The following is a 114806-nucleotide window of genomic DNA, read 5'->3' on the forward strand; positions in this document are numbered from 1 at the left end:
GGACCCGGTGACGTACCCCACGAGGCGTTTGTCACCGGGCCGGTCCTCGCGGGCGACGACGACCGCCTGCTCGACCCCGTCGAGCGCGGACAGCGCGGCCTGGATCTCACCGAGTTCGATGCGGTAGCCGCGGACCTTGACCTGTTCGTCGGCGCGTCCCAGGTAGCGCAGTTGGCCCTCCCCGGATCCGGAGCGGCCCCAGCAGACCAGGTCGCCGGTGCGGTACATGCGGCTGCCGGGTTCGCCGAAGGGGCAGGCCATGAACCGCGACGCGGTCAGGCCGGGGCGCCGCCAATAGCCGACGCCGACGCCTTCGCCGGCCAGATACAGCTCCCCCACCACGCCGGCGGGCACCGGGCGCAGCCACTCGTCGAGCACGAAAAACGCCGCCCGGGTCACCGGTGAGCCGATCGGCGGGAATCCCGACCCCGCCTGCAGCGGGGCGCTCTTGCAGGCCCACATGGTGGTCTCGGTGGGGCCGTACACGTTGACCATGACCCGACCCGGCGCCCAGCGGTCCACCAGCTCCGGCGGGCAGGGCTCGGCGCCGATCACCAACGCCGTGGAGTCCAGGCCGTCGGTGGGCAGCAGCCCCACCGCCGACGGGGTCTGGGTCAACACCGTGACGCCCTCGCGCACCAGCAGGGCGTGGAACTCCTCGGGCGAGCGGGCCACGGCGCCCGGTACGACGACGAGGCGCCCGCCGTGCAGCAGGGCGCCCCAGATCTCCCACACCGAGAAGTCGAACGCATAGGAATGGAATTGGGTCCACACCTGCTCGGCCGACAAGGCGAAACCGAGCCGCAGGTCATCGAACAGCTGCGCGACGTTGTGTTGGGTGACCGCAACGCCTTTGGGCACACCGGTGGTGCCGGAGGTGTAGATGACGTGTGCCAGATCGGTGGGCGCCGGCGCGGGCGGCGGGGTAATCGGCTGGGCCGCCACCGCGGGGTCGGCCACATCGACGACGGTCAGGTCGAAGCCGTCGAACCTGTCGGCCAGGTCGGAGGTGGTGACCGCGGCCATTGGGGCGGCGTCGGTCAGCATGAACTCCACCCGCGCGGACGGCAGCGCGGGGTCGATCGGCAGATACGCCGCCCCGGACTTGAGCACCGCCAAGATCGCCACGATCGCCTCGGCAGAGCGCGAAAACAGCAGCGCGACAAACTCCCCCGGGCCCGCGCCGTGTTCGACCAGCAGGTGTGCCAACCGGTTGGCGGCCTCGTCGAGCTCGCGGTACGTCATGGACCGGTCCTCGAACGTCAGCGCCACCGCGTCCGGCGTGCGTGCCGCCTGCGCGGCGAACAGTCCCGCGACCGTTACCGGTTCCATGCGCTCGGCCAGCACCGCCTGGTTGCCCCACCGCGCCAGCCGGGCGTGCTCGGCGGTGTCCAGCAGATCCACCGACGACAAGCGCCGCTCCGGCTCGGCGGTGACCGCGGCCAGCAGCCGCTGCAGCCGGTCGATCATCGCCTCGACGGTGTCCGCGTTGTAGACGTCGGTGCGGTATTCCGCCGTCACGGCGATCCCGGCGCGCTGGCCGGATTCGGTGAAGCGCTCGGCCAGCGAGAACGTCAAATCCATGCGAGCGGTGTTGGTGTGCAACGGCATTGGGGTGACTCGCAGATCACCCAGCGTCAGCCCCGCGGCGGGGGCGGTGACCTCTCCCGGGAAGTTCTCCCAACCCAGCAGCACCTGAATGAGCGGGTGATGGGCCATGCTGCGGGTGGGGTTGAGCCGCTCCACGAGCAGTTCGAATGGCACGTCTTGGTGTTCGAATGCGGCCAGGCTGCGCCGGCGCACCTCGGCCAGCAGCTCGGCGAAAGTCGGATCCCCGCCTAGAGCTCCTAGGTCGACCCGCAGCACCAGGGTGTTGACGAAGAAGCCGATGAGTTCGTCGAGGGCGGGTTCGGGACGCCCGGCGATCGGGAAGCCCACGGCCACATCGGTACTGGCGCTGATCTTGGCGAGCAGCGCGGCGAAGGCGGCCTGGATCACCATGAAGCTGGTGGCGTTGTGCTCGCGCGCTACCCGGCGGACCTGTTGCTGTAGCTCGGCCGGCCAGTCCACCGCCAGCCGGGCGCCGCGATGGTCGGCGACCTGCGGGTAGGGCCGATCGGTGGGCAGTTGCAGGCGTTCGGGGAGACCGGCCAGGGTGTCTGCCCAGTAGTCCAGCTGGGCGGCGATGCGGCTGTCGCCGTCGTCCACGTCACCGAGATGCGCGCGCTGCCAGAGCGTGTAGTCGACGTACTGCACCGCCAGCGGCGCCCAGTCGGGCGCCCGCCCCGCGCACCGGCTCGCGTAGGCGATCCCGAGGTCACGGGCGAAGGGGGTGATCGACCACCCGTCGGCGGCGATGTGGTGTACGGCGACCACCAGCATGTGCTCGTCGTCGCTCACGGTGAAAAGCTCGGTGTGTAGGGGGCTTTCGTTCTCCAGGTCGAAGGTGTACCGGGCGGCGGCCGCCATGGCCTCCCGCAGCCGGTCTTCCGGCCACCGGCGCGCGTCGATGACGTCGCAGGCGAACCCGATCCGCTCGGCGGGCACCACCACCTGCTGTGGAATTCCGTCGGCCGAAGCGAACACCGTGCGCAAGCTTTCGTGGCGGTCCACGACGTCGGCCAGCGCCGCGGCCAGCGCATCGGCGTCGAGGTGTCCGCGCAGCCGCAGCGCCACGGTGATGTTGTAGATCGCTGAGGGGCCCTGGAATTGGTCGATGAACCACAGCCGGGTCTGCGCGAAGGACAGTGGGATCGCCGCCGGTCGCTCCCCGGCCACCAGCGGTTCCGGACGGTCGGCGTCTCCCCTGCTGAGCAGGGCCAACTCGGCGACCGTGGGGGCCTCGAACACGGCCCGCACCCCGAGGTCGGAGTTCAGGCTGGTGTTGACCGCGGCGATCAGGCGCATCGCCGACAGCGAGTCGCCACCCAGGTCGAAGAAGGAGTCGTCGACACCCACCCGTTCCAGGCCGAGCACCTGGGCGTAGATGCCGACCAGGATCTCCTCGACGGCGGTGGACGGGGCGCGGTAACGATCGGCGTCCTGGTAATCGGGGGCCGGCAGCGCCTTGCGGTCGAGCTTGCCCGAGGACGTCATCGGGAATTCTTCAAGCGCCACAATGTGTGTCGGCACCATGTACTCGGGCAGCCAGGCGCTCAACCGTTCGCGCACCTCGCCGATCTTGGTGTTGGTGCGGGGGTCGTTGGCATGGCTGGTGCGTCGGCGGGCCCCGTCGGGTGCCAGGTAGAGATCGGTCAGCGGCGGGACGGCCTGGTCGCCGGAGGCGATGAAAACCGCGCTGAGAGTTCCGGCTTGGGCGCCCCAGGTGACGGCGACGTAATATCCGGCGCTCTCGCCGAGGCGGTGCAATTCTTCGGCGACGGTGGCGTCGGGGCCCGCGCCGGCCCGGGCCGCCGCGTCCGACAGCGCGTCCGTCAGGGGCAGCCCCTCGGCCAGCGCTGCCTCGACGGCGACGTCGGTGATCAGTCCGGCTCGCGGGATGTCGGTGATGCGGACGGCGGCGGGACGCCGCGATGTCAGGGTGTCGCGCAGCCCGCGCAGGCCGTCGCACTGCGCCCACGTCAGGGCGGGTTCGTCGGCCACCGAACGCACCGCCGCGGGTGCCTTGTGGATGGCGACGTCGTAGCGGTGCTGGTTCAGTTCGTTGTCGGCCATTCCCCGTTTGACGCGGATGTCGATCCCGACGGCCTCCGGCCGGGAGTCGGCCCAGGAGGTGAAAAACTCCGGCGCCAAGAGCAATTCGGTCTCGCCGAGCATGGCGTGGCGCACGCGCTGGCGGATTTCGGCCGCGTCGGTGGCGTCGCCGCGCGCCAGCGCGATCGCGGTCTGGAACGCCCCCTGCAGGGTGTGGTTACGGATGTCACCGATGAAGATCGCACCGCCGGGGGCCAACAGCGCCATGGCCTTGTCGATGACCTGGGCCAGGTATCCCGCGTTCGGGAAGTACTGGACGACCGAGTTGAGAATGATGGTGTCGAAGTGGCCGCGCGGCAGGCCGTCGGTGACGTGCGCGGGCTGGGTGCGCAGCTCGACGCGGTCGCGCCACGGCAGCCGCAGCTGCTCCATCGACCGGGCCAGGTTGTCGATCGCGACGGCCGAGAAGTCGGTGGCGACATAGCGATCGCAGCGCCGGGCGATCTGGGAGAGCAGCAATCCCGAGCCCGCGCCGATCTCGAGGACCCGGCGCGGCTGCAGGGACATGATGCGATCGACTGTGGCGGAACGCCATTCGGCCATCTCTTCGAGCGGAATCGGATCGCCGGTGTAGCTGCTGTTCCAGCCGCGGAAATCCTCGCCGAAGTTGGCCGCGAGGTCGGCGCCATACAGGTCGTCGTAGAGGTGCTGCCACTCCTGGACATCGTCGGCGTCCTGCTGGGCGTCCCGGTCGGTGGTGGCGGTGTGATCGAGCGTCACGTAGGCGACCAGCTGCGAGCCGGTTGCGGTGTCCGCAACGGTGACGGCGGCCTGGGTCACTTGGGGGCAGGCCAGCAGGGTGTTCTCGATTTCGCCCAATTCGATGCGCTGTCCGCGCAGTTTGATCTGGCTGTCGGCGCGGCCCAGATAGTCCAGGGTCCCGTCGGGCATCCAGCGCACCAGGTCGCCGGTGCGATACATGCGCTCCCCCACACCCCCAAAGGGGTTCGCGACGAACCGTTCCGCGGTCAACTCCACCCGGCCCAGATAGCCGTGCCCCAGGGCCGGCCCACTCAGGTACAGCTCGCCCACCACGCCGACCGGGACGGGGTTCAGCCACGCGTCGAGCACACGCGCGCACACGCCGGAAATGGGGGCGCCGATGCGCACCGGCTCGCCCGCCGACAGCCGCGCACAGGTGACCCAGATGGTGGTCTCGCTCGGGCCGTAGCCGTTGAACATCTGGCGGCCCGGCGCCCAGGCGTCCACCAGCTCGGGCAGGCAGGCCTCCCCGACGGCGACCAGCGTGTCCAGGCGAGAAAGCCGGGCGCGGTCCAGCGTCGAGATGACGGTGGGCGTCAGGATGGCCGCGCTGACCCGCTGGTGGTCCAGCAGCGCGGTCAGCGCCTCACCCGCATATACCTGCGGCGGCGCCACCACCAGCGCAGCGCCGGATCCCGCGGCCAGCAACAGTTCTCCGACCGAGGCGTCGAAGGTCGGCGAGGCGACCATCAGCACCCGCGCGTCCGAACCCAGGCCGAACCGCTCGCGTTGGGCGGCGGCCCAGCCCAGCAGGCCGCTGTGCCCGACGGCGACGCCCTTGGGGACGCCGGTCGAACCCGACGTGAAAATCAGGTATGCGGTGTCGCCGGCGCGCAGCGGCGAGACCCGGTCGGCGTCGGTGATCTCCTGCGCCGAGCGACCGGACAGGTCGAGGCCGTCGAGACGCACGATCGGGCGCGTCCCGGCGCCGGCGACGTCGTCGGTGCCGCACGTCAACACGCACACCGCGTCGACGGCGTCGAGCACCGAAGCGATCCGCTCGACCGGATGGTCCAGATCCACCGGCGCGTAGATGCCGCCGGCCTTGACGACGGCCCACCAGGCGACCACCAGCTCCGCGCAGCGGTCGATCGCCACACCGACGGCGCGCTCCGGGCCCACGCCGGCGTCGATCAGCATGCGCGCCAACCGCGTTGACCACTCGTCGAGTTCGCGATACGAGAGCTCCCGCGCGCCGTCGACCACCGCGGGCGCGTCGGGGGCCGCCGCCACCGCCGCGGCCAGCAGCTGTGGCGCCACCCCCACCGGCGCGCCGACACCGGCGCCGGACATCGTCGACAGCACCAGTTCACGCTCGTCGCCGTCCAGCAGGTCGACCGACGACAGCCGCCGGGTGGGGTCGGCGGTCATCGCGACCAGCGCCCGCTGCAGGCGCTCGACGAGCGACGCGATGCCGGCCGCGTCGAACACGTCGGCGTCGAATTCGATGTGCAGGCCGAGCTCGCGGCCGGGCAGGGCTTCCACCGTCAGCGGGTAATGGTTGTACTCGCGGTTGGTGAACTCTGCGATGGCGAGCCCGTCATCACCCAGCGTCATCCCGCTGTCCATCGGGTAGTTCTCGTAGACGAACAGCGTGTCGAAGAGTTGGTCGTGACCGGTGACACGGTGGATCTCGCTGAGCGCCAGGTGCTGGTGCTCGAGCGCGTCGTTGTGGCTGTTCTGCAGCTGCGCCAGCAGATCCGCGGTGGTGGTCGTCGCGGTGATGTTCGCGCGCACCGGCACGGTGTTGATCAGCAGCCCGACCATCGACTCCGCGTCGTCGACCTCCAGCTGGCCGACCCGCGATCGCGGGGTGCCGAAGACGACGTCGTGCTGACCGGTCAGCGAGGTCAGCACCAACGCCCACGCGGCCTGCAGCACGGTGCTCAGCGTGGTGTGGTGCGAGCGCGCCAACTCGGCGAGGGCCCGGGTGGTCTGTGCGGGCACGCGTGACTTCTCGAAGCCGCGGCGGCCCTGACCCAACCGGTCCTCGGGCGCGACCAGGGTGGGAGTTTCGAAGCCGGACAACAACTCTCCCCACGCCGCGCGGGAGGCGTCGAGGTCCCGATCGGCCAGCCAGGTGAGGAAGGCGCGGTAGGAGCCGGCCGCCGGCAGGCGGTGCCCGTAGTAGCCGGCGAAGATTTCGCGCAGCAGGATGGGCAGCGACCAGCCGTCAAGCAGGATGTGGTGATTGGTCAGCACGAACCGGAAGCGGCGGTCCGCGGCGCGGATCAGCGCGGCCCGGAACGCCGGCTGCCCGGCGAGGTCGCACACCGCGGCCCGTTCGGCGGCGCACAGCTGCTCGATCCGCTCGTCTGTGTCGCCGGCGCCGTCGAGTTCGAGGTACCGCCACTCGATCACGGGATCGGCCGGGATGACCTGCACCGGCTCGTCGAACTGTTCGCAGAACAGGGCCGCCAGGTGGGGGTGCCGGTTGACGACGGCGTGCACCGCGTCGCGCAGGCGATCGGCGTCGAGCGGTCCGGTGAGGGTGAAATCCAGTTGGACCGCATACATGTCGTCGCCGCCCCGCGCGGTGCTGGAGTGGAACAGCAGCCCCTGCTGCAGCGGGGTCAACGGCAAGATGTCGGCGATGTGGTGCTGGCGCTCCAGCTCGTCGATCTGCTGCTGGCTCAGCCGGGCCGGGGCGATGTCCGACGGGGTCAGCCCGCCGCCACCGGAGCGGACGTGCGCGCAGACTCCGGACAGCGCCTCGAACCACAGCCGGCTCAACCGGGTGATCTGGGTGGCGTCGAGAACCGATGGCGCCCAAGTCCATTCGGCGTGCAGGTGCGGGCCGGCTCCGGTGTCGATGGTGCCGGCGTTGAGCTCGACGGTGTGCATCAGCGGCATGGGCACCGCGGCGGCGGCGCCGATCAACGACAGGCCGTCCTGGCTGATGCGCCAGCCCTCGCCCACCGAATCGGGCGCTGCGCCTTGGCGTCCCAGGTAGTTGAACGCGATCGACGGGTCGGGCCCGGCGAGGTCGACGTCGGTGTTGAGGTACCGCAGCAGCCCGTAGGTCAGCGGCTCCGGCAGCGCGCGCAGCCGCTCCTTGGCGTGTTTGATGACCGGGCCCAGCGCCGTGTCGCCGGAAACCACCTGCGCCCAGCGCAACCCGGCCACCGGCCCCGCCACTTCCAGAGACACCGGGTACTTGGTGGTGAACCACCCGACGGTGCGGGACAGATCGGTGTCGGCGCCGAGTTCCTCGTGGCGCCCGTGAGCCTCGACGTCGATGCCGATCGGGGCGCCGGTGTCACCCAGGAATTCCGCCCACGCCAGCCCGAAGGCGATCAACAGGATGTCCTGGATCCCGGCGTGGAAAGCGGTCGGCACCTCGCCGAGCAGCATCCCGGTCGTCTCGGCGTCCAACTCGACCGACAAACGCCCGGCGCTGGCGTACGTGTCCACGTCGGGGCGGGCCGCGGGCAGCGCGGCGGGCGTCTCCGTCACCTTCTTCCAGGCGTTGAGCTGGCTGACCACGTCGGGGTGGCGCGCGTGCTCGTTCAGCAGTGTGGCCCAGCGGGCGAACGACGTCCCGGCCGGCGGCAGCTCCACCGGCTGGCCGGCGCGGTGCAGCGCCCACGCAATGTTGAGGTCTTCCAACAGGATCCACCACGACACCGCGTCGACGGCCAGGTGGTGGATGATGACCGTCAACTGGCCGGTGGCCTCGACCCACAACGCGCTGAGCATCGCGCCGGTGGACGGGTTCAACCGCGAACGGGCCTGCAGCAACGCCTCATCGGACACCGCGTCGACCGACCGCAGGCAGTCCTCGGCCCACACGGCCCCCGGTTCCGGGATGTGGAACGCCCAGCCGCCGGCGTCGTCGCGATCGACGCGCAGCCGCAGCATGGCGTGCCGATCCACCAAGGCCTGCAACACGATTGAGACGTCGGCCGCGGTCACCCCCGCGGGGGCCTGCACCATCACGGTCTGGTTGAACTCGTCGACCGGGCCGGCCTTCTCCGCGCCCTGCAGCCACCGCATGATCGGGGTGGCCAGCACCGGCCCGACGCCCTCGTCGATCACCTCCGCCGCCCCGTCGCTCACCCCGGCCACCCGGGCCAGCCGGGCCACGGTCTGTTCGACGAACACGTCTCGGGGTCGGCACGTCAGGCCCGCCGCGCGCGCCCGCGCCACCACCTGCAGCGACAAGATGCTGTCGCCGCCCAGCTCGAAGAAGGACTCGTCGACGCCGACGCGCTGCACCCCGAGCACCTCGGCGTAGATGCCGGCCAGGATCTCCTCGACCGCGGTGGCCGGGGCGCGGTACTCGCCCGTCGTGTATGCGGGCATCGGCAGCGCGCGGGTGTCGAGTTTGCCGTTGGGCGTCAGCGGGAGCGCGTCGAGCACGACCACGGCCGCGGGCACCATGTAGCCGGGGAGCCGTTCGGCCAGCGCGGTGCGCGCCTCGGCCGGGTCGGCGATCCCGGTGACGTAACCGACCAGGCGTTTGTCGCCCGGGCGGTCCTCGCGGGCGATCACCACGGCCTGGTCGACGCCGTCGAGCGCGGCGAGAGCGGCCTGGATTTCGCCGAGCTCGATGCGATATCCGCGGATCTTGACCTGTTCGTCGGCGCGGCCGAAGTACTGCAGTTGGCCTGCACCGGATCCCGAGACGCCCCAGCACGCCAGGTCGCCGGTGCGGTACATGCGCGCACCCGCCTCACCGAAGGGGCACGCCACGAACCGTGACGCCGTCAGCCCGGTCCGGCCGACATATCCTCCGGTCACCCCGTCGCCCGCGACATACAACTCACCGACGACGCCGGGCGGCACCGGGCGCAGCCAGCCGTCGAGGACGAACAACGCCGCCCCGGGCACCGGGGAACCGATCGGCGGGGTCCCGGATCCCTTCGTCAGGGGGGCGCTGATCGCCACGCACATCGTCGTCTCGGTCGGGCCGTAGGCGTTGACCATCACCCGCCCCGGCGCCCAGCGGTCCACCACCTCGGGCGGGCAGGCCTCCCCCACCACCACCAGCGACGCCGCCGAAAGCCCCTCCGGCGAGAGCATCGCCACGGCCGACGGGGTCTGGGTCAACACGCTGACGTCCTCGTCGGCCAGCACGCCGTGCAACTCTTCGGGCGAACGCGCGACGTCTTCGGGGACCACGACCAGCCGCCCGCCGCGCAGCAGCGCGCCGAAGATCTCCCACACCGAGACGTCGAAGGCATACGAGTGGCACTGCGACCACACCCCCGACGGCGGCAGGCCGGCGTCCAGGGAACCCAGCAGCTGTGTCACGTTGCGATGAGTCACCGCAACGCCTTTGGGAACACCGGTGGTGCCCGAGGTGTAGATCAGGTAGGCGACATGGTCCGGCCCGGGCGCCGGCAACGCCTCGACGCGCTGGGCGTCGATGCGGGAATCGTTGACGTCGATGACCGTCACGTCGTGACCGTCGAGGCGGTCGGCCAGATCGACGGTGCTCAGCGCGGCAACCGGTTTGGCGTCGCCGAGCATGAACCCGATCCGCGACTCGGGCGACGAAGGATCGATCGGCAGATAGGCCGCCCCGGTTTTGAGCACCGCCAGGATCGACGCGACGGCCTCGGGAGAGCGCGAAAACATCAGCGCCACAGTCTGCCCCGGGCCCGCGCCCAGGCCGGTCAACAAATGCGCCAGCCGGTTGGACGCCTCGTCGAGTTCCCGGTAGGTCACCGGCCGGCCCTCGCACACCACCGCCACGGCCTCGGGCGCCCGGGTTACCTGGACGGCGAACAGCTCCGGCACCGATCCCGGCGCGGTTGGTGGCCGGCTCAAAACCCCGTTGTTACCAAGCTCTTCCAGGCGGGCGCGCTCCGCGGCCCGGAGCACATCCAACGCCGACAGGCGCCGGTCCGGATCGGCGACCATGGTCGCCAGCACACGCTGCAGCCGCTCGGTCAGATCCGCGACGTCGAAATTCGAGAACGGTTGCCCGATACCGACCGTGCTCAGGAACTGCTGGTCGCCGAATCCGAGGAAGAACAGGCCGAAGTGACCTACCGGCCCGAAGCTGGTGTAGGTCGCGGTCGCCGGGACGCCGTTGAGGCTGAGAGTGAGGCGGGCCGGGACGAAGTTGACGACCACCCGGTTGGGGGCCTGCCTCGGGCCGTTGAAGTCGCCTTCGCCGTCCAGAGTGCGTGTCGGGAATTGCTGATGCCGCAACGCCTCTCGAGACCGCTGGTCAACGTGCCGGCAAAAGTCGGCGAACGTGGTGGCCGGCGACGCCTTGAGCACCAGGGGCACCACGCCGGCGAGCATGCCGGGATGCGTCTTCGATTCCGGGTCCACTCGCCGGCTGACCGGAAAGTCGAGCACGACTTCGTCGGAACCGTCGGCGCACCAGCCGCGCACCAGAAGCGCGCAGGCCGCGGTGAGTACCGACGATCGACGGATGCCCAGCGTTTTGGACAACTCTTTGACCCTGCCGACCACGGACTGATCCAATTGCACTGGCGGAGAGGGTGAATACGGGTCACGCCCGTCATCGACCGGGGGCGCCGGATAAACGGCCCCGTTGCCCGCGGGGCGGTGTGCGGCCCAATAGTCCTGATCTTCACGGAATTTGGCGGACGCCTCGTAGTCCAGCTCGCCGCTCACGAGGTCGTGCAACGAGCCGAAGAAGGCGGGTGGAGCCGGTTTGCCGGCGGCCAGCGCGGAGTAGACGGCGGCGATCCGTCGGCCGATCAGCGCGATGCCCATGCCGTCGATGGCGATGTGATGGCACACCGAGAACCAGTAGTACTGGTCGGGACCCGTACGGAATAAAGCGAATTTGATCTTCGGGCCGGTCAGCGGCATCGGCGTCCGCTGGATCGATGATGCGGTCTCTCGGACTTCCCGCTCCGGATCCTGCGATTCGGTCAGGTCGTAGAAGACCAGATCGACATCGTCGTAGTCGACGGCCTTCTGGAAGACCTGGCCATCGGCCTCGAAGAAGGAGGCCCGCAGGCTTTCGGCCTCGTTGACCACGTGCCGCATGGCCTGATGCAACAGACCGGGGTCGATCGCCCCGTCGATACGGACCAGCACGCCCAGCTGCCACGCCGCATCGAAGTGGCCGGTCTGCTGTGCCAGCCAGATATCGAGCTGGCCTCGCGTCACCGGGAGTGCCCGGTCACCACCACGCGCCACTGAACCCCCCCAAGCTCTACCGAAGTCCTTCATATGACATCGGTCTAAACATCACAAACCGGCGCGGGTCGGCGTGTCGCGGAGGCTTTTCGCCCGGATATCGGGCCAGTGTTCATCGATGTAGTGCAGGCATGCGGCGCGGTCGGCTTCCCCAAAAACTACTCTCCAACCGGCGGGAACGGTAGTGAAAGTTGGCCAAAGGCTGTGCTGTTCTTCGTTATTGACTAGGACGAAAAAACTGCCGCCGTCGTCATCGAACGGATTGAGCTGCATTGGATGGACCCCCTAACACCGAAACGAAAACTCCAAAGCGCGCCAGGCCACACGAACGTCCGTGCAGCACTTAAGGATTAAGCCGTCAGGCTCGTTCAGTATCTCGACCGGCGGATGCGGTCGAACGCGGCGCCCGTGAGTTTGGACGCGGTGGCAACTGAGCCATGACGGCCATGGCAGACCCCCTACCCGGGGTGGCCCTACGACCGTCAATGTCGCCATTCACGCTCGCGGTGTACCCCGACCGCGCGGTTCGAAACATTTGAATTGCGTTCTTACGTAAGACATTAACAGCGGCCATTGTTGCACTCGTGTCTCGCTGTCCAGCAAAACAACGGTGAGCGCCGTTGCCGACGACATCGCCGCGACATGTGTGTCATAGGACCTCCTTTCACACACCCCTATCGAAAGTACTGGATTTGCCGGCGTGCAGACCCGGACATCGCTTACGCAATCGCAAAATATTTGCCTTCCGGCCCGTCGGTCCGCTCGACGCGACGGCGCACGCCGTGAAATATCCGATTATGCTGCCGCAAGTGCGTTCCCAATCACGCGCTCAGCAGCATATTCACGGCGCAAGCGTTCGGAGCATGACATCGATGCCCGGCCGACCGGACCGCTCGCCCCCACCGTGCAAAAACGTACGGACGCTTGCTAAGCCGATACCGACGGCATGACGATCGACATGGCGCGACCTTGCTTCGCCGTAGCTGTCGTGAGTCGGTTTGCCGCGGCGTTGGTTCAACGAGAGGTGCTCTGCGTTTCGTGGTTGGCGAAGCGCACCCGCCGCTGGCTACATCCGGGTCCCGATTCGCCGAGCCCTGACGGCCGGCGGGACCGGACAACCCGCGCGCGGGCTGCTTGTGATTGATCTCACGGCCGCCCGCCGGCTTCGCCGAATCCGTTGACCAAGATCAACATTGAGCACGCACAGCCGGTTCATAGCTTGGGCGGACGGCGGCCTCGGGGAGCCGGGCCGGGATCGTCCCGTCGGCGTTTAAGCGTCGACGGGCGCGGGTAGAGCTGCGGCCATGTGGGGGTCAGTGCTGGGCTTGGGAATCCTGGCTGCGCTCAACCCGGTTCGTCTCGGGCTCGCCCTCCTGATGATCTCGCGGCCACGGCCGGGACCGAGCCTGCTCGCCTACTGGGTCGGCGGGTTGACGGTATGCGTGCCCGAGCTCGTGCTCCCCCTGATGCTGCTGAACTTCACCCCCTTGTTCGGCCACGTTGCGCATGGTTCGTCTTCTCCTTCCACGGGGGCGACCCTCGGGAAAGTTCAAATCGGCCTCGGCGTGATCGGGCTGTCGATTGCGGCGGCGATAACGGTGCGCTTCGTGACGCGCGCGCGGACGGCGCAACTCTCCCCGGACGACCGATCGTCGGCACCGTCGTCGGCCTCGGGGGCCCCCATCGCCATGCCACGGCTGCTGACCCGCGTACAAGACGTCTCGAGCGACGACGGCTCTCCCTTCCGGCGCCTGCTCGGCCGCATCCACGACGCATGGGAGAGCGGGTCGTCGTGGGTCGCGTGGGTGATCGGCCTGATCTCGGTGCCGGTCGACGGCGTCCTCTTCATTGTCGCGATCATCGCGGCGTCGGGCGCGTCGCTCACCGCGCAGATCGGCGCCTCCGTCGCGTTCATCGCCCTGATGTACGCCGTCGTCGAGGTGATCCTCGTGGGCTATGTGGCGACGCCGGCAAAGACCCAATCCCTGCTGCGGGTGCTGCACGACTGGGTGCGCACCTATCACCGCCAGATCCTGGTCATCCTCTTCACGGTGGTCGGGGTGTCACAGCTGGCCCAGGGCCTGCACATCGTCTGAGCCACGAGTGCGTCGGGCCGCGCCGACGGCTCAGCCCGAACGCGGCGGGCGTTTCGTCTGGACCAGCTTGCGAGCGATCGGCTCGACCCGGGTGTTCGTCTCCTGCGACAGCCGGGTCAACAGGTCGAACGCGCGTTCGGCGTCGATATTGAATCGTTCCATCAGCACGCCCTTGGCCTGCCCGATCACGTCCCGGGTCTCGATCGCGCGCAGCAGTTGCTTGTTCTCGAGAGCCAGCGACTGCTGGCGTTGGAGGTGAAGGCGGGCTTCGACGGCGCTGACCGCCTCGAATGTGTGCAGCAGCTCGGCCGGATCCCAGGAGTCACCGTGCTCGACCTCGCGTGCCACCTCGGCAAGGAGCTGCCGGCTTTGGGAGACTTCCTTCACGGAGTGCACCACCCCCACCAGCTCGCCGTGGTCGAGCAGCGGCGAGTTGGTGGGGCTCCACACCTTGGGCAGGAATTCGTCGGGCGCGGCGGGGTCCGGAATGTCGTAGCGTTGCAGCCGCATCTTGTGGGTGTGACCGCTGCGCATCGCGATTTCCAGGGACGACGCAAGGTTCGACGTCCCATTCGCCTGCGGATCCTTGGGGTTGTCGGGGAATGCGTCAAACAGGTATTGCCCGGACAACTCGCCGTGTTCCCGCAGCGCCACGCGCTCGTAGCCTCGACTCGCCGCCCGGATCCGCAGGTCGCGATCAAGAAGCACGCAACAGACGCCCGAGACCCCTTGGACCATTTCTCGGGCTATCGCATCGAACTGATCTTGGCTGTGCACCGTTTATGCCACTACCCGTTTGTAGAAACGCTCAACCGCCGACGATCGCCTCGCTGCCGACCGCCGCTGCGTCATCCGCGCCGGCGCCCGGCTGGCGATCTGGTCGGGTCGGGCGCACTATCTCGCTATGAGACGAGAAGTGGGCGCCGAGATTGAAGTCGAAATCACCGCGGCCACGACGCTGGAGTTCCAGATTGCCGTAGCGCCGCACCCGCATGCCGAGGTCTTCGAGTCGCTGCGCTTCGTCTTGAACGGAGAGCGAATCTGGCCCTTGGAGGTCAGCGGATTGCACGGCAACCGCATCCATAAATTCGACGCGCAGGTCGGCACGCTGCGCGTGGACTACGCAGCGACGATCGTGGGGCACACCGATCCGGCTCCGGTGACCGAATACGACCAGTCGATGTACCTGCGGCCGAGTCGTTACGCCGAGGCCGACAAGTTTTATGGTTTCGCCGCTACAGAATTCGGCAACGACCGCGATTCGACGGCCCTGCTGGAGCACGTCAGTTCCTGGGTGGGCACCAGACTCAACTATGTACCCGGCTCGAGCGATCCGATTGACGGGGCGGTGGATACCCTGCTCGCCGGCGAAGGTGTGTGCCGTGACTACGCGCATCTGGTCGTGGCACTCCTGCGAGCGGTCAGCGTGCCGGCCCGCTTGGTATCCGTCTACGCGCCGGGCGTGAATCCGATGGACTTCCACGCGGTCGCCGAAGCTTTCGTCGAGGGGCAATGGCGGGTGGTCGACGCGACGCTGCTGGCGCCACGACAGGCACTGGTGCGCATAGCCACCGGTCGCGACGCGGCCGACACGGCCTTCCTGGATAACCACAAAGGCGCGATCACGCTGGATCGGCTGGTGGTCAGCGCCCTGGTGGACGGCGAATTGCCCCGCGACTCGATCGACCAACTGGTTTCGATCCGCTGAGGCAGCCGCAAACCGGAACTCCGGGCATCGTATTCACGCTGAAATCCGCTGTGCCACAGCATGTTTGCGCCACGGCGACGGTGAGAGCGCCTCGCGAGCCGGTGGCAATGACGATTCGCGCTCGCGTTCGGACACGACCGGAGTAGGGTAAGACCATCGGCGATACCTCGAACGTGACGATTCAAAGCCATGTCATCGTCGATTCGAATGATTGGCCCGCTTGGCGGCCAAGACGGGAGCGTCACTATGGCGCCGCATGACGACCACACCAATGCCGGGGGCCGGCACGCCCCGCCGCTACACACACCGCGCCTGCGCCTGAAACCGAAGTCGCCCCGCAGCGGGTATGTCGATGGAGCGTGGTGGCCGCACAGTGACGACCTGACGGCGGAGCTGCCAGATCTGCTCGCGGTGCTATCGGTTCGGCTTGGTCCGGTGGGTCGTGTCATCTACAACCTCGCCGAATGGGCAACGGCACCAGCGAAATTGGCGTTCGGTCCGCAGACGGTACGGCTCGACGGGTACCACCGCCAGCCGGTCCACACCGTCGAGGTGCTCGGGCTCAATCGCCAGAGAATCACCCTCCTGGTGGTTTCACCGCACACTGATGAACACCATGCGCACGCCGTCATGATGACCGCGGCCGGCCCGAACAACAGCTTGACCGTCGCGAGCCTGATGATCAGCGGGGAAAAAGTGGACGCCCGCGCGTAGCCCATGTCGGCCACATCACGCATCAGCGCCGGATCGACTGAAACCTGATTTATCCTGATTTCGCGGTGCATTTTCACCGGTTATGCATGTTGCGGGCGGCGCGACTTATTTTGATGTGGAAATTTAGGTCGGATTAGTTGGCAGCCGCTTTAGTGGCGGAGGCCCGGGCGCGCAGGAGGGGTGTACGCTCGGTTAAACCGGGACCTGCCAGGCCCCCAAATCAAAGGGCCGCGATGTCTGATAAATCTCCCCGGCAAACCATGGGTAAGAAATCGGGTAAATCCCTGAAAGAGAAACGCGCCGCGAAGCGCGGCAAGGCCGCCGAGATCTCGCAGGCGGAACCCCTGCTGGTCACCAAGAAGCGCTGAGGCGACGATCTTCCTCGATACCGCCCCGGCCATGCGTGATTGCATGCCACAGGGCCCCCGTATGCCCGGCAATTAACGCCCGCTATTTTGTCGCTGGATTGTGTTACGGTTGACCCGGATGTAGCTAAATACATCCGCTCCGAAAGAAAGCGAAGTTCGTATGACACAGGGAACTGTGAAATGGTTCAACAGCGAGAAGGGCTTCGGATTTATCGCCCCTGACGGCGGTGAAAAGGATGTATTTGTCCACCATTCTGAGATCCAGGAAAGCGGCTTCCGCACCCTCGAGGAGAATCAGCGCGTCCAGTTCGAGATCAGCCAGGGGCCTAAAGGCCCCCAGGCGGTGGGAGTGACCGCCGTCTAGCGGTGGAGCACAAAACCCCTGGGGCTGAACGCTATTCACACGGCCCAGGGGCCGGGCGATGCTGTTTCTCGGCCCCGGGGTTCGTGCGTCCGTCGAGATACGCGGCGCGCCAATCCAAAAGCCGCGCCTTGTACTGCGTCTGCTCGGCGCGCTAGGCGGTCCGGCCCCTCGGCTGGCCTCGTCTACTGCGGGTGAGCATCGCCGTCGCCAACCCGCGTCGCCTCGCGTCATCGTCCGCGATTGCTACTTGCGGCCGGCCCGCGGCGTCACGAAATCTATGCTCGGATGCTGTCTCTGGCGCGTCGTCGGCGGTCGCGGACAAAAATCGGTCGGGCAGCGCCAATTTGCAGATTGTGCGGACGGTGAGCAGGTACTGCCGGAGCAGCGGACCGGTGGTGTAGGGCAAGTCGTATGTGACGCACAGCGCGCGTACCCGTTGGGCGATCTCGGGGTAACGATTGCTCGGCAGATCGGGAAAGAGATGGTGTTCGATTTGATAGCAGAGGTTTCCGCTCATGAACGCCAACGCCGGACCGGCTCGGAAGTTGGCGGTCCCGAGCATCTGCCGGAGATACCATTCGGGTTTCGTCTCGTTCTCCACGACCGACGGGGTGAACTTTTCCGCGCCGTCAGCGAAGTGACCGCAGACGATGACCGCGTACGCCCACACGTTGCGTAACCCGTTGGCCACCACGTTCGCGCCGAGTGTGCGGCGCCATCGCCGTCGGCCCAGCGCAGGAAAGAAGACATAATCCTTAGCGGCCTGGCGAGCCATCTTGCGGATCATCACCCGTTTGTGGGCAGATCTACCGGCCTCTGTTGTCTCGCGATCCCGCACCGCGTACAGGCCATGCAGCGCGACGCCCCATTCGAATGCCAGCGCCAGCAACACCGCGCGCAACGGCTGCGCCAGGGCGCTCGGCTCCCACTCCTGATCGCGCGTGACCCGCAGGACTCCGAATCCGAGGTCGTCGTCCATGCCCACGACGTTGGTGTACACGTGGTGCAGGTGGTTGTGAGAGGACTGCCAATGCTTCGAGGGACCGACCATGTCCCATTCCCAGGTACTGGAGTGGATTTCCGGATCGTTCATCCAATCCCACTGACCGTGGCTGATGTTGTGGCTGAGTTCCATGTTCTCGATGCACTTGGCCGCCGCGAGCGCTGCGGTTCCGACAGCCCATCCGGTCTTCTTTTTGCTGCCGATGAGGGTCAGTCTGGCCGCGACCTCCAGGCATCGCTGAAAGGCGATGGCCCGCCGGATGTAGTCACGGTCCTTGGCGCCGCGCGAACTTTCGACGTCGCAACGGATGGTGTCCAGTGCGGCCGCGAAGTTCTCGAGGTCTTCATCGCTCAGGTGGGCGTATTCAGGTACTTCGGTAATCGCCATGGAATCAGTGAGATTCGGGCTGAACGGAGGCATGCGGACAGGGCGGGTTTACGAACCGCGGCAAAGGGGGTCACGTCCGATCTTGTGGATGGTTTACGCGCGAGTGGCGAGGATCGACGCGAGGTCAGATAAGCGGCGAACTTCTCGATCTAGAAAACCGGCCCGCGGGTATGGGGCGGCACGGCGACGCGTCCGGGACCTACCGGTCCGGTGGACGGCCGTATCATCTGTGTGAGAGCACCTGCCTGATCGGCTCGTGGGTTGGTCGATACCTGAGGCTACATGACTTCTCCGACCCTTCGGACTCATCAGCGCCTTCCTCACGGTGATAGCCGCTCGAAACGAGCCCACGGGCACCGGACACGCCTGACATCGCAGAGCCAATAGTCTGGTGTTTTGGACGCCTGCGCTTTTGAGAGGTGACGACATGCCCGCACCGTCAGCCGAGGTCTTCGACCGCCTGCGCCAGTTGGCCACGATCAAGGACGCCACCGCACGCCAGACCAAGACGATCGACGAGGTCTTCACCGGTAAGCCGCTGACCACCATCCCCATCGGCACGGCCGAAGACGTCGAAGCCGCGTTCGGCGACGCGCGCGCGGCGCAGGCCGACTGGGCGAACCGCCCGGTCAGCGAGCGCATCGATGTCATCAGCCGGTATCGCGACCTGGTCGTCGAGAACCGCGAGTTCCTGATGGATCTGCTGCAGGCCGAGGCGGGCAAGGCCCGGTGGGCCGCGCAGGAGGAGATCGTCGACCTGGTGGCGAACGCGAATTACTACGCGCGGGTCTCGGCGGACCTGCTGAAGCAGCGCACGGTGCAGGCGCTGCTCCCGGGAATCGGCAAGACCACGGTGGGTTATCAACCCAAGGGCGTGGTCGGGGTGATTTCGCCCTGGAACTACCCGATGACCCTGACGGCGTCGGACTCGGTGCCCGCGCTGCTGGCCGGTAACGCGGTGGTGCTCAAGCCGGACAGCCAGACCCCGTATTGCGCGCTCGCGTGCGCCGAACTGCTCTATGAGGCCGGCCTGCCGCGGGCGCTCTACGCGATCGTGCCCGGGCCGGGCTCGGTGGTCGGCACCGCGATCATCGACAACTGCGACTACCTGATGTTCACCGGCTCGACCGCCACCGGCAGGCAACTCGCGGAGCACGCGGGCCGCCGGCTGATCGGCTTCTCCGCCGAACTCGGGGGCAAGAACGCGATGATCGTCACGCGCGGCGCCAACCTCGACAAGGCCGCCAAGGCGGCCACCCGCGCGTGCTTCTCGAACGCGGGCCAGTTGTGCATCTCCATCGAGCGGATCTACGTCGAGAAGGACATCGCCGACGATTTCATCGGCAAGTTCGGCGCCGCGGTGCGCAACATGAAGCTGGGCTCCGCGTATGACTTCTCGATCGACATGGGAAGTCTGATCTCCGCGGGTCAGCTGGACACCGTGACGGACCATGTGGACGACGCGAAAGCCAAGGGCGCCAAGGTGATTGCCGGCGGCAAGGCCCGACCGGACGTTGGGCCGCTGTTCTACGAGCCCACGGTGCTGACCGACGTCACGCCGGAGATGGAATGCGCGGCCAACGAGACGTTCGGGCCGGTCGTGTCGATCTATCCGGTGGCCGACGTGGATGAGGCCGTCGAGAAGGCCAACGCCACCGAGTACGGGCTGAACGCCAGCGTATGGGCGGGCTCGTCCGCGGAAGGCCAGCAAATCGCCGCCCGGCTGCGGTCGGGGACCGTGAACGTCAACGAGGGTTATGCGTTCGCGTGGGGCAGCCTCGGCGCACCGATGGGCGGGATGGGCCAGTCCGGCGTCGGGCGCCGCCACGGTCCCGAGGGCCTGTTGAAGTACACCGAATCTCAGACGATCGCGACCGCGCGCGTGTTCAATCTTGATCCGCCGCTTGGCATTCCGTCGACCCTCTGGCAGAAGTCGCTGCTGCCCATCGTGCGGACGGTGATGAAGATTCCCGGGCGGAACTGACGTTCCCCGATTCCAGCGCCCCATTGCCAGGAGCTACTACAGCGCGTAGTATTCGGGCATCTTGCCGCGCACAAGGGGGTGCCATGTGAGGTGGAGTTTCGCCCAGGTCGGGCTGCTGATCATTTGCGTTTTCCACGTCATTCAGGCGGTGATCGGCTTCATCATGAATCCCAGCTTCGCGATCGGGCCCACCGCACCGACGGTCCAGCTGTTCGGAATGGACTACAACGGCTGGCACGCCGTCGCCGGCCTCGCGTTGTTCGCTCCCGGCCTGGTCTTCGCGATGCGCAAGTCGTGGTCGGTGTTGTATCTGCTGCTGGCAGCGATAGCCGGTGCACTGCCGGGCATTTGGGCCTTCTTCTCCCATCGGGTCGCGTTCGTGTTCACCTTTCCCAACAACGTCACCGACGCGGTGGTGCACCTGGTAACCGCGGCGATCATGGTGGCGGTGGCGGGCGTGCAGATCCGGATGGACGGCGGGCTCAAGCGTTCGCTCGCCGACCTCCGGAAGGCACCGTAGGTCTTCAAATTGCGCCGTTGCGGGTAGTCCTTCGGTCGACGAAGGAGATTGCGATGGGCAAGCACTCGGAAAAAGATGACGACGAGCCGAAGGGCGGCCGTCCCGGTCCCGCGGACCACGGCCACGAAGGTGGCATGGCGACCCGCGAGAACGCGCCGGAACTCACCGAGCCGGACCGTGAGGACTGACTGGGTTGAGTTTGGCCGCTGCTACTTGGAGGGGTTTCGGCCTTCCTCGTAGCGGAAGGACGCCACCAAAGCCACGGCCAGCAGGAACAGCAACGGCACGAACACCATCGGATACGCGGCGACCGCGGCCATGGCGATGAGCGAGCCGGGCACCCCCAACGTCAACGCGGCCGTCGGATGCTTCTCGCCCAGGCTGACGATCCTCGCGGGCGCCGCAAGCGCGACCGCGGCCTGCTGATACCGATCCGGCCAATCCCCGTAGTACGAGCAGCGGGTCTCTAGCCCGCAGCCCACGCAGTTGCGCCCGTAGGAGTAGCGGGTTTTGAGGCCGCAGCCCATGCAGGTGTGGGTGATCATCCGGCCCATGCTCTCATCGCGGCCAGTGGCCGCCGCGGGCGAGGCGTTCGACGCGCCCGCCGCGCTCCCATTCGTAGACCTGTGTCGGGCTGACAGGATTTGAACCTGCAACCACTTGACCCCCAGGAAGTGGGGTAGCGCGTTTTCCGAGGTCGCCGGCGGTTTCCGCCGCCATCGCATCGAGCTTCAAGTTAATGGACGTGCAGGCCGTTCGGCATCGCGCATCGCGTGTGGTCCTTGGGTGGTCCCCAGTGCCGATCGCAGCCGTGGCTAGCCCTGTACGTACATCCGCCGTACAATCAGCTAGTCGACAGTGCAGGCAGAGATAGCTTGAGGGGAAGGATGTCGCTGTGGCAGTCAAAACGAAGCGCATCGAGCTTCGCGCGGAGCAAGCGACCTTGGACCGCATCCAGCGCGCCGCCAACCTTGTCCATGAGCAGACCTCGGAGTTCGTGCGGAAAGCTGCGATGCAACGGGCCGAAGACATCCTGCGCCAAGAGCTGGTAACGGCAATGGAGCCCGAACAGTTCGACAAACTGATGTCCTCGCTGGATGCTGCCGACGATGCGCCGCGGCTGGCGGCAGCAGCACGCAAACCAGCGGTCTTCACAAGGCGTTGAACAGTGTTCGAGTCCGCCCGACTCGCTGACGCCCACACGCTGGAAGGGTTCGACTGCGGTAAGGAGTCGCTGAATACCTGGCTCATCGCCCATGCCCGTCGCGCGGACAGCAGCGGGGTCGCGCACGTCTACGTGTGGACCCCGCTCGGCGAACCGAAAGTCAGTGCCTATTTCGCCATCTGCCCCACCGAAGTAGTACGCAACGACGACGGCGTCTCGGGATCCATGGCCGGTGGCTATTCCCGCGTACCCGGATACTTGATTGCCCGCCTGGCGATCGACACGTCGCTGCGGGGTCAGGGATATGGCGAGCAACTGCTTCTGGACGCACTGGGCAAAGCCGTCGCCGCATCGGAAATCGGCGGCGGCCGGCTCATCGTCGTTGATGCTATAGACGACGAGGCGCAATCCTTCTACGAGCACTACCATTTCGTCCCCGTCACGAACCGCGAGCGTCGTCTGGTCATGAAGGTATCCACAGCGGCGAAAGCGCTCGGGGAGCGCTGGCGGCAGTAGACCCTTCCGCCGAAGAGTATGCTGCACAAAGGAGTTGGCCGTTAGCGGTGTCGAGAGTTTCCCCGGTGAGTTAGACACGCTGCGTGCCGACAACGCGCGTTTGCGTCATCTCCTTCAATTGAGTGAGGAACAGGCACGCGCGGCCTCCAGTGACCAGGCGACGCTGACGGGTGCGCCGGCCTCACCGGTGACCATGGGCTCCAGCTCCGCTCATAAGGTGCGGTTCTTCTTCGATTTGTTCCGTTGTCGCACCGATGTTTACGCGCTGCGCTGGGAAAATCGTCGAGATGGCCGTTCAGGTTGGATGCCGGCGATCAAAGGATATTGGCGCAAGGGTATGAACCGGGCCGACGCGCCTTACCTACCACTGACCCCCGAGGTCGTTGATGCCCACCTGCGAGGCGAAACACATATCGGCCTATATCCACTCAGCGATGACGACACCTGCTGGTGGGTCGCGGCCGATTTCGATAAGGAAGCCGCGATGCTCGACGCGCTCGCGTACATGAAAGCGGCTCGGTCCTATGGTATTCCGGCTGCGCTGGAGGTATCACAATCCGGGCGCGGAGCTCACGTGTGGATCTTCTTTGCTCATGCGATCTCGGCGTCGGTCGCCCGCAGCATCGCGACAAGTCTGCTCAGTGAGGCATTTCGCCTGCGTGGCAGCATGCATCTGAGTAGTTATGACCGCTTGTTCCCGTCCCAGGACGTACACACCGGGCGAGGGGTGGGCAATCTGATTGCCGCACCCATGAACGGTAAGCGCCGTCAACACGGCACCACCGTCTTCCTCGATCCCGCTACCCTTGAGCCCTACGAGGATCAGTGGGCATACCTGTCAAGCATCGCCAGATTGTCCACCAAAGAAGTGATCGCGTTGGCGCGTCAACTTCCCGAGCCGCAGATCGGCCATCGCGTCCGGCGTTTGCAGCTGCCGACGTCGTCGCGGATCATCCCGCGGCCGGCGGCAATCGTGCGCGCCGAGTTCACTTCACGACTCACTTTGACTGCTAACGATCTTGGCCCAGCAATGATCTCGGCTATTAAACATGCCGCGTCGATTCGCAATCCGGAATTCGATGCCCGCCAACGTGCTCGCCGCAGCACTTGGGACACACCGCGGTTCCTCTACAGCTACGACGAAACCGCTGAAGGTGATCTCGTCCTGCCGCGCGGCCTCCATCCGCTGCTCACTGAACTCGTCGAATCGGCCGACAGCACGCTACGCATTGACGATAAACGCGTCGCCGGACAAAACCATAACTTCACCTGCGGTACGCCGTTGCGCACCGCGCAGACCAGCGCACTGCGCCAACTCCTCGAACAAGACACCAGCGTCCTTGTCGCACCACCGGGTACCGGCAAGACGGTGATAGCCTGCGCGGCAATCGAATCGCGGTCCACCTCCACTCTGGTCCTCGTCGATCGCAAAGCCCTGGCCGACCAATGGCGCGACCGGATCAGCAGCCACCTCAGTTTCAAGTGCGGTCAAATCGGCGGTGGGCGATCGAAAACCACAGGCATTCTTGATATCGCCTTACTGCCAACGCTTGCCCGCCGCGACAACGTCGAGGAAATCACCGCCAACTACGGATTCGTAATCGTGGACGAATGCCACCACGTCGCAGCGAACGCATTCTTCGGCGTCCTGAGCCGCATGGCCGCGCGGTACTGGCTCGGCCTGACCGCCACCCCGGAACGCCGCGACGGGCTCGAAGACCTGATCTATCACCAACTCGGATCACACCACGTAGCGATCGACCAGTCGGGTACTGGACAACTTCCGGTCGACAGCTCCGACCTCTTTACGCCCCACCCAGTTCTGCACCTGCACCCGACCAAATTCCGTTACCGCGGCGACGCCGACCCCGCCGCACCCGGTGGAATGGCCGAAATCTATCGAGCTCTCGTCGCCGATCACGCACGACTCGACCAAATCGTGGCCGACGTCCTGACCGCCGCCGAAACCGGCGCCAACATCCTGGTGCTCACCACATGGGTCGAGCACCTCAACGCCATCACTGATCGACTACGTACCGCCGGAAAAACTGTCACCGTGCTCAGCGGCGGCATGAAGGCTCGCGAACGCCGCCAGATCGCCGACCAACTTGCCAACCACACGCCCGATTCGGATCCACTCCTCATCGTCGGCACCAGTTCGTTCATCGGGGAAGGCTTCGACTGCCGCGCTCTCGACACACTGTTCCTGGCCGCGCCAATCACCTTCAAGAATCGCCTGGTGCAATACATCGGTCGCGTCACCCGTCCCTACCCCTCGAAGACCACCGCAACCGTGCACGACTACCACGACGAACTCACTCCCGTCATCGCCTCATCGCTAAAGAAACGAGCACCCGGCTACCTCAAGATGGGCTTCCCCGACCCGCGCAAGGTGAGCGGATAGAACAGCGCGCCACCCCACTTGACCAGCGGTCTGTCGGTGTAAGGACTCAGGACATTCTTGACGGGTTGTCGTCAGGAGATGCTTGACGACTTTGGCCGTTAGCTCCTGCCCCTGTGACGTGAAACCGAGTGATTGAACTACCCCAGGTTTAGTTCCTACTCGGTTGCGAGGGCCGGGGTCGGCTGGCTCGCAGGGTGTGAGGTGCCGGTGAGGGCGGCCTCGTACTCGGCGGGTGGAACGTAGCCGAGGGCTTCGTGCAGGCGTTCCTGGTTGTACCAGGCCACCCATTCGGCGGTCGAGAGTTCGACATCATCGATGCACCGCCAGGGCTTGCCGCGGTTGATGAGCTCGGTCTTGTAGGCGGCGTTGACCGCTTCAGCGAGGGCGTTGTCATAACTATCGCCACGCGACCCGACCGAGGGCGCGATCCCCAGTTCAGCCAGCCGGTCGGTATAGGCCAGCGATAGGTACTGGGATCCGCGGTCGGAATGATGAACCAACTCGGATAGATCGGTATTCGACTGCCACACAGCGTGATTGAATGCTTGAAGCGGGAGGTCTTCGGTGCGCATCGTGGCCGAGACCGCCCAGCCAACGATCTTCTTGGTGCACGCATCAGTGACGAACGCGGTGTAACAGAACCCCTGCCAGGTCCGCACGAACGTGATGTCGGCGACCCATAGCCGGTTCGGTGCAGCGGCCCGGAATTGGCGGTTGACCAGATCGGCCGGCCGGATCGCGGCCGGGTCGCTGATCGTGGTGAACACCGGCTTGCCCCGCTGGGCGCCGCGCAACCCGGCCTTGCGCATCAACCGGCGGGTTTGTTCACGGCCCAGCTGCCAACCACGCCGTGTCATCGCCGCGTGCATCTTCTTGACCCCATACACCGAGTAGTTCTGCCGGTGCACCGCCTCAAGGTCAGCGATCAGCTGCTCATCGCGGATCTCCCGGTCCGACGGTGGTCGGGTCCGCGCGGCCCGATAACCCCGCGAGGTGAGGAATCCGGGGATAGCTGCCCGCAGCACACGGCAGATGAGCTCGACCCCGAACTGATCGCGATGAGCATCGATGTAGGCGATCATTTCGTCGCGGGGCGGTCGAACTCCGCGGCAAAAAACGCAGACGCTGACTTCAAAATCTCGTTAGTTATCTGAGGCCGTGAGGAAGCTGTTCACCATGTAGACGACACGCGTTCGGAGATGCCGGGAAATGCGTTGTGGACCAGTTATCTTCGGTGTCTGTGACGAGTCCTGGGCTGCGGGTGCAGTCGGTGGTGATGCCGTTCGGCGACCGCGAATCGTGGACGCTGGTGGATCAGGATGCGGTGGTGGTGGAGCCGGTCGAGGCGTTCTTGTCGCATCTGCACGCGATCGAGCGCTCACCGAACACGGTCAAGGCCTATGCCCATGATCTGCGGGATTGGTTCGAGTTCCTCGATCGGGGCGGCCTGGTGTGGTCGCGGGTGCGACTGGAGGAGGTGGGCCGGTTCGTGGCGTGGCTGCGACTACCCGCGGCGGGGCGAGTGGGCAATGTGTCAGCGCTGCCGACGGCGGAGAGCATGTGCTCGGAGGCCACGGTGAACCGCAAGCTATCGGCAATCTCGGCGTTTTATGAATTCCATCAGCGCCACGGAGTGGACCTGGGTGATCTGTTGACGACCTGGCAGCGGCATAAGGGACATGGTGGATCGTGGCGACCACTGCTGGCGCACCTGGGATCTCGACCGGAGCGCAGCAGGCGGATCCGGTTACGGGCCCAGCGGCGCATCCCGGACACGCTGGACACGGAACTGGTCGCGGCGATCGTGGCGGCCTGTGATCGGCTGCGGGATCGGTTCCTGTTTTCTCTGCTGGCTGCATCCGGGCTGCGGGTTGGTGAGGCGTTGGGGTTGCGGCACAGCGACATCGATGCGGCTGCTCGGCTGGTGACGGTGGTGCCGAGGGTGAATACGAATCGTGCCCGAGCCAAGGGCGGGGGTCGCCAGGTGCCGGTGCCGGGCGCGGTGATCCGGCTGTATGCGGATTATCTGCATGGCGAGTACGGCGAGCTGGACAGCGATTACGTATTCGTCAACTTGTGGTCCGGTCCTATTGGGTATCCGTTGACGTATGCCAGCGTCTACGATTTGGTCTGCCGATTGCGGGAGCGGACCGGAATCATGTTCGGGCCGCATACTTTTCGCCACTCGTATGCGACAGAGTTGTTGCGCCGCCAGGTGCCGGTCGAGGTGGTGGCCCATCTGTTGGGGCACGCGTCGATCGCGACGACCAGTGACGCGTACGCGCATCTGAAGGTCGAGGACACCCGCCGCGCGTTGGTGGCCGCGGGGTGGCTGGCGGACCGGGATGGGTCGTGGTGAGCGTCGAGGTGCTGGCGCCGCCGATTGAGCCCGGCTGGGTTGCGCGTTTGGGCGCAGCGGTGCGTGCGGAGTTCCGGGTCGAGGTGCTGGTGCCCGCCGTCGCGGATCCGATTCTCGGGTCGCCGGCATGCGCGGTGCCCGGGTGTGTGCGTTCGAGTCGCTACGCCGGGCTCTGCCCGGCCCATCTGGGCCGGTGGAGAAAGGCGGGTCGCCCGGATGACCGACGGGCGTGGGCGGCGACCGCTGATCCAGAGGTGATGGGGTACCGGCCGCTGCAATCGTGCCTGGTGCCCGGTTGCGGCTTCGGGCAGCATCGGTATCGGTTGTGCTACACGCATTCCCACGCCTGGGACAAGGCCGGACGCCCAGTGGTGGATCGGTGGAAGCCGGACGTGGCCGGCACGCCGGCAGCGGTGTGCGCCATCCCGGGGTGCATGTTGTGGGCCGAACTGGACGCCGGGTGGTGTCATTCCCACCACCGGCGGTGGCGGCTGCGTGGTCGCCCGTCGGCGGCGGAGTTCATCGCCTACTGCGCCAGCTACGGCGAGGATCGCTTCGACTTGCGGCCGCTGCGGCCGCAGTTGCGGCTGGAGATCGGCTACGCGCTGCAATGCCGCGTCGACCTGAACCGAACCCGCACCACACCGCGATCGATCAAGCCGCTGCTGGACCACTTGTCGGCAACCGGGGCCGAGTCGCTGCTGGATCGTCCGCTGGCCGACTGGCTGGCCGGGCTGCCGGCCGCGGCGTCGGTCAACACCCCGCGCGCGTTCCTCGGTTACGCGATCGAGTGCGTGCTCGATTTGCGCGACGGGACCGGCTGGGACAGCGAATACCAGCGTGACGTGTGGCGGCTACGGCGGCTCGGTGTTTCCGGCCATGACGGGGCCAAACTGGATTTCACTGCGGTGCACCCAGTCTGGCTTCGAGAGCTGGCCAAACGATGGTGCCGGTGGCGCATGTCGTGCGGAGTCGGGCTGGGGCAGCTACGCAGTGATCGCCTCGCGCTCGTTCGTTTGTCGCAGTTCATGCCCGGACTAGCGAGCTCGTCGGGCCCGGGTGCGCTCGAGCGGGCAGCGCTGGAGGCCTACCTGGCTCGACTGGCCGTTGAGATCCCACAACCGAAGACCCGCAGCGCCGAGATCGGCTGTGTGACCGGGTTTCTGAATGCCGTTCGCCAGCACCGGTGGGCATCGCTGCCGGCCGAGGCGCAGCTGTATCCCAGCGACCAGCCCCGCCGTGACGAGACACCGGCACCGCGGGCGATTCCCGAGTTCGTCATGGGCCAGTTGGAAAGCCCGGCCAACCTCGACCGGATCAGCGACCCGCGGATCCGGCTGCTGGTGGAGGTCCTCATCCGCACCGGCCTGCGCATTGGCGACGCCACCCGGCTGGCGCTGGACTGTCTGGTTCGCGACCCGCAGGGCGCGGTCTATTTGCGCTACCGCAACCATAAGATGCGCCGCGACGCGGTGGTGCCCATCGACGACGAACTCACCGCCATGATCCAGACGCAGCAGGAGCGCACCCGGCAGCGGTTTCCAACCACCGCCGTGTTGCTGCCGCGCAGCAGCGCCAACCCCGACGGACGGCTGCCCATTCCCACCGTGACGTTCCACCTCCAGCTCGGGCAGTGGCTCGAAACATGTGGTGTCACAGATGAACTCGGTCAGCCAGCGCATATCACCGCTCATCAGTTCCGGCACACGGCGGCCACACGATGGATCAACCATGAGGTGCCGCAGGAAGTGGTCCGACGCCTGCTCGACCACACCAGCCACACCATGACCGCCGTGTATGCCCGATTGGCCGACACCACCATACGAGAGCAGTGGGAACGCGCCCAGAAGATCAACATCCACGGTGAGCCGGTCGACATCACCGTCGACGGGCCCCTCGCCGATGGCGAGTGGATGAAGCAGAACCTTGCACGCGCGAAAATAGCGCTGCCCAACGGCTATTGTGGTCTGCCACTACAGAAATCGTGCCCGCACGCCAACGCATGTTTGACTTGTCCGCTGTTCATCACGACCGCCGAATTCCTACCCCAACACCGCAAGCAGCTCGATGACACCCGCACGTTGATCTCGCGTGCTCAAACCGACGGCCACACCCGCCTGGCCGAGATGAACCACACCGTCGAAACCAACCTGCTTACCATCATCGCCACCCTCGAAACCGACCAACGCGACTGCCGGTGCGCTGCAGCGGGCAGCGAAACATGCTGCGGAAAGGAACCATCCGATGCGCCATGACAACAGCCACTACCTCCTCGCCGCTGCCCAACGCCGCCGCGCCGACACCCTCCAACGCGCCCGGCAAGCCCTGCAGGAACTCGGCGAAACCGGCCAGCGGCGCACTATCACACAGATCGCCGCCCTCGCCGGCGTCTCCCGCTCATGGCTGTATGCCCAGCCCGCACTGCGCGACCAACTCCGCCGACTGACCGCCATATCGGAGACGCCCGAGCCGGCACCACCTGCCCCAGTCGAGCGCGGCTCCGACGCCTCCCTGCGCCAACGCCTCACCCTCGCACACGAACGCATCCGCGAACTCGACAACGAAAACCGTCAACTACGAAACCAGATCGCACTCCTGCACGGACAGCTCCGCGCCAACCGCATCGCCGACACCCACATCACGGACACCGTCCACGACACAAACACCCAGATCACGCCCCCAAACAGTCGAGCCCGCCCAAGATAACGTTGGCCCTGCGCAGTTCAGCGTTCTCGCGCTTGAGCTTACGGATCTCGGCATGCTCAGAACTGGTCATGCCCGGCCGTTCACCAGCATCGACTTGGGCCTTGCGTCGCCACCGACGCACCGACTCCTCCGAAATATCGAGTTTGCTGGCGACAGACTTTATGGCCTCGAACTCCGACACTTCCGAGGCTTCCATCACAGTGTCCAACAACCGCAACGCACGCTGCCGAAACTCCGGCGAATACTGACGGGGCATAGCTTCCAATCCTCCTATAAGGATCGGAACTAAACCTGGGGTAGTTCAGTCTTGGCGCAACTACGCCGGCACTGCCGGTGTTTGCTGCCTTCTATGTATGTGTGCGATCGAAGGACCACCGCAAGCAACGGACATGCCCCGTTGGCTTAAGCGAAGTCAGCGCGGCGATCTGTGGCACGCATTAGCAGCGAGTGCGGTGAGGGTCATTGGTCCATCACGCATTGCTTGGCGCGGAAGCGTGGGTGGCTGCACGACAGTAATCTTCTCAGCTGGTTCGCCAGAGCCCGCCTTCCAGAAGTTGCTGGACCATGTCGATGACGGTCGACGTCACCTGGTGGCTACGGACATAACCCGCATATAGGCCCACCCCACAAAGCACGACCATCAGCGTCTCGACCAAGGCCGGCGCATCGATATCCGCGGCGACCTCGTGGCGCTCGATCGCGTCATTGACACCGCGCATAAGAAATTCCCGAGTGATCCGTACGGAATCGTTCTCAACGCTCTTCCATTCCGGATGACTTTGCGATTCAAGTATGGCTGTGATTAGGAATGCCGATCCGGCGGCATTCGTGGAATTCGCTCTGCCCGCCGCGTCGATTAACGCGGTCAGGCGTGCCACAAACGTGTTCTCGCATTCTGCCCGACTAATAACGGCCTCGAGGATAGATTTGTTGGCGGCCCTCAGCACCTCGCGATAAAGCACCCGCTTGCTCGAGAAGTAGTGATTGATGGCCGGTCTGGTCAAGTCAGCGCGTTCAGCGATGGCCTGGAACGTTGCGCCGTCGTAACCGCGTTCGCCGAAGACTGTAAAAGCAGCTTCCATGATCCGCAGCCGCGTCTCATCGGCATTCACGGCGAGCGGGCGTCCTGGCCCTCGCTTCCGTCGTTCTTGCATTTTTAGAGTGTGCCACCAGTCTTCGTGCGGCAACGCGAATTTGACGCTGTACGTTGACCTTTTGAAGCGCTCAAATCGCACTACTTCTGTCCGAGACCTCACCCGACAACTCTGATTGTCGTCACCTCGATCGCGTCCCGGCCTGTAGTAACCGAAAGCCGATGGTGCGCAGCAGTTTAACTGGCTGCTAACACAGGATATTGTTTCGCGTGCGCGCGGCGAAATTACGCCGATCCTTGGAGGGATATGGCGGAAACACCTTTGAAGCGAATTCCGTACCTAGCGGATCGTTGCGGCGACGTCACTGGTTCGGATGCGGGTGCGTCGCGCTTGATGCGGAAGGTGTTGATCGGTCACCGGAATTAGTACCCGAGGACGGCGGCGATCGAATAGTCATGAAGGACCTTACAATCAAGGTGTCGACCACCCGACGTCACGTCGAGCGCCGGGACAGTCAACCCTCTGACTCAGTACGAGAAGACGGACTCAGTAATAGGTACCGGCCGCGGCTGCGCCGTCCGGCGGTTGGTAGCCAGCCGCCGAGTTCCGCAGCTGCCATATCAGCTCAGGACAAAGCAAGTTGACCGCGTACGAGACCAGATAATTAGCCGCGAATTCGTCGTTGGGGGTGACATCACTCTTGACGTCACCCATGACTTGCCCGTAGCCCTCGCCCCGGCCGACCTTGTCGCAAATTCCGTGGCCGTAGCTGAGCGCGTCATTGTCAGGAAATCCGTAATGCCGCCGCACGACCACGTCGTAGACGTACTCGACCTCGGGTGCTGGAGCGGCATGTACCCGCGGCGGTGGCGTTAACAGAAGCCCGCCGACGGCAACTGCGCCGACGATCAAAGCGACCAGCGATTTCCGACTCTTCATGGTTGGCGGCTCGAACGAATGGCCTGCGTCGCCGCAATAGGGTCCAAGAAAACTGCCCCTCGGTCAACCTGTTGAGCCGACCGGCTTCGCAGGGCTATGGGCATAAACCAAGACGTTAAACTATATAACGGATAAGGTCCAGGGATCTCACCGTGCCAGTCCAGCCAGACTAGCTACTAACTAGCCGGCGCTGTTCGGGATTCCCTTCGGCGAAATGCCAACGGGTAGAGCTCCGACGGTTACGTCTTCGCCAAATCCTCGGGAATGCGACGCCCCCTCCTCCTGGTCCAGCGTGTACAGATAACTCACGTTCATGCATCGTCCTGACGCGCAAGATGTGCCGCCCGAAGTGTGGCGCGAACGACCTTGCCGGCACTACTGAGCGGCAGCTCGGCGACCGAATACCAATACTGCGGAATCTTGAAGCCGGCGAGCTTGACCCGGGCGAAGGACCCTAGCTCCTGGGGCCGTGGGGGATGAGCCAAGTCTGTCGGAACTATGAACGCGGCCAAGGTTTCTCCGAGTCGCGGGTCTGGCACGCCCACAACGCCGACCGCGGCAACCGCGGGGTGAGCGCTGAGCACATTCTCGACTTCGAGCGGATAGATGTTTTCCCCACCGCGAACCACCATGTCGTGTCGACGACCGCAAAGACGGAGATAACCGTCGGCATCCATCGCACCCAGATCACCGGTGTGCAACCATCCATCGGCGGCCTGGGCGGAAAGGTGCGCCGCGGCGGCGAACACTTCGCCAATTCCTGCTCGGTCCGGCTCGTCGATTCGCAGACGGAGCCCGCTCACCGGCCGACCGACGCTGTACAGGATCTCGGGATTTTTGACCGCGGCCAATCGATGATCGTCTGGGCTCAGGCTGGTGATCGGGCTGCCCTCGGTTTGGCCGTAGAGACTTACCATGGCGACGTCTGGCAGCACGTCAAGGACCCGTCGCAACGTCTCGACGGTGATCGGCGAAGCACCATAGATCAATGTCTTAAGCGGAACTGCGTCGAGCAGCCGCTCGCTGAGCAACATCTCGATCATCGTCGGCACGAGCAGGCAGTGGGTGGCCTGGAGTTGCTTGAGGTTGCGCCACCAGTCGAAGGAGAACCTGTTGGTGGGGATAACCGCTGCCCCGGCCGTGAGCGCTACCAGGACGTTGCCCAGTCCCCCGATGTGATGCAACGGTGAGCCGGTGGCATAGCGATCGTCGGGGCCGATTCCGATCAAGCGGCGTAGCAGCTCGGCGCGGGCGCCGAGCACTCGCTCGGTGAGCGGGACCATTTTGGGAACTCCGGTTGTTCCCGCGGTGTGCAGGTAGATTGCCGTGGGAGCTGGTTCCGGATGCAACGGACGCCTCGACACTGGCAGGGAAGATATTGACACCACCCGTATCCCAACCGCGTCGGCGACCTGCCGAGCCGTCTCGACGAACGCCGCGTCGGCGAGAAGGACGGGCGAGCGGCTCCGGCGCACCGTTTCGGCCAACTCCGCAGCGGTCTGCCTAGGTCCGAGCGGAGCGAGTGGTCGATTGGCGGCGGCACCGCCGAACAGCAATGCCAGCGCATCGGCGTTGGTGGTGAGCAACCCAGGGATGGGCTGACCTGGCTGAACGTCGAGATCGACGAGCAGGTCCGCAGCTGTGACGCTCATGCCGATCAGTTCACGGCCAGTGACACAGCCCGCTTCGCCGATGACCGCTGCACGTTCACTGCGCTCGTGGACAGCGCAGATTCGCTCCAGCCACTTCATCCGAGCGGGTGAACCGGACTCGTCGGGCGGAACGCCATCGCGTCTCTCCTAGCCATTTGATCAAAACGATAAATAGTTTACTGTTTATGTGAAATGTCGCAAAGGAGGGCCGGCTGCGTGCGGATCATTGTCACCGGCGGGAATAGTGGCGTCGGGAAGGCGACCGCCCATGCGATGGCCGCCGCCGGCCACGAAGTGGTGATCGCCTGCCGCACCCCAACGAAGGCGTATGAGGCCGCTTCGTCGATGCCCGGCGACGTCCAAGTGCGCGAGTTAGACCTGGCCGACCTCACCAGCGTGCGTAAGTTCGCCGACACCGTCGACTATGTCGACGTGTTGGTGAACAACGCTGGTGTGTTGGGCTTGCCGTTGACTCGAACCGCGGACGGCTTCGAGGCTCACATGGGCACTAATCATCTTGGCCACTTCGCGTTGACCTGCCTTCTCGGCGACCGGATCCGCGACCGGGTCGTGGCGGTGGCCAGCACCAACTACACCACCGCTCGCATGCACTTCGATGACCTCAACTATCACCATCGCCGTTACAACCCATGGTCGGCATACGGGGAATCCAAGCTGGCGAACCTGCTGTTTGTGCGGGAATTGGTCGCCCGCGGCAAGACCGCCTATGCCTCCGATCCCGGCATGACCGACACCGGGATCACGCGTAACGGCTCGGGAGTATTGCAGTGGGCGGGCCGAGTGCTCTCGCCGCGCATCGCACAGAGCCCAGCTGACGGGGCCCGCTCGACCATTCAGGCGATCACCACGACATTGCCCAACGGCACCTACATTGCGCCGCGCGGCCTGATGCACCAGTGGGGCACACCGAAGCCCACCAAACTCAGAGAAAAGGCGCGCGACGCGGACAGCGCGCGACGGTTGTGGGATATCTCGGCTGAGCTCACGGGCTGCGAGTGGCAGGACAGCCATTCATGACTATCGAACGACTGCTGCCGACGCCAGAAGCACGCGAACTCGTTCGACTGGCCGCCGAGGTCGCCGACAAGGTGCTTGATCCAATCGTCGACGAGCATGAGAAGAGCGAGGCCTATCCCGAGGGAGTCTTCGCGACTCTGGGTGAGACTGGGCTGCTGACACTGCCGCACCCGCAGGAATGGGGCGGTGGCGGACAGCCCTACGAGGTATACCTGCAGGTTCTCGAGGAATTGGCCGCCCGGTGGGCGGCAGTCGCCGTGGCTGTCAGCGTCCACGTGCTCGCCTGCCATCCGTTGATCGCGTACGGCACCGACGAGCAACGACAGCGGTGGCTGCCGATCATGCTGGGTGGTCACACGATCGGTGCCTACAGCTTGTCCGAGCCGCAGGCCGGTTCCGACGCCGCCGCACTGACCTGTAAGGCCGCCGCAGTCGATGGCGGTTACCGCGTCAACGGCGCCAAGGCGTGGATCACCCATGGCGGCATAGCAGACTTCTACAGCCTCTTCGCCCGCACGGGTGAAGGTGGACAAGGCATTTCATGCTTCTTGGTCGAAAAGGACACCGACGGACTTACGTTCGGCAAACCCGAGGAGAAGATGGGCTTGCATGCCATCCCGACCACCACAGCGCACTACGACAATGCGTTCGTGTCTGCCAAACGGCGGATCGGCGCCGAGGGCGAGGGCCTCCAGATTGCCTTCAGCGCACTGGATTCCGGGCGCCTGGGCATCGCCGCGGTGGCCGTCGGGCTGGCGCAGGCCGCACTCGACGAGGCGGTTTCCTACTCCCAACAACGGACGACTTTCGGCCGCAAGATCATCGATCATCAAGGCCTGGCGTTCCTGCTGGCCGACATGGCAGCCGCGGTCGACTCTGCGCGCGCCACGTACCTGGACGCGGCGCGCCGCCGTGATGCCGGACTGCCCTACTCGCGCAACGCCTCGGTGGCAAAGCTCATTGCCACCGACGCCGCAATGAAGGTCACCACCGACGCCGTGCAGGTTTTCGGCGGCTATGGCTACACCAGGGATTACCGTGTCGAGCGCTACATGCGCGAAGCCAAAATCACCCAGATCTTCGAAGGCACCAACCAGATTCAGCGGCTGGTCATTGGTCGATCGTTGGTCGGATCATGACAGTCGAGATCGGTTCAACAGACGGCGCCTACGAGCGCCCCCAGTTGCGATTGGCGCCCAGCCCAACCGCCGAGTCGCATGCGTTCTGGGCCGGAGGGCGCAACGGCGAGTTGTTGATCACCCGCTGCCATGGCTGCGGCCACTTCTTTCACCCGCCGGGACCGGCCTGCTGGCGTTGCCGAAGCACAGACGTTGCACCGGAGCCCGTCTCCGGACGGGCAGCCGTCGCGGCGTATACCGTCAACCGCCAGAGTTGGATTCCGGGTTTCGATCCGCCATACATCGTGGCGATGGTCGAGCTCGCCGAGGAGCCCGATACACGGCTGATTTCGAACGTGGTCGACGTTGCCCCGGACGAGATCAGCGTCGGGATGGCCGTCGAAGTTTTTTTCGAAGACTGGACCGCGTTGTCGGGCGAGGAAGAAAGCCGGGTGTGGTTGCCGTTGTTTCGGCCGGTCAAAAACTGATCTCGTCCCTGGGCCAGATGCTGCTAATGTGACAGTCAACTGTCAAACCGTCGATGAGGACGTGAGATGACCAGCCAAGCCTTGCCCGTCACGCTGCGCTCGCCCGCGGACCTGACACCAGCCGTTCTGACCTCGCTGCTGCGTCGCCACCGGCCCGCGGTGACGGTCACCGACGTGCGGGTCCGGACCACCTGGCAAGGGACCACCTCACACATCCACCTCGACGTGGACTACGCCGATGACGACACCGGCTTACCTTCAAAGCTTTTCGTCAAGACACAACTTGGCACGGTGCACGATCTTCCCGCCGCGGTCGACGAGTCGCTATCGGAGGGCGGCGGCGGGACGGTTATGTTGGATGACGAGACGAAGTTCTATCGCAATCTTCGTGACGATCTCGACGTCGAGACCATGACGACCTACTTCGCTGAACATCTCGACGGACCGTCACAGTTCTTGGTGATCGGCGAAGACATCACGATGCGCGGAGCGCGGGTGCCCGACGCGGAGGCCGGTCTGCCCGTCGAGCAGGTCGACGAGCTGCTGGCGACGTTGAGCCGTGTGCACGCCCCGTTCTGGGCGAATCCGAGGCTCGATGGGCGCGGCGACCTGGCGTGGCTGCAGCATCCCGTCACCGGAGGGTTCGCAGAATTCCTGCGCACCAATGGATTCGCGATTATCCGTGCGTTCATCGACATTCCCTATAAGCGGGAGCTTCTTAACGCAACCGGCGCCGACATGGACAGTATGGAGGCAGCGTTCTGGACCCTGCAGGATCGCGTGGCTCACGATCCGATCACGCTGTTGCACGGGGACCCGCACCCGCGCAACACATATGTTCTCCCCGACGGCCGAGTGGGGCTACTGGACTGGCAGTTGGTGCGGCGGGGCTCGTGGTCCCACGACGTCGGATACGCATTGATCGGCGCGCTGCCGCCTGCTTCGCGTCGCGAGCACGAGCGTGAACTGCTCGACAACTACCGCGGGCGACTGCTCGATGCCGGCGTCTCGTCCGTGCCGGATCGCGAGCAGATGTGGACCGCCTATCGGCAGAGTCCGGCGTGGGGGTTTTGCATGTGGGCCATTACGCCCGATCAGATGTATTCCGTCGAGATCGTGCGTGCTGTGCTTGGCCGCTTCGCCGAGGCCTATTCGGACCTCGACACCGGTAAGTTGCTGAGCTGAGGAACGGCACCGTTTCCGAGACGTCGGTCGGACGCCGCGAACCAGGTCGATGCGGCACGAGTAGGGTTGGCGCACAACATCGGTGGGCCGGCCGAGCGCTCACCGGCGTAGTGGTGCAGGACGTTCGGCTCGCGCCATCCTTCGGGCTGGGGCTATCGGTTATTCCAGACCGTCTCCGGTCTGGCCTGCAGCAGATGAACCTCACCGGAGGCATCCACGGCCCACTCGACGTCCACGGCGTACCCGGCGTTCTGCTCAATTTGTAGGGCGAGGCGCGCAACCCGTAGCAGCGTGTCGTCATCGAGGCTCGGTGCGTCGCCCTCGCCGGGGGCGAGATCGACAATCCTGACCGCCCCGGACTCGTACCGATGGGCGCGAGTCTGGCGCGCAATCTCCCGCCTGCGCAAGCATAAGGCGGCCTTATCGACCCAGGCGCTGTCGGTTTCCACATCGCCGTTGACCACGCCTTCACCCAGGCCGAGGGCTGACGCGATATAGATCTGGTCACGGTCTCCCGTCACCGGCTCCAACGTCATCGTCACCCCCGCCGCCACGGCCGGCACCATTTGCTGAACAACCACCGCCATCGCGACATCATCGGAAGCCACGTTGAACCGCCGGCGATACCCGATCGCCCGCGTTGTATACAGACTTGCCCAACAACGGACAACGGCATCAAGCAGCGCGGGCTCACCCTCGATCCACAGATAGGTATCTTGCTGACCGGCGAACGACGCCTCGGCCGTGTCCTCTGCGACCGCGCTTGACCGTACCGCCACTGGTCCGCCGCCGATCTGGGCGTAAGCCTCCACAACCTGGACAGCGAGGTGCTCCGGGAGGGCGACTTGATCGAATAGCGCGGTGATTGCCGCCGACCTGTCCCGGTCGGTCCCCGTTGTCGTCAGTAGTTCGGCGATGCGTGGCGCCACTCCAGCGGCGGCAACGGCCTCGCGGTAGGCGCTCACGGTTATTACAAACCCTGGGGGAACCGACAGACCTTGTTTGGTCAGCGCCCCAAGGCCTATCGCCTTGCCGCCTACCTCGGCCCCTAGCTCCGAACTACACCGATGCAGCGGAACGACATGCATCGCCATGTGTTCCGCCCGGTGCGTACCTTCTGGCAAACCCCGGTTGTTAACCGTGCCGGCGGGCTTTTGACCAATTGTCATAGTGGTCGCCTACCTCTACTTGATGACGAATTCAGGTATGCGATAACCGCTGTCGCCGAGGTCGACGATGCGCATCTGCACCGGTTGCCCGATTCGGACATCGGCTGGATCCGCATCGATGACCGCATTGATCCGCAGGCCCGGCTGCTCCACGAGTTCGACGAGCCCGACGACGTAAGGGGGCACGCGGCCGGGAACGAGCGCCTGGCGGACCACAATGTAGCTGAAGATCGTGCCGTCGCCGCTGACTTCCTCGAAGTGTACGGGGCCGCCGGTGTGGCGGCTGCGTTCCAACGGTGGGTGGATCCACTTGCCGGTGTCGTCGCAGCGGCACAGCATCAACTTGCCGAGCTTCAGACCCTCCCAGTAAGACGCCGTATCAGGGTCAGGTACTGGAACCGGCGCCGCTAGTGCAGTATTCGTCACGGGTGCTCCTTGCTGTAGACGTTCGCACCGCCGAAAGGCCCGCCGCCCGCGGTCACTAATGCCAGTTGGGCGTCCTTGACCTGCCGCACGCCGGCCGCGTGCCGTAGTTGCAGCGCTGCCTCGTAGTGGTGGTTGAGGCCGTGGATATAACCTTCGGACAACAGCCCACCGTGCGGGTTGACGACGACGTCACCGCCGTAGGTGGCGCGTCCGGTCGAGAAGAACTTGCCCACTTCGCCTTTTTCGCAGAAGCCGAATCCCTCCATGGTGGCCATCACGGTGTAGGTGAAGCAGTCGTACATGCACGCCACGTCCATGTCGAAGGGACTCAGGCCTGTCTTCTCCCAGATCTTCGGTCCCGCTGTGCGCGAGTACATCTCGGTGGGGTCGTCCCATTCGGTCCAGCCGGAGCCTCCCTGCGAGTTCGACGACCCGACGAGCCACATCGGGGGCTGCTTCGCGTCGCGGGCGATGTCTTCGCCGGCGATCAGCACAGCTACCGCGCCGTCGACCTCCGATGTGCAATCCAGTACCCGGAACGGCTCGTTGATCCAGCGCGCGGCCAGATAGTCATCCATAGTGAGGGGTTCGCGACGCAGCGCGTGCTCGTTGGGTCCCGCGTGATTGCGTTGGGTGATTGCGATGTGGCCTAAATCCTCGCTCGTTGAACCGAATTCATGCTGGTGACGCCGGGCCCACATCGCGAACCACTGCGGCGGCACCATGAATCCGGAGGCCGTGTCGAACTGGTCGTGGTGCTGCACCTGCATCGGCCCCTCGACGTGACCGAACCGGTAACCCGAGCGGCCGTTGAGTGACCGGTAGACCAGCACGGCCTTGCACATGCCGGCCTCAATCACTGCAGCGGCGGTGGCGATTTGGTCGGCCACCAGGTTGCCGCCACCGTACATGGCATTGGCCCAAGCTAATTCGTCGATACCCAACGCCCACCCGACAAAGATCGGCTGCTCAGAGTCGTTGGCCATAAAGGTGCAGATGCCGTCGACGTCCGTCGGCCTCAGACCGGCATCATCGATGGCATCGCGACAGGCGGCCACGGCCATGCCGCGGGTCGTGCGGCCGGAGTTGCGGGAATACTCGGTACGGCCGATCCCGACGACGGCACAGGTCATGCGGCTCTCCGATCTACTTTGGCGCCGGATCGCGCGGCAGGCCGAGAATGCGCTCGGCGATCAGGTTTCTGACGATCTCCGACGTGCCGCCCGCGATGGTCAAGCACCGGCTGAACAGGTAATCGTGCACAACCTCGGGTTCCTCGCCGAGCAGAATGGCCTGACGGGCAATGCGGAGCCCCAGCTCCGCCACGCGCTGAGCATGCTCCGCTCCAAACAGCTTGGCGATGTTCCCTTCGATTCCGGGCCCGGCGTCGAAGACAGCCCTCGCAGCCTGCCGCAGGTTCAGCGTGGCCAGCGTGTAGGCCTCGATCAACAGCGCACCAACGTCACGCGCGACGCAGGTGTCGTGGGGCCGGTGGCGAGCCAGCAGATCGATCAACGTGTCGGCGGTCATGGTGACCGAGCCACCGCCGATCGACACTCGCTCGTTGCCGAATGCCGCCATCGCCACGCGCCAGCCTGCATTCACCCCGCCGACCACGTTGCGATCGGGCACGAACACGTCGTCGAAAAACACCTCGTTGAACAGCGTTTCGCCGGTGATCTCGGTCAGCGGGCGAATCTGCACCGCCGGATCGGTGAGGTCAATGATCATCGCTGTAATACCCTTGTGCTTGGGCGCATTCGGATCGGTGCGCACGGTGGCCAGCCCGCGCTGGCAGTTCACCGCGTCACTGGTCCACACTTTCTGACCGGTGACCACCCAGCCGTCGTCGACCCGTCTGGCCTTGGTGGCTACCGCCGCCGCGTCCGAGCCGGCGCCAGGTTCGCTAAACAGCTGGCACCACCGCAACTCGCCTTCGAGGCTCGGCCAGATCAATCGCTCGATCTGTTCGCTGCTGCCATGCTGGAGCAGCGTCGGCACCACCCATTCACCCAGTCCGAGGCTCGGCTTGTCCAGACCGCCCAAGGCGTCCTCGATGATCAACTGCTCGACGCTGTCTGCACCACGCCCGTACGGGGTGGGCCAATGCGGTTGCAGGTAACCGCTGCGCGCCCAGAGTCTTTGGCGATCGTCGGCGTCGGACGCCTCGAGTTCAGAGCGGAAATCCAGTGCGGCCTGGCGATACTGCTCGGCGCCCTGGGGTAGGTCTACCGAGTGCCGCCGACGCATTCCGCTGCCTTGCAGCGCGATAACCTTGTCCCGCAAAGCATCCTGGTCACCAACGAAGGCCTGCAACACGGTGGCCCGCCTGATGTAGAGGTGGGCGTCGTGCTCCCAGGTGTAGCCGATGCCGCCGTGAACCTGCACGTTCTGCAACGCCACCCGCTGATAGGCGGTCAGCGCATGCCCGGCTGCCATCGTCGCGGCCAGCTCAGCCTCCGCGCCAACGGCGCGCGCGGCGTCCCAGGTTGCCGCGACGGCCAGCTCGGTATCCACCAGCATGTTCGCGCAGTGGTGTTTGACCGCCTGAAAAGAGCCAATAGGCCTGCCGAATTGTTCGCGGCCGGCGGCGTAGGCCGTCGCCATCTCGGTACACGCACCCAGCCCGCCAACGGCTTCGGCCGCGGCCAGCAGCCGAAGAATGCGCACCGCTGCCCCGGCGGCGGCCGGGAAGACGTCGGCGACCTGCACGGAGCTCAGGCTGGCCACGACAACCGGTGCAAGTAGCCGGTCCACCGAGTCGACGCATCGTGTACTGACGCCGTCACCGGCCTGAACCAAAACGAGGTCGTCGCCCGCGGGCAGCAGGAACAAGTCTGCGCCCGGCTCGGCCAGTGCCGGCGCCCCGGCGGCCGAGACCTTCGAATCGTGAACAACAACATCGCCTTTGGTGCCAATGCCCGCGATCACGTCACCAGACACCAGCCGCGGTAACCACCGCTCTCGCTGCCCGTCGGTCCCTACTTCGGCGATCACCGCGGACACTGCGACGGTGGGCAGAAACGGTCCTCCCAGCGCGGCGCGACCGAGCTGCTCGAGCACGATCGTCAATTCAGGCAGTCCGTAACCCTGACCGTCGAACCGTTCGTCGATGTGCAGGCCAAGCCACCCGGTGGAGACCATCTCTTTCCAGAGTCCGTCGGTAGACCACCACCGACCGCCTTTGTCACGGTCGAGCAGGATCCGGCGTGCACTCACGGTGCCGGCGCGCCCGGCCACCATCGCGCCCGCCACGTCGGCGAGCGCGCGATGCTCCTCGGTTATCGCTAAGGGCATTGGCAGTTCTCCGTTATGTTCACCATGAGTTGCCAAACTGCTCGCGGTGGGTCACCGATGTCGCCGGGCGGCGGCGCGGTGGCGAGAGCTTGCGTGCGGGCGGGCCTACGTAGACCGCCGCCATTGGGATCAGGTTCTGGGGCAGTTGCAGCAGTTCGCGGACGCGATCGACACCGAAGGTGGTCAGGCCGGTAGTCAGACACGAGCCATAGCCGAGGTCGGCAGCGGCGAGCAGCATGTTCTGCACGGCCGGGTAGATCGATGACGGTGCGTAGACCTCGGGCACGCGATCGGTATCGGCGCACACCACCACCACGACCGGCGCCGCGGCGAAGCCGCCCTTGCTGAAACCGAATTCAAGGTCGGCGACCAATACCTTGTCCTCAACGCTATGCCTGACGTAGTCCCCGCCGCCCGCGTTCCACGTCTCCGTCCACCAAGCCGCTAGCAGCGCACGGTTGCTCTCGTCGCGGACCACGATGAACGTCCAAGGCTGGGTGTTCTCCGCGCTCGGCGCATGTACCGCGGCCGCCAGCATCTGCTCGACATCGGAGTCAGGTACCTTGCCGTCCGGATCGAAACGCCGACACGCACGCTGGGCGTGGATGCCCGCGAGCAACTCGCCCACTAGCGCTCCGCCAGTACACGTTCGCCGCGCGGCGCCCATCCGGTGAGGGAAACAGTGGTCAGATCGAGCCACTCCCCCAATGACAGCGTGCCGGCCATCACGCGCTTGAGGAACTGCGCCATGACGATCTCGGGGTCGTCGTCCAACTCGTAGATCACCATGTAACGGTGCGTCGGCGGCGGTAACTGAGCCGGCAGGTCCTCATCGTCGGGCACCTTCAGTTCGGTGATGTCGTAGCGTTGCGCCGCAACGACTCCGGGAACATCGAGAACCTCGGGCACATGCTGGGCGTCGTACCACTTGTTGAAGGCGTCATCTTCGCCTTCGATCGGGTTGGTAAGAGCTATGAACAGGTTCGAAGCCACGCCACACGCCTTTCTCGACGTCCAGGGTCCTCTGCCACATTATGACAGTCGACTGTCATAGTCAACGACGCGGCGGTGCGGTGAGACTCGACCTCTCGAGGTAGGCGTAGCCGGTCTCCCCGCCCCACGTCAGCTCGGCCCAGCTGACGGTGTAGGCCCGCGCCGGATCCACCAGCCCGTAGGGCAGGCCCTCGGCCATCGACAGCCACAGCGACGAGCAGATGGTGCCCGTGATCGGTTGACCGTCGAGCTTGCAGTTAAATTGCTCACCGTCGCGCTGCAACATCGCCGGTGGCGGGATCTCCTCCAGTTCCACGTGTCGCAGTGAGCCGTGGGTTACCGCGTAAGCACCCTGCAGCGTGGTACGCCCATCTCGGGCCCAGTACCTGCAGAAACCGAATGCGCGGCCGCTGGGCATGGCTCCCCCGGCGATGACGTGGCCGCCCCAGTCGGTGAGGGTGTCGGCACCGCGTGGTCCACGCGAATGATCGCGCCAGCCGCCACCATCGAACAGGAACGTCTCCGATCCTACGGTGACCTCGCCGACGACACGGGTGAGCTGCTCGTAGTGTTCTCTGGCCCAGCTCTGTTCGGCCATTCCCGCGCCCGACTCGGTCAGCGGACTGGCCTCGGCGTCCCACACCGGGGTCACACCGTGCACCTCCAGATCTAGCCGGACGTGGGTCTTAGGCCCGTCGGACAACGGAGCGCTGCGCATCGCGTCATAGGTAGACCGCAGACAGAATCCGTCAAAAGTGATGCGCCACTTGACGAACGGCTCTTCACAGCGGAAGGCCAGGCTGGCTCCTGCGGGCCGGCGCTCGGGCACAGTGCGGTGATACGCCCACATGGACAAGACTCCCTGGTCCGCGGGCAGCGCGATGAGGACACGGTCCTCCCACATCTCCCACATGTCGGCGACGGTGCCCAGATGCAGCCACATGCCGACGTCGTGCACAGGGTCGTAGGGCGTGAACAGCAGATTTTCGGTCCAGCAAGACACCGGCGGGCAAGTGGTCACGACTTGCTCCTTGGCCACGGGCAGACCCGAGGAGAGCGCGCCCGGCTCGACGCTCACTTCTCCACCATGGCCCGAGACCGGACCAGCACCACGATCTCACCGGTGGTCCCGTCCACCCTCACGACGTCGCCGCTGCGTAATGCCCTGGTGCCGTTCCCCGTTCCGACCACGCACGTGATACCGAGCTCGCGCGCGACGATCGCCCCGTGACTGGCGGGACTGCCCATGTCGGTTACCAGGGCACCCGCAAGCGAGACCAAGGCGGTCCAGCCAGGGTCGACGAACTTGCAAACCAGTACCTCGCCGTCGTCGAGGGTGTCGTGAGATTCCGCATCGACCACCACCCTTACGGTGCCTTCGAAGACCCCTGGGCCTGCGGGTGTTCCGTGAACGACGGCATCCGCTGGAGGCGGTTCGCACGACATCTCGATAGCCTCGGGCATCCCGGTGAAAACCGACGGCACCTCAAGGCGCCGGTACTCCTCGCGCCGGCTTCGACGAAACTCCACCAAATCGCGCACGTTCGCAGGAAGCGGAGCCAGCAGTTCATCCACAGTCAGGTAACAGGCGTCGTCAATCCGATCCAGCGTCCCGGCATCGACCAACTCAGCACCGAACCCGCCGGCGGCCGCGCGGCATCCATCAACGGCGGTCAGGAATGAGGCCTTGGTCAGTTCCACGGCTCGCACCTGTGCCCCAGTCAATGCCAGCAGCCGGCGCACCAATAGGCGTCTCGCCGGGGGAAGCGTTGAGAGCAAATCGGTCTCGGCGTGCCGGCGCGTCGATGCTGCACGTTCTGCGCGCACCGCCGGGCGGTCGGCCTCGGGCCTGCCGCTGTGGGCGGCGGCAGCACGCAGGACCGCTTCTGGGTCCTCCCGCCATGAATGCCCGATCACATTGCCCTCATTGGGGCCATGGAACCCGTGCCGAGAAAGAAACTCGTCCACCGTAATCCGTCGGTGCCCCAACGACCACACGTCATCGGCCAATTCGGTTTCGATCACGCCGCCGTACCCGGCCAACAGTGCGGGCACCAGATCACCACGACCCGCCTTGACGGCGATCGATTCGACCTGTGCGCGACACACATTGAGGATCAGCCGGGTGCGGACATGTACCCGCATCGCCGCACTGAACCGGTGCGACGAATCAGTCAGCAGAGTCCGCGGATCGGGCCATCGTCCATCTAGCACGGTTGCCCGCCACCAGTTCATCTGGCGTTGGTGCAAACGGACCGGAGCAGACCGCTCTCGCGCCAGCACCAACGGCGCCTTGACGACGACTGCCGGCAACCGGCGGGGGTCGCTACGGGTCGGAGCCGCATCGGGCCGCACTGCGCCCAACAAGTCGCGTTCGAAGTCGTCACCGGTCATTCCGGGCAGCAATCCGGCGAGTTCGCGGGCGCGATCGACGTTCATCGCTTGTCTGCCAAAGAAGCAGGCGGTGCTCCACTGATTCGGGTCGTCGGGTACCCGAAGTGCCGATGACCCCAGCACGCCGAAGTCGTAGAGGCCGCCGCGGGAAGCGAATTCGACACCGGTCCCCCACAGTGACCAGCACAGCGGGGAGAGGATATCGGGCGTCGCTTCGCCAACGTTCGTCAGAGTCCAGAGGCGATCAGGTTCGCTCCTGCCCCGGATCGGATTGGTTAAGGGCACCGCGGGGCCGGTATGCATGGTTCTCCTGCTCGCATATCTTGACAGTAGGCTGTCGTATCCGCATACGAGTATCGCATCAGACTAGCTGCCGTGTCAGCAGATTTGAATCTACGGACGCGGCAGCCCCGTGCTTGACGGGCGACAGTAGACTGTCATAATGAGCGAGTCGCTCGGCCTGGCGTCGGATCATTCAGTCAACGCTCCGCCAACGGGCATGAAATCGGAAGGTGCCAGATGAGATTCGCCGTGTACCTACCCAACTGCATGCATGTCGCAGCGATCACGCAGCCGTGGGAACACCAGCTCACCGGCGCTGATATCGCGCGAGCTGCCCAACGCGCCGAGCAGCTGGGCTATTCGATGGTGTTCCTGCCCGAACACTTCCTCACCCCGACGGGTCATGTGGAGTTGTCCGGGGACCACTACTTTGACGCCACCACTGCCCAGGCCTTCGTCGCGGGCGCAACTTCGACGATCACCATTGGGTCGATGGTCACGATTTTGCCGTTGCACAACCCGATCATCGCCGCGAAACAGATCGCAACGTTCGATTGGCTCAGTGGCGGTCGGGCCCAGACCACTGTCGGTGTCGGTTGGCTCAAGGAGGAGTATGACGCGATCGGCGTTCCCTTCTCCCAGCGTGGCCGTATAGCGGACGAGTGTCTTGAGGCGATGTTCGAGTTGTGGCACAGCGATTCGCCAAGCTTCGACGGCGACTTCGTCAAGTTCGACGACATCGCATTCGGGCCCAAACCAATCTCCAAACCCCACCCGACAGTGTGGATGGGTGGGGACGCCGACGCGGTGCTGCGCCGCGCGGCTAGGTTCGGCAACGGCTGGGCGCCATGGCTGACCAAGCCCGACGAACTGCCCGCCAAGATGGACTACCTACGCTCGCAGCCCGGGTTCGACGACCGGCCGTTCTCCCTGTTCTACAGCCTTGCGGTGCTGTCGATCGGTCAGGAGCACGCCGTCGTCGACGACCCCAATGCCCATTTTGGCCAGAGCGCCCAGCAGGTCATCGACAACTGCAACATGCTGGCCGAGCGTGGCGTGACGGACACCTGGGTCAACCCGCCCGCGTTGGACGGGTTGAATGCCTACCTCGACCACATGCAGTGGGTGGCTGAGGAAATCATCCCGAAGGTCGGATGAGGCTTCGCGCCACGACCGTCAGATTTACTGACCCCGCGATGACGGCTTGATGTTCAGCGGAACCGATTGCAGCGACATCGTCCCAGTCGGCCACGGCATCTGTGGCGGCTTGCCTTGAGCCAGAGTGTATTCGGGTATGCGGGAGTGCCATTCCTCGAGGATGAGTCGGAGTTCGAGACGCGCCAGATGCGAACCCAGACACCGGTGCGGTCCACGTCCGAACGCGAAGTGCACAACCTTGCTGTCGAGATGAACCTCATCGGCTTCCTGATACCGCCGCGGATCACGATCGGCGCTGCCATAACTGAGCATGACCGTGGTGTCCTTCGGCACGACCCTGCCCGCCACCTCGACCTCCTCGGTGATGACACGTGGCGCGAAAGGAACAGGTCCGTCGACGCGCAACATATCCTCGATGAACGCGGGAATGAGCCCGAAGTCGTTCGCGATACGGCGGCGCATCTTGGTGTCGGCCGCGAGCCTGGCCAGAGAAAACCCCACCGCAGAGGTGACGGTGTCGAGCCCGGCCAGCACGAACATGAAACAGAGGCCGAGGATCTCGTTGTCGGACATGCCACCCTCGTCGGTGTCTTGTATCAGCTGGGTGAGCATGTCGTCGCCGGTCGAATCGGCGCGCCGCTCTGCGATGTGCTCGGTTAGATAGGTGAACAGTTCCAGCGCGTGAGCCATCACCTCCGGGGTCGCCTCGGTGCTACTCGGATCGGTGAATTGCAGAATCGCATCCTTCCACTGCACCAGCCGGTCGCGGTCCGCCATGGGTAGCCCGAACAGCGTCAAAAACACCTGGGAAGGAAACGGTGTGGCGAGATCGGGCACCACATCGCACTCGCCGCGCGCGACGATGGCGTCAATCAACTCCCCGGCCTGCCTGCGTAATTCGGGCTCACGCTCAGCCATCTTCTTGGGGCTGAAGAACGGATCAAGCATTCGGCGGAACCGGGTGTGATCCGGCGGATCTATCGCGATCGGTACCAGCGGGACCGGGCTTCCCAGGCGGTCGAAAGCTTTTGCCGATGAGAAGATCTCAGGTCGCTTGGCCGCGAACTCGACGGCCTCGGCGCTGGTGAGCACGACCTCTTCGCCAGAACTCACCGCCTCGCCGGCCTCCCGCAGTTCCCGCCACGCGCGCGTGCGGTCCTCCGTGAAGGGCAGATCGTTGATGTTCAGCGTTCCGGTGATGCCGAGCTCGGTCATTGAGACCAGATCCTCTCTGCCCGCGCCGGTTAGCGCTCAAATTTCACTATGACAGTGCACTGTCATATATTGGAAGTATCGTTGGTATCACAACGAGTGTCAACGATGTGCCGGCACCCAGAGTCGTTGTACTGTCGAGACACCCAGACTTGAAAGGGGATGGCGGATGGCCCGGGGCGATCGATCACCGCGGGACGCGCATGCGGACCGGATCCGCAATGCTCTGCTGAATTCGGCCCTGAACCTGTTCAGCACCAACGGTTACGACGAGACCACCACGGACCAGATCGCCGAGAGCGTGGGCGTTTCGCCGAGAACCTTCTTCCGCTACTTCCCGACCAAGGAGTCGGTGCTTTTCTTCGGCGAGTACGACTTCATCGACGCCGTGAGCGGTGTCTACCTCGCTCAACCGGACAAGGTGTCAGATTTCGAGGCGTTGGCGAATTCCTTCGCGTTGCTGGCGCCCGGCCTCAAGCGCATCCGTAAAAGGATCGGTCAGTACCACGACGCTGTCGCGTCGTCGCTCGTGCTGCTAGGCCGCGAGCGGAAAAACCATGAGGCCAACGCCGAGACCGTCGCCAAAGTGATCGCCGAGCGACGCCGATTGCCGGCACCCGACACCGAATGCCGGCTCTTGGCGGCCGTCGGCATGCTGCTGGTCGAGCGGGCCCTCAACCAGTGGTTGTCGACACCGGGCCGCTCGCTCGAGGACCTGATCCGCCAGGAGTTCGCCGCTCTGCCCGCGGTGCTGAAGTAGCGCGACCTAGCGATCGCCGAAACGGGTGCCGTCGGGACAGTGTCGAGGTGTGCCTGGTCCGCAAAACTGCGTGCGCAGATAGCTGGGGTAGGTCTGGGTAGGCCCGGCGTAGAAGCCGGCGAGGTTCACCGGCACGTCGTACACACCTATTGCCACCGCGTGCAGAAACCCGGTCACCGCGAGCGCCCTCAGCAGTCCTCTGACCCGTGGTCCGGCCCACCGCAGCGTCTCCACACCCGCCTCCACCCGGACCTGGCCGGCGCGGTTGCGAAAGAACATCAGCGCTCCGCTGGAGCTGAGCACCAGCGACCACAGGAGGGGTCCGTAGAGCGGTATCTGCATCGTCTGACCCGCCCAGAGCGTGACGCCGGGAATCGACGCCGGATAGCCGAGCAGGCCGTGGCGCACCGCAAAGATCTCGAGCGGAAACTCGATGACGTACACCGCAAGCCAACCGGTGCAGAACGTGCGGACGGGCCCCAGCATCGGCCACCGGCACCGGGCCCGCCCCATGGTCCATCGGGCGATCGAGCCCATGGCCAGCGGCATCCAGATGTAGATCATTCCGATCATCAGCACCGGCTCGGCCATCAATCGACCGTCCGGGCTGAGCCAGCCGGGGATATTTTGCGTCCAGTTACCGAAGTTGACCAGGCCGGCGTTGTAGAACAGCACCGGCTGAAACCAGTTGATCAGGGGGTCGTGCCACCATGCGATCGCCGATCCGATCACGATGGCGGCTTCGACGCAGAGTTGACGTTCGCGCAGGCTTTTGCGGACGACGTAGCCGATGGCGACCAGAGCGAGTAGCGGGCAGACAATCTGGAAGACCGCTATCGCGACCCGGGTGCCGCCCGGGATCGGATCAGGACCCGGACCCACCGGTGATGCGTTCCCGGAGATGATCCATGACACGTAGACGTAGGCGGCAACGACGACGCACACGGCGCCGACACTCGACCAGAACAGCACTGGCCGAATCGTCTTGATCTGCGGGGGCTCGACGGCCGATGGCTCTGTCCAGCTAGAGGACTTCAGATCCGTCACTTGGTAGCTCCTTCGGCATGACCTAACCAAAGATGACAGTTCACTGTCATAGAGTCAACGTCCGGCATCGGATGCCGGGCTGCTAACGGTACAGCCGGTTCATCAGCGCGGCGGTGTCGAGATCCTCGACGGCCGTGCAGGCCCGCCGGAAGGCAGCGACGGAATTCTGCTGTGCCTGCAGGCCCGGCCAATTGATCGTCATCGCTGTCGCATCCCAGGCTTCTGCGGCGAAAAGGCGGTATAAGTCGAACGCGGTGTCGAACGCCGGTACGTCCTTCACTCCGTGGGCACGGAGACCCTGCAGGTATCGCTCGATGAGATCGCGCTCCACACCGCGACGCATCTCCGGTTCCAGGCCGGTGGTCATCCAGTAGGACACCTCCCGCAGTCCCGGCCCCCGCCAAATCACTTGCCAGTCAAGAAGTCCGGACCGTCCGTCAGCCCAAACGAAGGTGTTGCCCAGATGCGAGTCGCCGTGCAAGAGGGTCAACGGCCCCGACTCGAACTCCCGGTAATAGGCATCTGCATGCGTGTCGAGAGCCGCCGCGACAGCCCGCACGGCAGGCGTCACCTCGGGACGCTCCCGGCGAAGTGCCCCGCGGCGGCCTCGCGAGTAGAACATCTTCAACACGCCGTATCCCGGCCGGGTGCTCCACGTTCGAACCCACGACAGATCCCCTACCAACCGCGGGCTCTCCCAAAATCGGGCATGCAACGTCGCAAAGGCGTCGATCAGTCCCTGCGCGTGGCCGATGTCGCACCTGTCGGCCAATGCGTACGGCCGACCGCCGGCGGCAACGATATCCTCGAGAACGATCAGGAATCGCGCTCCGACCCCGGCACGCGCATACCAGGAGCGCGGGGTGACTCCACCGAGTTCGTCGGCGGCCTCGTTGTAGAAGCGTGCCTCGTTGACGGCCATCCCCAATGCCGCCACCATCGTGCGGTTCTTTGCAGACAGCGGGGTGCTCTTGAGAAACAGACGGTCGGGCAGTCCCGCTGTCCGACCCGAGTCGTTCCATTCAACCGCCAGGCGCCGACGGTCTGTCGTACCCGTTGTGCCGTCCAGCGGTGAAATCCGCTGCGCCACAGCACCCGGAGTCGTACTCACCAGGTGTCTCGTCAACCATTCGGCCGTGACATCCGCCGCTGACGACGGGCCGGATCCGGGCAGCGTCGGCAAGACTGCGGCGACAAGCTCGCCCGCCGCGGTGAGATTCGCTGCCGCCGCGCTGGCACGATGCCGCAGCGTTCGAGTCGTCACGGAGCGACACCCCCATTGCAGATTCAGGTGACAAACGACATGTAGTGAACTAGGTTACACATGTACCAAAAACGTGTTGGACTCCGCTCCAACACTTGCTCGTTGAGAGGCAACGATGCTGTCAGCCGCTTCGGATCTGGCACCACCCGCGACCGTCGAACCATCCGGCGTGTGGTTCTTCAACTGGGTCATCCCCATCGTCGGGAGCATCTTCATCGTGCTGGCAATAGCCGACGCGATTCGTCGCCGACGCCTGACCTGGGGGTTCCTGTTCCTCTTCAACAGCCTTGCGGTGTATTGGATGGAGACCATCGGCGACTGGGGGCAGATGCTCTTCTACAGTCCGTTGTTTGCACAACACCACGTGCTCGAGTGGCTGCCTGTCAAGACCCCACACGATCCGCTATTCATGCCGTTCGCCTACGCGGTGTACTGGGGCGTACATGCGCTGCTGGTGCTGTGGCTCAGCCAATGGGTTTCCATCCGGTTCGGTTGGAGCATGCTCAAATCGATGGTGATACTTGCGATTCCGGTCAACTACGTCTGGGACTTCGTCGTCGAGGGCACGGCGACGGCGATGGGCTGGTGGACATATGACCCCGGCATCGGGCCCGTGCTCCAATGGGGCAACGGCGGCCGCATCACATTGCTCTGGACGATCGGCATCATGTGTGTCTGGCCCAACTTGATCGCCTACTGGGCCGGCAAACCGCCGATACGTGGCCTCAACCACTTCGAGCGATTCTGCCGATTGGATCGATTCACCGTGCCGAAGGTCATTCCGCCTCCTCCCGGCGACACCGTCGCTGCCGGCTCGGTCGCCGTCGCCACCAGGCAGGTGCAACCGACCAAGCAGCAGGAGTTCGACGCGTGGCTGAACTACGAGGTCACCATCCCGCGCTGGCGGTTCGAATTCCTGCGGCTCGGTGCCTGGTTCGTCGTTTTCCAGGTCAGCTTCTTTGTGTTCCTTGTCGTTCCGCTCCTGGTGATGCGCGCGGCTACCGGCGCCGACAGCCCCTACGTTCCGTGATTTGAAGGGACCTCGATGTGAAAGAGCTACCGGCGGAATTCTTCCTTCCGCCACAGAGCAACGCCGCCCTGTGGCGCGAGACCGTCAAACTGGTCGGAGGATCCTTAACTTTTCTCGTGGTTCTCGGCGTCATCGTGGCGCTCACTCAGGGCATCGTCATCGCGATGTGACGTCGCGGCTGGGGCCACGACCAGCTCCTGGGGCACACGATGGTGACCTGCGCCGCCTTGCCGACGAGCCTTAGTGCCCCTTCCCGGCCAATCCGTTTGCTCCGCGGGTGACGACGAAGAAGAAAGCGAGGCGAAACGCTCAGAACTGCGCCATGCCCTGGTCGACCGACAAACGGGTGGCCGTTACGAAGCGCGACTCGTCAGAGGCCAGCCAACACACCGCGGCCGCAACGTCTTCCGGCTCGCAGGCCCACTGTGGAAGGAACGGCGTCCCCATGTTGTTGAGGGTGGGGTTGGTTTCGATCGCGGCAAACAGCGCGGCGATCATGTCCCCGCTCCCCATCGGCGTGTTGACCGGCCCGGGGTGCACGCTGTTGACCCTGATTTCGTGCTTGCCCAGCTCTGCGGCGAAGGCCCGGGCCATGCCTGTGACGGCATGCTTGCTGGCGGTGTAGTGCACCATGTAGGGCTGCACCTTCACCCCGGCATAGGAGCTGATCAGGATGATCGACCCGCCGCGGCCACCGTCGATGATCCGTTGCGCACCGGCCATCACGGTGTTCCACGTACCCGTCACATTGACGTCGATGATGTCGCGAAACGCTTCTGGGGTGATCTCGTTCCATGGCGACGGGATGCAGATCCCGGCGTTGGCCACGATGACGTCCAATCGCCCGTAGGCTTCGACGCCCTCGTTCACAGTGGTTCGTAGCGCGTCCAGATCGCGGATGTCCGTGGCGGTAGCCACGATTCGGCTACCTTTCGCTTTGACCAACTCCACGGTCTCGGCGAGGTCGTCTGCGGTTGCCGATGGGTAACGCACTGATTCGGGCAACGGGCCGGCGAGGTCGACGGCGATGATGTCGGCCCCTTCTTCCGCCATCCGCACCGCGTGTGCGCGGCCCTGGCCCCTGGCGGCACCGGTGATGAATGCGACCTTGCCCGCGAGTCGACCCGTCATCAGGGTGTTGCTCCGGTCGCTAAGTCGACGGCGTCGAGCTCCAGCGGACCCTCCCGTACAGCGGTGCCCAGCAACCCGAGTTCCACGCCCGCCTCGGCGGCGGCCTCGCGGCATGCCGCGATGTCCTTGCGCAGGAACGGTCCGGCCAGCTCGGCGAACCGGTCCATCCCGCCGATGCGGTGGGCGTGGGCGGCCGCATGACTGTTGGCGCTACACACTCGCAGCGTGGACAACAGCACGTCGGAATCGACGCCCAGCCGGCCACCCAGTTGGGTTGCGGCTGCCAGGAGTTGAGCGTTGGCGGCGAACAACAGGTTGTTGATCAGCTTGAGCGCCAACGCGCTGCCCAGCACACCGGTCGGCACCACCGGGTCGGCGTAGGCGGCCAGGATCGGCGTCACGGCGGAGACCGCGTCGCCCGGCCCCCCGATCAGCACCGTCAACGTACCCGCGGCGATGTCGTCCGCGGTCCCGCTGACCGGGGCGTCGAGGATAATCGGCGCCGTGGGAGAACCGTCCGACAACGCCTCGAGCGTGGCCAGTGTGCCTGTCGTATGAGACACGAACACCGAGCCCGGCTTCGCGTTGGCGATGAAACCGTCTGGCCCGACGCCGGTTTCGCGCAGCTGCGCGTCGGAGAACAGGCATGAGATGAGGAAGTCGCTGCCGCGCGCCAAGCCGGCCACCGAATCGGCGATCGCTGCACCCTTCGCCTCCAGTCGTTGGCGGGCCTCCTCGCGCCGGGCGTAGACCAGCACCTCGTGGCCGGCGCCGAGCAACCGCTCGACCATGGGTTCTCCGAGTTGTCCGGCGCCGAGGAATCCGACGGTATTGGTCATTGCTCTCCTCTAAGCGTCGGCGGATACGGTGCCGCCGAGCGGCCACCGCTCCCGACGTGATCCACTGCGACGACGAACCCCGGAGTCGGCCAGGTGCTCGCCAAAGCTGTACCCGGGGTAGCCGTCGATGTCAATGTGCCAGTAGTGCTTGTCGTATGTACCCCCGGCGAGACAGAGCAGCACGCCACGCACGTCGGCAGGATGCCGAGGCAGAAACCGCCATGCCTCCTGAGTCAGTTCCTCATCGGACCCGACGCCTCTGGTGACGTCGAACGCCAACGAACGTCGCATGCGCGCGCTAACCCGTCACATCTCGGCCGATCAGCTGTCGGGCTATCACCCACTGCAGCACTTCGTTTGCGCCCTCGAAGATCTCGAGAATCTTCGCATCCCGGTAGAGCTCTTCGAGCCGGAACGTCTCACCCGTCTCCGACACCTTGCGAGCGAACCCATACCCGCCGTAGACCTGGATCGCGTCACGGGCCAGGTCGGCGGCCAGCCGGGTGGCGAACGACTTGGCCATCGACGCCTCAGGCTCGGCGTGACGCTCACCGCTATCGACTCGCAGCGCTGCTTTCTGATACAAGTTTCGCGCGCACTCGAGCTCAGTGGCACGTTCGGCGAGCCGGTATTGCCAATGTTGCATCGCACCAAGGGGCTTGCCGAACACGTGGCGCGTGCGCATCCGCTCGACCGCCAGATCGAGGGCAGCCTGCGCGACGCCCACTCCAGCAGCGGCGATACCGATGCGGCCGTAGCTCAGCGTGGCAAGGGCGACCGACAATCCGTTGCCCGGCTCCCCCAGCACATTCGCGCGCGGGACGACGACTTGGTCGAAGTCGATGTCCGCGGTGAGCTGGCCGCGGTGTCCCATCTTCAGGTCGGGCGTGCCGATTCTTATGCCGGGGCTGTTCTTCAGATCGATGGCGAGCATCGTCATGCCTCGCCCGCTGCGACACAGCACCGCGACCCAGGCGGCCACTGGACTATTGGTGATCCAGCGCTTTCGCCCGGTCACCACGAAACCGTCGGAGGTCTCCTCGGCGACCGTCTGCATCGCCTCGACGGACAAATCGCTGCTGGCGTCGGGTTCGGTTGTGGCGAAGGCGAAGACGAGGTCACCGCTGACGAGTCCAGGAACGAGCTTTGCCTGCAACTCGCTCGAGCCGAACGACAACGCCTTTGGCACCAGGATGCACTGGCCGTCGTACACGCCCGCCATGCTGCTGCTGTGATAGGCGATCTCCTCGGTCGCCGTGCAGGTACCGAGCAAGGGGTACTGCAGCCCACGGCCGAATTCCGGGCCGAACGGGATCGCGAAGACGCCCTCGTCGGCAAGTCCGCGAAAAGCCTTCCATGGAAAGCTGTCCGCGGTCTCTTCGCGCTGGCCTATCTCAGCGGCGTGGGGTGCGACGGCCTTCTCGACGGCGAGTCGGACTTCTGCTCGCAGTTCGACGATTTCTGCGGGAAGCCCGATGTCGTGCCAGATCCTGTCCTGTGCGCGTGGCACGCTCACGTCACTGCCACGTCAGGTTCAGTGAATCCAGACCGAATATCTGGCCGCCATGCTCTTTCGCCTGCTCGGCGAGTTCGTAGTCTGGAATGCGTTTGTGCCACTCCTCTAGAATCACCACCATCTCCTGGCGGGCCAAGTGCGAACCGAGGCATCGGTGCGGCCCACCGCCGAAGGACAGGTGACGGGTGACGCCGCGGTCCAGGTCGACTCGACGCGCGTCTGGGTACACCGTCTCGTCGCGGCCGGCGAGAGCCAACGGGAACGACGCCATATCGCCCGCCTTGACTGGGCACCCATGGAAGTCCATGTCCTGGGTCGCTTTCCGCGCCGTCTGCACGATGGGATAGGCCCGCAACATCTCCTCGACCGCCTTCGGAATGAGCTCCGGTTCGGCGAGGATCCTGGCGCGGTCGGTTGGATGACTGGCCAGGTGCAGCATCGCGTAAGACAGCTGGTTGGAAACCGTGTCAAGCCCGGCCATGAACAGCAGCAGGAGGCAGTTAAGTAGCTCCAGGTCGTTGATCGGCTCACCATCGATGGCCCAGTCGATGGCCTTGCTGACGATGTCGTCGGCGTCGGGGTCACGGTTCTCGCGCCGCTGCTGAATCAGGTCCGAGAAGTAGCCCATCACGTGCGTCATGCCTTCGAGCCGCGCGGCGTTGACCTCTTCGCCCACCCCGCTCTGATGCAGGATGATGTCCTCCCATGCCAGGAACTTCTCGAGATCGTCGATAGGCATGCCCATGATCGTCAGGAAGACCGTCGACGGAAACACGCGCGAGATCTGGGCGACGAAGTCGCAGCAGCCCTCGCCAATCAGCCCATCGATCAGTTCCCCTGCCAGTCTTTGCTGCTCCTCGCGCAATCCTTTAACGCGCCCGGGTGAGAAATACTCTCCTAGCAGATGGCGCCACTTGGTATGGTCGGGCGGGTCGAGCATGACGGGAATCCACTTGTACGGCGGATCCGGTTCGGTTGGCACGATGACACTGCTCGACCAGAGCTCCGGGTGCTGGAGTCCGTCGTGGATCACCGAGTTCTCGGTGAACACCCAGTAATCCATGCCGACCTCGGTATTACGGAATGCCGGACGCGCGTCCTCTTGACATTCGTCTAGCCGGCGGAAGTGGGTCAGCGCGGGACTACCGGCCGTGTTCATCTCCAACTCTTTGACGGGACAGACTGCGCTGGGCTGACTCTCGATCATGTCGTCCTTCTGTGCTGCCGTGCTCGAGGGGACACCAGGTCCGTGGTGGGAACCCGTCGACGTGCCCTCCGCTGAGCGGTGTGGCAGCCAGCTGACTGCCAGATTCAACTGGGTGTCGCCGGGCCGGCGGCACCCGACGCATAGAACTAGGTTAACTATGTCACTGTCCGGTACACAAGCCCCGAGCTTGTTCGTCTACTGGCTCTGCACCCACGAGCTGGATTCCACCTTCGTTTTGATGCGCCGAGGCGCCATAATCAGCTATACATTTATATGTTCCCTACGACTACGCACGCTCGGTAACCCGGTAGAGACGTTGTGTGATGCATCCGAGGTGTCCGCCGGATCGAATTTTGAGGAGCGTCCCTGATCGAGCAGACCGACCTGGCCACCGTCGAATTTCACGTCGATGACCATCTGGCGACCGCGGCGCTGAACCGTCCCGAGCGGGTGAACGGCTTCACCCGGCAGACGGCGGCCGCCATCGCCGCCCGCGACGACACGTCCGACGCCCACATCGGCGACGCGGGTGCCAATCCCGATTCGCTCAACAACAAGAAGCGACCGCGAACGCGGTGACGAAGATGCCACTCCCCGATCTCGTCCTCGTCCACGGCGGTGAGCATGCCGGTGATTGCTGGAATCTCGTTGTCGCCGAATTGCACCGCCAGGCACCGGAACTGCGCACCCTGGCCGTGGATCTCCCCGGCCGCGGCCGCACGCCCGGAGACCTCACATCTGCCACCATCGCCAAGTGGGTCGACTCCGTCGTGGCCGACATCGAGCGGGAGGGGTTTGGCGACATCGTAATCGTCGGCCACTCGATGGCCGGGGTGACGGTGCCCGGTGTCGTCACCAAACTCGGGCCCTCCCGGGTGCGGGAGATGATCCTGGCCGCCGCGTTCGTACCGCCGCAGGGCCTGTCCATCGCGGACACGTTGCGCGGTCCATTGGCCGTCTTCGCGCGGCAGGCCGCGAAGGGCGGCCGACCGATGAAGATTCCACGCCTCGTATCCCGATATGCGTTCTGCAACGGCATGACTCGCGAACAACGTCGCCTTACGATGGCGCTGCTGTCTGCCGAGTCGCCGAAGATCCCCGGCGAGCCGGTAGATCGCAGCGAAATGCCCGACGACGTGCCGCGCACCTGGATACTGACTACTCGCGACCGGGCGCTCTCACAGACGTCGCAACACGCCAGCATGGCCGCGCTCGGCGGCGTGCAGGAGGTCATCCCGATCGCTGCCTGCCACGAATTGATGTTCAGCCACCCGGAGCGGCTGGCGGAGATCCTCCTCGCCCGATGCCGACTGCGGAGCTGAAAACATTTGCGGCGCCAGGCGACCGCTCGACGAGAGGTATCAAAATAATATGACCGTGGACTCGGCCGGCTCTATGCCCGCGTGCTTCTTCGTCACCAACGGCAGAGACTATGTGCCAACTCCTTTAGCGAGAGGGCCGTGGGGTCCTTCCCTGAGTGGTAACTACATCGGTGGACTACTCGGGCGTGCGGTCGAGCAACATGTCGATGACATCGATCTGCAACCCGCCCGGCTGACGGTGGACCTACTCAGGCCGGTGGCACTGCAGGCCGTACAGGTGCATTCGTCGGTGGTGCGCGACGGCCGAAGACTTCGGCTGGTCGACGCGGTCATGACTCAGAACGACGCCACCGTGGCACGGGCCAGTGCTCTGTACCTTCGTCGCAGTGAGTTGGCCGTGGACAAGGTGTGGACGTGGCCTGTTGCGATGCCTCCAGTCCCCGCCGAGCCCGACGTCGTGCCCGACGACCTGCCCATCTTGTTGCATTCGTACGGTCGCGATCCGGTTGCCGGCAGTCCGGGTGTCGGCGTCACCGAGTGGAGACACAACGGGCAGAAGTTCGCGTGGGTTCGGGAGACGAAGACGCTCGTCGATGACGAGCCGCTGTCACCCTTCACTCGCGCAGTCATGGCCGGTGACGTCACCAGTTCGCTAACCCACTGGGGCGTTGCGGGACTACAGTTCATCAACGCCGACTACACGATCTCGCTCAGTCGCTTGCCCAAAGGCGTCTACATAGGACTGGCATCGGTAACGCACTACGACCATGAGGGCGTTGCCACCGGCGTCGCGACGTTGTTCGACGAACTGGGGCCCATCGGCAGCGGGCTGGCCACGGCGTTGGCGAATGGCGGGTTCTCGCCGCCGATGTCGATGGTGTCGACTTGACTCGCGCCCGTTCCCTTTGGTGTGGGAACTGCCGAGGTTGTTCTTGCGTGGATGGTCAATCCGTTGTCGGCGACACGCGTTCCCGATCCAAGAGGGCAGTTCACTGTCACAATGCCAACGGTACGGCGACGTCTGACAATCGTGTCACACTGTCTACCGACGATATTTCGCAATATTCTCCTGGCAGAACTTGCTGTTTCGTGCAAGGAGCTCTGGCCGATGTTGCAGGGTGTTGTCTATATCTGACGGTGATGGCACACTTTGGGGAGTAACCAGGTCATCAGTTTTCCCACAGGGCGCACGGATCGGAATCGAGGTCGGATTGACCACCGACGAACTTCCCAAGGTTTCCACCGATCTTCCGCAAGTCCCGGGGCAGGCGGTGCCGCTTGAGCGCAAGGATCGACGCCGATAGGTGCATGGGCCATGGCATGTGTTTATACATTGGCGCCCAACGTATTCGAGTATGACGACGTGGGTAGGGCCACGTGATTGGAGATGGTGAGGTGCCGCAGGAGCACCCCGATGAAGCAGGCAACGGTGCCGCGAACTGCCCTGAGGGCGCGATATGGACGGGCTGACTTCAATGACTTCGAGTCGGTTGGTGGTCTGCGCGAGCCACAGCCCGGGCAAGGAGCGCGACGTCGAGAAGGCGTTCGGGCCCGTATTCCGCTCGGCCCTGGCGACCGCTGCAGATGCGGTGAACAGCTTCGACCCCGACATCGTCATCGTGTTCGGTGGCGATCACCGCCGCGCATTCACCACTGTGGTACCCACGTTCGGGGTTGCACTGTCCGCTTCGATCATCGCGGAGGGCGGCCATCCCGCAGGCGAATTGGCGGTGCCGGCGGCGTTGGCACGCGCGCTGTGCGAGCACTTGCTCAGTGAGGCATTTGACGTCGCGGTGTGTCGCGACGTCAAACTGGATCATGCTTTCGCACAGCCGATTCGGGATCTGTTGGGCACTCTACATGCCAAGCCTGTCATTCCGATTGCGGTGAATTGCGCGACTGCCCCGCTGCCGACCGGTCGGCGAGTCGCCGACTTCGGCGCGGCGGTCGGGCGTTTCCTCGACACGGTGAATCAGCGGGTGCTGCTCATCGGCACCGGCGGTCTGTCCCATTCACCACCAAGCCTAGAAGTCGACACCTACCAACTCAGCGACGACGAGCGGGCGCGAATCATCGCTGCGGGAATGGCAGATGCGCGCAACAAGATACGGCCGGACTGGGATGCCGAGGTGCTGCAGGCGATGTCGACCTGGGACGCCGCGACGCTGATTCGACTCGTGGACTCCGCGCACACGCGGGCAGGTGCCGGCGCCAACGAGGTCAGGACCTGGGTCGCCGCCGGTGCCGCCGGTGGCGGTAGGCCAGTCAACCCCCTGGCCTACGAGCCGGTTCCGGAATGGATCACAGGGATGGCCGTCGCCGCTTCCGCCCCCGGTGCGTTAGGTCGTGTGACCGAAGAACCCGCGCTGAAGACAGCTGATCAATAGCTCGACCAGACCGTCACCGTCAATGGGCTCCGGCAGATCCAACGCCGCCTGCGGCACCCGGGTGACGAGCGCGCGCAGGATCAGCGCCGAAACCAATGGATCGAACGGGTATGGACCAGGTCGACGGATCAGCATTCTCGCCGCGCCGAGGTCCATCAGGACCTGGCCGTGCTCACCGATGCCGACGATCGTTGGGTCGTCGGTGGCAGCCTCCGCCCACGCCTCGATGCAGCCGGAATATCGGTCGTAGAACTCGACGTAGGTGGCTAGCCAGTGTCGCAGAGTCGGCTCTTCCGTGATTGGGTCGACGTGCGAAATCCTATCTGCGAAAGCCTTTCCGGCCCCGTAGATCTCAGCCGCCACGGCGGCGAGCAGATCCTGCTTGTCACTGAAGTACTTGTAGAACGTGCCTCGCGCGACGTCGGCGGCCTCGACGATGTCGTCGACGCTGGTGCTGCGGTAGCCGCGAGCGCGGAACTGAGCCGCACCGGCTTCGGCTAGCGCCGTGACCGTGGCGACAGCCCGCTTGCTGAGACTGGCGGTGCGTTCGCTGATCGAAAGTCCCTCGACCGTCGGTTCGTCTGGCAGCTCGACGGCGTCCACGTCTGCGGCCGGGTTGGTGCTGCCGTGTAGCCGCAGCGAGGTCAACACCGCAGGCGGCGTGTCGGGGAACAACATCAGCTGCAGGAAGACCGAGAGCGTGTCGACCGCATCTTTCGCAGTACGGCCGTATGCGCGGTTGGTGTGCACGAACAGGTTGATGCGGTGCACGAGTGCGGTCATCGTCATGGCCGCCACTTCCTGGTCGAGGCCTCGCAGTCCCGACGCGCCGAGCCGCTCGGCGACGCGGTGGTTGTAGCTGCGCACGAATCGGGTGATCTCCGGGCGCACCTTGGTGTCCGAGGAGGCGATGGCCGTCCACTGCACGAACATCGTGGAGTACTTGTCGAATACCCAGCTCCACTCCCCGAGCCACCAGTTCAGGTTGTCGAATCCCACCTCGTCCGGCCCGAGCGGCCCGATGCGGCGAGCCACTCGGAACAACGCGCTCCCGCATTCATTGAGCAACTCAAGGAAGATCTCGTCCTTGCCCTTGAAGTACTGGTACAGGGTGGCCCGGGACACTCCGGCACCTTTGGCGATCGCATCGACGGAGGTGTCGAAGTACCCGAGTCGGCCGAACAACTCCAGGGAAACCTCGGTGATCTTGCTCCTCGTGCTGGCCCCGCGGGCACCGATGGCGGGGCTGGACGGGCCGTAACTGGCCCGGCGGACGATCGAGGCTTCGGACATGATCGGTTAAGCCTATGGCCGATCCGCGTTCGACGTGGCACTCGGTGGCGCGTTTCGCGGTATGAGGAATTGTGCGGAACCGGTGATTGCGACCCCGCCGGTCTGGCGGGTGACGGTCAACTCGACAGACAGGCGGTCAGCGTCCCCCTCCTCGCAGATCTCGGTGACGGTGCCCGCGCACGTCAGTACATCACCCGGCCAGACCTGTTCGCGGAATCTGACCCCGAAACGGCGCACGTTGCCCGCGCCCATCCAATCGGTCGCAAATCCCGCGAGCAGCGCTGCCGAGAACATTCCCTGCGCGAACACCGACGGGTATCCGGCGGACCGCGCGAGTTCGTCGTCGTAATGCATGGGGTTCAGGTCCCCGGACGCCCCCGCATAGCGGACGAACATCTGACGGGTGAGCGGACCGAATTCGCGTGGTGGGGCCTCCGCGCCGACGCGCAAGGCAGTTGCGGCCGTCACTTCTCGGCCGCCGTTTCGATGAACGTCGCCTTCGCCTCGGCAACCAATGCTCCTGCGGCATCCCGGTATTCGGTTACTACAGTGGCGAAGCGCATCGTGCCGCCGCGCTTACCCGGCTTTTCGAATCGGTCGACCACTCGCTCCCGGGCGGTGAGCACGTCGCCCGCAGCGGGCAGGTCGCCATAGAAGGCGTACTCCTGTTCGCCGTGTAGCAGGCGCTTGCGGTCGAAGCCCACGCTGACCCGCACACCGGGCGGCGCCCACCGGGCGGCGCTGGTGAGGAACGTGGGCGGAATGATCGCGTCGGGGCCGCGGTAGGCAGGCTCGTCGCTCAGCATGGCCTCGGCGAACTCGGCGATCTTGCCGCGCTCGACGACGACCTCCCAGGGCTGTCCGTGGCCCAGATCGGCGTCGCCTTCGGACGGTGCAGTCATAGTGACCAATAGTGTCAGAAAAAGTACTGGAAGGAAACCGATAGGGCGCCTACAGCACAAATGAGCCGCTTGTCGAAAGATGACATTGGTGCCAGAATCGGTCTCCATGGTCGAGTTGGCGGCAAGCTACGTCGCAGGCAAATGGATCACGGGTGCCCCCGCCGAGACGATCGACGTGACGTCCCCGGCCAGCGGCGAGGTGTTGGGGACCGTCAGTGTCGCCGGGCGAGAGGACGTCGACGCCGCAGTTGCAGCCGCTCGCGCTGCCCTGCCCGCATGGGCCGCCACCTCTCCCGCCGAACGCGGCGCCGCACTCGGCCGGCTGGCCGATGCGCTCGAGGCGCGCAAGGGTGAACTGGCCGACCTGACGACCGCCGAGATCGGATCACCGCGATCCTGGAGCACCTTCGGTCAGGTGATCACCGCCGTCGGCGTGCTAAACGCCTATGCCTCCATCACCGCCGGCTATCCCTTCTTCGCCACCCGTCCCTCGATGACGGGCGGGACCGTCGAGGTGCGCCACGTCCCCGTCGGGGTGGTCGGCGCGATCGTGCCATGGAACACGCCGTTGTTCATCGCCGCGTTGAAGCTCGGCCCCGCACTGGCCGCAGGGTGCACGGTGGTCTTGAAACCGGCACCCGACGCGCCGCTGGAATTCGCCGCGCTGACCGACGCGATCGAACAGGCCGGAATCCCCGACGGCGTGGTCAACGTCGTCAACGGCGGTGCCGCCACGGGCGAGCTGCTCACCGAGCATCCGGGAGTCGACAAGGTCAGCTTCACCGGATCGACGGCCGTGGGTGCGCGGATCGCCGCGTCGTGCGGGTCTCGTATCCGCCGATACAGCCTCGAACTGGGCGGTAAGTCCGCGGCCATCGTCCTGCCCGACGCGGAGCTGGAGAGCGCGGTGCCCGGACTGGTCAGCGGCGTGATGGCAAACAATGGCCAGCTCTGCGCGGCCCTGACGCGAATCCTGTTGCCGCGCAGCCGCTACGGCGAATACGTGACGGCGTTGACCGACGCGGTCGCCGGCCTCACCGTAGGAGATCCGGCCGACCGGTCCACCGACATCGGCCCGGTGATCAACGAGGCGGCGCGCGATAAGGCGGAGGGCTTCCTGCGGCGTGCGCGAGAAGAGGGCGCCACGATCCTGGTGGGCGGCGAACGGCCGGACCGCCCAGGCTGGTACGTCGCCCCGGCGCTCGTCGCGGCGACCAACGACATGGAGATCGCCCGCGAGGAGGTCTTCGGTCCGGTCGCGGTCGTCATCGCCTATGACGACGTTGGCGACGATATCGCCGCCGAAGCGGTTGCCATCGCCAACGACTCTCGCTACGGACTTGTCGGTGCGGTGTGGTCGTCCGACGCGGCGCGTGCGTCGGCGGTTGCGACACGGCTCGAGGTCGGATCGGTGGCGGTCAACTCGACAGCCGTGCTGGACTTCGCCAGCCCGTTCGGCGGGTTCAAGCAATCCGGCATCGGCCGCGAAGGCGGTCCCGAGGGCATCGCCGGCTTCATCGAATATCAGGCCATCATCCGTTGAGGACAGAAAGGGCGTGCCCATGAGCATGCAGACCCAGGCGGCGGTCCTGTACGAGCGCAACACGCCGTGGACGATCGAGACCATCGAACTCGACGCGCCGAAGGCGACCGAGGTACTGGTCGAACTTCATGCATCAGGTATGTGCCATTCCGACGACCACCTCGTCACTGGCGACATGCCGATCGCCCTACCCTGCATCGGTGGGCACGAGGGTGCCGGCGTGGTCAAGGCCGTCGGCGATCATGTGTCGTGGCTCGCTCCTGGCGACCACGTGGTGTTCAGCTTCATTCCATCCTGCGGCCGGTGCCCGTCGTGTTCGACCGGTCATCAGAGCCTGTGCGATCTTGGCGCAAAGATCTACTCCGGCATGCAAATTCACGACGGAACCGCCCGCCACCATATCGGCGACAAGGACCTCGCGTTAGCCTGCGGCGTCGGTTCGTTCTCGCACCACACCGTGGTCCACGAGGCGAGCTGCGTCAAGATCCCGGAGCACTACCGACTCGACCTCGCCTGCCTGCTCGGCTGCGGCTTCATCACCGGATGGGGATCGGCGGTGTACGCCGCCGACGTACGGCCGGGAGACACCGTGGCCGTCGCCGGCGTCGGCGGCATAGGCGCAGCGGCGGTCCAGGGCGCCCGGCTCGCGGGTGCGCGCACCATCACCGTGATCGACCCGTCGGAGTACAAGCGGGAAGAAGCGGCGAAGATGGGTGCGACCCACACGGTGGCGGACTGGCAGGAGGCGAAAGCCGTTGTCGCCGAGGCAACCTGGAACCGCGGCGTGGACAAGTTCATCTGCGCGATGGGCGTCGGCGACGGCCAGCTGGTCGGCCAGGCCCTCGCGATGACGGCCAAGCGGGGCAGGCTGGTGGTCACCAACATCCATCCGATGTTGGAGCGCGAGATCCGGGCCAATTTGATGGACCTGACACTGACCGAGAAGCAGATCATCGGAACGCTGTACGGCTCGGGCAATCCGCGCGCCGACATCCCCAAGATTCTCGAGTTGTACAGCGCCGGCCAGGTGGACCTCGACACCATGGTCACCCGAACGTATCCATTAGAGAAGGTCAACGACGGCTACGCCGACATGCACGCGGGAGCCAACATCCGCGGCGTCCTGCTCTACCCGCCGGCGGAGCCGTCAGCGGGCTGACCGCGGTGCGCGCATGCGACTGTCTGACCTGATCCCCCGCCGAGGCACGGCCGTCATCATCTCCGAGATGCAGCGCGGCATCGTCGGCGACCTGGCGCCAGAGGCAATGCGTGAGCTCTCGGATGCGGTCGCTGCCGCGCGACTGCCAACGAGGCTAGCTGAATTCTGCGCCCAGGCACGCGAACTCGACGTGCCTGTCATTCATGCCACCCTGCAGTTCCGGGCCAATCACGTCGGCGTCCGGATCAATACTCCGCTACTGGCCGCGACGCTCGGACACGACGCAAGCTACATGGCGGAGGGCAGTCCCGCGGCCGAGATCATCGCTGAACTGGCGCCCTTAGTACCCGACGTCGTGCATGCGCGCCGACATGGCATGTCCGCCTTTACCGGCACCGACCTCGACGCCATCCTGCGCAGCCTCGACATCGAGTCGCTCGTGATCGGCGGGGTGTCGGTGAACGAGGCAATCATCGGCATGGCCATCGAGGCGGTCAATCTCGGGTACCGCGTCGCCGTGCTCAGCGACGGAGTATCAGGGCTCCCAGCGGAATTCGTCGACGCCATGCTCCGCCATTCGCTCCGGCTACTCGGTCCCACACCGACGACCCGGGACGTGATGACCGCCTGGCACAACTGCTAGGGGCCTCAGGCCTGTACGGGCTCCCAGCCGCCACCCTCGGAGGAGCGGTGCGCGGCGTCGATCACCGCGAGTGACAGCAGTCCATCCTCGAAGGTGGCAGCTTCGCTCGGACCCCCGTCGAACGCGGGCAGCCAGTCCTGCAGCATCAGCGCCATCGCCCGGCTGGCATGGCCCGCCAGCCCGTCGGGGAGCCGCTCGGGATGCGCAGGCTCGCGGTCGTCGACGGTCAGCGGACTCAGCCCGTCGTCAGTCGCGGCGCCGAGATAATATGCCGCAGAGCGTAAATCGCCGTCACCGATGATGGTGCCGTCGGAGCCGAAGAGTTCCAGTCGGTAGTGGTCGGCGTGGGCGCCCATCACCGAAACACTCAGGACAGCGGTCACCCCGGACTCCATGCGCATCAGCAGCGCCGCGGTGTCGTCGGCGGTGACGCGCAGCGTCCCACCGTCGGGCAGCTCACGAGTGGGGTCACTGGTGCGCACCTCCGCGCACACCGACACCGGCCGACCGAGCAAGCTGCACAGGAAGTCAAGATCGTGCACCAACATGCCTGCCAGGTATCCGCCGCCCTGCTCACGGTCGTACATCCAGTGAGCCTGCAGGGGATGGCTCGGGTGCCAATACGATGCGCTGCGGCTCACGCGCGCGAGGTACTGCGTGCCCAGGCAGCCGGAACGCACCCGGTCCGCGACGGCCAACCAGTCTGGGTTCCACCGGTTCTCGAAGCAACAGGCGGTGGGCACGTTGGCCTCGGCGGCGGCGCGCACCATGTCACGGGCCGCATCCAGGTCACCGGCAAGCGGCTTCTCGCACAGCACGGGCTTACCTGCGGCCAGCGCGGCCAGCGTCATGTCGTGGTGCAGGGTCGTCGGCGTCGCGACCGAGATGACGTCGAGGTCGTCTCGCGTAACGAACGACTTCCAATCGGTCGAGGTCTCTTCGATGCCCAGCTTGGTGGCCACCCGTTCGAGGCGCTCCGGAGTGCGTGCGCAGAGTGCCACGGGCTCGAAACCCTTGGCCGCCCGGAATCCCGGCACCTGCACATGGGCACCCCAGCCGACGCCGATGATGCCGACCCGTAACGTCATCTGCACTCCCCAATCTTGCCGTCGGCCCGGCTCGGTGCGCCCGGACCCCAGTAGTGACGCTAATGTTAGATGACTCCTGTGTTCAAGAGTGTGATTGGAAGTCAACCGCTTATATCGGCCGGTACTGCGACGTTGCCTAAAAGTGACATGAGTGCCAGAATCGGATGCTGTGAGCGCGACGGACATCGATGAGCAGCACTTCGCCCCGCTGATCGACCTGCAGTGGTGGCAGGAGCGGCCAGGCGACCGGACGGAGCTGTACCGACGCCTCCGCGAGGCTGGGGGCCCGGTGTTCGTCCGTACCAACCGTCCCGACTCCCCGCGAGTGCGCGGATTCTGGGCGGTCGGATCGCACCGCGACGTCATTGCCATCAGCCGTCGCCCCGCCGAGTTCGCTTCCGGGCAGGGCACCCAGATTTTCGACCAGACCGCCGAAATGCGCGAATACCGGGGCTCGATCATCGACATGGACGATCCCGAACACCAACGGCTCCGCAAGATCGTCTCGAGGGGCTTCAGTCCCCGGATCCTGTCCGAACTCCGCAGCCAGGTGCAGGAGACCACCGCCGAGATCCTCGAGGAGATGCCGCGCTCGGGCGAGTGCGACTTCGTCTCGTCGTTCGCCACCCTGCTGCCGCTGCGCATCATCGACAACATGCTCGGTGTGCCGCGCGAGCACGAGCAGTTCATCGTGCGCGCCACGAACGTCGTACTCGGCGCATCGGACCCCGAGTATGTTCCCGACCAGACCGTGTCCGGCATCGAGAAGGCGGTGACCGAGACGAGCGAGCGACTCATCGAACTGCTCAAGGGCATCGCCGAAGATCGCATAACCAATCCCCGTGACGATGTGATCAGCAAGCTGGTCACCTCGGACGAGGAGAACCTGACCCCGCAGGAGTTGGCCAAGTTCTTCATCCTGCTGATCGGTGCGGGCAATGAGACCACGCGCAATGCGCTCACCCATGGCCTGCTGATCCTGAGCGAGCATCCCGACCAACGCGACAGGCTGCTGGCCAACTACGAGGAGTTGGCGCCGACAGCCATCGAAGAGATTCTGCGGTACGCCAGTCCGGTGATCCACATGCGCCGCACCGTGACCCGCGACGGGGTGACGCTCACCGATGAGGATGGCCAGGTCACCCATACCTTCAACGCGGGCGACAAGGTCGTCCTCTGGTACCCAGCCGCCAATCGCGACCCTGCGGTGTTCAGCGAGCCCGAGACCTTTGACATCGCGCGGAAACCCAACAACCACATTGCCTTCGGTGGTCCGGGTCCGCACTTCTGCCTGGGCGCTCACCTGGCCCGCCTCGAGTTGAATGTGGCCTTCGAGATGCTTTATGCGCGATACCCCGACATCACGGCGGCAGGTGAGCCAGTCATGCTGAGGTCGAATTTCGTCAACGGCATCAAACATCTGAAGGCGACCTACACACCGTGAGCACACCCCAAACGGTCCTGTCGGACATCACCGACGGAGTCATGACCATCACCCTGAACCGGCCCGAAGCCGCCAACGCAGTCCGGCCCGACGACCGCGACACGCTCATCGCGTTGCTGGCCGCCGCCGACGCCGACGAGAAGGTGCGCGTGGTTGTTTTGCGCGCCAACGGCAAACACTTCTGCTCCGGGGCCGACGTGGGCTCGCTGGCCGAACGGCGCGCGCAGAGCGAGAAACGGGTGATGGAGCCCATGCGGCGCATCATGAACGGGGCCCAGAAGTTGGTGGCCTGTGTCCTGGACTGCAACAAGCCGGTGATCGCCGCGGTGCACGGGGCCGCGACCGGGCTTGGGGCGCACGTCGTCTACGCCTCCGATCTAGTGATTGCCACCGAAAACGCCTACTTCGCAGAGTCTTTCGTCAAACGCGGGCTCGTCGTCGACGGCGGTGGGTGCTACCTGCTGCCTCGCCGCATCGGCATGCAGAAGGCTAAGGAAATGACGTTCTTCGGCGAACGACTCACGGCCTCTGAGGCGTTGGAGCTGGGGCTGGTGAACCGGGTGGTGAGCGTCGAGGACTTCGATTCCACCGTCGCCGACTTCGCGGGACGGCTGGCCGGCGCACCGACCAGTGCCATCGCGTTCACCAAGCGGTTGCTCAACGACTCCCCCGACACCGACCGGCCGGGCGCGTTCGTCGCGGAGGCGATGGCGCAGGAACTCCAGTCGTACTCGCACGACTCCAAGGAGGGCGTGCAGGCGTTCGTCGAGAAGCGTCCGACCGAGTTCACCGGTTGGTGATGACCGTGGCAAGGGCAGATATACCGACGATTGACGCCGCAAGTGCTTCCTACTGGGAGGCGGCTCGGCAAGGTCGACTGCTGATCACCGAATGCACGGCCTGCGGCAAGGTCCACCACTACCCGCGACCGTTCTGTCCGTACTGCTGGAGCGAGGACGTCCACCCCGTTCAGGCAAGCGGATTCGGAACGCTCTACACGTATTCGACTGTGTACGTGAATGATCTGCCCCCCTTCAAGGAGCGGCTGCCTTACGTAGCTGCGATCGTCGAACTGGACGAGGGGCCACGGCTCATGACGACGATCGACGGCGTCGAGCCGGATCGGCTGCGGGTCGGGATGCCGGTCACGGCGTTGTTTCGTGCGGTCGACGAGGACGATTCCGAAAGTCCCTACTTGACGGTGTTCACACCTAGCGAGGAGAACCAGTGACAGGACTACTCGAGGGCAAGGTCGCCCTGGTGACCGGCGCAGGCCATGGCATCGGCCGTGGTCACGCGCTTGAGCTGGCCAAGCACGGCGCCACCGTGATCGTCAACGATCTCGGCACCAGTCTGTCCGGTGAGGGCACCGGAAAAGTTGCCGACGAGGTGGTGGCGATCATCGAAAGTCGGGGCGGGAAAGCGGTTTCCGACTTCAGCGACGTGGGCGACGAGGAGCAGGTCGACCTCGCGGTGGAGCGTGCTTACTCGCAGCTCGGCCGCCTAGACATCGTCGTCAACAACGCGGGCATCGTGCGCGACAAGGCGATCTGGAACATGAGCGTCGACGACTTCGACCTGGTGATGCGGGTGCACGTCCGCGGCAGCTGGCTCACCAGCCGCGCCGTTGCCCGCAAATGGCGTGCGGAATCCAAGGAATCAGGCGGGAAGGTGTACGGACGCATCATCAACACCACCTCCGGAGCAGGCTTGCACGGTCACTTCGGACAGACCAACTACAGCACCGCGAAGTCGGCGATCGTGGGATTGACCCAGACGCTGAGCCTCGAGTTGGCGTCGATCGGCGCTACCGTGAACGCGATCAGCCCGGGTGGACGCACCCGGATGTCGGCGTCGATGCCAGGAGCGCAGGCGCCCATCGAACCCGACGAACGATCGGAGGACGAGTTCGATCCCAAGGATCCGTCGCTCGGCTCCCCGGTGGTGGCCTGGCTGGCCAGCCCGGAGGCCGGACACGTCAGCGGTCAGGTGATACGGGCCATGGGTGAACACCTTCAGCTGCTCAAAGGCTGGCATCCGGCAGCATCGGCATCTAACGGCCAGAAGCGCTGGGACGCAGGCAAACTCGGCGCCATCATGGCCACTGAGATATTCGGCACCCGCAACACAGGACTACGACTCGGAGGTTAACGACCGTGGCAGACATCGAAGAAGTCGAGCGAGAGTTCCGACGCTACTTCATGACCGGCCCCGTGCTCGAGGACTGGGCGGCCTGGGCCAACCTGTTCACCGACGACGCGACCTACTTCGACCACTTTTACGGAACCTTCACCGGTCCCGACGAGATCACCAAATTCCTCGAAGGCACGATGGGTGCCGCGCCGCAGGTCTACAGCCCGCTAATCTTCTACGTCATCGACGGGTCGCGGGTCGCCTACAAGGTGTTCAATCGTGCCGACAATCCGGAACCCGGCGCACCGCCCATCGACTTCCCGTCCTACCAGTTCATCGAGTACGCCGGCGACGGAAAGTGGCGTTCCGAGGAGGACGTCTGGGTGATGGCCGAGATGAAGGAGTTTGCTCGGCGCTACTCCGCGGCCGCGAAGAGACATCCGCAGACGCTGGAACAGCAACTGCGCCGCGAGGACTGGGGGCCGTGGGTCGACTGGGCGCGGCCGGAGCCCGGGCACAGCGCCAGCCCGTCATGGTTGGGCAAGGACGGCTTCACGCCGTTCAACGGCATCCAGGACATCGACTTCGGCGTTCGGTCGCACTGACCGGTCGACCGAACAAGTACAGCCCGGACAGCACAGCCCACATCCCCTTTTTCAGTGGTCAGATGACTCGCGCGCGTCCGGCACATCCTCGGTGAGCAGCACCGCCCGTTCCGGGCAGAGCTTCTGTGCCCGTTGCAGCGATTCGAGTCGATCTGGCGGCACGTAACCGTCCCCTTGGACGTGGGCTAGGCCCCGGTCGTCGTCCTCAATGAGATCAGGCACGGCGAGGTAGCACTGGCCGTGCCCCACACACCTGTTCGGGTCGATCTGGAGCTTCGTCATCTCCCGCGCCCAAAGACGAGGGGCAGGCTTTCCAGATGGTATGTCCCTGTGGGCCAGGCAATTCGAGGCTCATATCCGTCCGGAATCTCGTATTCGGAGATTCGAGCGTGGAATTCCTCGACGATCAGGCGTAGTTCCCGGCGCGCCAGATGTGAACCCAGGCAGCGGTGTATACCGCCTCCGAAGCTCAGATGGCCGCGTCCGGCCGCGGACAGGTCGATGTCGTCTGGCGCCGATCCGTCGCTGCCTTCCCGGTTCGCGGTGGCCATACAGATGTGAACTTTCGATCCCGCCGGAATGGTGACACCGGCGACCTCGACATCCTGGGTGGTCCGCCGCGGAACCATTGGAGCGGGCAGTTCGAGGCGCAGAATTTCTTCGACGAGGGGGGTGATCAGAGCCGGATCGTCGATGACCGCGCGGCGTAGGTCGGGACGTCGCGCCAGGTGGTACATCGTGAAGCCGATGGCACCGGTGGTGGTGTCCAGCGCGGCGAGGACAAACAGGAAGCACATGCCAAGTATGTCGAGGTCGTTGAGGCCCTCGTCTTCGGATACGGCCAGCAGGTGACCGATCATGTCATCGCTGCCGGGGTGGCTCCGTTTTGAGCTGACATGCTCCTGGAGGTACCCGAGGAGCGCCGCGCCGGCCTCGAGTTGTGCTTGTGTGGCCTCGCTCTTGGCGGCGTCGGAGGTCAGGGTGTCCGACCACACGCGAAATTTATCTCGATCTGCGACGGGTAGCCCGAACAGGGTGAGCAGTACCTGTGTGGGGAACAGCTCGGCGATGTCGGTGATGACGTCGCACTGTCCTTTATCGGCAAGGGGTTTCACCAGTTGCGCGGCTTGCTCGCGGAGGTTGTCCTCGATGTTGTTGATCACGCGTGGCGACAGCATGGGGTCGAGGAGGCGGCGGTAGCGGGCGTGGTCGGGGGGATCAATCATCAACGGCACCATGGGTATCGGGCTGCCGACGTCGTATCCGCCTGCCGAGGAGAAGATCTCGGGATGGTGTTGGGCGAATCGGACGGCTTCCAGGCTGGTCAGGTACCACATGCCGTCGGCTTCGAAGACGTCGCCACGTTCTCGGACATATCGCCAACCCGCGCTGCGATCCAGCGCCATCGGCGCCGATTCGTAGAAGCCCGCCGACTGCTGAGGGTCTGTCGTGGTCTGCATCTCTCGATCTCCTAGCGGTGGTAGCTGGCGTCGGCGCCGACCATGCCCTCGAGAATCGTGCCCTCCCACATGGGGTAGTCCTCGGTGATGGTGAGTATGTGACAGGGCGAGAAGGCGACCTTGCGGTGAGCGATTCGCCACTGCCCATCGCGCCGTTCGATCTTGTCGAGGTACCGGACGCGCAGAAAAACTTCGCGGTTGCCCCGGTTGCCGTCGTCGTCTGGCTCCCGATAGAACGCCAGGGTGTAGGTCTCGGTGTGCGCGACGTCGCCGTCGATGTCGATCAACTGTGTTCCGTTGTGATGCATCCAGTGGTGGCCCTCCACGCTTCCGGTCTTCATGAAGTTCACGAAATCGGTTGCAGGGCCATTGATCGGGCCATGCTCGTCGATCGCGTCGGGATGAAACAGCGATGCGAGAAGCTCGTGATCTTGCCGGTCGATCGCTCGCGGGTACTGCGCCAGCAGGCGGCGTATGGCCGCCTCGTCGATGAGGCGTTGTACCTCGGGGTCACGGTCCATGCCCATGTTCCTCTCAGCTTGCGTTGTTGTCGTCGTGTACCTGCGTCTGCGGGCCAGAGCACGGGGTCTCGACTGCTCTGCGATCGCGGTCCTCAGACCGACAGATAGTCGCTGGGCACCAAGTCGGAAATGTCTTCGCCGGTCATCATCTTGACCGGCAGGCCGGTGTCCCAGTAGTCGGTCCAGCGGGCGATCTTGCCGCCGCGCACCACGAAGGTCCCCATGACAGGAACTCCCACCACGTCGCCGGCCGGCGTCTTGATCATGTCGAGACGCTCGGTGAGCACGGTGTCACCCGAGGCGGCGATGTTGATCATCTGATAGGCGTAGGAATCGGGGAATACGGCGAACTGCTGGCCGAGATTTTCGGCGATCGCGTCGGCGCCGACGCTCGCCGGCATCCCGACGTTCTGATAAACCGCGTCATCGGCTAGATACGGCTTCAGGGCCGCCACGTCGCGCTGCTCCATCAAGCCACAGAAGGCGTCAACGAGCTGGATCGGATCGGTCATGGTGAGCCTCTTCCCGAGGGATCTTGACATACAGATTGAATGTATTTCACCTACAAACTGTATGGGAATATACTGAGCGCGTGCCCCGTCGTCAACAGTCGGCAACCGCCGCGAAGACTCCCCGAGCAGTACAGGCCGAAGCCACCCGCTCGGCGTTGATCGGTGCGGCCCGAAGACTGTTCGTCGAGAAGGGCTATTTCGACACCGGGACCGAGGAGATCGTGACCGCATCCGGCGTCGGCACCCGTGGAGCGCTTTATCACCACTTCGGCGGCAAGCGCGCTCTGTTCCAAGCGGTTTTCGAGCAGGTGGAAGAGGATCTGCTCGCCGCAGCCGGCGGCGCGGACGGCGCTGGCGACGCACTCGGGCGGCTGCGCTCCGGCCTACTGAAATTCCTCGACGCCTCGCTTACCCCTGAGGTACAGCGCATTTTGCTCATCGATGGGCCGGCGGTGTTGGGCTGGCAGACCTGGCGTCAACTCGAAGGCCGATACGGTGTCGGGGCCATTCACGGACTGCTCGAACGCGCTGTCCTCGAAGGTTCGCTACCGGCGCAGCCCCTGATCGTCCTAGCGCACGTCCTGTTGGCGGCCGTGGACGAGGCCGCGCTGGTAATCGCGAACTCGCCCGATCCCATGGCCGCCCGCGAGCAGGGCATCGCGGCTATCAGCCAACTGCTGGCCGGGCTAGGAGCATCCGCGCCGCAACGGTGATGCGGGGAAGCGAGTTATTTTCGCCCCTCGACCTCCGGTAAAGCATTGACACGCCGCACCCATCTGAACATACTTGCTGCATGTAATCATGCATACACATGGTATGTGCTTAGCATGTCGCACGTCCGCCATGCTTCGCATCGGCGCGAGCTCGCTATATGTGGGAGAACAGCATTCGCGCGCTTGAACTCCCGATCTGAACGAGGGAAGGTCGCAATGACAGACCACACCGTCCGTGTCGACGGGCTGGACGTCGATTACATCGACACCGGAGCCGGACCGACGGTCCTTTTCGTGCACGGCGTGTACGTCACCGGGGCCCTGTGGAACGACGTCGTGGCCGAACTAGGCGAAGGCTTTCGCTGCATCGCCCCGACATGGCCGTTGGGTGCGCACAGTACGAAGACCGATGGCGCCGACCTCGGCGCAGAAGCCGCCTCTCGACGCATCGTGCACTTCATGGAGGCTCTGGAACTCAGCGACGTCACCGTGGTGGCCAACGACACCGGCGGCGGCTTAGTTCTTGCGTCGTTGGGTGATCCAACGCTGGACACGACCCGTATTGCCCGCCTGGTGCTCACCAATTGCGATAGCTACGAACACTTTCCGCCAGGATCCTTCGCGCAGATCGTGAAGTTGTGCCGGTTCAGCTCCGCGGTGGGTGGCGGAATTCTGCGTCTGCTGGCCACCGGACCCGGACAGGACTTCTTCCTCAAGGCGGTGTCCAAGCACCCGCCGGCAGCGCAGCGACAACGCCAGATCTTCGGGGCCTTCGCCACGAGCGGCGCGGCCCGGCGCGACGCCGTCACGGTGACTGCCTCACTGGATCCGGCGCTGACGCTGCGTGCCGCGCCGGCGATCCAGGCGTTCGACAGGCCCGTCACCCTGGCGTGGGGTACCGATGACAAGCTGTTCCCCCTCGAGCATGCACACCGCCTGCGTGACGCCTTCCCGAACGCCTCGTTGATCGAGGTCCCGGACTGCTCCACCTTCGTCATGATCGACGCGCCGCAGACACTTGCCGCAGCAATTCGCAACGGATGACCAAGACCGTGAGAAACAACGTGGAAGAGGATCAATCGTGACTACTACCGACAACCGGACCGATAAGTGCCCTGTGCTCAACTTCGACTACACGGAGCCCAGGCCCGCAGGCACCTGGATGCGCACTTACGATGAGCTGCGGGATCAATTCCTCTGGTACCGAAACGAATTCGGCCCGGGGTTCTGGACAGTCGTCAATTATGAAGGGATTCTGGCGATCCTGCAGAACCCTCAAGTGTTCTCCAACAGCGTCGTCACTGCGCTCGATCCCGATCCGCAATACAAGTGGATTCCCGAGATGCTCGATGGTGACGAACACAAGCAGTGGCGCCGGCAGCTTGGTCCACTGTTCTCTCCAGGAGCGGTGGAACGGCTCGACGACGCCGTGCGACAGCGTGCCATCGACCTCATCGAAGCGATCGCCGACAAAGGGGCGTGCGATTTCATGGCCGACTTCGCCCAGCAATTTCCCACCACCATCTTTCTGGAGATGATGGGATTGCCGATCGATGAACTGGATCAGTTCATGGAGTGGGAACACGCGATCCTGCACATATCCCACGACGAAGAGGGAATGAACCGGAGATCTGAAGCGTCCATGGCGGTGATGCAACGCTTCGCGGCGATCATCGCCGACCGCCGCCTCGAGCCGCGCGATGACATCGTCAGCAGGGCCCTCACCTATGAGATCGACGGTGAACCTGTCACCGACGCCGACCTACTGTCCTTCTGCCTCTTGATGTTCATGGCCGGGTTGGACACCGTGTCAGCCACGTTGGGCTGGATCTTCCTGCACTTGGCCCGCACCCCAGATCACCGCGAACGAATTCTGCAGCAACCCGACCTCATACCCACTGCCGTCGAGGAATTCGTGCGCGCGTACGCGATCGTCATCCCGGCCCGCAAGGTCACCGAGGACATCGAAGTCCAGGGCTGCCCGTTCAAAGCGGGCGACATGGTCAACATCCCGCTCAGCGCCGCGACGCGTGACGACGCCGCATTCAATGATGCCCGCACTATCGACATCGAACGTAAGCCCAACAATCACATTGCCTTCGGCGCGGGGCCACATCGCTGCCTGGGCTCTCACCTCGCCCGGCGGGAGCTCAAAATCGCGATGGAAGAGTGGCACAAGCGCATCCCGAACTACCGCCTCGAACCCGATGCCCAACTGCTCGAGACAGGTGGGCAACTCGGCCTCACGACCCTTCCTCTGACCTGGGACGTGTAGGAATCCACCAGCCTGCCATCGGCTCAACCGAACAGATACAGCCCGGACAGCACAGCCCACAGCCCGAGGCAGTAACCCTCGAAGATCAGGCGCAATGGTATTGGGGCACTGCGCAGTTCCATGAAGTCGAGCCCGACGAGCCGGACCTTGATCGCGGCAATGGCGAGCACTACGACCACCATCACCGATCCGGTGCCGTGGTCGGCGCCCAACGCGTACGACACCAGGGTCGCCACGATGAGAACCAGCCACGACAGTCCCGCGCGGCTGCGGACGAACGTGAGGGCCGACGGACCGGTCATCAGGCCACCAGGTACAGCAACGGAAACAGCACGATCCACAGCAGGTCGACGAGATGCCAGAAGCAGGCTCCGCCCTCGACGACGGCCATCCGCGTCGCACCGAGCTCGGGCCGCCCAGTCTGGGTCAGCAGGAATGTCAGGACACCCATGCCGACGCAGACGTGGAACAGGTGCACGCCGGTGAGGATGAAGTAGTAGAGGTAGAAGTGGTTCGCCCCGATTCCGTGCCCATCCGCCACCAACGAGGAGTACTCGAGGGCCTTGAGCGCAATGAACGTTGCGCCGCAAGCGATCGCACCCGACACGACTGAGCGCGCTAGCCGATGCGCTCCCGAGCGCAGCGCTCCCAGCGCGACAACTACGAACAGTGAGCTCGTCAACAGCACCAGCGTGTTGGCGAGGCCGACCCCGAGGTGGAGCGTCTTGCGCGCGGCATCAAAGAGTTCGGGCGCCTTGTCGCGCTCGACCATGAAGGTGGCGAAGAACGCACCGAAGACCAGCATGTCGCCGAGAAGGAAGACCCAGGTGCCACTCTCGCCAGGGAGCCGTCGGGCAGGCGCTGCAGTGGTCGAGGGCGCTTCGACGGTCACGCCGCGGCGGCGGTCACCGGCTCCGCCGACTGCTCCGCACTGATCGACTGGATCAACACCACCGTCACCGCGATCATCCACACAGAGAACGCCACCAGCGGAACCCAAAAGGCGAAAATCCCGTTCCAAGCCAGCGGGCCGTCGTTGAAGATCATGACCGCCCCACCCGGCAAGGCCAGGAGCGCGTACCACGCATTCAGGTAGCCGAACCACCGCGGAAATGTTTCCGGTTCCGTCCGATCGAGAAAAGACGCCAAAGTCAAGACCAAGGCCTGGATCAGCAGGGTCCCGACGATCCCGACGAACATCAGCCAGAACACGTCGTTAAGGGCTTGGGTGATCTGCGGATCGCGCTCTTCGGGACGAAAGGCCGCTGCAGCCATCACCATCATGGGAAAGAGGAAGCCTGGTACGAAGATGACCCCAGCGAAGATCTGGGTCACCGACAGCACTCCCCACTTGCCTTCGATGCGACGTACGCGCAGGCAGATGGTGGCCAACCAAGGTAACGCGACGCAGGCTGCTAGCAGGCTCAAGGCGAGACCGACGCGTACACGCAGCTTGTTGGCGATGAGGAAGTCTTTGATGGCCGCAGCGCTGGCGGTCGGCGAGAGCGGCGGGATCAGCTTTGCGATGAGCATGAAGAAGATAAAGAACAGGGCGAGCATGGCGATGCCGCCCCACGCGGCGATGCGTTGGAGTTTCAGGTCCATTACCGGATCCTAGAACGAATCCACTCAATGTTTAATTGTTTAGCCGATTTGCTCAAAAGCACCGGCAGCTCAACAGTGGCGCTCACAGTATTCGCTCGGACGCATCTTGAGCGGGTATCGCGCTGCTCGTACCAGGAGTCGAGGATCTGCATCGTGGTCGGCAGCCAATCCGAACGAATCTCTCCGTCAGGAACCTGCCTTGGTCATCGGAAACAACGGGCCTAACCTATCAGGGGTACTGCCGTGCAGGACGAGCTCGTCGGCACCCGCATCGCGATAGCGTTCGAAAGCCTCGTGGCAAGTGCGCGGTGATCCGACCGCTGCCGCCTCCCCGGTCCATTCAACGGGCATCACCGATGCCACCTCGACGAGCTGCTCGCGAGTGAGCACCGAATCCGCCGAACCCCGTATGCCCGCGAGCAGCGGGTGAGAACGTAAGCGCTCCAACGCATCCACATCCCACCCATTCACGTTCGCCAACCGCTCCCCGAACCCTGGAATCTGGTAATACGTGACCGCCCTGGCCCCCACCACGGCGAGTTCCTCCTCGGCGCGAAGATCGCAGGCGACTATCACCGTGGCATATACGCGCACGCTGCCTGCCGGCCGGCCTGCGGATCGCTCGGCGCCCCTGACGACCGCTACCGAGTGCGCCACCGCGGCCGGAGTCAGAAACGGGTGCAGCAACACACCATCGAAGTGCCGACCGGCCAACTCCAGACCTTTCGGCCCGATCGCGGCGAAAACCAGCGGCGGCACCGGTTGATCGGGTACATCGTTGAGTCGCAGCGACGGATACCGACCTGCCGGTCCGTCGTAGCGCACCTTCTCCCCACGGCAGAGTCGCCGGAAGATATCGGCGTGGTCAATGATCGATGCATTCGTCGAGCGCGGCAGACCGACCGCGGCCCACATGGCGTCCACGGAACGCCCGATGCCCAGGATGAACCGGCCATCCGACAACGCCTGGGCCGTCATCGCCAGCGAAGCTAGCAGCGCGGGATGACGGGGCTGGAAGTGGGTTATGCCCGAAGCGATCCGCACCGTTGAGGTGACCTGGCTGAGTGCACCCGCGATCACGCCCAGGTCTTTGGTCCCCCACCTTTCGCTCAGCCACAGGGTGCGCAGTCCCAGCGTTTCGGCCGCTACGGCCTGCCCCACCGCCGCCCGCGGATCGGAAATCCGCCCCGGCAGCGTGTAGGCACCGAGCGGTATGTCACTGGATATTTCGGCGTCCATCGTCCTATTCTGACACTAGTGTTCATTTTGTGGGCGAAAGGGATACACCGTGGCCTACACGTCAACGCGTGGTGATATCGGTTCTGGGATCGACGACATCATGCGTAGCTGGCTGCCGCAACGCCTGACGCCCGACAACGCGACGTCGATGGAGATTTCCGGTCTCAGCGCGCCGGACGCCGGCTACTCCGGCAAGACCGTGTTCTTCACGGCGACGTGGACCGATCATCCGCAGCGCCGTCCTCACAGCGAGGATCTGGTGCTGCGACTGCAGGCGAAGGATCATCAGCTGTTCACCACACCCGACGCACCCCGGCAAGCCGAGGTGATGCGTCGGCTCGGCCGGCACGGAATCGCAGTGCCACACATCGTCGGCGTCGAGACAGATCCGTCGATACTGGGAGCACCGTTCTACGTGATGCGACGGGTACCCGGCCGCACGCCGTCCGATGTCCCGAGCTGGCATAAGCGCGGGTGGACCGCAGCGTTGTCCGCCGCTGATCGGGAATTACTGTGCGACAACGGCCTACGCGCACTGGTGACGGTCCACCAGGTCAACGCCCCGGACGACCTGGCGTTCCTTCGCGCCGACGGTCCCCATGGGTTCACCGCACTGCAGCGCTACCTGCGCACCCTGCAAGGTTGGTATGACTGGTGCCGAGATGACCTGAAGGTTGGCGCAGACATATTGGCCCGTGCGCTGCGGGTGATCCACGATCAGGCTCCCGATATCGACGCCGAGACCATCGTCTGGGGAGACGCGCGTGTCGGCAACATGTCGTTCGCCGATGATCTCTCGGTGGCTGCCCTGTTTGATTGGGAGACAGCCAGCACCGGGCCCGCCGAGATCGATCTCGGCTGGTGGCTCATGTTCGAGACGTTTCTCTGCGAGTCGCTGGGGTTCACCAGGCCTCCGGGAGTGCCGACCGATGACGAATTCGTCAGTCGTTACCGGGAATTCGGGGGGAACTTGACCGGTGACATCATCTACTACCAGCTGGTGGCGGCGTTCGTATTGTCCCTGATCAACAACCGGCTTGCGCTGCTGTTAGTGCGCGACGGCCTGGATGTGACGACCGCGCGCAGCTATCCGCAGTCCGCGGTCGATCTGGTCGAGCGGTACCTGCGACAGCTGTAGCTGGCTCAGGCCAGCGCCAGCGTGGTCAAGATGTCTGGTGTGTAGGCCTCTTCCGGGGCTTCCCACGGCCCGGCATGCACCGCATCCAGGGCCGCACCGAGCTCGGGACGGTGGTGCAGCAGCTTGAACATCCGTGCCCTACGGGCCAAACGATCCGGCATGCCGAATCCAGTGAGCAGGTCTGTCAGCGCACTGGCGAAGCGCAGACGTCCCATCCGCAGGCGCCGTTCCTGGACATACCCAGCCAGCCCGTGCGGTGCCCAGTCGGAACTGCCCAGCAGCGCCTCCGACAGCACCCGCACGTCACGCATGCTGATGCTGAGTCCCTGGGCGGTAACCGGATTGCTCCAGCCGGCCGCATCGCCGATGAGCACCGCGCCAGGCACGACGGGCTCGTCAACCCAGGCATCATTCATCGGAAAAGTCGCGCACGGACCGATCGGGGTGGAAGCGGCGAGCACATCCGAATTTGGGAAAATCGGCGTTCGGAACGCGTTCATGAATTCCCCGACCGCCGAGATCCCCTTCAGGGGTGCGGGATCGTCGACACTGCGACCGACGTAGAGCCGCAATCGGTTGTCCGCTCGCGGGAGGACGATGTACTGGTTCCGGCCGTCCACCGAGATGGCGGTTTCCGCGCGATCCCACACTCCCCCGTCGTCAACCAGCATGCCCGACAACCGGACCCGAGCCTGTGTGGTGAACAGCGTCATCCCGAGCGCAGACCTGGTGGCCGACATCTTGCCGTCGGCGCCGACGATCAACCGGCACATGGCGGTTTGCCTGCCGTCGTCCGTCTGGTAGCCGACCGAGGGGGTCGTACCGGCCGTTATTGCCGTCCGGCGAACGCCGCGCACAACCTCGGCGCCGGCCTTGACCGCGGCCGTGGCCAGCGCCTCGCGCAGCTCCGGATGGCCCACGCCCACCACACCCGGCGCGTTCTGGACCGCGGTGGACAAGTCCCTGGAACGCCGCTGGGCCTCCTCGACGCTGAAGCCCTCGTCGTACGGGACCATCTTCGTCATCACCGACACACCGTCGGCCTGCAATATCGTCTCGGCTACCCCCACCTCGACGGCCTCGCGAAAACCCCAGGGCACCATGGCCTCTCCACGCACGATGTCGCGGTAGGCCTGCTCACGTTCGAGGACCCTCACGGCGATGCCCGCGTTGGCCAGCCGGATCGCGAGCGTACATCCGGCTATCCCACCTCCAACAACCACAACATCGGCCTCCATCAGACCCTCTCTCGTCAATCCCATTTACTATGGCATAATGGGATTGGCCGACGCCAGCAGGAAGGGGTGCTGAGCCATGAGACGCCGAGGCGGGACTCAGCCGTCTCCTATTTCGAAGGTCGACGTCGTCGACGCGGCACTACGTGTCGTCGCGCGATCGTCATTGGCAGAGTTGACAGTTCGGGAAGTCGCAGCCGAATGCGGGGTGACACCCCCCGCAATTCACTACCATCTACGTGGCGGTGACGACCTCGCCGATCGTGTTGTCGAGGCGGTCGCCGCGCGGATCGATGTGCGGATGAATCCGGACGCCTCGTGGATCGACCAGTATGTCGAACTGGTCCTCGCGATGGACCGCGCTTTCCTGGCCTATCCGGGCGCTGGGCTGCACGCGTTGACCTCGACCGGTCCGTCGGCGGCGGCCACCCGGCTCACCGATACTGCCCTGGACATCCTGCGCCGAGCGGGATTCACCGAAGAGGTTGCCGTACAGACATTCACCGCCACATACCTGATGTTTGTCGGCTGGCTGGCCACCCGCAGCCGCGCCGAAGACAACACCATCCACCCCGCGTTGGCCGCTGCCGGCGCCGAAGACCTGGGCCGCGATGACGGTCAACCGCTCGAAGGTGCGATCCGCCGCATCTTGACAACCGCAGAAGGAGACCCACAGTGTCCGACAAACTGACACCGACCGACGACGCGTCCTGGGTGAAGCGCTACTACGCAGACTGGGATTCCGGTGACGCGGAGGCGATAAGCGCGTGGTTCGACGACGATGTCGTCCTGGAAGACGTCCCGACTGGCCATACCGCCACGGGCGCAAGCGAAGCCCGCGCCTTCGTCGACGGCGCACTGAAACTCGCGCCGGGTGCCGGCTATGAGGTTCTCGCGGCACTGGTCAGTGGCGATCAGTTCGCCGTCGAATGGATCATGCAACCGGCCGGTCTGCACGGCGCTTCGGTGGGGACCGTGCGCGACGGCAAAATACTGACCAACCGCGACTTCTGGGATGCCTCACCCAAGAAATGAGCCCGGCGCGTTCAGCCGGCGCTGTCCTGGAGCGATAGGGGCCCTTCGTGCACCACTTCACCCAACAGACCAAAGATCAACTCCTGCCTCGGTCGCTGCCTCCCGGCACGCTGCGACGTCCTTGCGTAGAAGCGGTCCCGCCTTCTCCGTGAGCAGGTCGATCCCTCCGATGCGGTGGGCATGCGCGGCGGCACCGCTTCGACCGCTGCAGACCTGGAGCACGGAGAGCAACGCGCCTGAATCTACGTTCAACTTGTCACCGAGTTCTGTTGCCGCGGCAGCAAGTTGCGCGTTGGCGGCGAACAGGAGATTGTTGATCAGCTTGATGGCCAGCGCGCTGCCCAGTTCGCCGGTCGGCACCACCGGTTCGGCGTAGGCAGCTGGGTATCACCGTCTCGACAGCGTCGGTCGGACCACCCGACCAGCACGGTCAGCGTGCCCGCGGAGATGTTCTCCGCTGTTCCGCTGACCGGGGGGCGTCCAGAATCACCGGCGCCGACGACGAGCTGTCCCGCAATGCTTCGAGGATGGTCACGGTTCCAGTGGTGTGAGAGACAAATACTGACCCAGCCTTGGCGTTGGCGATGAAACCGTCTGGTCCCAAGCCGGTTTCGCGCAACTGCGTGTCGGAGAACAGGCACGACAGCAGGATGTCGCTCTGCGAAGCCAGCTCGGCTACCGAGCCGACGGAGGTTGCGCCACCGGCAGTGAGACGGTCCCGCACCTCGGCGCGACGGCTGTACACGAGCACATCGTGGCCGGCGCCGAGCAATCTGAGAACCATCGGCTCTCCGAGTTGCCCTGCACCAATGAAACCGATGACCTCGGTCATTCGGCGCTCCTACCGGTCGAAGGATCGGACGACGGTCGGTACCCACGCCGCGATGCGGTCCCATAGCAGGGTACGGTGACTCGCGAAGTTGTGGCAGTGGCCGGACTTCGGGACCAGGTGCAGGGTGACGTCGGGAGCGGCGGAGTAGTTGGCCGGCTCGGCATAAGGATTCGGCGATACATCAGTCGTTGCGCCGAACGCCAAAAAGACAGGTACATCAACACTTGAGGTGTAATCCTCGACGAATCCCGGGGTGGTGACCTCGGCGGCGGCCCGCAGCGGAACGCGACTCTGTACGGCGGTGTCGGCGTCGACCACTTCCCGCGGGACTTCCCCCGCGTAGAACAAATCAGCTAGGTAATCGCGGGGTGCGACGGTGTGACTGTCTGTGGGCTCGGCACCAGTGAGTTGGCATGACGCCTCGATCGTTTGCTGGATGCGTTGCTCGAGTTCGGCTGCATCAGAGGTCTTTTCGTATACGTTGGTGATCTGCACGCCGTAGCCCAGAAGCACCACGGCGTCATACGGGTGGGCCGTGGCCTGCACCATTGTGGTCAAGCACGCGCCCATCGAATGCCCGACACCTACCAGCGGCGCATCAGTCGGCGGGACGCCGTCGAGCAAGGTGCCGCGGCTCAGCCGATTTCGTACCTGTCGCGCCACTTCGGCGTCGCCGGCGGCAAGCAACCGCAATCCCAGAGGACCCGAAGCAACAGGGTCGCTGCTTGCGCCGATGCCGAGGTGATCGACGGCGATCACGATGAAGCCGGAATCGGCAAGGTGCTGACCGAAGCTGTACCCGCGATGGCCGTCGATGTCGATGTGCCAATAGTGCTTGTCATAGGTACCACCGGCGAGACATAGAAGCACCGCTCGCGCATCGGCAGGCCGGTCGGGAAGGAACGCCCATGCCGCCTGCGTCAACTGCTCACCGGTGCCCACTCCTGCCGTGACGTCGAACGTCAACGGAACTGCCGCGTCAGCCATGGTCAGTGCGACGGAACGCTGGTCGCAGGTTCGGGTGCCGTGTCGTTGCGCGGAATCGACAGTGCTCCGAAAGACAAGCCCTTCTCCGCAATCGCAATGCACCCATACGTGACGACGCAACACAGCGCGATGGTTCCTGCGCCGCCAAGCCATCGGCCCGACGTCGTCCAATCCGAATGCAGGCCGAGGACCACCGGTGACGTCACACCGCCGAGAACAGCGCCGTACGAGATCGTCGGGATCACCAACAACCACAGCCACTTCCAGCCCTGCAGCCGGGGCACCAAGAGGTAGAGGATCACGGCACCGACGATCGAACCGGTGGCGTCGGCGAAGGCGAACCACACATTTACTCCGCCGAACATGAACGGTTGGTCGCCGTAAAACCCGCTGATCCCAAGCCAGCCTGCCGTGGCGGTCGCCAGCGCGTCGATAAAGACCACGATTCCGAACAGACCCCAGATCTGTCGTCTGCTCACCCCGCGCTGGAACAGCCGCCACAGAATGTAAGACGTCCCACCGAAGAACCAGGCATAGCCAATCACGGTGAACAAGGGCACGGTTCGCTCATATGCGTTGAACAATCCGAGCGCGTCGTCCGGCGGATACCAGTACAGGAGGGTGTTGTCGTAGACCGGTTCGACCACGATGGCCGATATGGCAATGCCAACGAAGAGCAACGGCAGGATGGGTCCCCTCCGGCGTTCGCCGGAGAACCACCACCACACCAGCAACGCCACCACAATGACGGCGGCTGCGGCGGTGAAACCCACAGACGAGCCGGTGGGAGGGCTGAGCTCGGTGGGCATTGGGATGTAGTCGGCAGGCAAGATCATGACAGCCCCCTCCAGCGCATTTCGATCCCCCGCGTCATGATGTCAGTCCTTCTTCAAAACTCGGCAAAACTCCATCTTGTTGCCGTCGAGGTCGTAGAACCACAGGAACTCAGCATTGCGACCCGCACGGACGCCGTCGGCATCGGCCGGGAACCCATCCACGGTCTCATCTCTGAAAAGCGCGCCGCGACTCTCGATTTGGCGGCGAAGCGGTCCGAGTGGCCTTCGCGTCATGAAGACAAGAGTGGGCGGATGTGATTCGTGGTCGCAATCGACGTGGTCGGCTCCCGTTTCGCTCAGGAACACCTTCATGCCCGCAAGAAGAAACACGGCGAAGGACGTGCCGACGCCGTCGAGGCTTGTGTCGGTGCCGCGGTGGACGGGCCGGGTCCCGAAAACACTGGAATACCAACGCACTGACGCGTTTAGGTCGCCCACGTGCAGGGTCAGCGAAGCGCTGGCGTGGTCGAGGACGTCTTCGTCGGAGGCCACCTGACCAGTCGCCGCCGTCACGCCATGCTCACGGTCTTGAAATGCAGGAACTCCTCGAGACCCGCTCGGCCACCTTCCTTGCCCATCCCACTGATGCCGATGCCGCCAAACGGGCGCGTGCAACCGAGGTTAGGGGCGCCGTTGATAAGCACCTCGCCCGTGTCGAGTTCCTCGGCCACCCGGTGCGCGCGGCGCAGATTGTTTGTGAAGACGTAGCCCGACAGACCGTACGGGGTGCCGTTCGCGATCTCGATCGCATGCTCCTCGTCGTCGAACGGGATCATCGAGAGCACTGGCCCGAACACTTCGGTCTGCGCCAGCTCCGATTGCGGGTCCACGTCGGCGAGGATGGTGGGCTCGAGGAAATACCCGTCGGCGAGCTCACCGCCCAGGCGTCCGCCGCCAATTACCAGGCGCGCGCCGTCCGCGATGGCCCGCTCGACCATTCCCGAGATCCGGTTCAGCGCCTGCTGACTGACGACCGGTCCGGAGATCGTGTCGGCCTCGAACGGATGGCCCACCTTCAAGAAACCGGCGATCGTTTTCACCCGCTCGATGACCTCGTCGTAGATCGATCGCTCGACGATCATTCGAGTGGGGAAGGCGCAGCCCTGCCCGCTGAGTATTCCGACCGACATCATCGTTCCGATTCCGCATGCGGTGTCGAGGTCTGCGTCGGCGAATACGATGTTGCCCGACTTTCCACCAAGTTCCATCACCGCCGGCTTGATCTGATCGGCGCAGGACCGCAAGATCTTTCGCGCCGTCTCGGGTCCGCCGGTGAAACTGATCTTCTTCACCAACGGGTGTTCGACAAGCGCTGCGCCTGCTTCGGCCCCACCGGGCACGACGTTGATGACGCCGGCGGGAATCCCGGCATCTGCGGCGACGTCGGCGAAGAGCCCCGCGGTGAAGGGCGTCAACTCCGACGGCTTGATGACGACGGTGTTTCCTGCCGCGATTGCCGCAGGAACTTTCATCGCCAACGAGATCAGCGGGCCATTCCACGTGATGATCGCACCGATGACGCCCCATGGCTGCGCCAGCGTGTAGCTGAACTCGCCGTCCGCCCGCAGCGTCGCGGTCACCTCACTGCTGAGCTTGTCTGCCCACCCGGCGTAGTAGCGGGTCCACTCGACCGCCACGGGGAGCATGACCGACGAGGTCGCGATCGGTGTGCCGTTGTCCAGCGCGGCCATTCGCGCGAAGTCCTCCGAGCGCGCTTCGATGAGATCGGCGAGGCGCATCAGCAGCTGCCGACGGTCTGCGGGTTTGGTGCGGCGCCAGTTCAGATATGCCGCGTGCGCCACCCGCACGGCCCGGTCAACCTCGGACGGCCCGGCCATTGGGACGTCGGCGTCTGGCCGACCGGTCGTGGGATCGATGTGCTGACGCACACCGCCCGAGCCGGTGGATAACCGTTCGGCACCGATGCGCAATTCGACTTTGGGACGCTCGACGTCAACGGAACTCGTCATTGTCGATTACTTCCTCTCGGGCGGTCAGCGGACGGCGAAGCCGGCGTCAAGCGGCCAAGCAGTGCCGGTGATGAACTTGGCTTCGTCAGAGACCAGGAAGGCCACCGCGTTCGCGATGTCCTCGGGCATCAGGATCTGAATCGGTAACGCGTTCTGCATCGTCGACAGCGCGGGGTCGTTTGCTTCGAACATCGCCGCCATCGCGTCGTTCATCACCATCCCCGTGGCCACGCCCGTCGGATGAATCGTGTTGACGCGAATGGAATACTGCGCCAATTCGTTTGCCCACACTTGCATCAAGCCGACGAGTCCGCGCTTGGCTGCTGTGTAGGCCTGCCCTCCCACCCTGTCGGTGCCGGTGCCCTTGAGTCCGGCACTCGACGAGGTGATCACGATCGACCCACCGCGTCCCCCTTCGACCAGTGCGGGGGTGGCGGCCTCCACGGTGTTCCAGACGCCGATCAGGTTGACATCGACGATGTCGCGGAACGCCTTTCGCCGGTCTCCACCGGCGCCGAGCCGGATGACTCCGGCGTTCGCGATGACGATGTCGAGTCGACCGAATTCGCCGAGACCATCTGCGACGACCTGCTCGACGGCATCGGCATCACGCACGTCGGCCTGACGCGCGACGATGCGCCTGCCCTCCTTCTCGACGAGCTCGACGGTCTCGTCCAAGTCTTCCGGGCTGGCGTTGGGGTAGTCGATGGAATCGATGTCACGGCAGATGTCCAGCGCCACGATGTCCGCGCCGTTCGCGGCCAGTCGCACCGCGTGAGCGCGGCCCTGACCACGCGCTGCACCGGTGATGAAGACAACTTTGCCGTCGAGACTACCCATGCGTTCGGCTCCTCAGAAACTAGTCGGTCGCGCTAGCTGTGTGAATCCTCGCCTGGCGCAGGCCTTCCTGCGGGTCATCGACATTCACGTCCCACTCGCCGCACGAGCACGTGCACCGGAAGTGACCGTTCACGGGGAGAATGGCCTGGCCGTCGCAGTCTCCGCCGGTATTGGCGATGCTGGTGAGAAACTCCAGCGGCTTCTCATGAAGCGCACTGTCGTCGGACATGGCGTTTCACTCCTTAATCGGTTTGAGCGACACGGAAGATCGGCAGTAGCCAACCGTCCGCGATGGGTGAGAAGTCCACGCGCAGCGACATGCCGATGGCGACGTCGGCTGGTGCGACGTCAACGACATTGGACACCAGCCGGGCTCCAGGCGCGTCGGGCAGGTCGAGGACCGCAGGCACCAACAGCAAGTCCGGCATGCCGGGAAACCCGTGCACCACCGCAAAGCTGTACACCGTTGCCACACCACTGAGCTCGACCCAATTCACTTCCTTGGACTGGCAATTGGGGCAGAACGGTGTCGGGGGCAGCCGGAACGTCTGACACTCCGCGCACTGCGGCGCGACGAGGCGACGCTCCTTCGCGGCCTGCCAGAAAGGCTCGGTGTCTTTGCTGACCGCAATCCGGACGTGCTCGCCGGGGATGGTGGTGGCCAGAATTGCTGCCGCGGTACTCACGCCGCCTTCCCCAGAATGAGGCCGCTGACCGGCAAGCTCGCAGGACCGCCTGTGACCAAAGCCAATTCGGCGTCCTTCACTTGATTGATGGCCGTACCGCGCATCTGCTCGACCCCCTCCAGGATGTGAGTCATTCCGATGATGTAGGCCTCGGACAGTTGTCCGCCGTGGGTGTTGACCGGGATGCGGCCGCCGTCGAACCGGATGGCTCCACTCTCGACGAACGCGCCACCTTCGCCCTTGCCGCAGAACCCGTAGTCCTCGAGCTGCATCAGCACCATCGGCGAGAAGTGGTCATACAAGAGCGCCACGTCGATATCGGCGGCCCCGACGCCGGCCTGCTCATAGAGTCGCTTGGCGATGGGCGCGTTGCCCGAGGACGCGAAGTATTCGTCCGGCATCCCCATCCAGGCGAACGCTCTGCCCCAATCGCGCACACCGCCGTGCGCGGCGGCGACCACCGGTACCGGCGGCTGCTTGAGGTCCTTAGCCCGATCCATACTGGTGGTGATCACCGCGACGGCGCCGTCGGTTTCCTGGCAGAAGTCGTAGAGACACAAGGGCTCTGCGATCATCCTGGCGTTGAAGTAGTCCTCCAACGTCAGTGGCTGGCGGTGCATGGCCTTCGGTCGGTTCAACGCGTTGGTCCGCGTCGACATTGCGATCTCCGCGAAGGCTTCGCGGCGGGTGCCATACAGGTGCATGTGCCGGCGGGCCAGGACGGACATCAGCTGGCCCGGCCCGAAGAGGCCCGACGGCTGCAGGAACGAGTTGATCGGATCCGGGTCCATCGCTGAGAACACAGACCCCAGGCGCTGCTTAGCCTGCTGCAACGCCATCACCGTGACCACCACCGAGGCGTCACCCGCCACGATCGCGGCACGCGCCAACCCGATTGCCCCCGCCGAACCACCTCCGCCGGACGTCAGCGCCGCGGTGAACCGAACTTCGGGAATGCCAAGGGTTTCCACGAAATCAGCGGTGTCCATCTTCTCGGTGTAGCCTGCGCTAGCACCCGAGTAATAGGCGAAACCGTCGATGTCGGTGACCGGAACACCGGCATCCTCGCAGGCGGCCAGGATGGCTTCACCGGCCAACTCGGTGATCGACCTGGGCAGCGAGCCGCCACGCTTGTAGTAGGGCGTGGCGCCAACGCCGACGATGGCGACGTCGCGTAGGCCCGATGTATTCGACATGCGCTCAGAACTTCTCGGCCGGGATCGGCGGCACGTCGGGGAACAGTTCATAGAAAGTGCCCTGGGTGATCCGTAGCCTAGTCTCGTCGCTCACGCCGTCGAAGAGACCCTTGAGGGTGTCCTGCGTGTGACCGAAGGTTCCCTCCATGTGCGGGTAGTCGCTGCCGAACATCACGTTCTTGTAGCCCATGTGGTCGAAGGCGGCCACGGCGGTTTCGTCATGCTGGAACGACGCGTAGACCTGGCTGTAGAGGATCTCCTTGGGGCTGCGGGAAAGCTTGGGCCGTACCGCCATATGGTGCTGGCGGTATCCCTCGAGCATCCGGTCGCCAAGGAACGGCACCCACGTGGCTCCACCTTCGGAGATGAGCACCTTCAGATCGGGATGGCGATCCAGGGCCCCGGAGGCGACCATCTTCATCGCCGCGCGCTGCCCCGAGAAGGTCGTCTCCGCATAGTTCAGCACTGCCCCACCCGGTCCGCGGTAGACCATGCCCGCACCACCGCTGGCGCCGCCGACCGTCATGTCCACGGGGTCGGTGCCGATGTGAAAGGCGATCACCATGCGGGCTTCCTCGGCGGCGGCCCAGAATGGCTCCCATTCCTTTCGGTGCCAGTCGGGGGCGCTCGGGTGCGGTGTGGTCGGCAGGAAGACCGCCTTGAAGCCCTGTCCCGCGGACCAGTGCAACTCCTCGATCGCGTCCTCGACAACCAGCGTCGACACCTGCGCGGTCACCACGTAGCGCGGCGACACGGCGCAGATCTCCTCGAGCGCCCATTCGTTGCTGGCGCGCATGCACGCCTTGAGCAGTTCGGGGGTGCGGAACGTCGAACCCCACATTCCCAGCGAGGGGAAGATCACCTCACCCCAGACGCCTTCCTTATCCAGGTCCCCGATGCGGGCCTTGGCATCGCGGATGCCTTGCGGCTTCATGCTCTCCTCGAAGAAGGCCGTCATCGCCGACGACGGGAGCTTGCGCCGGAAGATCTGCCCGTCGACAAAGACGGTCTCGTACTCCCCGTCGGGATCCTTCTCCGCGCGCGGCGTCAGGTCGGCGAGTCGTTTGGGCAACCGCGATTGCCACAGGTCGTCGGGTTCCAGAAAGTGAGAGTCTCCCGAGTTCGTCCAGATCATGCTCATTCGTCCTCCAAGGGTCCGAGCCGCTGCTGCTGATGATGCCAGCCAGGGGGCAGGAAAGTCCAGCATTTTTAATGCTTGTCCATTATTATCTCGACATCGGCGTGGCCAGCGGTAGAACTGTGACGGACGGGAGGAACCGCGATGAGCGAACTGAGCGCCGATTCGCAGGCGGCCACGCGGCGTCGCAACGCCTCGGGTGAATCCACACGCGTGATGCTCATGGAGGTCGCCGAACGGCTATTCGCCACGCGTGGCATCGAGGCGGTGACGTTGCGGGAGATCCAGCAAGCTGCAGGACAGTCCAACACCTCCGTGATCAGGTACCACTTCGGCTCTCGCGACGGCCTCATCCGCGCGCTCGTCTCCTACCGCCAGGCCTCGCTCGGAGCCGATCGACAGCGGATGCTCGCGACTATGCGCGAGCAGGGCAAGGAGGCGGATCCCCGCGCCGTGGTGTGGCTGCTGGTGCGGCCGCTCGCCAACAGCATCGCCGCGGGCGAGATGTTCGTGCCGTTCCTGGCTCGGCTCAGTGAGGATCCCCGGGCGCGCAGCGACTATTGGCCGGATCACGTCGACGACGAGTGGACCCAGGAGCAGCTGGAGGAGTTGGTCGACGCCGCGCTGCAGGACCTGCCCGAGCGGATCAGGCGCGGACGGACGTTCCAGCTGTACATCAGCTTGATCAACGTGCTGGCTGCGTCCGCCCGATCCGGGCACGGAGTCAGCGAGGCGCAGCTGCACAACTATGTGGACACCTGGGTGGGCATGCTGACCGCACCGGTGTCATACGAAACCCGTGCGCTAATCGCCGCCGACGACTCCTGACGGTCTAGCTGCCGCCGCCGATCACCGCGTTCTCCCGCAGGGCGCCGATCGCGTTCTCGTCGAGTCCGAGTTCGCGCAGTACTGCGTCCGTGTGCTGACCGATCGTGCAGCCCGCATCCGCCCGTGTCCGCGATCGCGAGAACCGACACAACGGCGCTAGACGACGGTGCTCCTCGAAGATGGGGCTGACCGCCTCCACCGCGTAGCCGGCCTCGAAGTACGGGTCAGTCTGAAGCACCAGTTCTGAGTTCGCCTCCACCACCTCGACGCATCCGACGTCCTGCGCGGTCAGTTCGTGTTCCCACTCCAACTTGGTCTTGGTGGCGAACACCGGTGTCAGCGCAGCGATCAGGTCGTCGTCGTGAGCCGCGCGGGCGTCGGCGTCGGCGAACCGCTCGTCGGTGTGCAGCTCGACGTAGGGTGACATGGCCTTGGCCAACGCAGGCCATTCGCGCGGCAGCGGTGCGGCGAGGAAGACGTAGCCGTCGGCCGCGCGGTACATCCGGTAGAGCGCATTCATTCCGAAGAACTGGTCATCGGCGGCACGTTCCGCCGGACGCGACGCGTAGCTCGCGTTGTACGGAATCATCGCCTGCTGGACGGTGCCGAGCATGGTGGTGACCACGTTCGTCAGCTTCATGCCGCGGCGCTTGGCGTACAACGCGACGAGTAGCGCTGAACCGACGCCGTGCGCCGCGATGCCGTCGGACTGCACCGCGGGGACGGTGCCGCCCGCGTGAAGCTGGACTGCCCGTCGGTGAAGGTCGTCCACGTCAGCAGGTGGGTCACCCGAATCGTGGCTGTCGATCAGCGAAAGGCCCGACGCCGCGCCGACCGACGGTGCGTAAGCCGCGCGGTGCGCGAACGGGCCGTCGAGCCCGTAGCCGGAGGTAGTCACAAAGGCCAGGTCGGGGTTGACCGCCCGCAGCGACGCCTCGTCGATCTTCGCCCGCTCGGCAGCCTTCCCGCGGAAGCACTGAAGCACGATGTCGGACCGCTTCGCGAGTTCGTACACCAGGTCGAGCCCCTCCGGCTTGGTGAAGTCGATGGCGACACTCTCCTTGCCCTGCAGTACCTTTCCCCCGCCGGCCTCCGGGAACGCGACCAGACTCCTTATGTTGTCCCCTTCGAGCGGCTCGACCTTGATCACGCGCGCACCCAGGTCGGCCAACAGCGTGGCGCCGTACGGGCCCGCGAACATGCTGCCGAACTCCAGCACCGTCACACCGTTAAGCGGCGGGCGATCCGCAGCGACGCCGTTGATCGTCGTGGCTTCCACCGGATCCGCGACGATCGGTGCATCGTTGTGCTCACCGAGTCGTGGGGCGGGCCGCAGCTCGGTCAGCGGCCTGCCCTCTGCGTGAATGAGGGTCGACGGCTGCCGTACCGGCCCGAACTCGGGGTCGGTCACGGTTACGGCACGGCCTTCGTGTGCGGTTTGAGGATGGTCCAGCGACTCCTCAGGAGTCCGGAACAGCTCCCCGCTGAGGTCGAGGTTCTCCGCCATGGCCTGCTGCCACTCGGCGAGCGTGCGGCCCCGCACCCGCTCGATCATCATGTCCCACCACTCGGTGCGGAGTTCGGGAGTTGGGAGCATGGGGAAGCCCTGCCACTTCGGATCCGCGAGTTCTCCCAGCAGATCCAGTTCCTTGAGCCACGCACCGATCAGCTTGGGTGACACCTGGGCGAACTGCAGCCATCGGCCGTCCTTGGTCGGACACACCAGCAGCGCGTAAATGAGGTACGCCTGCGGCCTGCCCTGGTCGTCATAGGCAGCATCCATCGGCTCGTATGCGCCCGGATAGCGTTCGAGCACCATCTCGTAGAACCAGTTGTACGGATCCATCGAACCCATTCCGGTCACCAGGTTGGTCTCGACGACCTGACCCAGCCCGCTGGTCTCCCGCTCGATCAACGCCGCGAGCACTCCCTGAACGGCGGCGTGCGCCGCGCCCCAGGACGCATAGGAGAAGGTGACGAAGGCCGGACCCGGTCGCGGGGTGAGGCCGCGCTTCTCGTGCATGACGCCGGTCTTGGCCATCACCAGCGCCTCCCAGCCCTTGTAATCCCGGAACGGACCTGTCGAGCCCCATCCGGTGATCGTTGCCACCACGAGTCGCGGGTACCGCCGCGACAGTGCGTCGTGGGTGAGACCCAACCGCTCGGCGGTTGTGGGCCGCATAGTGTTCACCATGACGTCGGCGCGCTGCAGCAGCGCCCGCAGCCGGTCGAGATCGGCGTCGTCATGCACGTCCAGTGTCACGCTGCGCTTGCCACGCAGCAGAGCGGGCCAGCTCGCGAGGCCGCGCAGCGGACTGCCGTCGGGCGGCTCGACCATGATCACCTCGGCGCCGCAGTCGGCGAGGAACTGCGTCGCCTGCGCACCGGGCAGTGTCGTGGACAGGTCGACCACCACTAGGCCGGCCAGTGGACCAGCCGATCCCGTTCCGACTTCCGGCATTTTCGCTCCTACGGTGTGCGGGCAGTTTCGTTCGCGACGTGTTGTGACGCACGCCACGCCAGCATCGCAGCGCCTAAGATTAATGTCAATGCATTAGTCTTGAAAAATGACAAACCGAGGAGCACCGTGACCGAGCAGCCCGTCGAGCGTGGTGGTTTCCCGCGGATGCGGTCCTGGCAGGAACCGACTGTCCGCAGCCCGGGCGGTGGCCCGGAGTACGGCGACATGATCGCCGCGTTGCGAGACTTCCTCGACGACGTGGCCGCCGCCGCTCCGGACACAGCGACCATCGAGGCTTTGACCAAAGACCTGAAGAGTTGGGCCGACAGACTGTCCCCCGACGCCGTTCCGGAGCGTAGGCAGATATTCGCCAGAAGACTCGACCTCCCCGGTCGCGGGCAGACCATGTCCCCCAATTTCATTCCCGTCGCAGGCGATCACGAAAGCGTGCAGGGCACCGTCACGTTCGGCCGGTACTTTCTCGGCGGTGGTGGTGCGGTGCACGGTGGCGCGATTCCGCTGCTCTTCGATGAAGTGCTCGGGCGCCTGGCCAGCAGCGGTGATCGGGCCCCCGCACGAACCGCGTATCTGCACACCGACTACCGCTCGATCACGCCCATCGGCGAGGAACTCGTAGTACGCGCCTGGTTCGTCAGCGAGCAGGGACGCAAACGGATTCTGCGCGCGGAGCTGTGTCACGGCGACACCCTCTGCGCCGAAGCCGAGGGATTGTTCATCGTGCTGCGCCCTGATCAACCCTGAGCACCTGTTTCAGCGGACCGCGAATCCGGCGTCCAGCGGCCAGGCCACCCCGGTGATGAACTTCGCCTCGTCGGAGACCAGCCAGGCCACCGCACCGGCAATATCCTCGGGCATCAAGATCTGAATGGGCAACGCGTTCTGCATGGCCTCGATTGCGGTGTCGCCAGACTCCAGCAGTTTGCCCATGGTCTCGTTCATCACCATGCCGGTCGCGACGCCGGTGGGGTGGATGGTGTTCACCCGAATCCAGTGCTGCGCCAACTCGTTCGCCCACACCTGCATCAGGCCCACGAGACCGCGCTTGGCGGCGGTGTACGCCTGCCCGCCGACCCGGTCGGTGCCAATGCCCTTGAGGCCTGCGCTGGAACTCGTCAGGACTATGGACCCGCCGCGGCCGCCGTCGATAAGCGCGGGCAGCGCCGCCTCGACCGTGTTCCACACCCCGACCAGGTTCACGTCGACGATGTCTCGGAAGATCTGGCGGCGGTCCCCGTCGCCGCCGAGGCGGATGATGCCCGCGTTGGCGATCACGACGTCCAGCCTGCCGAATTCACGAACGCCGTCGTCGACGGCCTGCTGCAGCGCGTCGGCGTCGCGGACATCGGCCTGGTGAGCGACGATTCGTCTGCCCTCGTTCTCGACGAGCTTGATGGTTTCGTCGAGCTCGTGGGGCGTGGCGTTGGGGTAGTCCATCGAATCGATGTCGCGGCAGATGTCCACCGCAACGATGTCGGCGCCTTCGGAGGCGAGCCGAACCGCGTGTGCGCGGCCCTGACCCCGCGCCGCGCCGGTGATGAACGCCACCCGTCCGTCGTGTCTACCCATTGACGGTCCTATCCTCTTGTCGGTTGCCGACGTTGAATGTCGCTGTCGTGCTGAATGATCAGTTCCCTCAGAGCTATCCGGTCCGGCTTGAGCATCGCCGTCAAGGGCAGCTCGTCGACGATGAGCAGTTCGTCGGGCGCCTTATAGTCCGCCAGTTCGCTGGTGACGTGTGCGCGAAGCTCGGACAGGGTCGGTGGAGCGGCGCCGTCCGCGGGGACCACGCACGCGACGCCGATCTCGCCGATCACCGGTGCGGAACGGCCAACCACAGCAACCTGTTTCACGCCGGGATGCCCGGCGATCGTCCGCTCGACCTCGCCGGGATGGATGTTGTATCCGCCCCGGATATACATGTCGCCACTGCGTCCGACGAGCGTGAGGTTCCCGTCCTCGCCGAGCACGCCGACGTCACCGGTGCGCAGCCATCCGTCCCGCAGCACTTCGGCGGTTAGCTCCGGGTTGCGCCAGTAGCCGCGCATCACGCAGGGTCCGTTCACCTCGACCACTCCATCGGGGCCGATGCGGACATCCATTCCTGTGGCGGGCCGCCCCACGGTACGGAACTGCACTTCGGGGGGATCGGTCGGTTCGGTGCCGCAGATGGTCGGACACTCGGTCATCGCATATCGCACCACGAGCGGAACTCCGACGCGCTCGGCGACCCGGCGCACCAAGTCGGGGGGCGCCGGCGCCGTGGCTGCGATCCCTACCCGTAAGTGCGGCAACGTATCTGGGCTCACACCGTCGACCTCGAGCAGTTTGGCCCACTGCGTTGGAACGGCACCTGCCACGGTGACCCGTTCAGCGCGCAGGACGTCGAACATGCCCTGCGCCGACCACGGCGTCGGCGGTACCACCAGGGTGCTGCCCCACACCAGCTGGTCCCAGAGCTTGAACATGTAACCGGCGTGGGCGAACGGGGTGGATGTCAGGCGACGGTCGTATGGCGCGCTCATGACGCCGGCCGCCGCCGCACCCGCTGCGAGCCGGTCGGCGTCGTACACCGCACCCTTCGGCGTCCCCGTAGTCCCGCTGGTGAAGACGAGGGCGACCGGATCCCGTCTGTTCAAGTCCACAGCAGGGGGTTCCGATCGCGAGGTGGCTGTATCCAGCGACGCCCTTGACAGCACCCGGCGCCCCCCATCGGGTAGTGCACCGCAACTGTCGTCAGCGACGATCAACGTGGGATCAGCTTGCTGCAGAATGGATTCAAGCTCGCGCCGACCCAGCCGCGGATTCAGTCCGGTGGTGATCGCACCGATCATCGCCGCCGCGGCGTAGCACGTCGCATAGTCGATGCCCGAGGGCAGCCACAGCGCCACCACGTCGCCCTTGGCCACTCCAATTTCGACGAACTGGGCGGCAATGGCTCTTGCCCGATCGATCCACTCCGCGAACGTGATTCGCGCTCCCGGCTCGACGTAGGCCTCGACATCCGCGTGAGCGGCGGCCGCGAACTCCAACATCGACCGTATGTCGGCGACGTCGGAACTCAGCGGTGCGCGTGCCACCTACGGCTCCTCGGCGCCGAGAATCATTGTGGCACTGGAACAGAACCATCCGCCGGTTCCGCTGACGCAGGCAATGCGGGCGTCGGGGACCTGGCGCGGTCCGCATTCACCACGCAGCTGGCGTGCCGCCTCGACCAACAGGAAGAGACCCCGCTGGCCTGGGTGGCAGGCCGAGAGCCCGCCACCATCGGTGTTCGTAGGGAGCTGGCCGCCGAGACGCAATGCGCCCTGCTCGACGAACGCGCCGCCCTCCCCCTTCTGACAGAAGCCGAGATCCTCGAGTGTGATCAGCAGCATGTAGGTGAACGCATCGTAGAGTTCGGCGACGTCAACGTCCGAGGGTGAGACGCCTGCCCGCGCGAAGGCCAGCGGTCCGCTGACCGACGCCGGGCCGACGGTCAGGTCGTCCCACTGGGAGGTGAGCATGTGCGAGGTGGTCTCGCCCGAGCCAAGCACCCAGACCGGTTTGTTTCGTAGGTCTTTGGCGCGTTCCGCGCTGACCAGCACGACGGCCGCTCCCCCGTCGCTGCGGATGCAGCAGTGCAGCTTCGTGAACGGGTCGGCGATCATCGGGCCCGCGAGCACGTCGTCGACGGTGATGGGGTCCCGGTAATACGCCTCGGGGTTGTCAGCCGCGTTGAACCGCGCCGACACCGCGACCTCGGCGAGTTGCTCGATGGTGGTGCCATAGACGTGCATGTGCCGGCGCGCGGCCATCGCGTACTTGGAAATCAGGGTGTGCCCGTATGGCGCCTCCCATTGCAGTGGTCCGCGCGCACCCCAGTTGATGTTGGCGCCCCGCAAGCCCTTTCGCAGATCAGCCCGCGCAGTCGATCCGTACGTCAGGAGCACCACATCGGCATGCCCGGCGGCAATCGCGTCCGCCGCGTGCGCGGCCATCACCTCCCATGATGCGCCGCCGACCGCCGTCGAGTCGATCCAACGTGGCCGCAGGCCGAGATACTCACCGATATCGACCGGGGGCAGCGTGCCCTGACTGGTGGACGCCAGGCCGTCAATGTCTGCCGGCGTCAGCCCGGCGTCGGCCAATGCCCGGCGGCTGGCCTGAGCGATGAGCTCGTAGGGTCCCTTGTCGTCGACCCGCCCAACGTCCGACAGGGCGACACCCGCGATGGCGGTGTTTCTTGAGGCGCCGCTCATTGAGCGCGGTCCTGGGCGAGCAGCTCCGCAAGCACATCGGTGGGCTCGGCGAAGAGGTGCCGAATTACGTGGGCACGCTTGAGATAGAGGTGCATGTTGTTCTCGAAGGTGTAGCCCATCCCGCCGAACACCTGAATGCCCGCAGCCGCGTTGTCGACTGCGGCCGAGCCGGCCACCGTCGCGGCGGACAGCACCTGCAGCAGCGCATCCGTGCGTCCCTCGGCCAGGGCGATCCCCGCGAAGAACGTCTGCGCCTGCGCCGCCTCCGCGGCGATCTCCATGTCGACGCACGCATGCTTGATGGCCTGGTGCACGCCGATGGGCTTACCGAACTGCTCGCGGGTCTTGGCGTGCTCCGTCGCGGCGGCAGCCGCGGCCGCCGCCAAGCCCGTCAGATAGGCAGCCGCAAGCACCGTGGCACGCGCCCAGATCCATTCGTCCCGTGCGGGCAACCAGTGTAGGGGTTCCGCGGACTCGACTGTGGCGGAGGCCATTCGAGTTCCCGGATCCGCCGCGACCACCGGCGTCAGCGCGCCAAACGACTCGATGTTTACCAATGCAGCGCCATCGCGGGCCACAATCAGCGCGTACGAGGCCCCCGCCGGCTCGAACAGGTCGAAGGTGCCCTTAACAGGTTGCGCCCCGCCGTCGCCACGAAGGACCGCAAGCGCCACCGTCGCATTGCCTGCCCCTATCCGCTCCGCCAGCGCTGCGTCCCCGCAGCGGGCCGCGACCCGGGCGGCGAGTGTGCCCGCGAGGAACGGACCGGGTGCCAGCCGCCTGCCGAGTTCGATGAACAGCAAGACTTCGTCGTCGAAGGGCCTCCCCGAGCCGCCCGACTCCTCATCGAGTCCGAGCGTGAGCAGTCCGAGCTCGGCGCATTCTCGCCAAAGCGCTTCGGGCACAGCCGCTTCAGTGTGACGGTTGGTGCGGATATGTTCCACGGGCAGCCGCTCGGCAAGGAATTCTCCCGCCGCCGCCACGATTTCGAGTTGCTCAGGTCCTGGAAGCAGATCCACGGTCATCTCCTGTCTGGGTCACCTGGGCAGCCCCAGCACACGTTCGCCGACGATATTGCGCTGAATCTCAGACGTGCCGCCCCCGATGGCCTGCGAGAAGCTGTAGTAGTAGTAACCGACCCACCCGTCGACGTCCCACCGCGAAGAGTGCCGAAGGGATTCGGGACCGACGATGTCCAACGCCAACTTGCCGATCTCCTTGGCCAATTCGGCGTACATCAGCTTGACGATCGACCCGCGCGGCCCCGGCGTCTCCGTTTTCATCGCCTCGCAGATGTTGGTGTAGGTAAGTGCCCGCAGCGACGCAACCGAGGCGCGCGCCCTGGCCAGCCGACGCGCAATCTCATCATCGGCAATGGCGGGTCTGCGCCCGTCAGGGCCGACGTGGTCACGGGCGTAGTCGATGAGGTCCTCGATGATCTTCGCCAGCCGAACCTGGTTGGCGGTGAACGCGGTGCCGCGTTCGAAGGACAGCGTGGCCATCGCCACCGACCAACCCTCCCCGACGTCGCCGACGACGTTGGATAGCGGGATGCGGACGTCGTCGTAGAACACCTCGCAGAACTCAGAACCGCCCTCGATCGTCTCGATGGGTCGGATATCGATGCCCGGTGTGCTCATGTCACAGATCACCCAGGTGATGCCCTTGTGCTTACTGCCGGTGTTGTCGGTGCGCACCAACAACTCCTGGTAGTCGGCGACGGTCGCGAAGCTGGTCCACAGCTTCTGGCCCGACACCACCAGGTGCTCTCCGTCGATGACGGCTTTGGTCCGCAGAGCCGCCAGATCCGATCCGGCATCGGGCTCGGAGAACCCCTGACACCAGATCACCTCGCCGCGAAGGATCTTCGGTAAGTGGAACGACTTCTGCTCGTCGGTCGCCCTGGTGATCAGAGTCGGTCCGGCATGCGAGTTCCCCACGAAGCATGCATCGATTCCCGGAAAACCCCGAGCCGCGTACTCCTCGTACCAGATCAGCTGCTGCATCAGAGACAGGCCCTGGCCGCCGTACGCCTCCGGCCAGGCAATGCCCGCCCAGCCGCCCCGCCACTGAGTGTGCTGCCAAGCCAGGTCGTACTCGCGGATGCCTGCGTCGTCGCGGGGCCGGGGCTCGGTCGGCTTGTGCTCGTCGAGCCACGTTCGGACCCGATCGCGGAACTCGAGCTGGTCAGCCGTGAAGTCGAGATCCATGGTACCCAACTATAGGTGACACAACAGTCAGAAACAAAGGTCTTGCACTCGATCAATGCGATCAGCATGCGCGTTGGAACTGCAGTCGATAGACGCCCACACGAGTGACACTCAAGTCAGAATTATCTACGTTCGCGCCATCGGGCGTTTGCCTGCAGCTTCGGCGATCGCCGCGAACACCTCCAAGTTCTCAGGGACCGGTTCAGGCGTCATTTCGGGTCCATAGCGGACTACGAGCCCCGTCAGCCCGCAGTCCAGCCAGGGTTCGACACGCGTGCGGATCCGGGAGACCGGACCAACCAGCCAGCCCTCGTCGATGTATTCGTCGGGCACCGCGTCCAGGGCCTCCTGCCAAAGCGCACCCTCCAGCAATGTGCCGCCGGCCTGTACTCGCGCTTCGGCCTCGACGGCGTCCACGTCGGCGAGCATGTCGGCGAGCCGCTGCGCGAGCTCGGAATAGCCCCGCGCCTCCATGAACGGCCGCAACATCGCCGACCAGGTGACGACGAACTCCTTGAAGGGGTGCATGGCCGCTCGCACGTCGTCGTCGACGAGCACGTCGACGTGGGCCCAGATCGCGAAGTCATGGAGGCCCTTGCCGTCGTTCCTGCGATCGAAACCGCGTTGAAGCAGTGGCACAACGGCGGGCAACATGCCGGGGGTGAATGCCGGCGGAAACCACCCGTCAGCCACTTCGGCAGCCAGACTGACCATTTCGGGTCCCGCCGCCGCCATCAGGATCGGAAGCTCGGCCAAGACGTCCAGTCCGACGGCGACCGGCGCAACACCAGTGGCGTCCTGCCCTCGGTAAGGTGCTGACCACTCGGTGCCCTCGTGCTCGATGGTGTCGCCCCTCAACGCCTGTCGCAGGATCGAGACGTAGTCCCGCATCCGCCGCGTAGGGCTTCCCCACTTCCGGCCGTAGAAGCCCTCCGCGGCAACCGGACTGGAACTGCCGAGCCCGATCATCACGCGTCCACCACCGGCGAGGTGGTCGACGGTCTGGAATGCCATCGCCGCCAATGCTGGAGGTCGGCTGGTCACCTGGGCGATGCGGGTACCGAGCTTCAATCTCGAGGTGTGTCCGGCAATGTACCCCAGCGGGACGAGCCCTTCGGATCCATAGCCTTCCGCCGTGAACACCGCGTCATAGCCGAGCTCCTCGGAGTACCGAATGCGTTCCAGGGGAACGTTGAACCGGCGGTCGTGCCAGCGAACTTCGGTGGCGAGTTCGATCATGAACGTGACTGCTTGTACTCGTCCACCAGCTTCTCGGCGCCGCGGGCCAGCAGGGCCACGTCGGCGCCGACCAGAACGAAACTGGCCCCCGCTGCGAGGTATCGCTGCGCGATCGTCTTGTTGAAGGCGTTGACTCCTGCGCTCTTTCCGTGCTTCACGATGGTCGCCAGCGCGGTCTCGATGGTGCTCACTACGTCGGAATGCTCCGGCTGCCCGAGCTTGCCCATCGAGGCCGCCAGGTCTGCGGGCCCGATAAACACGGCGTCCACGCCGTCGACGTCGGCGATGTCACCCAGATGCGCCAGACCGGACAGCGACTCCACCTGAACCGTCAGCGACACCGATGCATCGGCGGTGGCCAGATAGTCGGAGATGCGGTTCCACCGGGATGCCCGGGCGAGCGCGCTCCCGACGCCGCGGATGCCCGCCGGCGGGTAGCGGGTGGCGGCCACCGTCGCAGCGGCCGCGCCCGCGTCATCGACCATCGGGACGATGAGATTCTGCGCGCCGATGTCGAGCAGTCGCTTGATGGATACCGGGTCGGCGGATGGCGGGCGCACCAGCACGTCGACGTCGGGGTATCCCGCGAGCACTTGCAATTGTTCGAGTGTGGTGCTCAGCTCGTTGGGCGCGTGTTCCTGATCCAGGAGCACCCAGTCGATTCCGGATCCCGCGCAGACCTCGGTGACATAACCGCTGCCCGAGGCCAGCCACATGCCGATTCGCGGCGCTCCGGCTGCGATGCGCTCCGTCCATCGGTTTGTCACGAAGCCTCGCGATCAAAGGAGACCGTCACCGTGCCGAGCGGTCCGTAGTCCGCGACGAAGGTGTCCCCCGGCTCGGCGAACACCGGTTTGGTGAACGAGCCCGACAGGATCACCTCGCCGGGGTGCAGCGAAACCCCATGTGGGGCAAGCCGGTTCACAAGCCACGCGACGCCGTTGCCGGGGTGGTTGAGTACGGCCGCCGCCACCCCGGACTCCTCGATCACGCCGTTGCGCAGCAGTAACGCCGCAACCCAGCGCAGATCCACGTCCAGCGGCCGCACCACCCGCCCGCCCAGGACCAGACCGGCGTCGGCCGCGTTATCGGCGATGGTGTCGACGATGGTGCGCAGGTGACCGGTCTCGGGGTCCGACATCTGCACCCTGGCGTCGAGGATCTCCAGCGCGGGGGTGACGAACTCGGTAGCCCGCAGCACGTCGAAGAGGGTGACGCCCGGCCCGCGGAGCTCCTCACCGAGGACGAACGCCAGCTCGACCTCGATGCGCGGCCGGATGAAGCGTCCAACCGGAACACGGCCGCCATCCTCGACGAACATGTCGTCGAACAGCGCGCCGTAGTCGGGTTCGTCGATCGACACGGCACGTTGCATCACCTTTGACGTCAGCCCGATCTTGCGGCCCTTGACCTCTCGCCCGTCGGCGACCTTGAGCGCGACGAGCGCCCGCTGGACCGCGTAGGCGTCCTCGATCGTCATGTCGGGATAGTCCAGCGACAGCTGCCGGATCGGCGCGCGGTTCTGCTCGGCCTCATACAGCCGACGTGCGATGTCCGCGAGCTCATTCTCGGCCGGCCTGGTCATGATCGGATGCGCTTCGCGCGAGCGCTCATCATCGCGTCAGGAACTCGACGGCTGCGGCATTGAACGACTCGGGGTCCTCGAAGTGCGGCCAGTGCCGCACTGTAGCCATCTCGAACACCTCGGAGTTCGGAATCAAATCGGCGATGGTGCGTGCGGTGTCCTGATACACGCCGTGATCCTTGCCGGAGGCCACGATCATCACAGGCGCGGTGATGCTGCGCCACTTGTCGTCGGGAATCAGGTTGCGGTTGCGCACCTTCTCGTCCTGAAGGATCAGCAGCCGATCGATGGTGTTGCGAGTGTCCTCGCGCCGATAGACCGCTTGGCGTAAGCCGATCAGGTCGGGCAGTCGATTGCTCTCGTCAGCAATCAGATGCGCGAACACGGCGTGCAACGACTCCCATGTCGGCTCGTTGACCGCCTTGGTCCGTTCCGCCCGGATGCGCGCCATGTTCGACGCCGACGCCTCGCGGCCGGCCGGCGACATCAGGATCACCTTGTCCACTCGGTCGGGATGACCGACGGCCACTGCAGATGCGACGAACGCCCCGAGGGACATGGCGACGAAGTTGGCCGATGTCATGCCGAAGTGGTCCATCACACCCAACACGTGTTCCACGTAGACGGCGATCTCGTAGTCGTAGTCCGGCTTGCCGGAAAATCCGTTTCCGACCATGTCGATGGCCACGCAATGGAAGTGCTCGGAGAGCGCGGCCAGGTTGGGTGCGAACGTCTCCCAGTGGCCGCCCGTGCCGTGCAGGAGGATCGCATGCGGCTTGTCCGGGCTGCCGGCCTCGACATATCGCGTGCGAACCATTGCGCCGTTGACCGGCACGTCGACGAATCCCTGCCGAAATTCCAGCTCCTTGAGATACATCCAGAGGCTCCGGTAGTTCTCGGTGTCCAGCCGGGTGACGCCGTCGGCGTCGGTCTTCTTCTTCGATTGGTTGACGTGCTCCCCGCCATGAACGGCGGGGATTCCCGTACGGCTAGGCCGCTGTTGGGGTGCTTCCTGATTCATCGCCCTGTGCCTCCCGAGTTGCAGGAGGACTTATCGGGGCTCCAAAAGCGTTTAGTCTCTCCGCCCGCCCGGCGGCGAGAATGACTTTGGCGGCGTTGTGGTCGCGATCGTGGACCGCCCGGCACGCCGGGCACGTCCACTGCCGGACCTGTAGCGGGAGTTCGTCGAGCCGATGCCCACACTCCGAGCATGTCTTGCTCGATGCCAACCACCGCGACACCGTGTGCACGGTGCGCCCGTAGCGGTCGGCCTTCTCGCCGATGATCCGCACGAACTGGCCCCAGCCCGCGTCCGAGATCGCGCGGGCCAGTCGGCGATTTTTGACCATGCCCACAATGTTGAGGTCCTCGACGTGGATCACTTGGTTCTCGCGAACCAACGCCAAAGCCTGCTTGTGGTGATAGTCCCGCCGAGTACGCGCCACCTCGTTGTGTGCGACCGCGACTTTGCGCCGCGTCTTGTCCCTGTTTGCTGATCCTTTCTGCCGGCGGGACTTCTCCCGCTCCAACCGCGCCAGCTTGCGCAGCTTGCGACCCAAATGCTTCGGATTCGCCACATCCGTACGCACACAATCTGTCGCGGCGATGGTCGCCAACCGCGTGATCCCCACGTCGATCCCGGCCTCCCGCTGCACCGGCGGCAACGGTGACGCCGGCACGTCGACGACGAAACTGGCGTAGAAGCGCCCATCCGGCTCGCGGATGATCGTGACCGATGACGGGTCGCTCGGCAGATCTCGCGACCAGCGCACCGGCACCTCGCCCACTTTCGCCACAAACAGCCGACCATTGGGCCGTACGGAAAATCCGTTGCGGGTGAGCCGAAACGACTGCCGATGATCCTTGCGCGACTTCATGCGTGGTCGGCCCACCTTGCGGCCGCTGCGTTTCCCGCTGATTGAGTCGAAGAAGTTGCGCCACGCCCGGCGGGAGTCGTTGACCGACTGAACCAACGCCACACTGGGCACCTCGCACAGCCACCCTCGCGCCTCTGTGCTCTTCGCAACGGTAATGACGCGGCGCTGAATCTCGCTGTCCGACAGCTTGATCCCGGCCTGATAGGCCTCGTCGCGCAGGCGCAGTGCGTCGTTGAACACCACCCGGCAACATCCGAACACCCGCGACAGCATCGACTGCTGGGCTGGTGTCGGTTCGATGCGGTACCGGTAGCGCATCTGCATGATCCGACCCTAAGCCCGCGCACTGACAACCCAGACCTATCGCCGCGCCCGCATGCACGGTCACCTCTGGTCGCCGTCCTACTTCACCGTCTCCTAAGGCGGCGCACCTCTGTCCATCACCGAGCAGTACATCGAGAAACAAACCCGCCCACTCTGAACGCCGGGCTACGTCCGGCGATACGCACGACGGGCTAACCCCAGACTGATGTACAAGGTTTGGGCCCAAAGATCCGGTCATATTGCCCCTTCTTACCCTTGTTTCTGACAGCATTGTCAACTTACGCCACCGGCGTTCTACGTGTCCAGATATGGTCGCATAGTCGATATGTTCGCATGTAGAGAAACACTTATGCCCTCCTGAGGATATCCAATCATGTGGCTACCGCTTGGCCCCCTTCCATTGATTCTGACAGTCATATGCGGTAAAACTGGGCAGGTGGACACTCCGTCGGGACGTCGCGTGCTCGCCGAGCTGGTGAACGAGTTCGCGGCCGTGCGGGTGTCGCTGGACGTCAGCGGCAATGGTCCGCGCCTGCTCGTCGAGGATCTCGAGGGCGGCGAGCACGTGTTTCTGTGTCCGCTGGAGCTGGCCAGCTTCACCTTGGCTACGCCCGAAGACCGCGAGGAGTGGCTGCGCGTCGGCAACTACCGGGGTGAACGTCGACCCAGGGAAGCGCCGTGAGCGCCTCGGCCGTCGACCTGGTCGGCTTGGGCATGACCGAGATGTCGCTTCGCCCCGGCGCCGCGCCCCTCGAATTGGCCGCAAGGGCAAGCACGGCCGCGCTGGCCGACGCCGGAATCGGGCGTGCCGATGTCGACGGGCTTCTGGTCGGCTCCTCGCAGGGCATTCGGCCGGACCGGCTGGGCGTCGGATTCGCCACGCAGGGCGGCTTCTCGGACCTGCGCCTCCTCGAGCACGTCGAGATCAAGGGCGCGACGACCATCGCCATGATCCAGCGTGCGCGCCACGCGATCACCACGGGTGAGGCGTCCACCGTGCTGTGCGTCTTCGCCGACGCGCCGCTGGTCGCCGACCGGGGTGCGGGATCGACCTACGCCCACAGTGGGGGCAACTCAGGCGTGCGCGGGCTTGAGCGTGCGTCAGGTCTGCTCGGGTCGGTGCCGACGTACGCGCTGATGGCGCAACGGTGGCTGCACGTGACGGGCACCACCCCCGATGCACTGCGCTCCGTGGCCACCACGGCGCGCGGATGGGCGCGGGGCAATCCCGATGCCGTCAACCGCGAACCGCTCGACGACGCAGGCTACGACGCGAGTCCGATGATCTCGGAGCCGTTGCGGCTGCTGGACTGCGCCCGGCCAGTGAACGGCGCGGTCGCGGTGGTGCTGACCGGCCGCAGTTCGGTTGGCACCCAACGACTTCGCATCCGCGGCACTGGCCGCCACCATCCGGTACGGCGACGGCGTGCAGGCGCCGAGTCGTGGTTCGGGGGCGGCGGCCGGGCCGTGGACGACGCGCTCGAGCAAGCCGGCATGCAACGGTCGGACCTCGACGTTGCCGAGCTCTACGACCCGTTTTCGATCGTGACCTTGATGCTGCTCGATGAGTACCGGCTCACCGGCGAGGTACCGGCCGGCGCCTTCGTGCGCGACGGCCACACCGGCCGGGGTGGCACGCTGCCCACGAATACGGGTGGCGGGCAGCTCTCCGGCTTCTATCTGCAGGGCATGACGCCGCTGGCCGAAGCGGTGATCCAGCTGCGCGGTACAGGCGGCGACCGCCAGATTCCGGCCGCAACGGTCGCACTGGTCGGCGGCATCGGCGGCCGTGTCGACCACCACGCTGCGCTGGTATTGGAGCGGGCGACATGAGTGCTGCCGTCAAGCCCGCCGCGCAAGTAGTCCACGACTGGCTGCTCGACCCTTCGCTGGCGCCGCAGACCGCCGGCGACCGATTGGCACCGCTCTACGAAGCGGCAGCCCGCGGCGAGCTCGCCCTGCCCTTCTGCGCGGGATGTGCTCAGCCGCTCGACCTTGAACAGGAAGTCTGCGACTCCTGCGGATCCGCCGAATGTGGCTGGCGCACTGTGGAATTGCATGGCGCCGTTCATTCGGCCACCTTGATGCACCGGCGCGAGCCCGGCTTGGTGCGTGCGCAACGGCCCTACCCCATCGTCGACGTCGAACTTTCGAGTGGCCACCGCTTGGTGATGACCACCGCACTCCCCGCGGACACGGCTCCGACCATCGGCACCGTGGTTCACATCGGCTTTCGCCGGCTCGGCGACATTGCAATTCCAGCCATTGACATTTTGGAGGACGAGTGACGACACTCGAATCAGCCCCGCCCCTTGACGAATTCGACGTCAGCAAGATCATCCGGAGTGACCGAGTACACGGGTCGGTCTACACCTCGGCCGAAATCTTCCGCCGGGAAATGGACACCATCTTCAAGACCGGCTGGGTCTTCGTTGCGCACGAAAGCGAGGTGAGTGAACGGGGCGACTACCTCACCCGGATGATCGGGTATGACCCCGTCGTCGTGGTGCGCGGCAAGGACGGCGTCGTGCGGGTGGTGCTCAACCGATGCACCCACCGCGCCAACAAGCTGTGCAACGCGGAAAAGGGCAACGCCAACTCGTTCCGGTGCCCGTACCACGGCTGGACATTCAACAACACTGGTGCGCTGCAAGGTGTTCCGATGCGGGAAGGGTATGGGAAGGCCTTCAACGAGATCCGCTCCGAACTTGGACTTGCCCAGGCTCCACGGGTCGACAGTTACGGCGGCTTCGTCTTCGCCTCGCTTGCGGCTGAGGGCATCTCGCTGCGCGAGCACCTCGGCAACGCGACACATGCCATCGATCGACTGCTCAACCTGTCCCCGAACCGTGAGATCGACTTGCGGGCCAACTGGATGAAGCACCTGCACCACGCCAACTGGAAAATGGTGGTGGAGAACAATGTCGACGGCTACCACGCGCTCTTCACGCATGCCTCGGTATACGACGCCATCAAGCCCGCCAAGGTTTCACACGTACCGACCAAGGTCGACGTGCTGGTCCGCGACCTCGGAAACGGCCACTCTGAGATCGACTACAGCGACGAATACCGCAAGCTCGACGAGGAATTCGTCTGGTACGGCCGGATCCCGCGGGCGAAGCTGGCCTCCTACGTGGAGACATTGGAGCAGGCCTACGGTCCCGAGCAGGCACACGACGCCCTCGTGGTGGGTCCACCCCACACGCTGATCTGGCCCAACCTGTTCTTGGCGGAGATGAACGTCATGTTCGTCGAGCCACAGGCCCCCGACCGCACCGTGGCCTACACCACCGCGGTATTGATACCTGGTCAGGACGCGTTAAACGAACGCACGCTGCGGCGCTCCGAGGGGGCGATGGGTCCGGCGGGGTTCCTCATCGCCGACGACGGCGAGATCGGCATGCGCAACCAGGCCGGCCTGGCCGCCGAACTGCCGGAATGGCTCGTTCTGGCGCGCGGTAGCGAAAACGACGTGCACGACAAGACCGGAATCATCAACCGGGACAAGAGCGCTGAGACGCCACAGCGCGGGTTCTATTCCCAGTGGGCGGCCGTCGTCGGTGGAGGGGCAGGAGCGTGACAGTCAACGCTCAGTCGGAACAGCCGGCGCCCCAGATCCGCCCCACGCTGCGGCCACTGCCCGATGCCGACATCCTGTCCTTCTTGTATCTGGAGGCTCGACTCGCCGACGAAGGCCGGTACTCCGAGTGGGAAGCACTGTGGGCGGATGATGACGACACCGTCGAGTATCGGGTGCCCATGCACCCCGATGACGACCCGCGGACCACGCTGGCCTACATCAACGACAACCGGCGGCGCATCAAGAGCCGCGTCGCTCAGCTCAACACCGGCAACCGGCACTCCCAAACGCCGCCGTCGGTAATGCGGCGCATCATCTCCAACAGTGAGGTGATTGAGGATGCCGACGGTCTGATCACGGTCGAATCCAACTTCTCGCTGTTTGAATACCGTATCCGCCAACGTTTCTGGGCCGGCCGCGTCCGCCACACGGTCAGGCGAACACCGGGCGGCCCACGGCTGGTCCGCAAGGTCGTGCACCTGGTCGACGCGGGCGGAGCCGTCGATACGTTGGCATTCCTGATATGAGGTTGTGCAACTGATGCTTATCGGTGACATCGCCACCAACAACGCCCGCCGCTACCCGGACAAGCGCGCCCTGGTCGACGCCGACCGGGTGCACACCTGGGCCCAGGTCGACGAGCGGGCCCGGCGGTTGGCCGGCTTCCTCGCCGAGCGTGGGCTGGAACCCGGCGACCGCGTAATGGTGATCGCGCGCAACTGCATCGAATGGCCGGAGATCTCGTTCGGGCTCGCCAAGGCCGGGTTGATCGCCGTGCCGGTGAACATCCGGCTGGCGCCCGACGAAGTGGCCCACGCCCGCGACGACTGCGGTGCGAGCGCTGTGATCATCCACACCGATCACCTCGACAAATTCCTCGGCGAACTGAGCGGGCTGGGGCTGGTTTTGGGCATCGGCGCCCAATCGCAAAAAGGCCTCAGCGAGTTGGTCACCGACTACGAGTCTGCACTGGCGCAGGCCCAGCCGAGCGCTGGGCGCGGCGACATCTCGCCGGACGACATCGCCGTCATCCTCTACACCAGCGGCACCACCGGTCGCGCCAAGGGTGTAATGCACACCCACCGCGGGCTGCTTTATCAGGCGGCGGACACCAACCTGGTGACCGAGGCCAACCGGTCCGACGTCATGCTGGCCACCACCCCGTTCTTCACCGCGGGTGGCATGGTGCGCACCGTGTCCTGGCTCTACCTGGGTCAGACCATGGTGATCCACCAACGCTTCGATCCGCAGGCGGTCATCGACGAGATCGAACGCAGCGCGATCACCTTCACCACGTTCATCCCGACGATGCTGCACCGCACGTTGGCGATCCTGGAAGACGGTCCCCCGCGGGACATGTCGAGCCTGCGGCGAATCTCCTACGGTTCGGCGCCCGTGCCGCCAGGCCTGGCACGCAAGGCAATGGACCTGCTCGGCTGCGACCTACAGCAGCGGTACGGACTGACCGAATGCGGCGGGCAGGCAACCATTCTCACTCCGCAGGACCACCGCGACATCGTTGCGGGCAGGACGTCCATTGCCACGTCGTGCGGCCAGGAGACACCAATGTGCGCGATTCGCGTCATCGACGCCGACGGCAGCGACGCCCCCACCGGCGAAGTCGGCGAGATCGTCATCGTCAGTCCCGCCAACTCCGTCGGCTATTGGAAGCTACCCGAGAAGACTGCCGAGACGTTCCAGTCCGACGGGCTGCGTACCGGCGATCTGGGCTACCTGGACGCCGACGGCTACCTCCACATCACCGGCCGCCGCACAGACCTCATCATCTCCGGCGGTTTCAACGTCTACCCCGCCGAGATCGAGCGGGTCATCGCGCAGCACACCGACGTGGACATGGTTGCGGTGGTAGGCGTGCCGGATCCGGAATGGGGCGAGACCCCGGTGGCCGTCGTCATTGCGAAATCCCACGTCGACGACACCGATGCGCTGACCCGCGAGCTCACCTCGCTGTGCCGCGAGAAGTTGGCCGGCTACAAGCAACCGCGTCGTTTCGAATACCGCGAGGAATTCCCGCTCGGCCCGGCCGGAAAGATCCTCAAACGCGAGATCGCTAACCAAGTTATACAGGTATGATCGACCCCGTGACTGACCTGGGGAACCTGCACACCGTCGAGTTCGACGTGTCCGATCACGTAGCCACGGTGTCGTTGAACCGACCTGATCGGATGAACAGCTTCACCGAGCAGATGGCAGACGAGTTAGCTGCGGTATGGGCCCGGGTGCGCGACGACAACGACATCCATGTCGCGGTGCTCCGCGCAAATGGCGAGCGAGCTTTCTGTACCGGCATCGACGTGTCCGAAGGAACCTGGTGGAAGCACAAGTCGATCTTCAACCAGGAAGACCCCGGAGAACTGCTGGGACCGAAGGCCCACCGGGTGTGGAAGCCGGTGATCGCGGCGCTGCACGGCATCGTGGCGGGCGGCGCGATGTACTTCGTCAACGAATGCGACTTCTCCATCTGCAGCGAGACGGCCACCTTCTTCGATCCGCATGCCAATGCCGGGATCGTCTCGGCACTGGAACCGATGGGCATGCTCGCCCTCGGCGTGCCCTACGGCGAGGTGATGCGGTGGGCCCTCCTTGGCAGCGAGGAACGAATGTCGGCACAAACCGCACTGCGGATTGGCATCGTGACCGAAGTGGTCCCAGACGATCAGTTGCGTTCGCGGGCAACCGAATTGGCGAGTGAGATCGCCGCACGGCGGCCCTTGGGGGTTCAGGGCACGGTCCGCGCCATGTGGGAGGCTCGCGACCTGCCGCCCAGCGCCGCCGCACGACACGGCAAGTTCTACACGGATTTGGGCAACGCCGGCGCGGGGCGGACCGACTCGCGCGCCAACAAGAAAGCGCCGCGCACCCGATAGGAGGGGTCGATATGACCACGACTGAGCAATTGGTGCAGTTCGACTTGCTGATCGGCGGCGAGCAGACCGCCGCCGCATCGGGAGCCACCTACGACAGCGTCGACCCGTTCACGGGCAGCCCGTGGGCGCGCGTGCCCGACGGCGGGGCCGCGGACGTCGACCGCGCAGTGGCCGCCGCCCGCGCGGCGCTGGACGGCCCGTGGGGGCAGTTGACCGCTACTTCGCGCGGCAAGCTGTTGTGGCGGTTGGGCGAAGTCATCGCGCGTGAGGCCGAGAACCTGGCCGAGTTGGAGGTCCGCGACGGCGGCAAGCTGACCCGGGAGATGGTCGGCCAGATGAAGGCGTTGCCGGACTACTACTTCTACTACGCCGGGCTGGCCGACAAGCTGCAAGGCGAGGTCGTTCCGGTCGACAAGCCGAACTTCTTCGTCTACACCCGTCACGAGCCGGTCGGCGTGGTCGGTGCGATCACCCCGTGGAACTCGCCGCTGCTGCTGCTGACCTGGAAGCTCGCCGCAGGGCTGGCGGCAGGGTGCACCTTCGTCGTCAAACCCAGTGACCACACGCCGACGTCGACGCTGGCGTTCGCGAAGCTGTTCGCCGAGGCCGGCTTTCCGCCCGGCGTCATCAACGTCGTCACCGGCTGGGGCCCGGAGACCGGCGCCGCCCTTGCCTCGCACCCCGGCGTCGACAAGGTTGCGTTCACCGGTTCGACGGCCACCGGAATTCACGTCGGCAAGGCGGCGATTGCCAACATGACTCGATTCACCCTGGAGTTGGGCGGCAAGTCCGCACAGGTGGTGTTCGACGACGCCGACCTCGACGCTGCCGCCAACGGCGTCATCGCAGGCGTGTTCGCGGCCACCGGTCAGACATGCTTGGCGGGCTCGCGTCTTCTGGTCCACGAGAGCGTTGCCGACGCACTGGTCCAGCGCATCGTGGCCCGCGCGGCGACCATCAAGCTAGGCGACCCGAAGGACCCGGCGACCGAGATGGGCCCGGTGTCCAATCAGGCGCAGTACGAAAAAGTGCTGTCGCACTTCGCTTCTGCCCGCGAACAGGGCGCGACAGTGGCCTACGGCGGCGAGCCGGCGAACGACCTCGGCGGCTTCTTCGTCAAGCCTACGGTGCTGACCGGTGTGGATCCGTCGATGCGGGCTGTCGCCGAAGAGGTCTTCGGACCCGTGCTCGCAGTGATGACGTTCGCAGATGAGGACGAAGCCGTGACTGCGGCGAATGCCACCGAGTTCGGATTGGCCGCAGGGGTGTGGACAAAGGACGTGCACCGTGCGCACCGGGTGGCCGCGAAGATGCGAGCAGGAACCGTGTGGGTCAACGCGTATCGCGTTGTTGCCCCGCATGTTCCATTCGGAGGTATCGGCTACAGCGGTATCGGCCGGGAGAACGGCATCGACGCCGTGAAGGACTTCACCGAAACCAAGGCCGTCTGGGTCGAACTATCCGGGGCGACCCGGGACCCGTTCACGCTCGGCTGAGCAATTGACCACCAGGAGAGACATATGACGATCGCCGCAGCGCGGAGCTGACATGCCTGAACTGCCGTCCGACGACACCGGCGCCTGGCAGCTGCCCGAGGAACTCGTGCTGCTGCGCGACACCGTGCGTCGCTTCATGGATGCGCACGTGCATCCCGTCGAGGAGAAGCTGGACCACGACA

108 protein-coding genes, 2 pseudogenes and 1 other annotated feature (2 of these 111 running past the window's edge) are annotated in these 114806 nt (G+C 65.1%); of the genes and pseudogenes, 51 read left to right on the top strand and 59 right to left on the bottom strand.

Annotation, left to right across the window (positions count from 1 at the left end):
* Together AC0KTM_RS11795 and AC0KTM_RS11800 are read right to left on the bottom strand one after the other, a co-directional pair.
* Window positions 1–11640 carry the start of a non-ribosomal peptide synthase/polyketide synthase gene (locus tag AC0KTM_RS11795; protein WP_472415574.1) on the bottom strand. It extends 19665 nt beyond the left edge of the window, so 11640 of the gene's 31305 nt are visible here — the first part of the coding sequence; its start codon is at window positions 11638–11640; its stop codon lies off the left edge, out of view.
* Between the two features lie 18 nt (window positions 11641–11658).
* A complete protein-coding gene (locus tag AC0KTM_RS11800) occupies window positions 11659–11880 on the bottom strand; it encodes an MbtH family protein (protein ID WP_225328532.1) in 222 nt (73 codons plus the stop codon).
* A gap of 1031 nt (window positions 11881–12911) precedes the next feature.
* Here AC0KTM_RS11800 and AC0KTM_RS11805 point away from each other — a divergent pair.
* A complete protein-coding gene (locus AC0KTM_RS11805; protein ID WP_472415575.1) occupies window positions 12912–13703 on the top strand; it encodes a GAP family protein in 792 nt (263 codons plus the stop codon).
* Window positions 13704–13733: 30 nt separating this feature from the next.
* Here the strand turns inward: AC0KTM_RS11805 and AC0KTM_RS11810 are convergent, their stop codons facing one another.
* On the bottom strand, window positions 13734–14480 hold the full coding sequence (locus AC0KTM_RS11810) for an ANTAR domain-containing protein (protein ID WP_225328530.1): 747 nt from the start codon (window positions 14478–14480) through the stop codon (window positions 13734–13736).
* A 139-nt stretch (window positions 14481–14619) separates the two neighbouring features.
* On the opposite strand from AC0KTM_RS11810, the gene AC0KTM_RS11815 reads away from it, so the two are divergent.
* The 4 genes from AC0KTM_RS11815 (at window position 14620) to AC0KTM_RS11830 (ending at window position 16857) form a co-directional block, all read left to right on the top strand.
* Window positions 14620–15411 carry a transglutaminase-like domain-containing protein gene (locus AC0KTM_RS11815; RefSeq protein ID WP_225328529.1) on the top strand — a complete coding sequence of 264 codons (792 nt, stop codon included), beginning with the start codon at window positions 14620–14622 and terminating at the stop codon, window positions 15409–15411.
* Window positions 15412–15657: 246 nt separating this feature from the next.
* Entirely contained in the window at window positions 15658–16125 is a 468-nt protein-coding gene (locus tag AC0KTM_RS11820) for a DUF5994 family protein (RefSeq protein ID WP_472415576.1), read from the top strand.
* A gap of 233 nt (window positions 16126–16358) precedes the next feature.
* A complete protein-coding gene (locus AC0KTM_RS11825; protein ID WP_255641019.1) occupies window positions 16359–16493 on the top strand; it encodes a hypothetical protein in 135 nt (44 codons plus the stop codon).
* A gap of 160 nt (window positions 16494–16653) precedes the next feature.
* A complete protein-coding gene (locus tag AC0KTM_RS11830) occupies window positions 16654–16857 on the top strand; it encodes a cold-shock protein (protein ID WP_225328527.1) in 204 nt (67 codons plus the stop codon).
* A gap of 151 nt (window positions 16858–17008) precedes the next feature.
* Here the strand turns inward: AC0KTM_RS11830 and AC0KTM_RS11835 are convergent, their stop codons facing one another.
* Window positions 17009–18247, bottom strand: coding sequence for a fatty acid desaturase family protein (locus tag AC0KTM_RS11835; protein ID WP_472415577.1), 1239 nt, complete (start codon window positions 18245–18247; stop codon window positions 17009–17011).
* A 427-nt stretch (window positions 18248–18674) separates the two neighbouring features.
* Between AC0KTM_RS11835 and AC0KTM_RS11840 the strand changes: the two genes are divergently transcribed.
* From AC0KTM_RS11840 to AC0KTM_RS11850, 3 genes are all read left to right on the top strand, one after another.
* Window positions 18675–20231: a succinic semialdehyde dehydrogenase gene (locus AC0KTM_RS11840; RefSeq protein ID WP_472415578.1), complete on the top strand. Its 1557-nt coding sequence runs from the start codon at window positions 18675–18677 to the stop codon at window positions 20229–20231.
* Window positions 20232–20316: 85 nt separating this feature from the next.
* Window positions 20317–20751, top strand: coding sequence for a DUF4383 domain-containing protein (locus AC0KTM_RS11845; protein ID WP_225328524.1), 435 nt, complete (start codon window positions 20317–20319; stop codon window positions 20749–20751).
* Between the two features lie 53 nt (window positions 20752–20804).
* Complete coding sequence (locus tag AC0KTM_RS11850) at window positions 20805–20939, top strand: hypothetical protein (protein WP_008257331.1); 135 nt, start codon at window positions 20805–20807, stop codon at window positions 20937–20939.
* A 21-nt stretch (window positions 20940–20960) separates the two neighbouring features.
* Here the strand turns inward: AC0KTM_RS11850 and AC0KTM_RS11855 are convergent, their stop codons facing one another.
* Complete coding sequence (locus tag AC0KTM_RS11855) at window positions 20961–21305, bottom strand: hypothetical protein (protein WP_308193056.1); 345 nt, start codon at window positions 21303–21305, stop codon at window positions 20961–20963.
* A gap of 341 nt (window positions 21306–21646) precedes the next feature.
* On the opposite strand from AC0KTM_RS11855, the gene AC0KTM_RS11860 reads away from it, so the two are divergent.
* The 3 genes from AC0KTM_RS11860 to AC0KTM_RS11870 all read left to right on the top strand — a co-directional run bounded on the left by AC0KTM_RS11860 (window position 21647) and on the right by AC0KTM_RS11870 (window position 24836).
* Window positions 21647–21916 carry a type II toxin-antitoxin system TacA family antitoxin gene (locus AC0KTM_RS11860; protein ID WP_023869322.1) on the top strand — a complete coding sequence of 90 codons (270 nt, stop codon included), beginning with the start codon at window positions 21647–21649 and terminating at the stop codon, window positions 21914–21916.
* Between the two features lie 3 nt (window positions 21917–21919).
* Window positions 21920–22432, top strand: coding sequence for a GNAT family N-acetyltransferase (locus AC0KTM_RS11865; protein ID WP_238955962.1), 513 nt, complete (start codon window positions 21920–21922; stop codon window positions 22430–22432).
* A 118-nt stretch (window positions 22433–22550) separates the two neighbouring features.
* Complete coding sequence (locus tag AC0KTM_RS11870; protein ID WP_225341144.1) at window positions 22551–24836, top strand: DEAD/DEAH box helicase; 2286 nt, start codon at window positions 22551–22553, stop codon at window positions 24834–24836.
* A 155-nt stretch (window positions 24837–24991) separates the two neighbouring features.
* On the opposite strand, the pseudogene AC0KTM_RS11875 reads toward AC0KTM_RS11870, so the two are convergent.
* Window positions 24992–25980: pseudogene (locus AC0KTM_RS11875) on the bottom strand (IS3 family transposase); the annotation flags it as partial.
* Window positions 25840–25957: a sequence feature (AL1L pseudoknot), on the bottom strand. It overlaps the preceding pseudogene by 118 nt.
* A 132-nt stretch (window positions 25981–26112) precedes the next feature.
* Here AC0KTM_RS11875 and AC0KTM_RS11880 point away from each other — a divergent pair.
* The 3 genes from AC0KTM_RS11880 to AC0KTM_RS11890 are packed head-to-tail and all read left to right on the top strand — an operon-like array spanning window position 26113 to window position 29901.
* Complete coding sequence (locus tag AC0KTM_RS11880; RefSeq protein ID WP_033717226.1) at window positions 26113–27195, top strand: tyrosine-type recombinase/integrase; 1083 nt, start codon at window positions 26113–26115, stop codon at window positions 27193–27195.
* On the top strand, window positions 27165–29450 hold the full coding sequence (locus AC0KTM_RS11885) for a tyrosine-type recombinase/integrase (protein ID WP_225325992.1): 2286 nt from the start codon (window positions 27165–27167) through the stop codon (window positions 29448–29450). Before AC0KTM_RS11880 ends, AC0KTM_RS11885 begins: the two co-directional genes overlap by 31 nt.
* Window positions 29440–29901, top strand: a complete 462-nt coding sequence (locus AC0KTM_RS11890; protein WP_007172469.1) for a DUF6262 family protein — start codon at window positions 29440–29442, stop codon at window positions 29899–29901. Before AC0KTM_RS11885 ends, AC0KTM_RS11890 begins: the two co-directional genes overlap by 11 nt.
* On the opposite strand, the gene AC0KTM_RS11895 is transcribed toward AC0KTM_RS11890, so the two are convergent.
* The 4 genes from AC0KTM_RS11895 to AC0KTM_RS11910 all read right to left on the bottom strand — a co-directional run bounded on the left by AC0KTM_RS11895 (window position 29867) and on the right by AC0KTM_RS11910 (window position 33685).
* Window positions 29867–30157 (bottom strand): transposase, encoded by a 291-nt coding sequence (locus AC0KTM_RS11895; protein WP_238957905.1) that lies wholly within the window; start codon window positions 30155–30157, stop codon window positions 29867–29869. The two genes, AC0KTM_RS11890 and AC0KTM_RS11895, sit on opposite strands and share 35 nt — an antisense overlap.
* A gap of 265 nt (window positions 30158–30422) precedes the next feature.
* Complete coding sequence (locus tag AC0KTM_RS11900; protein WP_472415579.1) at window positions 30423–31055, bottom strand: TetR/AcrR family transcriptional regulator; 633 nt, start codon at window positions 31053–31055, stop codon at window positions 30423–30425.
* A 486-nt stretch (window positions 31056–31541) separates the two neighbouring features.
* Window positions 31542–31934 (bottom strand): DUF732 domain-containing protein, encoded by a 393-nt coding sequence (locus AC0KTM_RS11905; RefSeq protein ID WP_472415580.1) that lies wholly within the window; start codon window positions 31932–31934, stop codon window positions 31542–31544.
* Window positions 31935–32245: 311 nt separating this feature from the next.
* Window positions 32246–33685, bottom strand: a complete 1440-nt coding sequence (locus tag AC0KTM_RS11910; RefSeq protein ID WP_472415581.1) for a class I adenylate-forming enzyme family protein — start codon at window positions 33683–33685, stop codon at window positions 32246–32248.
* Between the two features lie 117 nt (window positions 33686–33802).
* Between AC0KTM_RS11910 and AC0KTM_RS11915 the strand changes: the two genes are divergently transcribed.
* The 4 genes from AC0KTM_RS11915 (at window position 33803) to AC0KTM_RS11930 (ending at window position 37415) form a co-directional block, all read left to right on the top strand.
* A complete protein-coding gene (locus AC0KTM_RS11915; RefSeq protein ID WP_201407109.1) occupies window positions 33803–34624 on the top strand; it encodes an SDR family NAD(P)-dependent oxidoreductase in 822 nt (273 codons plus the stop codon).
* Window positions 34621–35763, top strand: a complete 1143-nt coding sequence (locus AC0KTM_RS11920) for an acyl-CoA dehydrogenase family protein (RefSeq protein WP_201407110.1) — start codon at window positions 34621–34623, stop codon at window positions 35761–35763. The genes AC0KTM_RS11915 and AC0KTM_RS11920 overlap by 4 nt, the downstream gene beginning before the upstream one ends.
* On the top strand, window positions 35760–36230 hold the full coding sequence (locus AC0KTM_RS11925; RefSeq protein ID WP_041784993.1) for a Zn-ribbon domain-containing OB-fold protein: 471 nt from the start codon (window positions 35760–35762) through the stop codon (window positions 36228–36230). Before AC0KTM_RS11920 ends, AC0KTM_RS11925 begins: the two co-directional genes overlap by 4 nt.
* A gap of 66 nt (window positions 36231–36296) precedes the next feature.
* Entirely contained in the window at window positions 36297–37415 is a 1119-nt protein-coding gene (locus tag AC0KTM_RS11930; protein WP_064939870.1) for a phosphotransferase, read from the top strand.
* A 152-nt stretch (window positions 37416–37567) separates the two neighbouring features.
* Here AC0KTM_RS11930 and AC0KTM_RS11935 read toward each other — a convergent pair whose 3' ends face one another.
* The 8 genes from AC0KTM_RS11935 to AC0KTM_RS11970 all read right to left on the bottom strand — a co-directional run bounded on the left by AC0KTM_RS11935 (window position 37568) and on the right by AC0KTM_RS11970 (window position 45997).
* A complete protein-coding gene (locus AC0KTM_RS11935) occupies window positions 37568–38584 on the bottom strand; it encodes a PEP/pyruvate-binding domain-containing protein (RefSeq protein WP_472415582.1) in 1017 nt (338 codons plus the stop codon).
* A gap of 15 nt (window positions 38585–38599) precedes the next feature.
* Window positions 38600–39010, bottom strand: coding sequence for a Zn-ribbon domain-containing OB-fold protein (locus AC0KTM_RS11940; protein WP_064939866.1), 411 nt, complete (start codon window positions 39008–39010; stop codon window positions 38600–38602).
* The gene (locus AC0KTM_RS11945) at window positions 39007–40143 is read right to left on the bottom strand and encodes a thiolase C-terminal domain-containing protein (protein WP_064939864.1); all 1137 of its coding nucleotides are present in this window, start codon (window positions 40141–40143) and stop codon (window positions 39007–39009) included. The genes AC0KTM_RS11940 and AC0KTM_RS11945 overlap by 4 nt, the downstream gene beginning before the upstream one ends.
* 13 nt (window positions 40144–40156) lie before the next feature.
* Window positions 40157–42307: an acyl-CoA dehydrogenase gene (locus tag AC0KTM_RS11950; RefSeq protein WP_472415583.1), complete on the bottom strand. Its 2151-nt coding sequence runs from the start codon at window positions 42305–42307 to the stop codon at window positions 40157–40159.
* 19 nt (window positions 42308–42326) lie between these two features.
* On the bottom strand, window positions 42327–42935 hold the full coding sequence (locus AC0KTM_RS11955) for a nitroreductase family protein (protein WP_064939860.1): 609 nt from the start codon (window positions 42933–42935) through the stop codon (window positions 42327–42329).
* Window positions 42935–43300, bottom strand: coding sequence for a DUF4286 family protein (locus AC0KTM_RS11960; protein ID WP_064939858.1), 366 nt, complete (start codon window positions 43298–43300; stop codon window positions 42935–42937). Before AC0KTM_RS11960 ends, AC0KTM_RS11955 begins: the two co-directional genes overlap by 1 nt.
* 61 nt (window positions 43301–43361) lie before the next feature.
* The gene (locus AC0KTM_RS11965) at window positions 43362–44378 is read right to left on the bottom strand and encodes a hypothetical protein (protein ID WP_064939856.1); all 1017 of its coding nucleotides are present in this window, start codon (window positions 44376–44378) and stop codon (window positions 43362–43364) included.
* The gene (locus AC0KTM_RS11970) at window positions 44375–45997 is read right to left on the bottom strand and encodes a PEP-utilizing enzyme (RefSeq protein ID WP_472415584.1); all 1623 of its coding nucleotides are present in this window, start codon (window positions 45995–45997) and stop codon (window positions 44375–44377) included. The genes AC0KTM_RS11965 and AC0KTM_RS11970 overlap by 4 nt, the downstream gene beginning before the upstream one ends.
* Window positions 45998–46213: 216 nt before the next feature.
* On the opposite strand from AC0KTM_RS11970, the gene AC0KTM_RS11975 reads away from it, so the two are divergent.
* Complete coding sequence (locus tag AC0KTM_RS11975; protein ID WP_041784995.1) at window positions 46214–47134, top strand: TIGR03619 family F420-dependent LLM class oxidoreductase; 921 nt, start codon at window positions 46214–46216, stop codon at window positions 47132–47134.
* 24 nt (window positions 47135–47158) lie between these two features.
* Here the strand turns inward: AC0KTM_RS11975 and AC0KTM_RS11980 are convergent, their stop codons facing one another.
* Entirely contained in the window at window positions 47159–48349 is a 1191-nt protein-coding gene (locus AC0KTM_RS11980) for a cytochrome P450 (protein WP_472415585.1), read from the bottom strand.
* Between the two features lie 166 nt (window positions 48350–48515).
* On the opposite strand from AC0KTM_RS11980, the gene AC0KTM_RS11985 reads away from it, so the two are divergent.
* A complete protein-coding gene (locus AC0KTM_RS11985; RefSeq protein WP_014384898.1) occupies window positions 48516–49106 on the top strand; it encodes a TetR family transcriptional regulator in 591 nt (196 codons plus the stop codon).
* A gap of 6 nt (window positions 49107–49112) precedes the next feature.
* On the opposite strand, the gene AC0KTM_RS11990 is transcribed toward AC0KTM_RS11985, so the two are convergent.
* A complete protein-coding gene (locus AC0KTM_RS11990) occupies window positions 49113–50153 on the bottom strand; it encodes a spirocyclase AveC family protein (protein WP_472415586.1) in 1041 nt (346 codons plus the stop codon).
* Window positions 50154–50235: 82 nt separating this feature from the next.
* Window positions 50236–51336 carry a phosphotransferase gene (locus AC0KTM_RS11995; protein ID WP_472415587.1) on the bottom strand — a complete coding sequence of 367 codons (1101 nt, stop codon included), beginning with the start codon at window positions 51334–51336 and terminating at the stop codon, window positions 50236–50238.
* A 196-nt stretch (window positions 51337–51532) separates the two neighbouring features.
* Between AC0KTM_RS11995 and AC0KTM_RS12000 the strand changes: the two genes are divergently transcribed.
* Together AC0KTM_RS12000 and AC0KTM_RS12005 are read left to right on the top strand one after the other, a co-directional pair.
* On the top strand, window positions 51533–52447 hold the full coding sequence (locus AC0KTM_RS12000; RefSeq protein WP_238955973.1) for a spirocyclase AveC family protein: 915 nt from the start codon (window positions 51533–51535) through the stop codon (window positions 52445–52447).
* Between the two features lie 17 nt (window positions 52448–52464).
* The gene (locus AC0KTM_RS12005) at window positions 52465–52617 is read left to right on the top strand and encodes a DUF7156 family protein (RefSeq protein WP_014384902.1); all 153 of its coding nucleotides are present in this window, start codon (window positions 52465–52467) and stop codon (window positions 52615–52617) included.
* Between the two features lie 139 nt (window positions 52618–52756).
* Here AC0KTM_RS12005 and AC0KTM_RS12010 read toward each other — a convergent pair whose 3' ends face one another.
* From AC0KTM_RS12010 to AC0KTM_RS12025, 4 genes are all read right to left on the bottom strand, one after another.
* On the bottom strand, window positions 52757–53578 hold the full coding sequence (locus AC0KTM_RS12010; protein WP_472415588.1) for a mycofactocin-coupled SDR family oxidoreductase: 822 nt from the start codon (window positions 53576–53578) through the stop codon (window positions 52757–52759).
* Complete coding sequence (locus AC0KTM_RS12015) at window positions 53578–54417, bottom strand: NAD(P)-dependent oxidoreductase (protein ID WP_472415589.1); 840 nt, start codon at window positions 54415–54417, stop codon at window positions 53578–53580. Before AC0KTM_RS12015 ends, AC0KTM_RS12010 begins: the two co-directional genes overlap by 1 nt.
* A 298-nt stretch (window positions 54418–54715) precedes the next feature.
* Window positions 54716–55933, bottom strand: coding sequence for an acyl-CoA dehydrogenase family protein (locus AC0KTM_RS12020; protein ID WP_472415590.1), 1218 nt, complete (start codon window positions 55931–55933; stop codon window positions 54716–54718).
* Between the two features lies 1 nt (window position 55934).
* The gene (locus AC0KTM_RS12025; RefSeq protein ID WP_308193058.1) at window positions 55935–57140 is read right to left on the bottom strand and encodes a cytochrome P450; all 1206 of its coding nucleotides are present in this window, start codon (window positions 57138–57140) and stop codon (window positions 55935–55937) included.
* Between the two features lie 450 nt (window positions 57141–57590).
* On the opposite strand from AC0KTM_RS12025, the gene AC0KTM_RS12030 reads away from it, so the two are divergent.
* The 4 genes from AC0KTM_RS12030 to AC0KTM_RS12045 all read left to right on the top strand — a co-directional run bounded on the left by AC0KTM_RS12030 (window position 57591) and on the right by AC0KTM_RS12045 (window position 60849).
* On the top strand, window positions 57591–57719 hold the full coding sequence (locus tag AC0KTM_RS12030) for a hypothetical protein (RefSeq protein WP_472415591.1): 129 nt from the start codon (window positions 57591–57593) through the stop codon (window positions 57717–57719).
* 5 nt (window positions 57720–57724) lie between these two features.
* Window positions 57725–58462, top strand: a complete 738-nt coding sequence (locus AC0KTM_RS12035) for an alpha/beta fold hydrolase (protein ID WP_238955978.1) — start codon at window positions 57725–57727, stop codon at window positions 58460–58462.
* A 49-nt stretch (window positions 58463–58511) separates the two neighbouring features.
* Entirely contained in the window at window positions 58512–59351 is an 840-nt protein-coding gene (locus tag AC0KTM_RS12040; RefSeq protein WP_472415592.1) for a thioesterase family protein, read from the top strand.
* A gap of 586 nt (window positions 59352–59937) precedes the next feature.
* Window positions 59938–60849 (top strand): 3-carboxyethylcatechol 2,3-dioxygenase, encoded by a 912-nt coding sequence (locus tag AC0KTM_RS12045; RefSeq protein WP_238955980.1) that lies wholly within the window; start codon window positions 59938–59940, stop codon window positions 60847–60849.
* On the opposite strand, the gene AC0KTM_RS12050 is transcribed toward AC0KTM_RS12045, so the two are convergent.
* From AC0KTM_RS12050 to AC0KTM_RS12060, 3 genes are read right to left on the bottom strand one after another with little or no spacing between them, the layout of a single operon-like run.
* On the bottom strand, window positions 60802–62142 hold the full coding sequence (locus AC0KTM_RS12050) for a TetR/AcrR family transcriptional regulator (protein WP_472415593.1): 1341 nt from the start codon (window positions 62140–62142) through the stop codon (window positions 60802–60804). The genes AC0KTM_RS12045 and AC0KTM_RS12050 overlap by 48 nt on opposite strands.
* Window positions 62143–62154: 12 nt before the next feature.
* Entirely contained in the window at window positions 62155–62610 is a 456-nt protein-coding gene (locus AC0KTM_RS12055) for a MaoC/PaaZ C-terminal domain-containing protein (protein ID WP_041784999.1), read from the bottom strand.
* Window positions 62607–63044, bottom strand: coding sequence for an FAS1-like dehydratase domain-containing protein (locus AC0KTM_RS12060; RefSeq protein WP_472415594.1), 438 nt, complete (start codon window positions 63042–63044; stop codon window positions 62607–62609). The genes AC0KTM_RS12055 and AC0KTM_RS12060 overlap by 4 nt, the downstream gene beginning before the upstream one ends.
* Before the next feature lie 79 nt (window positions 63045–63123).
* On the opposite strand from AC0KTM_RS12060, the gene AC0KTM_RS12065 reads away from it, so the two are divergent.
* Genes AC0KTM_RS12065 through AC0KTM_RS12075 form a run of 3 tightly spaced genes read left to right on the top strand, consistent with a single transcriptional unit; the run spans window position 63124 to window position 66389 of the window.
* A complete protein-coding gene (locus AC0KTM_RS12065; protein WP_472415595.1) occupies window positions 63124–64587 on the top strand; it encodes an aldehyde dehydrogenase in 1464 nt (487 codons plus the stop codon).
* Between the two features lie 25 nt (window positions 64588–64612).
* On the top strand, window positions 64613–65746 hold the full coding sequence (locus AC0KTM_RS12070) for a Zn-dependent alcohol dehydrogenase (protein ID WP_041785616.1): 1134 nt from the start codon (window positions 64613–64615) through the stop codon (window positions 65744–65746).
* 13 nt (window positions 65747–65759) lie between these two features.
* The gene (locus AC0KTM_RS12075) at window positions 65760–66389 is read left to right on the top strand and encodes a cysteine hydrolase family protein (protein ID WP_472415596.1); all 630 of its coding nucleotides are present in this window, start codon (window positions 65760–65762) and stop codon (window positions 66387–66389) included.
* A 5-nt stretch (window positions 66390–66394) separates the two neighbouring features.
* Here AC0KTM_RS12075 and AC0KTM_RS12080 read toward each other — a convergent pair whose 3' ends face one another.
* Window positions 66395–67477, bottom strand: a complete 1083-nt coding sequence (locus AC0KTM_RS12080; protein WP_472415597.1) for a Gfo/Idh/MocA family protein — start codon at window positions 67475–67477, stop codon at window positions 66395–66397.
* A gap of 169 nt (window positions 67478–67646) precedes the next feature.
* Between AC0KTM_RS12080 and AC0KTM_RS12085 the strand changes: the two genes are divergently transcribed.
* From AC0KTM_RS12085 to AC0KTM_RS12105, 5 genes are read left to right on the top strand one after another with little or no spacing between them, the layout of a single operon-like run.
* A complete protein-coding gene (locus tag AC0KTM_RS12085) occupies window positions 67647–68921 on the top strand; it encodes a cytochrome P450 (RefSeq protein ID WP_472415598.1) in 1275 nt (424 codons plus the stop codon).
* The gene (locus AC0KTM_RS12090; protein ID WP_472415599.1) at window positions 68918–69721 is read left to right on the top strand and encodes an enoyl-CoA hydratase/isomerase family protein; all 804 of its coding nucleotides are present in this window, start codon (window positions 68918–68920) and stop codon (window positions 69719–69721) included. The genes AC0KTM_RS12085 and AC0KTM_RS12090 overlap by 4 nt, the downstream gene beginning before the upstream one ends.
* Window positions 69721–70152, top strand: a complete 432-nt coding sequence (locus AC0KTM_RS12095; protein ID WP_472415600.1) for a Zn-ribbon domain-containing OB-fold protein — start codon at window positions 69721–69723, stop codon at window positions 70150–70152. The genes AC0KTM_RS12090 and AC0KTM_RS12095 overlap by 1 nt, the downstream gene beginning before the upstream one ends.
* Window positions 70149–71072 carry an SDR family NAD(P)-dependent oxidoreductase gene (locus tag AC0KTM_RS12100; protein WP_064939830.1) on the top strand — a complete coding sequence of 308 codons (924 nt, stop codon included), beginning with the start codon at window positions 70149–70151 and terminating at the stop codon, window positions 71070–71072. Before AC0KTM_RS12095 ends, AC0KTM_RS12100 begins: the two co-directional genes overlap by 4 nt.
* A 5-nt stretch (window positions 71073–71077) precedes the next feature.
* Complete coding sequence (locus tag AC0KTM_RS12105) at window positions 71078–71659, top strand: YybH family protein (RefSeq protein WP_472415601.1); 582 nt, start codon at window positions 71078–71080, stop codon at window positions 71657–71659.
* Between the two features lie 51 nt (window positions 71660–71710).
* Here the strand turns inward: AC0KTM_RS12105 and AC0KTM_RS12110 are convergent, their stop codons facing one another.
* From AC0KTM_RS12110 to AC0KTM_RS12125, 4 genes are all read right to left on the bottom strand, one after another.
* Window positions 71711–71941, bottom strand: a complete 231-nt coding sequence (locus AC0KTM_RS12110; protein ID WP_472415602.1) for a ferredoxin — start codon at window positions 71939–71941, stop codon at window positions 71711–71713.
* The gene (locus AC0KTM_RS12115) at window positions 71938–73119 is read right to left on the bottom strand and encodes a cytochrome P450 (RefSeq protein ID WP_472415603.1); all 1182 of its coding nucleotides are present in this window, start codon (window positions 73117–73119) and stop codon (window positions 71938–71940) included. Before AC0KTM_RS12115 ends, AC0KTM_RS12110 begins: the two co-directional genes overlap by 4 nt.
* Before the next feature lie 11 nt (window positions 73120–73130).
* Window positions 73131–73640: a nuclear transport factor 2 family protein gene (locus tag AC0KTM_RS12120; RefSeq protein ID WP_472415604.1), complete on the bottom strand. Its 510-nt coding sequence runs from the start codon at window positions 73638–73640 to the stop codon at window positions 73131–73133.
* A 92-nt stretch (window positions 73641–73732) separates the two neighbouring features.
* On the bottom strand, window positions 73733–74152 hold the full coding sequence (locus AC0KTM_RS12125; RefSeq protein WP_472415605.1) for a limonene-1,2-epoxide hydrolase family protein: 420 nt from the start codon (window positions 74150–74152) through the stop codon (window positions 73733–73735).
* A gap of 80 nt (window positions 74153–74232) precedes the next feature.
* On the opposite strand from AC0KTM_RS12125, the gene AC0KTM_RS12130 reads away from it, so the two are divergent.
* From AC0KTM_RS12130 to AC0KTM_RS12140, 3 genes are all read left to right on the top strand, one after another.
* Window positions 74233–74865, top strand: a complete 633-nt coding sequence (locus AC0KTM_RS12130; protein WP_472415606.1) for a TetR/AcrR family transcriptional regulator — start codon at window positions 74233–74235, stop codon at window positions 74863–74865.
* Between the two features lie 246 nt (window positions 74866–75111).
* Window positions 75112–75909 carry an alpha/beta fold hydrolase gene (locus tag AC0KTM_RS12135; RefSeq protein WP_472417447.1) on the top strand — a complete coding sequence of 266 codons (798 nt, stop codon included), beginning with the start codon at window positions 75112–75114 and terminating at the stop codon, window positions 75907–75909.
* Window positions 75884–77140, top strand: coding sequence for a cytochrome P450 (locus tag AC0KTM_RS12140; RefSeq protein ID WP_472415607.1), 1257 nt, complete (start codon window positions 75884–75886; stop codon window positions 77138–77140). The genes AC0KTM_RS12135 and AC0KTM_RS12140 overlap by 26 nt, the downstream gene beginning before the upstream one ends.
* 23 nt (window positions 77141–77163) lie before the next feature.
* Here the strand turns inward: AC0KTM_RS12140 and AC0KTM_RS12145 are convergent, their stop codons facing one another.
* The 4 genes from AC0KTM_RS12145 to AC0KTM_RS12160 form a co-directional block, all read right to left on the bottom strand.
* Window positions 77164–77442, bottom strand: a complete 279-nt coding sequence (locus tag AC0KTM_RS12145; protein ID WP_238955995.1) for a cytochrome C oxidase subunit IV family protein — start codon at window positions 77440–77442, stop codon at window positions 77164–77166.
* On the bottom strand, window positions 77442–77945 hold the full coding sequence (locus AC0KTM_RS12150) for a cytochrome c oxidase subunit 3 (protein WP_472415608.1): 504 nt from the start codon (window positions 77943–77945) through the stop codon (window positions 77442–77444). Before AC0KTM_RS12150 ends, AC0KTM_RS12145 begins: the two co-directional genes overlap by 1 nt.
* Before the next feature lie 83 nt (window positions 77946–78028).
* Window positions 78029–78745: a hypothetical protein gene (locus AC0KTM_RS12155; RefSeq protein ID WP_472415609.1), complete on the bottom strand. Its 717-nt coding sequence runs from the start codon at window positions 78743–78745 to the stop codon at window positions 78029–78031.
* A 186-nt stretch (window positions 78746–78931) separates the two neighbouring features.
* On the bottom strand, window positions 78932–79984 hold the full coding sequence (locus AC0KTM_RS12160) for a TIGR03857 family LLM class F420-dependent oxidoreductase (RefSeq protein ID WP_472415610.1): 1053 nt from the start codon (window positions 79982–79984) through the stop codon (window positions 78932–78934).
* Between the two features lie 49 nt (window positions 79985–80033).
* Here AC0KTM_RS12160 and AC0KTM_RS12165 point away from each other — a divergent pair, with 49 nt between their 5' ends.
* Window positions 80034–81122: a phosphotransferase family protein gene (locus AC0KTM_RS12165; RefSeq protein WP_472415611.1), complete on the top strand. Its 1089-nt coding sequence runs from the start codon at window positions 80034–80036 to the stop codon at window positions 81120–81122.
* A 5-nt stretch (window positions 81123–81127) separates the two neighbouring features.
* Here the strand turns inward: AC0KTM_RS12165 and AC0KTM_RS12170 are convergent, their stop codons facing one another.
* Window positions 81128–82384, bottom strand: coding sequence for an FAD-dependent oxidoreductase (locus AC0KTM_RS12170; RefSeq protein WP_472415612.1), 1257 nt, complete (start codon window positions 82382–82384; stop codon window positions 81128–81130).
* A 52-nt stretch (window positions 82385–82436) separates the two neighbouring features.
* Between AC0KTM_RS12170 and AC0KTM_RS12175 the strand changes: the two genes are divergently transcribed.
* Entirely contained in the window at window positions 82437–83048 is a 612-nt protein-coding gene (locus AC0KTM_RS12175; protein ID WP_472415613.1) for a TetR family transcriptional regulator, read from the top strand.
* Window positions 83033–83392: a nuclear transport factor 2 family protein gene (locus AC0KTM_RS12180; protein ID WP_472415614.1), complete on the top strand. Its 360-nt coding sequence runs from the start codon at window positions 83033–83035 to the stop codon at window positions 83390–83392. The genes AC0KTM_RS12175 and AC0KTM_RS12180 overlap by 16 nt, the downstream gene beginning before the upstream one ends.
* Before the next feature lie 11 nt (window positions 83393–83403).
* Here AC0KTM_RS12180 and AC0KTM_RS12185 read toward each other — a convergent pair.
* The 10 genes and pseudogenes from AC0KTM_RS12185 to AC0KTM_RS12230 form a co-directional block, all read right to left on the bottom strand.
* Window positions 83404–84224: pseudogene (locus AC0KTM_RS12185) on the bottom strand (NAD(P)-dependent oxidoreductase).
* Between the two features lie 9 nt (window positions 84225–84233).
* Window positions 84234–85211: an alpha/beta hydrolase gene (locus AC0KTM_RS12190; protein WP_472415615.1), complete on the bottom strand. Its 978-nt coding sequence runs from the start codon at window positions 85209–85211 to the stop codon at window positions 84234–84236.
* Between the two features lie 2 nt (window positions 85212–85213).
* Window positions 85214–86047: a hypothetical protein gene (locus AC0KTM_RS12195; protein ID WP_472415616.1), complete on the bottom strand. Its 834-nt coding sequence runs from the start codon at window positions 86045–86047 to the stop codon at window positions 85214–85216.
* Window positions 86048–86089: 42 nt separating this feature from the next.
* Entirely contained in the window at window positions 86090–86560 is a 471-nt protein-coding gene (locus tag AC0KTM_RS12200) for a VOC family protein (RefSeq protein WP_472415617.1), read from the bottom strand.
* Window positions 86557–88017 (bottom strand): aldehyde dehydrogenase family protein, encoded by a 1461-nt coding sequence (locus AC0KTM_RS12205; RefSeq protein ID WP_472415618.1) that lies wholly within the window; start codon window positions 88015–88017, stop codon window positions 86557–86559. The genes AC0KTM_RS12200 and AC0KTM_RS12205 overlap by 4 nt, the downstream gene beginning before the upstream one ends.
* Before the next feature lie 24 nt (window positions 88018–88041).
* Window positions 88042–88857: a mycofactocin-coupled SDR family oxidoreductase gene (locus tag AC0KTM_RS12210; protein ID WP_472415619.1), complete on the bottom strand. Its 816-nt coding sequence runs from the start codon at window positions 88855–88857 to the stop codon at window positions 88042–88044.
* Window positions 88858–88876: 19 nt separating this feature from the next.
* On the bottom strand, window positions 88877–89086 hold the full coding sequence (locus tag AC0KTM_RS12215; protein ID WP_014384936.1) for a hypothetical protein: 210 nt from the start codon (window positions 89084–89086) through the stop codon (window positions 88877–88879).
* A 13-nt stretch (window positions 89087–89099) separates the two neighbouring features.
* Window positions 89100–89543 (bottom strand): Zn-ribbon domain-containing OB-fold protein, encoded by a 444-nt coding sequence (locus AC0KTM_RS12220; protein WP_472415620.1) that lies wholly within the window; start codon window positions 89541–89543, stop codon window positions 89100–89102.
* A complete protein-coding gene (locus AC0KTM_RS12225) occupies window positions 89540–90739 on the bottom strand; it encodes a thiolase C-terminal domain-containing protein (protein ID WP_472415621.1) in 1200 nt (399 codons plus the stop codon). The genes AC0KTM_RS12220 and AC0KTM_RS12225 overlap by 4 nt, the downstream gene beginning before the upstream one ends.
* A gap of 4 nt (window positions 90740–90743) precedes the next feature.
* Complete coding sequence (locus AC0KTM_RS12230; RefSeq protein ID WP_201407130.1) at window positions 90744–91880, bottom strand: amidohydrolase family protein; 1137 nt, start codon at window positions 91878–91880, stop codon at window positions 90744–90746.
* 141 nt (window positions 91881–92021) lie between these two features.
* Here AC0KTM_RS12230 and AC0KTM_RS12235 point away from each other — a divergent pair, with 141 nt between their 5' ends.
* Window positions 92022–92705, top strand: coding sequence for a TetR/AcrR family transcriptional regulator (locus tag AC0KTM_RS12235; protein ID WP_014384940.1), 684 nt, complete (start codon window positions 92022–92024; stop codon window positions 92703–92705).
* Window positions 92706–92709: 4 nt separating this feature from the next.
* Here AC0KTM_RS12235 and AC0KTM_RS12240 read toward each other — a convergent pair whose 3' ends face one another.
* Complete coding sequence (locus tag AC0KTM_RS12240) at window positions 92710–95166, bottom strand: CaiB/BaiF CoA transferase family protein (RefSeq protein WP_041785002.1); 2457 nt, start codon at window positions 95164–95166, stop codon at window positions 92710–92712.
* Between the two features lie 225 nt (window positions 95167–95391).
* On the opposite strand from AC0KTM_RS12240, the gene AC0KTM_RS12245 reads away from it, so the two are divergent.
* On the top strand, window positions 95392–95928 hold the full coding sequence (locus AC0KTM_RS12245; RefSeq protein ID WP_472417449.1) for a hotdog domain-containing protein: 537 nt from the start codon (window positions 95392–95394) through the stop codon (window positions 95926–95928).
* Window positions 95929–95937: 9 nt separating this feature from the next.
* Here the strand turns inward: AC0KTM_RS12245 and AC0KTM_RS12250 are convergent, their stop codons facing one another.
* From AC0KTM_RS12250 to AC0KTM_RS12295, 10 genes are all read right to left on the bottom strand, one after another.
* Window positions 95938–96753, bottom strand: coding sequence for a mycofactocin-coupled SDR family oxidoreductase (locus AC0KTM_RS12250; protein WP_472415622.1), 816 nt, complete (start codon window positions 96751–96753; stop codon window positions 95938–95940).
* A gap of 8 nt (window positions 96754–96761) precedes the next feature.
* Complete coding sequence (locus AC0KTM_RS12255) at window positions 96762–98264, bottom strand: class I adenylate-forming enzyme family protein (RefSeq protein WP_472415623.1); 1503 nt, start codon at window positions 98262–98264, stop codon at window positions 96762–96764.
* Complete coding sequence (locus AC0KTM_RS12260) at window positions 98265–99425, bottom strand: acetyl-CoA acetyltransferase (protein WP_472415624.1); 1161 nt, start codon at window positions 99423–99425, stop codon at window positions 98265–98267.
* Window positions 99422–100450: an acyl-CoA dehydrogenase family protein gene (locus AC0KTM_RS12265; RefSeq protein ID WP_014384946.1), complete on the bottom strand. Its 1029-nt coding sequence runs from the start codon at window positions 100448–100450 to the stop codon at window positions 99422–99424. Before AC0KTM_RS12265 ends, AC0KTM_RS12260 begins: the two co-directional genes overlap by 4 nt.
* A 12-nt stretch (window positions 100451–100462) precedes the next feature.
* The gene (locus tag AC0KTM_RS12270; protein ID WP_472415625.1) at window positions 100463–101635 is read right to left on the bottom strand and encodes an acyl-CoA dehydrogenase family protein; all 1173 of its coding nucleotides are present in this window, start codon (window positions 101633–101635) and stop codon (window positions 100463–100465) included.
* A 126-nt stretch (window positions 101636–101761) separates the two neighbouring features.
* Window positions 101762–102874, bottom strand: coding sequence for an LLM class flavin-dependent oxidoreductase (locus AC0KTM_RS12275; RefSeq protein ID WP_472415626.1), 1113 nt, complete (start codon window positions 102872–102874; stop codon window positions 101762–101764).
* Window positions 102871–103641 (bottom strand): aldolase/citrate lyase family protein, encoded by a 771-nt coding sequence (locus AC0KTM_RS12280; protein WP_472415627.1) that lies wholly within the window; start codon window positions 103639–103641, stop codon window positions 102871–102873. Before AC0KTM_RS12280 ends, AC0KTM_RS12275 begins: the two co-directional genes overlap by 4 nt.
* Window positions 103638–104459, bottom strand: a complete 822-nt coding sequence (gene hpaH / locus AC0KTM_RS12285) for a 2-oxo-hept-4-ene-1,7-dioate hydratase (protein ID WP_014384950.1) — start codon at window positions 104457–104459, stop codon at window positions 103638–103640. Before hpaH ends, AC0KTM_RS12280 begins: the two co-directional genes overlap by 4 nt.
* 28 nt (window positions 104460–104487) lie before the next feature.
* Window positions 104488–105336: an alpha/beta fold hydrolase gene (locus tag AC0KTM_RS12290; protein ID WP_472417451.1), complete on the bottom strand. Its 849-nt coding sequence runs from the start codon at window positions 105334–105336 to the stop codon at window positions 104488–104490.
* 112 nt (window positions 105337–105448) lie between these two features.
* Window positions 105449–106660, bottom strand: coding sequence for an RNA-guided endonuclease InsQ/TnpB family protein (locus AC0KTM_RS12295; protein WP_472415628.1), 1212 nt, complete (start codon window positions 106658–106660; stop codon window positions 105449–105451).
* Between the two features lie 436 nt (window positions 106661–107096).
* Between AC0KTM_RS12295 and AC0KTM_RS12300 the strand changes: the two genes are divergently transcribed.
* The 9 genes in view from AC0KTM_RS12300 to AC0KTM_RS12340 are tightly spaced (at most 52 nt apart) and all read left to right on the top strand, a layout consistent with a single transcriptional unit that may run on beyond the window.
* Complete coding sequence (locus AC0KTM_RS12300) at window positions 107097–107342, top strand: hypothetical protein (RefSeq protein WP_041785005.1); 246 nt, start codon at window positions 107097–107099, stop codon at window positions 107340–107342.
* A gap of 32 nt (window positions 107343–107374) precedes the next feature.
* Complete coding sequence (locus AC0KTM_RS12305; protein ID WP_472417453.1) at window positions 107375–108493, top strand: thiolase family protein; 1119 nt, start codon at window positions 107375–107377, stop codon at window positions 108491–108493.
* Window positions 108490–108948: a Zn-ribbon domain-containing OB-fold protein gene (locus AC0KTM_RS12310; protein ID WP_472415629.1), complete on the top strand. Its 459-nt coding sequence runs from the start codon at window positions 108490–108492 to the stop codon at window positions 108946–108948. Before AC0KTM_RS12305 ends, AC0KTM_RS12310 begins: the two co-directional genes overlap by 4 nt.
* Window positions 108945–110240 (top strand): aromatic ring-hydroxylating oxygenase subunit alpha, encoded by a 1296-nt coding sequence (locus AC0KTM_RS12315; protein WP_014384956.1) that lies wholly within the window; start codon window positions 108945–108947, stop codon window positions 110238–110240. Before AC0KTM_RS12310 ends, AC0KTM_RS12315 begins: the two co-directional genes overlap by 4 nt.
* Complete coding sequence (locus AC0KTM_RS12320) at window positions 110237–110767, top strand: aromatic-ring-hydroxylating dioxygenase subunit beta (protein ID WP_064939788.1); 531 nt, start codon at window positions 110237–110239, stop codon at window positions 110765–110767. The genes AC0KTM_RS12315 and AC0KTM_RS12320 overlap by 4 nt, the downstream gene beginning before the upstream one ends.
* 13 nt (window positions 110768–110780) lie before the next feature.
* The gene (locus tag AC0KTM_RS12325; protein WP_472415630.1) at window positions 110781–112334 is read left to right on the top strand and encodes a class I adenylate-forming enzyme family protein; all 1554 of its coding nucleotides are present in this window, start codon (window positions 110781–110783) and stop codon (window positions 112332–112334) included.
* A complete protein-coding gene (locus AC0KTM_RS12330) occupies window positions 112331–113128 on the top strand; it encodes an enoyl-CoA hydratase/isomerase family protein (protein ID WP_472415631.1) in 798 nt (265 codons plus the stop codon). The genes AC0KTM_RS12325 and AC0KTM_RS12330 overlap by 4 nt, the downstream gene beginning before the upstream one ends.
* 11 nt (window positions 113129–113139) lie before the next feature.
* Window positions 113140–114624, top strand: a complete 1485-nt coding sequence (locus tag AC0KTM_RS12335; protein WP_472415632.1) for an aldehyde dehydrogenase — start codon at window positions 113140–113142, stop codon at window positions 114622–114624.
* Window positions 114625–114676: 52 nt separating this feature from the next.
* Window positions 114677–114806 carry the beginning of an acyl-CoA dehydrogenase family protein gene (locus tag AC0KTM_RS12340; RefSeq protein ID WP_472415633.1) on the top strand. 1052 nt of this gene lie beyond the right edge of the window, so 130 of the gene's 1182 nt are visible here — the first part of the coding sequence; its start codon is at window positions 114677–114679; its stop codon lies off the right edge, out of view.

Source organism: Mycobacterium sp. NTMscope_Eco_3 (genome assembly GCF_976985685.1).

Coding starts and splice junctions, on each gene's coding strand:
- AC0KTM_RS11800 (WP_225328532.1), bottom strand. CDS start 11,880: ATGCAGCTCAATCCGTTCGATGACGACGGCGGCAGTTTTTTCGTCCTA.
- AC0KTM_RS11805 (WP_472415575.1), top strand. CDS start 12,912: ATGTGGGGGTCAGTGCTGGGCTTGGGAATCCTGGCTGCGCTCAACCCG.
- AC0KTM_RS11820 (WP_472415576.1), top strand. CDS start 15,658: ATGGCGCCGCATGACGACCACACCAATGCCGGGGGCCGGCACGCCCCG.
- AC0KTM_RS11825 (WP_255641019.1), top strand. CDS start 16,359: ATGTCTGATAAATCTCCCCGGCAAACCATGGGTAAGAAATCGGGTAAA.
- AC0KTM_RS11830 (WP_225328527.1), top strand. CDS start 16,654: ATGACACAGGGAACTGTGAAATGGTTCAACAGCGAGAAGGGCTTCGGA.
- AC0KTM_RS11835 (WP_472415577.1), bottom strand. CDS start 18,247: ATGGCGATTACCGAAGTACCTGAATACGCCCACCTGAGCGATGAAGAC.
- AC0KTM_RS11840 (WP_472415578.1), top strand. CDS start 18,675: ATGCCCGCACCGTCAGCCGAGGTCTTCGACCGCCTGCGCCAGTTGGCC.
- AC0KTM_RS11850 (WP_008257331.1), top strand. CDS start 20,805: ATGGGCAAGCACTCGGAAAAAGATGACGACGAGCCGAAGGGCGGCCGT.
- AC0KTM_RS11855 (WP_308193056.1), bottom strand. CDS start 21,305: ATGGGCCGGATGATCACCCACACCTGCATGGGCTGCGGCCTCAAAACC.
- AC0KTM_RS11880 (WP_033717226.1), top strand. CDS start 26,113: ATGCCGTTCGGCGACCGCGAATCGTGGACGCTGGTGGATCAGGATGCG.
- AC0KTM_RS11890 (WP_007172469.1), top strand. CDS start 29,440: ATGCGCCATGACAACAGCCACTACCTCCTCGCCGCTGCCCAACGCCGC.
- AC0KTM_RS11895 (WP_238957905.1), bottom strand. CDS start 30,157: ATGCCCCGTCAGTATTCGCCGGAGTTTCGGCAGCGTGCGTTGCGGTTG.
- AC0KTM_RS11900 (WP_472415579.1), bottom strand. CDS start 31,055: ATGCAAGAACGACGGAAGCGAGGGCCAGGACGCCCGCTCGCCGTGAAT.
- AC0KTM_RS11905 (WP_472415580.1), bottom strand. CDS start 31,934: ATGAAGAGTCGGAAATCGCTGGTCGCTTTGATCGTCGGCGCAGTTGCC.
- AC0KTM_RS11910 (WP_472415581.1), bottom strand. CDS start 33,685: ATGAAGTGGCTGGAGCGAATCTGCGCTGTCCACGAGCGCAGTGAACGT.
- AC0KTM_RS11920 (WP_201407110.1), top strand. CDS start 34,621: ATGACTATCGAACGACTGCTGCCGACGCCAGAAGCACGCGAACTCGTT.
- AC0KTM_RS11925 (WP_041784993.1), top strand. CDS start 35,760: ATGACAGTCGAGATCGGTTCAACAGACGGCGCCTACGAGCGCCCCCAG.
- AC0KTM_RS11930 (WP_064939870.1), top strand. CDS start 36,297: ATGACCAGCCAAGCCTTGCCCGTCACGCTGCGCTCGCCCGCGGACCTG.
- AC0KTM_RS11935 (WP_472415582.1), bottom strand. CDS start 38,584: ATGACAATTGGTCAAAAGCCCGCCGGCACGGTTAACAACCGGGGTTTG.
- AC0KTM_RS11945 (WP_064939864.1), bottom strand. CDS start 40,143: ATGACCTGTGCCGTCGTCGGGATCGGCCGTACCGAGTATTCCCGCAAC.
- AC0KTM_RS11950 (WP_472415583.1), bottom strand. CDS start 42,307: ATGCCCTTAGCGATAACCGAGGAGCATCGCGCGCTCGCCGACGTGGCG.
- AC0KTM_RS11970 (WP_472415584.1), bottom strand. CDS start 45,997: ATGCATACCGGCCCCGCGGTGCCCTTAACCAATCCGATCCGGGGCAGG.
- AC0KTM_RS11975 (WP_041784995.1), top strand. CDS start 46,214: ATGAGATTCGCCGTGTACCTACCCAACTGCATGCATGTCGCAGCGATC.
- AC0KTM_RS11980 (WP_472415585.1), bottom strand. CDS start 48,349: ATGACCGAGCTCGGCATCACCGGAACGCTGAACATCAACGATCTGCCC.
- AC0KTM_RS11985 (WP_014384898.1), top strand. CDS start 48,516: ATGGCCCGGGGCGATCGATCACCGCGGGACGCGCATGCGGACCGGATC.
- AC0KTM_RS12000 (WP_238955973.1), top strand. CDS start 51,533: ATGCTGTCAGCCGCTTCGGATCTGGCACCACCCGCGACCGTCGAACCA.
- AC0KTM_RS12010 (WP_472415588.1), bottom strand. CDS start 53,578: ATGACGGGTCGACTCGCGGGCAAGGTCGCATTCATCACCGGTGCCGCC.
- AC0KTM_RS12015 (WP_472415589.1), bottom strand. CDS start 54,417: ATGACCAATACCGTCGGATTCCTCGGCGCCGGACAACTCGGAGAACCC.
- AC0KTM_RS12025 (WP_308193058.1), bottom strand. CDS start 57,140: ATGATCGAGAGTCAGCCCAGCGCAGTCTGTCCCGTCAAAGAGTTGGAG.
- AC0KTM_RS12035 (WP_238955978.1), top strand. CDS start 57,725: ATGCCACTCCCCGATCTCGTCCTCGTCCACGGCGGTGAGCATGCCGGT.
- AC0KTM_RS12040 (WP_472415592.1), top strand. CDS start 58,512: ATGACCGTGGACTCGGCCGGCTCTATGCCCGCGTGCTTCTTCGTCACC.
- AC0KTM_RS12045 (WP_238955980.1), top strand. CDS start 59,938: ATGACTTCGAGTCGGTTGGTGGTCTGCGCGAGCCACAGCCCGGGCAAG.
- AC0KTM_RS12050 (WP_472415593.1), bottom strand. CDS start 62,142: ATGTCCGAAGCCTCGATCGTCCGCCGGGCCAGTTACGGCCCGTCCAGC.
- AC0KTM_RS12060 (WP_472415594.1), bottom strand. CDS start 63,044: ATGACTGCACCGTCCGAAGGCGACGCCGATCTGGGCCACGGACAGCCC.
- AC0KTM_RS12065 (WP_472415595.1), top strand. CDS start 63,124: ATGACATTGGTGCCAGAATCGGTCTCCATGGTCGAGTTGGCGGCAAGC.
- AC0KTM_RS12070 (WP_041785616.1), top strand. CDS start 64,613: ATGCAGACCCAGGCGGCGGTCCTGTACGAGCGCAACACGCCGTGGACG.
- AC0KTM_RS12075 (WP_472415596.1), top strand. CDS start 65,760: ATGCGACTGTCTGACCTGATCCCCCGCCGAGGCACGGCCGTCATCATC.
- AC0KTM_RS12080 (WP_472415597.1), bottom strand. CDS start 67,477: ATGACGTTACGGGTCGGCATCATCGGCGTCGGCTGGGGTGCCCATGTG.
- AC0KTM_RS12095 (WP_472415600.1), top strand. CDS start 69,721: ATGACCGTGGCAAGGGCAGATATACCGACGATTGACGCCGCAAGTGCT.
- AC0KTM_RS12110 (WP_472415602.1), bottom strand. CDS start 71,941: ATGACGAAGCTCCAGATCGACCCGAACAGGTGTGTGGGGCACGGCCAG.
- AC0KTM_RS12115 (WP_472415603.1), bottom strand. CDS start 73,119: ATGCAGACCACGACAGACCCTCAGCAGTCGGCGGGCTTCTACGAATCG.
- AC0KTM_RS12120 (WP_472415604.1), bottom strand. CDS start 73,640: ATGGACCGTGACCCCGAGGTACAACGCCTCATCGACGAGGCGGCCATA.
- AC0KTM_RS12125 (WP_472415605.1), bottom strand. CDS start 74,152: ATGACCGATCCGATCCAGCTCGTTGACGCCTTCTGTGGCTTGATGGAG.
- AC0KTM_RS12145 (WP_238955995.1), bottom strand. CDS start 77,442: ATGACCGGTCCGTCGGCCCTCACGTTCGTCCGCAGCCGCGCGGGACTG.
- AC0KTM_RS12150 (WP_472415608.1), bottom strand. CDS start 77,945: ATGCTGGTCTTCGGTGCGTTCTTCGCCACCTTCATGGTCGAGCGCGAC.
- AC0KTM_RS12155 (WP_472415609.1), bottom strand. CDS start 78,745: ATGGACCTGAAACTCCAACGCATCGCCGCGTGGGGCGGCATCGCCATG.
- AC0KTM_RS12160 (WP_472415610.1), bottom strand. CDS start 79,984: ATGGACGCCGAAATATCCAGTGACATACCGCTCGGTGCCTACACGCTG.
- AC0KTM_RS12170 (WP_472415612.1), bottom strand. CDS start 82,384: ATGGGATTGACGAGAGAGGGTCTGATGGAGGCCGATGTTGTGGTTGTT.
- AC0KTM_RS12175 (WP_472415613.1), top strand. CDS start 82,437: ATGAGACGCCGAGGCGGGACTCAGCCGTCTCCTATTTCGAAGGTCGAC.
- AC0KTM_RS12190 (WP_472415615.1), bottom strand. CDS start 85,211: ATGGCTGACGCGGCAGTTCCGTTGACGTTCGACGTCACGGCAGGAGTG.
- AC0KTM_RS12195 (WP_472415616.1), bottom strand. CDS start 86,047: ATGATCTTGCCTGCCGACTACATCCCAATGCCCACCGAGCTCAGCCCT.
- AC0KTM_RS12205 (WP_472415618.1), bottom strand. CDS start 88,017: ATGACGAGTTCCGTTGACGTCGAGCGTCCCAAAGTCGAATTGCGCATC.
- AC0KTM_RS12210 (WP_472415619.1), bottom strand. CDS start 88,857: ATGGGTAGTCTCGACGGCAAAGTTGTCTTCATCACCGGTGCAGCGCGT.
- AC0KTM_RS12215 (WP_014384936.1), bottom strand. CDS start 89,086: ATGTCCGACGACAGTGCGCTTCATGAGAAGCCGCTGGAGTTTCTCACC.
- AC0KTM_RS12225 (WP_472415621.1), bottom strand. CDS start 90,739: ATGTCGAATACATCGGGCCTACGCGACGTCGCCATCGTCGGCGTTGGC.
- AC0KTM_RS12230 (WP_201407130.1), bottom strand. CDS start 91,880: ATGAGCATGATCTGGACGAACTCGGGAGACTCTCACTTTCTGGAACCC.
- AC0KTM_RS12235 (WP_014384940.1), top strand. CDS start 92,022: ATGAGCGAACTGAGCGCCGATTCGCAGGCGGCCACGCGGCGTCGCAAC.
- AC0KTM_RS12240 (WP_041785002.1), bottom strand. CDS start 95,166: ATGCCGGAAGTCGGAACGGGATCGGCTGGTCCACTGGCCGGCCTAGTG.
- AC0KTM_RS12245 (WP_472417449.1), top strand. CDS start 95,392: ATGATCGCCGCGTTGCGAGACTTCCTCGACGACGTGGCCGCCGCCGCT.
- AC0KTM_RS12250 (WP_472415622.1), bottom strand. CDS start 96,753: ATGGGTAGACACGACGGACGGGTGGCGTTCATCACCGGCGCGGCGCGG.
- AC0KTM_RS12260 (WP_472415624.1), bottom strand. CDS start 99,425: ATGAGCGGCGCCTCAAGAAACACCGCCATCGCGGGTGTCGCCCTGTCG.
- AC0KTM_RS12265 (WP_014384946.1), bottom strand. CDS start 100,450: ATGACCGTGGATCTGCTTCCAGGACCTGAGCAACTCGAAATCGTGGCG.
- AC0KTM_RS12270 (WP_472415625.1), bottom strand. CDS start 101,635: ATGGATCTCGACTTCACGGCTGACCAGCTCGAGTTCCGCGATCGGGTC.
- AC0KTM_RS12275 (WP_472415626.1), bottom strand. CDS start 102,874: ATGATCGAACTCGCCACCGAAGTTCGCTGGCACGACCGCCGGTTCAAC.
- hpaH (WP_014384950.1), bottom strand. CDS start 104,459: ATGACCAGGCCGGCCGAGAATGAGCTCGCGGACATCGCACGTCGGCTG.
- AC0KTM_RS12290 (WP_472417451.1), bottom strand. CDS start 105,336: ATGTATCTCAAGGAGCTGGAATTTCGGCAGGGATTCGTCGACGTGCCG.
- AC0KTM_RS12295 (WP_472415628.1), bottom strand. CDS start 106,660: ATGCAGATGCGCTACCGGTACCGCATCGAACCGACACCAGCCCAGCAG.
- AC0KTM_RS12305 (WP_472417453.1), top strand. CDS start 107,375: ATGACCGAGATGTCGCTTCGCCCCGGCGCCGCGCCCCTCGAATTGGCC.
- AC0KTM_RS12310 (WP_472415629.1), top strand. CDS start 108,490: ATGAGTGCTGCCGTCAAGCCCGCCGCGCAAGTAGTCCACGACTGGCTG.
- AC0KTM_RS12325 (WP_472415630.1), top strand. CDS start 110,781: ATGCTTATCGGTGACATCGCCACCAACAACGCCCGCCGCTACCCGGAC.
- AC0KTM_RS12330 (WP_472415631.1), top strand. CDS start 112,331: ATGATCGACCCCGTGACTGACCTGGGGAACCTGCACACCGTCGAGTTC.
- AC0KTM_RS12335 (WP_472415632.1), top strand. CDS start 113,140: ATGACCACGACTGAGCAATTGGTGCAGTTCGACTTGCTGATCGGCGGC.